The organism is Paraliobacillus sp. PM-2 (assembly GCF_001368815.1).
Classification (GTDB): Bacteria; Bacillota; Bacilli; order Bacillales; family Amphibacillaceae; genus Paraliobacillus.
Map to the genome: position 1 here is coordinate 1,326,317 of NZ_CTEI01000001.1, position 115,343 is coordinate 1,441,659.

The 115,343-nt window shown below is 34.2% G+C and carries 104 protein-coding genes and 1 tRNA gene (2 of these 105 running past the window's edge); 19 read left to right on the plus strand and 86 right to left on the minus strand.

Annotation, left to right across the window (positions count from 1 at the left end):
- On the minus strand, positions 1-52 hold the 5' portion of the coding sequence (locus tag BN1058_RS06405) for a YjcZ family sporulation protein (protein WP_141652133.1). It extends 32 nt beyond the left edge of the window; the window shows 52 of its 84 coding nt (coding positions 1-52); the start codon lies at positions 50-52; its stop codon lies beyond the left edge, outside the window.
- A 202-nt stretch (positions 53-254) separates the two neighbouring features.
- On the opposite strand from BN1058_RS06405, the gene BN1058_RS06410 reads away from it, so the two are divergent.
- Positions 255-1,139 (plus strand): peptidylprolyl isomerase, encoded by an 885-nt coding sequence (locus tag BN1058_RS06410; RefSeq protein ID WP_090854528.1) that lies wholly within the window; start codon positions 255-257, stop codon positions 1,137-1,139.
- 108 nt (positions 1,140-1,247) lie between these two features.
- Positions 1,248-2,474 (plus strand): HD domain-containing protein, encoded by a 1,227-nt coding sequence (locus BN1058_RS06415; protein ID WP_090854531.1) that lies wholly within the window; start codon positions 1,248-1,250, stop codon positions 2,472-2,474.
- Positions 2,475-2,601: 127 nt separating this feature from the next.
- Here BN1058_RS06415 and BN1058_RS06420 read toward each other — a convergent pair whose 3' ends face one another.
- From BN1058_RS06420 to BN1058_RS06450, 7 genes are all read right to left on the minus strand, one after another.
- Positions 2,602-3,159 carry a GbsR/MarR family transcriptional regulator gene (locus BN1058_RS06420; protein ID WP_090854534.1) on the minus strand — a complete coding sequence of 186 codons (558 nt, stop codon included), beginning with the start codon at positions 3,157-3,159 and terminating at the stop codon, positions 2,602-2,604.
- Positions 3,160-3,367: 208 nt separating this feature from the next.
- Positions 3,368-6,325: an ATP-binding protein gene (locus tag BN1058_RS06425; protein ID WP_090854536.1), complete on the minus strand. Its 2,958-nt coding sequence runs from the start codon at positions 6,323-6,325 to the stop codon at positions 3,368-3,370.
- Complete coding sequence (locus BN1058_RS06430) at positions 6,322-7,554, minus strand: metallophosphoesterase family protein (protein WP_090854539.1); 1,233 nt, start codon at positions 7,552-7,554, stop codon at positions 6,322-6,324. The genes BN1058_RS06425 and BN1058_RS06430 overlap by 4 nt, the downstream gene beginning before the upstream one ends.
- A 154-nt stretch (positions 7,555-7,708) precedes the next feature.
- Positions 7,709-8,974, minus strand: a complete 1,266-nt coding sequence (locus tag BN1058_RS06435; protein ID WP_090854542.1) for an ABC transporter permease — start codon at positions 8,972-8,974, stop codon at positions 7,709-7,711.
- Positions 8,967-9,866 carry an ABC transporter ATP-binding protein gene (locus BN1058_RS06440; RefSeq protein ID WP_090854545.1) on the minus strand — a complete coding sequence of 300 codons (900 nt, stop codon included), beginning with the start codon at positions 9,864-9,866 and terminating at the stop codon, positions 8,967-8,969. The genes BN1058_RS06435 and BN1058_RS06440 overlap by 8 nt, the downstream gene beginning before the upstream one ends.
- A 181-nt stretch (positions 9,867-10,047) precedes the next feature.
- The gene (locus BN1058_RS06445) at positions 10,048-10,401 is read right to left on the minus strand and encodes a YlbF/YmcA family competence regulator (RefSeq protein ID WP_090854548.1); all 354 of its coding nucleotides are present in this window, start codon (positions 10,399-10,401) and stop codon (positions 10,048-10,050) included.
- A 60-nt stretch (positions 10,402-10,461) separates the two neighbouring features.
- Positions 10,462-11,595 carry a DUF445 domain-containing protein gene (locus BN1058_RS06450; RefSeq protein WP_141652124.1) on the minus strand — a complete coding sequence of 378 codons (1,134 nt, stop codon included), beginning with the start codon at positions 11,593-11,595 and terminating at the stop codon, positions 10,462-10,464.
- A gap of 137 nt (positions 11,596-11,732) precedes the next feature.
- On the opposite strand from BN1058_RS06450, the gene BN1058_RS06455 reads away from it, so the two are divergent.
- Together BN1058_RS06455 and BN1058_RS06460 are read left to right on the plus strand one after the other, a co-directional pair.
- Entirely contained in the window at positions 11,733-12,629 is an 897-nt protein-coding gene (locus tag BN1058_RS06455) for a PucR family transcriptional regulator (protein ID WP_090854555.1), read from the plus strand.
- Between the two features lie 124 nt (positions 12,630-12,753).
- Positions 12,754-13,857 carry an ABC transporter ATP-binding protein gene (locus BN1058_RS06460; protein ID WP_090854558.1) on the plus strand — a complete coding sequence of 368 codons (1,104 nt, stop codon included), beginning with the start codon at positions 12,754-12,756 and terminating at the stop codon, positions 13,855-13,857.
- A 42-nt stretch (positions 13,858-13,899) separates the two neighbouring features.
- On the opposite strand, the gene BN1058_RS06465 is transcribed toward BN1058_RS06460, so the two are convergent.
- From BN1058_RS06465 to BN1058_RS06490, 6 genes are all read right to left on the minus strand, one after another.
- Entirely contained in the window at positions 13,900-14,154 is a 255-nt protein-coding gene (locus BN1058_RS06465) for a hypothetical protein (protein WP_090854562.1), read from the minus strand.
- 83 nt (positions 14,155-14,237) lie between these two features.
- On the minus strand, positions 14,238-14,441 hold the full coding sequence (locus tag BN1058_RS06470) for an alpha/beta-type small acid-soluble spore protein (protein WP_090854565.1): 204 nt from the start codon (positions 14,439-14,441) through the stop codon (positions 14,238-14,240).
- Between the two features lie 76 nt (positions 14,442-14,517).
- Positions 14,518-15,909, minus strand: a complete 1,392-nt coding sequence (gene fumC / locus BN1058_RS06475) for a class II fumarate hydratase (protein ID WP_090854568.1) — start codon at positions 15,907-15,909, stop codon at positions 14,518-14,520.
- A gap of 114 nt (positions 15,910-16,023) precedes the next feature.
- Positions 16,024-16,896, minus strand: coding sequence for a M15 family metallopeptidase (locus tag BN1058_RS06480; protein ID WP_090854571.1), 873 nt, complete (start codon positions 16,894-16,896; stop codon positions 16,024-16,026).
- Positions 16,897-17,034: 138 nt separating this feature from the next.
- Entirely contained in the window at positions 17,035-17,280 is a 246-nt protein-coding gene (locus tag BN1058_RS06485; RefSeq protein WP_090854574.1) for an IDEAL domain-containing protein, read from the minus strand.
- Positions 17,281-17,418: 138 nt separating this feature from the next.
- The gene (locus BN1058_RS06490) at positions 17,419-18,558 is read right to left on the minus strand and encodes an MFS transporter (protein ID WP_090856050.1); all 1,140 of its coding nucleotides are present in this window, start codon (positions 18,556-18,558) and stop codon (positions 17,419-17,421) included.
- 302 nt (positions 18,559-18,860) lie between these two features.
- Here BN1058_RS06490 and BN1058_RS06495 point away from each other — a divergent pair, with 302 nt between their 5' ends.
- Positions 18,861-19,739, plus strand: coding sequence for a cation diffusion facilitator family transporter (locus BN1058_RS06495; RefSeq protein ID WP_090854576.1), 879 nt, complete (start codon positions 18,861-18,863; stop codon positions 19,737-19,739).
- A 68-nt stretch (positions 19,740-19,807) separates the two neighbouring features.
- On the opposite strand, the gene BN1058_RS06500 is transcribed toward BN1058_RS06495, so the two are convergent.
- The 12 genes from BN1058_RS06500 to BN1058_RS06555 form a co-directional block, all read right to left on the minus strand.
- Positions 19,808-20,098: an AzlD domain-containing protein gene (locus BN1058_RS06500; RefSeq protein WP_369688252.1), complete on the minus strand. Its 291-nt coding sequence runs from the start codon at positions 20,096-20,098 to the stop codon at positions 19,808-19,810.
- A 2-nt stretch (positions 20,099-20,100) separates the two neighbouring features.
- Complete coding sequence (locus tag BN1058_RS06505; RefSeq protein ID WP_090854580.1) at positions 20,101-20,835, minus strand: AzlC family ABC transporter permease; 735 nt, start codon at positions 20,833-20,835, stop codon at positions 20,101-20,103.
- Between the two features lie 126 nt (positions 20,836-20,961).
- Positions 20,962-21,717: a type I methionyl aminopeptidase gene (gene map, locus BN1058_RS06510; protein ID WP_090854582.1), complete on the minus strand. Its 756-nt coding sequence runs from the start codon at positions 21,715-21,717 to the stop codon at positions 20,962-20,964.
- 228 nt (positions 21,718-21,945) lie between these two features.
- Entirely contained in the window at positions 21,946-22,044 is a 99-nt protein-coding gene (locus BN1058_RS06515; protein ID WP_079709084.1) for a YjcZ family sporulation protein, read from the minus strand.
- 108 nt (positions 22,045-22,152) lie between these two features.
- A complete protein-coding gene (locus BN1058_RS06520) occupies positions 22,153-22,911 on the minus strand; it encodes a (S)-benzoin forming benzil reductase (protein ID WP_090854585.1) in 759 nt (252 codons plus the stop codon).
- A 102-nt stretch (positions 22,912-23,013) separates the two neighbouring features.
- Positions 23,014-24,162: a trans-sulfuration enzyme family protein gene (locus tag BN1058_RS06525; RefSeq protein ID WP_090854587.1), complete on the minus strand. Its 1,149-nt coding sequence runs from the start codon at positions 24,160-24,162 to the stop codon at positions 23,014-23,016.
- 44 nt (positions 24,163-24,206) lie between these two features.
- On the minus strand, positions 24,207-24,524 hold the full coding sequence (locus BN1058_RS06530) for an MGMT family protein (protein WP_090854590.1): 318 nt from the start codon (positions 24,522-24,524) through the stop codon (positions 24,207-24,209).
- A 514-nt stretch (positions 24,525-25,038) separates the two neighbouring features.
- On the minus strand, positions 25,039-25,332 hold the full coding sequence (qoxD, locus tag BN1058_RS06535) for a cytochrome aa3 quinol oxidase subunit IV (RefSeq protein WP_090854593.1): 294 nt from the start codon (positions 25,330-25,332) through the stop codon (positions 25,039-25,041).
- Position 25,333: 1 nt separating this feature from the next.
- Entirely contained in the window at positions 25,334-25,930 is a 597-nt protein-coding gene (qoxC, locus tag BN1058_RS06540) for a cytochrome aa3 quinol oxidase subunit III (protein ID WP_090854596.1), read from the minus strand.
- Positions 25,930-27,873, minus strand: coding sequence for a cytochrome aa3 quinol oxidase subunit I (qoxB, locus tag BN1058_RS06545; protein ID WP_090854599.1), 1,944 nt, complete (start codon positions 27,871-27,873; stop codon positions 25,930-25,932). The genes qoxC and qoxB overlap by 1 nt, the downstream gene beginning before the upstream one ends.
- A 26-nt stretch (positions 27,874-27,899) precedes the next feature.
- Entirely contained in the window at positions 27,900-28,832 is a 933-nt protein-coding gene (gene qoxA, locus BN1058_RS06550) for a cytochrome aa3 quinol oxidase subunit II (protein ID WP_255307013.1), read from the minus strand.
- A gap of 279 nt (positions 28,833-29,111) precedes the next feature.
- On the minus strand, positions 29,112-30,134 hold the full coding sequence (locus BN1058_RS06555) for a metal ABC transporter solute-binding protein, Zn/Mn family (protein ID WP_090854601.1): 1,023 nt from the start codon (positions 30,132-30,134) through the stop codon (positions 29,112-29,114).
- A gap of 239 nt (positions 30,135-30,373) precedes the next feature.
- Between BN1058_RS06555 and BN1058_RS06560 the strand changes: the two genes are divergently transcribed.
- Together BN1058_RS06560 and BN1058_RS06565 are read left to right on the plus strand one after the other, a co-directional pair.
- Complete coding sequence (locus tag BN1058_RS06560; RefSeq protein WP_090854604.1) at positions 30,374-31,288, plus strand: cation diffusion facilitator family transporter; 915 nt, start codon at positions 30,374-30,376, stop codon at positions 31,286-31,288.
- A gap of 17 nt (positions 31,289-31,305) precedes the next feature.
- Positions 31,306-31,614: an ArsR/SmtB family transcription factor gene (locus BN1058_RS06565; RefSeq protein WP_090854607.1), complete on the plus strand. Its 309-nt coding sequence runs from the start codon at positions 31,306-31,308 to the stop codon at positions 31,612-31,614.
- 120 nt (positions 31,615-31,734) lie between these two features.
- Here the strand turns inward: BN1058_RS06565 and BN1058_RS06570 are convergent, their stop codons facing one another.
- The 6 genes from BN1058_RS06570 to BN1058_RS06595 form a co-directional block, all read right to left on the minus strand.
- On the minus strand, positions 31,735-33,147 hold the full coding sequence (locus BN1058_RS06570) for a SpoVR family protein (protein WP_090854610.1): 1,413 nt from the start codon (positions 33,145-33,147) through the stop codon (positions 31,735-31,737).
- A 97-nt stretch (positions 33,148-33,244) separates the two neighbouring features.
- Entirely contained in the window at positions 33,245-33,505 is a 261-nt protein-coding gene (locus tag BN1058_RS06575) for a metal-sensitive transcriptional regulator (RefSeq protein WP_090854613.1), read from the minus strand.
- Between the two features lie 24 nt (positions 33,506-33,529).
- On the minus strand, positions 33,530-33,895 hold the full coding sequence (locus BN1058_RS06580) for a rhodanese-like domain-containing protein (RefSeq protein WP_090854615.1): 366 nt from the start codon (positions 33,893-33,895) through the stop codon (positions 33,530-33,532).
- A gap of 126 nt (positions 33,896-34,021) precedes the next feature.
- On the minus strand, positions 34,022-35,392 hold the full coding sequence (locus BN1058_RS06585; protein WP_090854617.1) for a dipeptidase: 1,371 nt from the start codon (positions 35,390-35,392) through the stop codon (positions 34,022-34,024).
- Positions 35,393-35,473: 81 nt separating this feature from the next.
- Positions 35,474-35,941, minus strand: a complete 468-nt coding sequence (locus BN1058_RS06590; RefSeq protein WP_090854620.1) for an S-ribosylhomocysteine lyase — start codon at positions 35,939-35,941, stop codon at positions 35,474-35,476.
- 148 nt (positions 35,942-36,089) lie between these two features.
- Positions 36,090-36,731 carry a YhcN/YlaJ family sporulation lipoprotein gene (locus tag BN1058_RS06595; RefSeq protein ID WP_090854622.1) on the minus strand — a complete coding sequence of 214 codons (642 nt, stop codon included), beginning with the start codon at positions 36,729-36,731 and terminating at the stop codon, positions 36,090-36,092.
- Between the two features lie 233 nt (positions 36,732-36,964).
- On the opposite strand from BN1058_RS06595, the gene BN1058_RS06600 reads away from it, so the two are divergent.
- Positions 36,965-37,204 carry a YhdB family protein gene (locus BN1058_RS06600; protein ID WP_090854624.1) on the plus strand — a complete coding sequence of 80 codons (240 nt, stop codon included), beginning with the start codon at positions 36,965-36,967 and terminating at the stop codon, positions 37,202-37,204.
- Between the two features lie 98 nt (positions 37,205-37,302).
- On the opposite strand, the gene sigI is transcribed toward BN1058_RS06600, so the two are convergent.
- Both sigI and BN1058_RS06610 read right to left on the minus strand, forming a co-directional pair.
- The gene (sigI, locus tag BN1058_RS06605; RefSeq protein ID WP_090854628.1) at positions 37,303-38,049 is read right to left on the minus strand and encodes an RNA polymerase sigma-I factor; all 747 of its coding nucleotides are present in this window, start codon (positions 38,047-38,049) and stop codon (positions 37,303-37,305) included.
- A gap of 245 nt (positions 38,050-38,294) precedes the next feature.
- Positions 38,295-39,107: a S1C family serine protease gene (locus BN1058_RS06610; RefSeq protein WP_255307014.1), complete on the minus strand. Its 813-nt coding sequence runs from the start codon at positions 39,105-39,107 to the stop codon at positions 38,295-38,297.
- An 883-nt stretch (positions 39,108-39,990) separates the two neighbouring features.
- On the opposite strand from BN1058_RS06610, the gene BN1058_RS06615 reads away from it, so the two are divergent.
- Positions 39,991-40,539, plus strand: a complete 549-nt coding sequence (locus tag BN1058_RS06615) for a beta-class carbonic anhydrase (protein WP_090854633.1) — start codon at positions 39,991-39,993, stop codon at positions 40,537-40,539.
- A gap of 90 nt (positions 40,540-40,629) precedes the next feature.
- Here the strand turns inward: BN1058_RS06615 and BN1058_RS06620 are convergent, their stop codons facing one another.
- From BN1058_RS06620 to BN1058_RS06655, 8 genes are all read right to left on the minus strand, one after another.
- The gene (locus BN1058_RS06620) at positions 40,630-40,959 is read right to left on the minus strand and encodes a hypothetical protein (RefSeq protein ID WP_090854636.1); all 330 of its coding nucleotides are present in this window, start codon (positions 40,957-40,959) and stop codon (positions 40,630-40,632) included.
- A 16-nt stretch (positions 40,960-40,975) separates the two neighbouring features.
- Complete coding sequence (locus tag BN1058_RS06625; protein ID WP_090854639.1) at positions 40,976-42,049, minus strand: undecaprenyldiphospho-muramoylpentapeptide beta-N-acetylglucosaminyltransferase; 1,074 nt, start codon at positions 42,047-42,049, stop codon at positions 40,976-40,978.
- A gap of 102 nt (positions 42,050-42,151) precedes the next feature.
- Entirely contained in the window at positions 42,152-42,640 is a 489-nt protein-coding gene (locus tag BN1058_RS06630; RefSeq protein WP_090854643.1) for a hypothetical protein, read from the minus strand.
- Between the two features lie 130 nt (positions 42,641-42,770).
- On the minus strand, positions 42,771-43,946 hold the full coding sequence (locus BN1058_RS06635; protein ID WP_090854647.1) for a M20 family metallopeptidase: 1,176 nt from the start codon (positions 43,944-43,946) through the stop codon (positions 42,771-42,773).
- A 92-nt stretch (positions 43,947-44,038) separates the two neighbouring features.
- Entirely contained in the window at positions 44,039-44,680 is a 642-nt protein-coding gene (locus BN1058_RS06640; protein ID WP_090854650.1) for an ABC transporter permease, read from the minus strand.
- A gap of 25 nt (positions 44,681-44,705) precedes the next feature.
- On the minus strand, positions 44,706-45,617 hold the full coding sequence (locus tag BN1058_RS06645; RefSeq protein WP_090854653.1) for an ABC transporter substrate-binding protein: 912 nt from the start codon (positions 45,615-45,617) through the stop codon (positions 44,706-44,708).
- 18 nt (positions 45,618-45,635) lie between these two features.
- The gene (locus BN1058_RS06650; protein ID WP_090854656.1) at positions 45,636-46,280 is read right to left on the minus strand and encodes an ABC transporter permease; all 645 of its coding nucleotides are present in this window, start codon (positions 46,278-46,280) and stop codon (positions 45,636-45,638) included.
- Positions 46,281-47,390, minus strand: coding sequence for an ABC transporter ATP-binding protein (locus BN1058_RS06655; RefSeq protein ID WP_090854658.1), 1,110 nt, complete (start codon positions 47,388-47,390; stop codon positions 46,281-46,283).
- A 252-nt stretch (positions 47,391-47,642) separates the two neighbouring features.
- On the opposite strand from BN1058_RS06655, the gene BN1058_RS06660 reads away from it, so the two are divergent.
- Positions 47,643-48,176, plus strand: a complete 534-nt coding sequence (locus tag BN1058_RS06660) for a GbsR/MarR family transcriptional regulator (protein ID WP_090854661.1) — start codon at positions 47,643-47,645, stop codon at positions 48,174-48,176.
- Between the two features lie 63 nt (positions 48,177-48,239).
- Here the strand turns inward: BN1058_RS06660 and BN1058_RS06665 are convergent, their stop codons facing one another.
- The 3 genes from BN1058_RS06665 to BN1058_RS06675 form a co-directional block, all read right to left on the minus strand.
- Positions 48,240-48,965 (minus strand): sirohydrochlorin chelatase, encoded by a 726-nt coding sequence (locus BN1058_RS06665; RefSeq protein WP_090854664.1) that lies wholly within the window; start codon positions 48,963-48,965, stop codon positions 48,240-48,242.
- A 121-nt stretch (positions 48,966-49,086) separates the two neighbouring features.
- A complete protein-coding gene (yhbH, locus tag BN1058_RS06670; RefSeq protein ID WP_090854668.1) occupies positions 49,087-50,241 on the minus strand; it encodes a sporulation protein YhbH in 1,155 nt (384 codons plus the stop codon).
- A gap of 77 nt (positions 50,242-50,318) precedes the next feature.
- The gene (locus BN1058_RS06675; protein WP_090854671.1) at positions 50,319-52,214 is read right to left on the minus strand and encodes a PrkA family serine protein kinase; all 1,896 of its coding nucleotides are present in this window, start codon (positions 52,212-52,214) and stop codon (positions 50,319-50,321) included.
- Between the two features lie 268 nt (positions 52,215-52,482).
- Between BN1058_RS06675 and BN1058_RS06680 the strand changes: the two genes are divergently transcribed.
- The 4 genes from BN1058_RS06680 to BN1058_RS06695 all read left to right on the plus strand — a co-directional run bounded on the left by BN1058_RS06680 (position 52,483) and on the right by BN1058_RS06695 (position 56,036).
- A complete protein-coding gene (locus BN1058_RS06680) occupies positions 52,483-53,409 on the plus strand; it encodes a metal ABC transporter solute-binding protein, Zn/Mn family (protein ID WP_090854674.1) in 927 nt (308 codons plus the stop codon).
- 119 nt (positions 53,410-53,528) lie between these two features.
- Positions 53,529-54,281, plus strand: a complete 753-nt coding sequence (locus tag BN1058_RS06685) for a metal ABC transporter ATP-binding protein (protein ID WP_090854677.1) — start codon at positions 53,529-53,531, stop codon at positions 54,279-54,281.
- A 1-nt stretch (position 54,282) separates the two neighbouring features.
- Positions 54,283-55,155, plus strand: coding sequence for a metal ABC transporter permease (locus BN1058_RS06690; RefSeq protein WP_090854680.1), 873 nt, complete (start codon positions 54,283-54,285; stop codon positions 55,153-55,155).
- On the plus strand, positions 55,152-56,036 hold the full coding sequence (locus tag BN1058_RS06695; RefSeq protein WP_090854683.1) for a metal ABC transporter permease: 885 nt from the start codon (positions 55,152-55,154) through the stop codon (positions 56,034-56,036). The genes BN1058_RS06690 and BN1058_RS06695 overlap by 4 nt, the downstream gene beginning before the upstream one ends.
- Positions 56,037-56,062: 26 nt before the next feature.
- Here BN1058_RS06695 and trmL read toward each other — a convergent pair whose 3' ends face one another.
- The 5 genes from trmL to BN1058_RS06720 form a co-directional block, all read right to left on the minus strand.
- Complete coding sequence (gene trmL, locus BN1058_RS06700; protein ID WP_090854685.1) at positions 56,063-56,542, minus strand: tRNA (uridine(34)/cytosine(34)/5-carboxymethylaminomethyluridine(34)-2'-O)-methyltransferase TrmL; 480 nt, start codon at positions 56,540-56,542, stop codon at positions 56,063-56,065.
- A gap of 74 nt (positions 56,543-56,616) precedes the next feature.
- Positions 56,617-57,483, minus strand: a complete 867-nt coding sequence (locus tag BN1058_RS06705; RefSeq protein WP_090854688.1) for an amidase domain-containing protein — start codon at positions 57,481-57,483, stop codon at positions 56,617-56,619.
- Between the two features lie 52 nt (positions 57,484-57,535).
- Positions 57,536-58,684 carry a tRNA epoxyqueuosine(34) reductase QueG gene (gene queG / locus BN1058_RS06710; RefSeq protein ID WP_090854692.1) on the minus strand — a complete coding sequence of 383 codons (1,149 nt, stop codon included), beginning with the start codon at positions 58,682-58,684 and terminating at the stop codon, positions 57,536-57,538.
- A 10-nt stretch (positions 58,685-58,694) separates the two neighbouring features.
- Positions 58,695-60,407, minus strand: a complete 1,713-nt coding sequence (locus BN1058_RS06715; protein ID WP_090854695.1) for an ABC-ATPase domain-containing protein — start codon at positions 60,405-60,407, stop codon at positions 58,695-58,697.
- A 276-nt stretch (positions 60,408-60,683) separates the two neighbouring features.
- Positions 60,684-60,757: transfer RNA gene (locus BN1058_RS06720), tRNA-Gly, on the minus strand.
- 328 nt (positions 60,758-61,085) lie between these two features.
- On the opposite strand from BN1058_RS06720, the gene BN1058_RS14160 reads away from it, so the two are divergent.
- A complete protein-coding gene (locus BN1058_RS14160; protein ID WP_141652125.1) occupies positions 61,086-61,220 on the plus strand; it encodes a lmo0937 family membrane protein in 135 nt (44 codons plus the stop codon).
- Between the two features lie 98 nt (positions 61,221-61,318).
- Here the strand turns inward: BN1058_RS14160 and BN1058_RS06725 are convergent, their stop codons facing one another.
- From BN1058_RS06725 to agaF, 21 genes are all read right to left on the minus strand, one after another.
- Complete coding sequence (locus tag BN1058_RS06725; protein ID WP_090854698.1) at positions 61,319-63,970, minus strand: cation-translocating P-type ATPase; 2,652 nt, start codon at positions 63,968-63,970, stop codon at positions 61,319-61,321.
- Between the two features lie 345 nt (positions 63,971-64,315).
- Positions 64,316-65,218 carry a 5'-3' exonuclease gene (locus BN1058_RS06730; RefSeq protein WP_090854701.1) on the minus strand — a complete coding sequence of 301 codons (903 nt, stop codon included), beginning with the start codon at positions 65,216-65,218 and terminating at the stop codon, positions 64,316-64,318.
- A gap of 227 nt (positions 65,219-65,445) precedes the next feature.
- Positions 65,446-67,350 (minus strand): glycoside hydrolase family 13 protein, encoded by a 1,905-nt coding sequence (locus BN1058_RS06735; protein ID WP_090854704.1) that lies wholly within the window; start codon positions 67,348-67,350, stop codon positions 65,446-65,448.
- Between the two features lie 43 nt (positions 67,351-67,393).
- Positions 67,394-69,802 carry a glycogen/starch/alpha-glucan phosphorylase gene (locus BN1058_RS06740; RefSeq protein ID WP_090854707.1) on the minus strand — a complete coding sequence of 803 codons (2,409 nt, stop codon included), beginning with the start codon at positions 69,800-69,802 and terminating at the stop codon, positions 67,394-67,396.
- A 43-nt stretch (positions 69,803-69,845) separates the two neighbouring features.
- A complete protein-coding gene (gene glgA / locus BN1058_RS06745; RefSeq protein ID WP_090854710.1) occupies positions 69,846-71,276 on the minus strand; it encodes a glycogen synthase GlgA in 1,431 nt (476 codons plus the stop codon).
- 22 nt (positions 71,277-71,298) lie between these two features.
- Positions 71,299-72,405, minus strand: a complete 1,107-nt coding sequence (glgD, locus tag BN1058_RS06750; protein WP_090854712.1) for a glucose-1-phosphate adenylyltransferase subunit GlgD — start codon at positions 72,403-72,405, stop codon at positions 71,299-71,301.
- A gap of 10 nt (positions 72,406-72,415) precedes the next feature.
- Complete coding sequence (locus BN1058_RS06755; protein WP_090854715.1) at positions 72,416-73,579, minus strand: glucose-1-phosphate adenylyltransferase; 1,164 nt, start codon at positions 73,577-73,579, stop codon at positions 72,416-72,418.
- A gap of 22 nt (positions 73,580-73,601) precedes the next feature.
- Positions 73,602-75,497 (minus strand): 1,4-alpha-glucan branching protein GlgB, encoded by a 1,896-nt coding sequence (gene glgB, locus BN1058_RS06760; protein WP_090854718.1) that lies wholly within the window; start codon positions 75,495-75,497, stop codon positions 73,602-73,604.
- 149 nt (positions 75,498-75,646) lie between these two features.
- Complete coding sequence (mscL, locus tag BN1058_RS06765) at positions 75,647-76,171, minus strand: large conductance mechanosensitive channel protein MscL (protein ID WP_255307015.1); 525 nt, start codon at positions 76,169-76,171, stop codon at positions 75,647-75,649.
- A gap of 215 nt (positions 76,172-76,386) precedes the next feature.
- On the minus strand, positions 76,387-77,085 hold the full coding sequence (locus BN1058_RS06770) for an HAD family hydrolase (protein WP_090854721.1): 699 nt from the start codon (positions 77,083-77,085) through the stop codon (positions 76,387-76,389).
- 154 nt (positions 77,086-77,239) lie between these two features.
- On the minus strand, positions 77,240-77,959 hold the full coding sequence (locus tag BN1058_RS06775; RefSeq protein ID WP_090854724.1) for a spore coat protein: 720 nt from the start codon (positions 77,957-77,959) through the stop codon (positions 77,240-77,242).
- 83 nt (positions 77,960-78,042) lie between these two features.
- The gene (locus tag BN1058_RS06780) at positions 78,043-79,239 is read right to left on the minus strand and encodes a DUF4317 domain-containing protein (protein WP_090854728.1); all 1,197 of its coding nucleotides are present in this window, start codon (positions 79,237-79,239) and stop codon (positions 78,043-78,045) included.
- A 91-nt stretch (positions 79,240-79,330) separates the two neighbouring features.
- A complete protein-coding gene (locus BN1058_RS06785) occupies positions 79,331-80,287 on the minus strand; it encodes an alpha/beta hydrolase (protein WP_090854731.1) in 957 nt (318 codons plus the stop codon).
- A 118-nt stretch (positions 80,288-80,405) separates the two neighbouring features.
- Positions 80,406-81,044 (minus strand): FMN-dependent NADH-azoreductase, encoded by a 639-nt coding sequence (locus tag BN1058_RS06790; RefSeq protein WP_090856059.1) that lies wholly within the window; start codon positions 81,042-81,044, stop codon positions 80,406-80,408.
- 153 nt (positions 81,045-81,197) lie between these two features.
- A complete protein-coding gene (locus BN1058_RS06795) occupies positions 81,198-81,734 on the minus strand; it encodes an NADPH-dependent FMN reductase (protein ID WP_090854734.1) in 537 nt (178 codons plus the stop codon).
- A gap of 24 nt (positions 81,735-81,758) precedes the next feature.
- Complete coding sequence (locus BN1058_RS06800) at positions 81,759-82,664, minus strand: riboflavin kinase (RefSeq protein ID WP_090854737.1); 906 nt, start codon at positions 82,662-82,664, stop codon at positions 81,759-81,761.
- A 187-nt stretch (positions 82,665-82,851) separates the two neighbouring features.
- Positions 82,852-83,502 (minus strand): SDR family oxidoreductase, encoded by a 651-nt coding sequence (locus BN1058_RS06805; RefSeq protein ID WP_090854740.1) that lies wholly within the window; start codon positions 83,500-83,502, stop codon positions 82,852-82,854.
- A 279-nt stretch (positions 83,503-83,781) separates the two neighbouring features.
- On the minus strand, positions 83,782-84,636 hold the full coding sequence (locus BN1058_RS06810) for a PTS system mannose/fructose/sorbose family transporter subunit IID (protein WP_090854743.1): 855 nt from the start codon (positions 84,634-84,636) through the stop codon (positions 83,782-83,784).
- Positions 84,626-85,411, minus strand: a complete 786-nt coding sequence (gene agaW / locus BN1058_RS06815) for a PTS N-acetylgalactosamine transporter subunit IIC (protein WP_090854747.1) — start codon at positions 85,409-85,411, stop codon at positions 84,626-84,628. Before agaW ends, BN1058_RS06810 begins: the two co-directional genes overlap by 11 nt.
- 49 nt (positions 85,412-85,460) lie before the next feature.
- Positions 85,461-85,943, minus strand: a complete 483-nt coding sequence (gene agaV / locus BN1058_RS06820; RefSeq protein WP_090854750.1) for a PTS N-acetylgalactosamine transporter subunit IIB — start codon at positions 85,941-85,943, stop codon at positions 85,461-85,463.
- Between the two features lie 51 nt (positions 85,944-85,994).
- The gene (agaF, locus tag BN1058_RS06825; protein WP_090854754.1) at positions 85,995-86,417 is read right to left on the minus strand and encodes a PTS galactosamine/N-acetylgalactosamine transporter subunit IIA; all 423 of its coding nucleotides are present in this window, start codon (positions 86,415-86,417) and stop codon (positions 85,995-85,997) included.
- Between the two features lie 612 nt (positions 86,418-87,029).
- Here agaF and BN1058_RS06830 point away from each other — a divergent pair.
- Positions 87,030-87,785, plus strand: coding sequence for an SDR family NAD(P)-dependent oxidoreductase (locus tag BN1058_RS06830; RefSeq protein WP_090854757.1), 756 nt, complete (start codon positions 87,030-87,032; stop codon positions 87,783-87,785).
- 83 nt (positions 87,786-87,868) lie between these two features.
- Positions 87,869-88,603, plus strand: coding sequence for a glucose 1-dehydrogenase (locus BN1058_RS06835; protein WP_090854760.1), 735 nt, complete (start codon positions 87,869-87,871; stop codon positions 88,601-88,603).
- Positions 88,604-88,757: 154 nt separating this feature from the next.
- Here the strand turns inward: BN1058_RS06835 and pfkB are convergent, their stop codons facing one another.
- From pfkB to BN1058_RS06885, 11 genes are all read right to left on the minus strand, one after another.
- Entirely contained in the window at positions 88,758-89,687 is a 930-nt protein-coding gene (gene pfkB / locus BN1058_RS06840) for a 1-phosphofructokinase (RefSeq protein ID WP_090854765.1), read from the minus strand.
- Positions 89,688-89,828: 141 nt separating this feature from the next.
- A complete protein-coding gene (gatY, locus tag BN1058_RS06845; RefSeq protein WP_090854770.1) occupies positions 89,829-90,686 on the minus strand; it encodes a tagatose-bisphosphate aldolase subunit GatY in 858 nt (285 codons plus the stop codon).
- A 41-nt stretch (positions 90,687-90,727) separates the two neighbouring features.
- Positions 90,728-91,873, minus strand: coding sequence for an N-acetylglucosamine-6-phosphate deacetylase (gene nagA, locus BN1058_RS06850; RefSeq protein WP_090854773.1), 1,146 nt, complete (start codon positions 91,871-91,873; stop codon positions 90,728-90,730).
- A 51-nt stretch (positions 91,874-91,924) separates the two neighbouring features.
- A complete protein-coding gene (locus BN1058_RS06855; RefSeq protein ID WP_090854776.1) occupies positions 91,925-93,091 on the minus strand; it encodes an SIS domain-containing protein in 1,167 nt (388 codons plus the stop codon).
- Between the two features lie 52 nt (positions 93,092-93,143).
- Positions 93,144-94,628, minus strand: coding sequence for a UDP-glucose--hexose-1-phosphate uridylyltransferase (gene galT, locus BN1058_RS06860; RefSeq protein ID WP_090854779.1), 1,485 nt, complete (start codon positions 94,626-94,628; stop codon positions 93,144-93,146).
- Complete coding sequence (gene galE, locus BN1058_RS06865) at positions 94,625-95,629, minus strand: UDP-glucose 4-epimerase GalE (RefSeq protein WP_090854781.1); 1,005 nt, start codon at positions 95,627-95,629, stop codon at positions 94,625-94,627. The genes galT and galE overlap by 4 nt, the downstream gene beginning before the upstream one ends.
- A gap of 61 nt (positions 95,630-95,690) precedes the next feature.
- Positions 95,691-96,602 carry an ROK family protein gene (locus tag BN1058_RS06870; RefSeq protein WP_090854784.1) on the minus strand — a complete coding sequence of 304 codons (912 nt, stop codon included), beginning with the start codon at positions 96,600-96,602 and terminating at the stop codon, positions 95,691-95,693.
- Positions 96,603-96,663: 61 nt separating this feature from the next.
- On the minus strand, positions 96,664-96,831 hold the full coding sequence (locus BN1058_RS14300; protein ID WP_176694453.1) for a DUF6903 family protein: 168 nt from the start codon (positions 96,829-96,831) through the stop codon (positions 96,664-96,666).
- Positions 96,821-98,992 carry a 1,3-beta-galactosyl-N-acetylhexosamine phosphorylase gene (gene gnpA / locus BN1058_RS06875; RefSeq protein ID WP_090854787.1) on the minus strand — a complete coding sequence of 724 codons (2,172 nt, stop codon included), beginning with the start codon at positions 98,990-98,992 and terminating at the stop codon, positions 96,821-96,823. The genes BN1058_RS14300 and gnpA overlap by 11 nt, the downstream gene beginning before the upstream one ends.
- Before the next feature lie 10 nt (positions 98,993-99,002).
- Positions 99,003-99,884: a carbohydrate ABC transporter permease gene (locus BN1058_RS06880; RefSeq protein WP_090854792.1), complete on the minus strand. Its 882-nt coding sequence runs from the start codon at positions 99,882-99,884 to the stop codon at positions 99,003-99,005.
- 16 nt (positions 99,885-99,900) lie between these two features.
- Positions 99,901-100,791 (minus strand): carbohydrate ABC transporter permease, encoded by an 891-nt coding sequence (locus BN1058_RS06885; RefSeq protein WP_090854795.1) that lies wholly within the window; start codon positions 100,789-100,791, stop codon positions 99,901-99,903.
- A 262-nt stretch (positions 100,792-101,053) separates the two neighbouring features.
- Here BN1058_RS06885 and BN1058_RS06890 point away from each other — a divergent pair, with 262 nt between their 5' ends.
- Positions 101,054-101,866, plus strand: coding sequence for an AraC family transcriptional regulator (locus tag BN1058_RS06890; protein ID WP_090856062.1), 813 nt, complete (start codon positions 101,054-101,056; stop codon positions 101,864-101,866).
- Between the two features lie 109 nt (positions 101,867-101,975).
- Here BN1058_RS06890 and BN1058_RS06895 read toward each other — a convergent pair whose 3' ends face one another.
- Positions 101,976-102,506: a DUF3267 domain-containing protein gene (locus BN1058_RS06895; RefSeq protein ID WP_090854797.1), complete on the minus strand. Its 531-nt coding sequence runs from the start codon at positions 102,504-102,506 to the stop codon at positions 101,976-101,978.
- A gap of 77 nt (positions 102,507-102,583) precedes the next feature.
- Positions 102,584-103,774 carry a chromate efflux transporter gene (gene chrA / locus BN1058_RS06900; protein ID WP_090854800.1) on the minus strand — a complete coding sequence of 397 codons (1,191 nt, stop codon included), beginning with the start codon at positions 103,772-103,774 and terminating at the stop codon, positions 102,584-102,586.
- 269 nt (positions 103,775-104,043) lie between these two features.
- Here chrA and BN1058_RS06905 point away from each other — a divergent pair, with 269 nt between their 5' ends.
- On the plus strand, positions 104,044-106,890 hold the full coding sequence (locus BN1058_RS06905; RefSeq protein ID WP_090854803.1) for a M60 family metallopeptidase: 2,847 nt from the start codon (positions 104,044-104,046) through the stop codon (positions 106,888-106,890).
- 208 nt (positions 106,891-107,098) lie between these two features.
- Here BN1058_RS06905 and BN1058_RS06910 read toward each other — a convergent pair whose 3' ends face one another.
- Together BN1058_RS06910 and BN1058_RS06915 are read right to left on the minus strand one after the other, a co-directional pair.
- The gene (locus BN1058_RS06910; protein ID WP_255307044.1) at positions 107,099-110,953 is read right to left on the minus strand and encodes a GDSL-type esterase/lipase family protein; all 3,855 of its coding nucleotides are present in this window, start codon (positions 110,951-110,953) and stop codon (positions 107,099-107,101) included.
- Positions 110,954-111,118: 165 nt separating this feature from the next.
- Positions 111,119-115,343: the 3' portion of an NPCBM/NEW2 domain-containing protein gene (locus tag BN1058_RS06915; protein WP_090854809.1), read on the minus strand. It continues 2,624 nt past the right edge of the window; only the last 4,225 of its 6,849 coding nucleotides appear in the window; the start codon falls outside the window, past its right edge; its stop codon occupies positions 111,119-111,121.

Below are 115,343 nucleotides of genomic sequence, written 5' to 3' on the forward strand. Positions count from 1 at the left end.
AAATAAACAACACAACAATTAACGCAAACCCTCCACCATAACTATGGCTCACGTATAACACCTCCCCCTTTGATTCCTATTTGCATTCTATGCAAGCACAAGTAAATAGGTATAGTACTTCTGCCTAAAAAATATGTAAAAAGTGAGTAATTTATTTAATCGCTATTTTTTTATAACTAAAATGTGTTATATTATGTCAAGGGCACATTATTTTGCCGTTAAAACAATAGTTTACAGAGTGGGAGTGTAATAGAATGAAAAAATTAGCAATGGCAGCAACTATCGCAGCAGGAGTAATTACGTTATCGGCTTGTTCATCAAACGATCCAGAAGCAGTGGTTGAAACAAATTCTGGCAACGTAACAAAAGAAGACTTTTATAATGAATTGAAAGCTGCTAATGGAGAAGCCGTTTTACAACAATTAGTTACACAAACGATCCTAAATGATAAGTATGAAGTAACTGATGAAGAAGTAGACGAGCAAGTAGAAACGTATAAAAGTCAGTATGGTGATCAATGGGAAACGGTCCTTCAACAAAGTGGCTATGCAGATGAAGATGATTTCCGCGATGACTTAAAAACACAACTTTTACAACAAAAAGCTATTGTTGAAGATGTTGAAGTAACTGATGAAGAAATTGAAACACGTTATGAACGTATGCAAACCGAAGTGCGAGCTAGTCATATTCTTGTAGGTGATGAAGAAACTGCAAAAGATATTAAATCACAACTAGAAGACGGAGCAGATTTCGCAGAGTTAGCTGAAGAACATTCTACAGATTCTCAGTCCGCAAAAAATGGTGGTGACTTAGACTACTTTAGTGCTGGGGATATGGTTCCTGAATTTGAAGCAGCAGCTTATGATTTAGAAATTGGTAAAGTTAGTGAACCAGTTAAAACACAGCATGGTTGGCATATTATTAAAGTAGTAGACAAGCGTGAGACTGAAGAAGAAATGGAACCTTTAGAAGATATTAGAGGTAAAATCAAAGAAGAAATTGCACTTACAAAAGTAGATAACACAGTAGCCCAAGAAAAAATCTCACAACTTTATGAAGAAGCTAATATTGATGTGAAAATTGATGAATTTAAAGATCTTTTTGAATCAAAAGAAAACGAACAGACAACACAACAATAGTTACGTTCAACTACAATGGCATCAGCCATTGTAGTTTTTTCTATTCACGTATAACAGATTACGTTACAATAGAAGAAAAGCAATTGAACTTTGAATGGAGTGCATTATATGGTCAAGCAGGATCATTATTTTTATCAATTTATACCGATTACTTATCAACTAAAAGAAGAAGAGAGACAACAAATACTTAAGCAATTCCCTACTCCCTCTTTTCCTGAAGGGAATCACTTCTTCTCCATTCAGGATAAGGCGAAAGGTGACCCGGTCAACGAACTATTATTATTAAATGAAAGTGACATTAAATTAACTAAAACAAACAAACAATTTTTAAAAATGACATTTAGTAATAATACAGGTATGATACATGCGAAGATGTGGGATAACAACGGTAATATTGACGAGGTTCAAAATATGTTGAACAATCACAACGTATTCCATGTTCAAGGCGTTGTAGATGATTTCAAAGGTAATAAGTCTATAACTGTTAATCAAATAGAGCCAGAAACTAAACAAATAAATCCTTTTTCTCTCTTACCTTATACGAATCAACACTTGGAAGAACTTACACTAGAATTGTTTGCCTATATTTATGAACTAGAAGAACCTTACCAATCGATTTGTTTAAAAGCAATGGAAGAGCTTTGGCAAGACTTTTCTTTAGCACCAGCTGCTAAAGGTTTCCATCATAATTACTTAGGTGGATTGTTAAAACATACGATTGGTTTGATGCGTTTCACCCGTTATATCATAAAATTTGAAACTAACCCTATTCAAGCAATCATTAAACTTATTAGCGTTGTAGAAAAAGCCTATAAAAACGAATTATACCAATCTTTTCAAGTTGCCAGTCCTATAAATTTGGTTTGGAAAGACTCAGTTGATCATTTATATTCCATGCTTCAAGGTATTAAAGAGTTTCAAGAGGATCAGCTTAATTTTGATTTATTAATAACAAGTATTCTATTCCATGATTTAGGAAAAATATGTGAATATGATTACATTAGTCGATCAGCTAAAGCTTTTGAACTATTGTACCCAACTGCTGAACTAACTGATTATAATAAAAGAAATCAAGCAGGGATTGCAATGGATCCGCTTGGAGTAATGATTGGTCACATTCCTTATGGTGTACTGCTACTAAATAAGATAATTGAAATAAAGCATATTCGTATACCACTTCGTTTGATTCATGAAATGAGTCACTGTATCCTTTGTCATCATGGCTTACCAGAATGGGGAGCTGCCGTCAGAAAACCACAATCTTTCGAAGGCTATCTTATACATATCGTTGACTATTTAGATAGTAGATATGAAAATACTGAAATTGTAAAATAATTAGGTGTATTCAGGAGTTATCATTAACCACATTTTTACTCCTGACGTACGACTTTACCTATCAAAAAATCCCTCAACGTGCCCAGGCACCGATTTGAGGGATTTAATAATGCACATTAGATTATATTTACTTGTCATGCTTTGGAATATAGTCAAAAATTTCACCTGATTCAACCACTTGAATAAACCGCATTAACCAACGGTAATAATTTTGGGCATAGCGTAACCGGTCAATATCATTGGTAATCTTATTAGCTAGTCGTTCATCTGCTGTTTCTTCGCAGATTAATATCAACTCTTGTATAGCTTCTTCGGCTTCTTCAATATTCGTTTCCGTATGATGTCTCCAACGATTTCCAAATAAAGAAGTGAATGATTTATACCAGTCTTCTTCTGATTTATATAAATCCTTTCGTATCCCCTTTTTAAAAGCAGGCTCTACCATTTTCATCTCTGATAACGCACGAACCCCAGTAGACATACTAGTTTTGCTCATTTCTAACGCATCACGCATATTATCTAAAGTCATTGGCCCCTCACTAAAATATAACGTTCCATATAGTCGACCTACTGATGGGGTAATGCCATAAAGATTCATATTTTTTGCAATAACTTGAATAAATTTATCTACAATTTCCTCATAAGATGACCATTCTTCGGTGCTTTTGTCTTTGTCTACTGTCATCACTCAACCCTCCAGTTACAATCTATTCTTGTAAAAAGGTATGTTTGTTATCCATTTATTAGTTTACGTAAATAAATTCCCTATATTATTTACCCTCATCTAATAAGATGCAAACGTTCACTACCTTCTGGTAACAATACATAGATACATATCAAATTATCTTAAAACATTTTACCATTATTAAATAAAGATTGCGAATAGATTTTACTTAAATTTTGTGTATTGTTGTATTCTCATTTTCTAAGCAGAATAACGGTACATGATCTGTAGTGAACCAAATAATTTGACGTGTTTCTGACAAATTGATAAACATATGAATCATCTTGCATAACCGGGTAGAGTCAAAGTGTACAAATGCGTCATCAACAAAGAATGGCATATTATGATTTCGTTTGATAACCATACTCATTCCAATTCTTAAAGAAATATATAATTGGTCCTGCGTACCTTGAGACAATTCTTGTACTGTGTAACGAAAGCCTTGCTTATCTTCTACTAATAACTCACCATTTTCTTCATTAATAAGAACAGTATGGTAGTGATCAGTCAACTGCTTAAAATAAGTCGATGTGTAAGATAAAACAGTTGGCAAATAATGTTGATAATAAATTTGTTTTGTATCGTTAATCTTTGTTTTTGCTAATTGGTAAATAGCCCACTGTCTAGCTTTCTGTTCCAATTCATTTTGCAATTGATAATAACGATGCTTTTCATCTAATAATACCTGTGATGTTTCTGACTGATAGATATGTGCATTTAGATCTGCAATTTGTTGCTGCAGACGTTCGATTTTTTCTCTATTCTCTTCAATATCGCCTTTTACTTGCTCATATCTTGTTTCTAGATCTGATTTAACGATTTTTTCACCGTTAGCAATTTTTATCCAATCTTGTTTTGATAATAATAAATCAAGCTGATCTTGATACGTTTTATATTCATTATATAGCGTGTTATATGTTTGTTTTTGCTTTCCCTTTTCCAAATAAGCTTCTTCATCATGTACGTTTGCATGTTCCCACAGCGTATTAATTTCACTTTGTATGGGGGTTATTTTTGCTTTTAGTTCATCCAGTTGTTTTAATAATTGTTGCTTATTTTCTTCCACTTCACCTTTTTTATGTAACAAAACATTATCTTTATCTAACATTCCACGGAGAACATTATCAATAGAAGCAACCGTGTTCGCTGATTTAGGTTCAGCTACATATGTTTGGTAGGTTTTTTTAATATCTTCCTCTAAATCAATCATTTGTTGTGCGATTGCTTTTACTTTATTTGTTCGATCCTTGTATTTCTTTGCTTGATTAATTATAGCTTCTAAGTGATGATATAACTTTGGCCAATGTTTGACAGCAATGCCTTTTAAAAAAGGAAAGTTTTCTATTTGTTCAGCCACTTTTTGATTTACTAATTGTTGACGTTGAAGATAAAATTGTTTTGTTTCATTTAATTTTAGGGAGGTTAAATCTATCTCTCTCATCTGATTTATTAAGGATTGCTTTTGCTTCTGTAACTTTTCTTGTTCTTCAATAAAATGCTTGCGTTTGACCAATTCTTGATCTGTTAACTTACGATTTTCTATTTGGTTTGCTAATGATTCAAAAAAGGGCTCGATTGACTTTGTTGATTGATACATATTCCATTTCACAAAGATAACTACTACTAATAGAACACCAGAAAAGATAAACCAAGTTGCATCTTCTAAGATAAAGCCAAGCAAACCTACTATTAATGTTACACTTATCCCTGCTATACTAATTCGATTAACTTGTTTTTTCTTTTGTTGTTTTATCTTATTCCATTTTTTCTGTTGTTTTTTATTTGAATCGGATCGTTCCTGCATACGTATGATTTGTTCTTCTCTTTCTAGATCTTGTTTTAATTGGTTTAGTTCCGATTGATTTATTAATTGATTATCGATGTTCATTTGTTGATTTAGTAAATAGTTATACTGTTCATCACTCAATTGATATTCGTGATCTAGCTTTGTTATTGTCTGATTAATTTCCTGCTGTTCTTCTTTTAATTGCAACCAACTTTCTTCTGTTGCGAATGGTAACGATAAAGCTTGAACTTCTTCTAAACTTAATTTTAATTGTACTTGGTTTATATCATTTATTAATTGTTGTTCTAGCTCATGCTTTTCTTGTCTTTTATCAGATAACTGTTGATTCAATTGATTCCATCTTACTATCTCTTTTAAAGCGCCTTCCAATGCTTCTCTTTCAGATTCCGTTAACATAGTTTGATTTATCTGACTTAATCGTTCTATCTCTTTTTCTAATTTCATTTGAAGCATATTTTGTTCACTTTGCAAAGGAAATAATAAACGTTTTAACTGATCAAAGCGTTCTAAACCTTGTTCAGGGAAACGTATCGAATCAGGATATAACGAAAGCTCTTGCTTTATCCGTTGATAAGCAGCAATGACATCATAATGTTGAATGTTTTGCTTTATACGTTGTAGTTGTTGATTTAATAATTGTTGTTTTTCTTGATACGTAGCAAGACCTTTTTCTAGTTTGTCTTTTTCTTGTTGCTTTTCTTGATATTGATCAGCATCTGCTTGAAGTTTTATTAGTGATTCTTCTTGAGCAGTTAATGCTTCCACTAATTGATTTATTTTTGGTTTTTTCCCTTGGGGTTTAAAATAATCACTTAATTGTTGCTCTAACCATTTCTCAGTCCAGTAGATTTGGTCTGTTCCAGCCATACCTACGCCTAATAATACCTCACCTATATCTTGCTGCTTCATTTGATGTAGACGAGTAAGAATGGTTGTATCAAATGAGAATATCGATAAAAAAGTTTGCTTGTCTATACCAGATAACTGTTTGTTCAACCAATTTTCATCTTTTGTCAGCCCATCACTTGTATAACAAACTGCTTCTCCTTTATTACGATCATGCATACGTTCAATGGTAAATATTATCCCATCATCTGTTTCTAAAGTAAGCCTCCCTCCTAACTTCCCTCCTCTTTTAGGAAGATACAATCGACGCTCCTTTGGAGGCATTCCAAACAACATAAACAAGATAAATTGTCTTAATGTAGACTTTCCTGTTTCATTGTCACCCGATAAAATAATGAACGACTGATTCGAAAAATCAAATTGTTTGTCTTCCCATTTCCCAAATCCATATATCTCTATATTATTAATTTTCATTGGTTATGCTTCCTTGTTAATTGGTATAGTAATATATTTTCCGCTTCTTCAAGCATGTTATCTTTTTCTTCGTTTGTTAAACTAGTCAAAAATTTCCGAGCCTGGGGATGCTTCCATAATGGTTTAAGTACCGTATCAACTCCGTCAGTTTCTGGCGATAAACGCAAGATTTCTGCTAAAAAATGATCGCCATTTCGGTAGATTTCCTTGTCAATAAGACCATGACCCTTTAAATCAATCGATTGAATCCAAAACCAATGATTAACTCCCATCATTTTCTCATTAATAAAATCAATCATATCTGTTAGCATACCTTCATAATAGAAATGTTCTATTTCTTGGTTAAAGTGCTCAAGGTAAATCCATATAAAACACTTTCCTTGTGTAGTGAATTCCTGTATTTGTTGGTCAATTGCACCTTCAATAGCTTGAATAGTTGTCAAAGTACTGACGTCTATCGTAAGCTGCTCGAATCGAACCGTTTGAATAGGAATAAATGTTAACTCCGTGTGGTGTTTGCTTAATTCTACATAATAGCACCCTTTTTCTCCTGTTTCTTTTTTGGACCGTCCTTGAATATTACCAGGATAAACAATCGGTGGAAATTCTTTTACATGTTGACGTTTGTGGATGTGTCCAAGCGCCCAATAATCAAAATCTTTATTAACTAATTCTTGTATTTTAAACGGTGCGTAGGTATCATGCCCAGTATTTTGTTCAACACTTCCATGCAACATACCTATATGATAAGGTGTAGTTGTTTTTTTATTAAATAATGGTGTTTTATTTTCATAAACTGCCGGATTCATATAGCTAAATCCATAAATAGTTGCTATGTCTTTATTGTTCTTCTTATGTACAAAATGAGTTACATGTTCATCCGGAAATAGGTGGACATTAGGAGGAAAATCCATTTTAATTAAATCACGTTGTAAATAATCATGATTACCAAAAGAAACATAAACGGAGATATTATGATCACTTAATTGGTTACACGCATGTAAAAACTGCATTTGTGCATACACACTTTGCGTACTTTGATCAAACACATCTCCCACCATTAAAACAAAATCAACATGTTTGTTTATGGCTGTTTGCACAAGTCGTTCCAATGCTTTAAACGTGCTTTGTTTTACCTCTTTAAATAAGGACGATGGTAAATTTTCCAACCCCTTAAAAGGGATATCTATATGTAAATCAGCGCAATGGATAAAACGAAGCTTTTTCATTATCGTAAGCTCCCTCCAAATATATCTATGATAGTTTTATTTTATCAAAGAATAAAAACGAATGCACGTTCGATTTGTTTTTATTTATTGTAACCTATTCCATAATAAAAGAGCCTGAACTACAATTAAAGTTACAGACTCTTAAATTATTTGATTATTCTTTTTTAGACAGTTGCATTGCTTGTTTGAAATCTTTTAGTGAAGAGGATCTCCCATACATGAGCACACCACCACGATATATACGTGCACCAATTATTGCAAAAATAGTTATGGTGACAATCATTATACCAATTCCTAAACCAACTTCCCAAAATGGTATGTCTAACATTCCCACACGTAAGAACATAACCATTGGGGTAAAGAAAGGAATATAAGACGTAATGGTAATAAAGCTATTATCTGGCGCATTTAGTCCGAATATAGACACCATAAATGCGATAACAACTAGAAGAATGACTGGCATCATAATTTGCTGTACATCTTCCATACGACTAACTAATGAGCCTAGCATAGCGGAAAGAGTTGCATATAATAAATAACCTAAAAGGAAAAAGACAACCGCATAGACAAATGTAGATATTTGAATATCTGATAATCCAAAAAACGCAAACATACCACCAACTAATTCATCTTGTTTTTGTTTAATTAATACATAACCAGCAATGATAAATGTAGCAATCTGTGTTAAACCAAGCAAAGCAATGCCGCTAATCTTAGCAAACATTTGACTAACTGGTGAGGAGCTAGAAATTAAAATTTCCATCACACGAGAAGATTTTTCATTTGCCACATCCATCGCAATCATATTTCCATAAGTTAAAACTGTCATATACAACAAAAATAACATGGCATAAACAAGGCCTCTAGCTCCACTTAATTCTTCCTCTGTTTTTGCTGTTGTACCATCACTGCTTTCAATAGGTACCGTATCAAAATTCACTGGTGCATAAATGGATTCAATAACTGCTTGGTCTACACCGGCTTGATTCGTGGCCATTGCTACTTTTATTTGTTGTAATTGATTTTTAAGTATGGTAGAGATCGATGTATTCGTTAATTGATTCGTATGATAAGAACCGACTGGTAAGTCATTTTCATTGTAGGTAATTTTCAATACCCCTACATATGTTTCTGATTGCACTTTCTTCTCTGCTTCTTGTAACGATCCCTCATAAGATTCTAAAATAAAATTGTTATCCATTTGTTCTATACTATCAGATAAAACAGAATATATAGAATCTGTTTCATCTATTACTGCTACAACATCTGGCTCGTTATCACGATCAAATAGTTCAATAATAGATTGAATGTTGGCAATACCAATAATAAATAATAAAAAGATGGCTGTAGTAATGATAAATGATTTTGATTTAAAACGCGTCCAATACGTATGTGCTAATACAATCCAAAATTTATTCATAGGATTCACCTGCTTTCTCTATAAAGATGTCATTCAATGAAGGTTCTTCTAACTCAAATCTTCTTACAAAACCTTTATGTTGAATTGCTTGCAAAACCTTTTGGGAAATTTCTTCACTTTCAATTTGAAGCTTACATCCTTCTGGGAATTTCTTTTGGGAAACAACCCCTGGTAGATCTTTTAAAAAATCTAGTTCAAAATCTGCATGAATAAATAAATTTTTCTTTCCAAAAGAGCGTTTAATCTCTGTAAGTGCACCATGAACAATTGGTTTTCCATGCTGCATAATGCATAAATGTTCGCACAACTCTTCTACATGATCCATTTGGTGAGAGGAAAACACGATAGATGTTCCTGATTCTTTTAAATCTTTTACAGCATCTTTTAGCATTTCTACATTTACCGGGTCTAATCCAGAAAACGGTTCATCAAGAATTAGTAATTTGGGTTTATGAATAACGGCAGAAATAAATTGAATCTTTTGTTGATTACCTTTAGATAATTCTTCAATTTTCTTATCTAAATACTCTGGTACTTTAAAGCGCTCTAGCCATCCCTTAAGCTCTGTTAAGATGTCACTTTTTTTCATCCCTCGTAATCGTCCCAGATATATAATTTGTTCACTTACTTTTAATTTAGGATACAATCCTCTCTCTTCCGGCAAATAACCAATGTGATCACTTTTACTGTAATCAATCGTTTCCCTATTCCAACTAATCTTTCCGTCGGTAGCATCGATTAAGCCTAAAATCATACGGAACGTGGTTGTCTTTCCAGCACCATTCGCACCTAAAAAACCAAATATTTGTTTGTCTGGTATTTCTAGCGAAAGATTATCTACAGCAGTAAATGAACCAAACTGTTTTGTGACTTGTTCCAATCTTAATGTCATCTGTGTTTCTCCCTTCTTTTCCTACTCCGTTAATACATACGTAACTAATTTAAAAATTGTTTCAAATTTTCTTTCATTTTTAAGCATACCAATAATAGTTGTTAATTGTAATATAAAAGTGATAGTCATTAAAGCGTACTAAATGAAAAAATCCCGCTTCACAGCGAGATTCTTCATCTTATTATTCTTGCTCTTCTACACCATACAACTCTTCAAGTGGTTTTGTAATGATTCTACTTACATCGTTGATTAACACATTTAAACGTTGCTCTTCTTCCATGAGTTTAGAAATTTGCTCGTGTTGTTGTACTGTTTCAACAACTTTTCTTGCTTGTTCTACTTCTTCTTCCGTAATTTCTTGTCCTTGCATTTGTTTTTGTTGCAATTCAATTTGTGTATTACGGAAATCATCGAACATTTTTTTTGCAATATCGTCAGCCATTACGGTATCATAAGCACTCTTTAACGCTTGAAACTCATCACTGTTTCGAATTGCTTTTTCTAAATCATATGCACTATCATAAATATTTGCCATTAAAAAATCCTCCTAAAATTATAGCTTACCTACTCATACACTATATCAAACCTTTTTTATTTATCCAACCAAAACGATAATAATTCCTTGAATAAATCCAATTATCCCACCTAAAAAAGCACCCAAATATGTGATCATACGAAATTCTTTTTTTGAAATAGCTAGCACAAGCTCTTCTACACGTTTTAATGGAAAGGATTGTACCTCTTCAGCTATTAATTTTTCTAAGTTTAACCCTTTCATAATTCCGCCTAATCTAGATTGAAACCATTCGATAAGTGGAACGACTGCATTGGTTACAGTATTCAATAACATCATTTGTATAGGGGCAAATAGCTTTTTTACAGGCTGATCTAATAGATTGTTCAAGTCTAAATTATGTTGTATTAAACGGTTCCATTTCATTTCCATTTTTTCTTGACCAATCTGTTCCACTACCTCTTGTACTGTTTGGTTGCTGTACGTTTCCCATTCATTATGAATAATAGTTCTCAACCATAGATGTGCTTTTTCTGACTGCGTATAACGAATAATTGTTTGTTGAACTTTTTCAATGAACCCTTCTCCACTGAAAAAGGAAGACAACATACTACCAAACATTCCTTTTGCATTTAGATTTTCTCTCAACATATATTGTATATGTGCTTTCGACTCCTCACTTTTTAAATATTTAACAAGACTAGTTTGCAAATAATGAACAATATTGAGTTCATATGTTTCTACGTCAATTTGCAATTTTTCATTTACTAAAAAGCCAATTTGTTTATCTTTATTGACTACTAACCATTTTTGGAAAGCCGTTGTTCCTTGTTCTTGTATAAAGCGACGAATGGCATCTTCTTTTATACTCGAATTAATCATTAATAAGACTTCTCTTAGTGTGTTTTCGGTTTCTAACCGCTTTTCTGTTTCTTTCTTTACCAACTCAGTCAGTTTCACTTTTACCGTTTTATCTGCTAATTTTCTTCTTATACTTTCTTCTGTTAATAAATGTTGTACCACCATATCCCCTAACTGTTGTGCCAATTGATCTTTACGTTTTGGAATTAATCCAGGTGTAAACGGAAGCTTCCAATTTCCTATGTACAATGGGTAATATGGTCGAAATAACATTTTTATAGCTAAAGAATTTGTTATTCCTCCAATTAATGCACCGATGGTTATCATCATGATAAACATTATCAATATATTCAAAGCTAATCGTACATCCTTTCCTAAGCGTTTAAAATTTCTCTTTACATTATATATACCAAACCATACAAAGAAAAGATATCTAGTTTATTTGGCAAATGGTTTGTTATAATAGTAAGAAAAAATAGAGGAGCCCTCTCATGCTACAAAATTTGAAGAATATCTTTCCATCCCTTATCCATGGAAATACCATTGATCCATTAAGAAAAAAAGATTACCAATGGTTCATTACACCAAATAATGAAATTATCGGAATTAAAAAAGAGGAAATTACTTCAAAAGATAAAGCAATTTTAATGGCTTTTCTAAAATCCTATCATGGATTGCAATTACCAAGCTCAGACACAGAAAAAAAATGGATGACGCTTCTATTTGACAATGAAAAGCCTAACTGGGGAGATATGCCTGAAACATATCGTTTTATCTTTTTTTCTTTATCAGAAGAACCAAGCAATTTAGCAGCTTTCCAAGAGGCCATTCATGGTTTATTCCCATATCAAGTACCTATTTTATGGGAAACGCCATTAGACGGAATCATCATTCAAGAAATAAGACCCATGGTAGATGATGATATTTCTTTCTCAGAAATAATTGATGTGTTTAGTAGTGATTTTTATCTTGACTTACAACTATTTATTAGCCCATTTTTTACAATGACTGATCGTGCATCCTATTACTACAAGTGGTTAAAAAAAGCATATAAGCTCATTCGCAAAAGTAATCAAAAAGCAGTTATCACCTATACAAGTGCCATCCCTTATTTATTAACGGAGTCTCTTTCAGAACAAGACTATCTAATATTGATTGAATCTATTTTACAGGAAACAACTACTGATGAAGCATTACTAAAGACTATCCAAATTTTTCTAGAATGCAATTCAAATGTTAGTCTAGCAGCAAAAAAAATGTATATGCATCGAAATAGTCTCCAATATCGAATTGACAAATTCATTGAAAAAACAAGTATTGATGTAAAACAGTTTGAGGAAGCATTATCTGTATACTTAATTCTCTTATTAAAAAAGAAAAACGAGTAAGCAATGGAAGCGTGCACAAATTATATTATTTTTTTTGTGCACGCTTACTATTTACCAACTTCTAAGCTTAGATTAAACTATACTTATACTTAAAACGTTTTCATAAATGCAGGAGGGTTTAAAAATGGCAGAATTAACATTGAAACATATTGATAAAGTATATGAAAAAGGTGCGCTAAAAGCAGTTGATGATTTCAACCTTGATATTGCCGACAAAGAATTTATTGTATTCGTTGGACCATCTGGTTGTGGTAAGTCGACCACATTACGTATGATTGCTGGTCTAGAAGAAATAACTTCAGGTGAATTCTATATTGATGATACATTAATGAATGATGTTGCTCCTAAAGACCGTGACATAGCAATGGTATTCCAGAACTATGCATTATATCCACATATGAATGTATACGATAACATGGCATTTGGATTAAAATTACGTAAATTTAAAAAAGATGAAATTGATCGTCGCGTTCAAAATGCTGCAAAAATTCTTGGATTAGAAGCATATTTAGATCGTAAACCAAAAGCATTATCTGGTGGTCAACGTCAACGTGTGGCATTAGGTCGTGCAATTGTACGTGATGCAAAAGTATTCTTAATGGATGAACCTTTATCTAACTTAGATGCTAAATTACGTGTACAAATGCGTGCTGAAATTCAAAAATTACACCAACGCTTACAAACAACAACAATCTATGTAACACACGACCAAACGGAAGCAATGACCATGGCAACTCGTCTTGTTGTTATGAAAGACGGTATCATTCAACAAGTTGGTGCACCAAAAGAAGTATATGATAAGCCAAATAATATTTTTGTTGGTGGATTTATCGGTTCACCTGCAATGAACTTCTTCTCTGGTGTTTTGGAAGAAGGTAAACTTTCCATAACAAATGATATGAAGATTGATGTACCTGAAGGTAAAATGAAAGTTCTTCGTGATCAAGGCTATATTGGTAAAGAAGTAATTCTAGGTGTTCGTCCAGAAGATATACATGATGAACCAGTATTTATTGATGCAAATCCAGGTTCTACTATTACTGCAACGATCGATGTAGCTGAACTAATGGGTTCTGAGTCATATTTATATTCTAAGCTTTCTGATCAAGACTTCGTTGCACGTGTTGATTCTCGTACTGATATCCATGGCGGAGAAAGTATTGAATTGGCACTAGATATGCATAAATCTCATTTCTTTGATAAAGAAACAGAAGACCGAATTAAATAATTTAACTATTTCTTAAAGAAGCGGTTTCCTTTCCGCTTCTTTTTAATTCATATATATTTCTTTTAGTGACACGTGCATGCTGTGATTACATGTTGGACAATGCACCAGATGTAAACAATGATGATTTTGTTTTGAGTAAATATCTCCATCTAACAACTTCATTTCCTCATCTTCCATATAAGGAGCATAATCATCAAATTGATTGATCACTCTCCCCACGTCCTCCATCTTCGTACCACACTTTACACAATCTTCTTCTATTGCAACCATTCCATTACAAGCCAAACATACAAACATCATATTTACCTCCGTTCATATAAATAATAAGCTATCAAAAAAAGAGGCACGCAATGTTGGTGCCTCTAAAGCCAAGTTATATGTTATTGTTGTTGTGAACCGAATTGTTGTTCAGCTTGTTTTACTAAGCGTTTTGTGATTTCTCCACCTACAGAACCATTAGCTCGTGCTGTTTCTCCTGCACCAAGGGTAACTCCGAATTCTTGTGCAATTTCATATTTCATTTGATCTAAAGCCTGTTCAATTCCAGGAACTAGTAATTGATTTGATCTATTTTGATCTGCCATCTTTTACTCACCTCCTACAAGCTTTAGTGTGAGCAAAAATCTAAAAGCTATTATAAAAATGAATGGGAAAAAAACCTTATTTATCCTTTGGACCAATCATTTCTTCAGGTTGTACTAAACGATCATACTCTGTATCACTTAGTACATTTAAAGATACTGCAGATTCTTTTAATGTAATATTTTTCTCATAAGCATTTTTCGCAATTGTCGCAGCTTTTTCATAACCTATATGAGGATTGAGTGCTGTGACCAGCATAAGCGAATTTTCTACATATTTACTCATTTGCGATTGGTTTGGTTGTAAACCCTTCATACATCTTTTATCAAAGGAATCTATACTATCTGCTAAAAGCTGAATAGATTGAAGAAAGTTATAAATAATAACAGGTTTATATACATTTAGTTGAAAGTTCCCTTGACTTGCTGCTATACCAATCGTTGTATCATTACCCATCACTTGTGTAGCTACCATTGTAATCGCTTCCGTCTGTGTAGGGTTAACTTTACCAGGCATAATAGATGAACCAGGTTCGTTAGCTGGAATAGTAATTTCACCTATCCCTGCACGCGGCCCGCTTGCTAACCAACGAATATCATTTGCAATTTTCATCATATTTGCAGCAAGTCCTTTTAAAGCTCCATGCGTATGCACAATTGCGTCATGACTGGTTAAAGCATAAAATTTATTAGGATCAGATGTGAATGAACGATTGGTATACTGACTAATTTCTTCACATACCTTTTCAGCAAAGTCATGATGAGCATTTAAACCTGTCCCAACTGCAGTCCCTCCTATGGCAAGTTTATCTAAATAAACATAGCTATCTTGAATCATCTTCTCTGATTGAGTAATCATTTCTAGCCACCCACTAATTTCTTGGGAAAAAGTTAGTGGTGTTGCATCTTGTAAATGCGTCCTTCCAATTTTTACAATATGACTGTAAGCCTGTATCTTTTTATGTAATGTTTCCTTTATTTTCTCTAGCACGGGGAATAAACGGTTCTCGATACACAATACCGAAGCAATGTGCATAGCTGTTGGGAAAGTGTCATTGGAACTTTGGGATTTATTCACATCGTCATTTGGATGTAACTTGATTTTACTTCCTTGTTCCGCTAGCCATTTGTTTCCTACGTGAGCAATTACTTCGTTTACATTCATATTTGTTTGTGTACCGCTGCCGGTTTGCCACACTACTAATGGAAAATGATCTACTAATACTCCGTTAACCATTTGATTAACCGCAAACTGGATAGCCAACAATTTTTCTTCTTCTAATTGACCAAGTTCATGATTTACTATGGCAGCGCTTTGCTTTAATATTCCAAAAGCCGAAATCAATTCTGTTGGCATTGTTTCTGTACCAATTGGAAAATTATTTATACTGCGTTGTGTCTGTGCACCCCAATACTTCCGTTTATCTACTTTTATTTCACCAAGTGTGTCCTTTTCTATTCGATAAGACATCTATTCTACCCCTTTAAATAAAGTTTTATTCCTGTCTATTGTATCGTTTTTTCTATAAGAAAACTATAAAAAACCCCTTTCTCAAAGTAATTGAGGAAAGGGGGTTTAATCAGATCAATAATCATAACCAAAATATTCTTCTAATGTGATTTTCTTTTGATAAATTGTCATTGCAACATCCTTACCAACATAACGGACATGCCATGGTTCATAATTATATCCAGTAATATTACTTTTACCTTCTGGATAGCGGATAATAAAGCCAAAATCATGCGCATGTTCCGCTAACCATGATCCTGCATCTGTTCGACTAAATGATTGCTCAAGCAATGTTGCAGTTGTTTCTGTAGCAGATGCAACATCCATTGCTAAACCTGTTTGATGTTCACTTGTTCCTGGCTTAGCTGAATATTTATCCGCATGCTCTTTTCCGTTAGTTGCCACATTATTTTGATATATTTGCTCTTGCCGTTCATAGGAACGGTAACCAGAAACGGCAACCAATCCAATGCCCTGATTTTTTGCTTCAGCAAACAATTTTTCTAAGGCGTCTGCTGCTACTTTTTGTAATTGTCGTTTTGGATGACCTTCTGCAGAATAATGTGGTACATCTGGAACAGTTAAATGAGGTGGAGTATAACCAACTGGTAATTTTCTTTGTTTATTAACATATACTTTTATACTTTCAGGATTATCAACAACATGCAAACCTGTGTTTTTTTCTACTTTAGCAATATGTTTATTAATCTCTTCTGTTTGATCGTTTTCATTATTATCTTCATTTTGGTTTGTTTCATCTTTTTTCCCATTTTTTGATTCATCTGATGTTTGCTCACTATTTTCATTCTCGTTTGATTGATCTGTATTTTCATTCTGTTCTTGTTGATCATTTTCATTCGTATTTTGAGTTTCTTGTGTATTTTCCTGTTGACAAGCTGTTAAAAACATCCCAACGAAAAATATAATTATAATGACATATTTTCGCATATAAAAATCCTTTCACTTTGATTCTTTCTGTATCAATTTCACTATAACATAATTTTAACAGCTTAAGTATTGTATATTATAATATTATATTTACCACAAAAAAATTCCTTGCCCTAAATGACAAGGAATATTATCGTTTTAAAATTCGTATGTGTAGGCTTGATATTCTTTACTTAATTGCAGAAAGGCTATTTTATCTTGATGATCAATGGCTTCATTAATACGTTGTTCCAACTGTGATTTATTCCATCTTGAAACTAAATCATCTAAAAGTAATTGTGAAGCAAGTTTGATTTCAAAGGAAATCTCTTTTTTTGCTTTAATGGGTGAATCCTTAACAGCAGCAAAACTGCTTAACAAGTAATTGGCCTTTTGCTTTTTCATGGAACACGCCCCCTTGTTCCTTTTTTCTATTATCTAAGATTTTTTGTTTGATTGCAATAGTTATCTATATAATTTTCAGAATTAATTATATATTTTCTTCATGCATGAACATTAGCAAAAAATCTATACAAAAAAGAATTAGTTTGCTGTACGATGTATTTTATAAAAAGCAAAAAAAACGGCAATTGCAATAGATATACTAAAGACCACAACCATCCACCAAATGTTATACTTCATCAATACTGCTGTAACCGGAGGACCTAGTGCAACACCAATATATCGTGCAGAACTATATAGACACGTTGTTGTTCCGCGTACTTCCTTTTCGATTGTTTGCGTTATAATAGCATCTAAACAAGGCAGACCAACTCCAATTCCTATCCCGCCAATTACAAAAACAAATAAAATATAAATAAAATAATCTGAAAATCCAATGGCAAGAATGGAACTACATAAAATAAGTAAGCCAATAATAATAATTGCTCTCATTAATTTTATATCTGAACCAATTTTCTTCCCTGCAATATAAGAAGATAGACATAATGCTGCAAGTGGAACTGCTAAATAAAAACCCTTCTTTATCCCTTCAATTTGATATTTATCTTCTAATACTGTTGAAAGATAAAAAAGAACACCAAATAAGACAAACATTAAAATTATCCCAATAATAAAAACAGCAAGCAACCATGTTCCGTGCTCTTTAAAGGTTGCTTTTGTATTTTGCCAATAACGTTTAAATGAAAAGGGTGCTTCTTTTTTATTTGGTTTCTTCACTAAAAAAAGCACAAAAGTTGCTGACACGATACAGAATATAGGGATTGTCCAAAATGGCAAGAACCAGATTACACTTGCTAAGGCAGCACCTAAAATAGGACTAAGTACTTTTCCTAACGTATTAGCTGTTTCAATTAAACCTAATGTCGTACTAACATCACGCTCTCGTTCAAACATATCACCTACTAAGGGTAATACAATTGGAGCAGTACCTGATACGCCAATACCCTGCAAAACACGACCAACTAATATCATTAAATAAGGCGACTCCATTTTCCAGGCAGCATAACCAGATAAAAACCCTCCTGCTCCAGCAATTAAAAGAGAAGGAATAATGACAATTTTTCTTCCGTATCGATCGGATAAGAAACCTGCTATTGGAATGAGGAAAATTGCAACAATAGAATAGAAAGTAATAATATAACTAGATTGTATAGAAGAAATATTTATTTTTTCCTCCATTAAAGGCAATACAGGAATTAACATGGAATTACCCAATGTCATAATTAAAGGTATCGAAGCTAAAGAAACGATTGCCCATCTTTTTTCATGTAAATCATTTGCTTTATGATCAAGCTGACTATCCAATTTTTATCACCTTCTTTCATAGATGCTATATCCTATTATGGATTTATATTTTAAAAAAATGTATTACAAAATAATAAATAGACAGGCTAGGAATGTTTACCAAAGTAAACATCCTTTCTATACCACAATTGATGTTGCTAGGCGAACTATTTTTTCTCTAGACTCAACCACAATCGGTTTGGTAAGCTTGGTATGCTATTAGAACAGGAGGAAAATCCATGAATGAATATAACAATTTAAAAAAAGGAGAAAAAGGAGCATGGATTAGTATTATAGCTTACCTATGTTTAGCTTTGATAAAATTAATCATTGCCTCCATTGGCGGTTCGTCAGCTTTACGTGCAGATGGATTAAATAATACAACAGATGTTATTGCTTCTATTGCTGTTTTAATCGGTTTACGAATATCAAGAAAACCCCCTGATGCAGATCATCATTATGGTCATTATCGTGCAGAAATGATTGCTTCACTCATCGCTGCTTTTATTATGATATCCGTTGGGTTACAAGTTATTATTGGAACCGTCCAATCCATTGTATATTCAAATTATAATCAACCAAGTATGTTAACAGGCTGGACTGCTTTAATTGCTGCTTTCGTAATGTATGGGGTTTATCGATATAACTTACAATTGGCTGAAAAAGTAAATAGTAGTTCCTTATATGCAGCGGCACAAGACAATAAATCAGATGCTTTAGTAAGTATCGGTGCTTTTATCGGCATAGTCGGTTCTCAATTTGGTTTCTTTTGGATAGATCCGATTGCAGGAGTAATTGTGGGAATTATTATATGTAAAACAGCTTGGGGAATCTTTAGAGATGCTAGCCACACATTAACTGATGGATTTGATGAAGAAACGTTAGCAGCGATCAAACAAAGTGTTGGCAAAGATGAAGAAGTATTAGAGGTGAAAGATATAAAAGGTCGATTACATGGCAATCAAGCATTAGTCGAAATCACATTATATGTTAATCCTCAGTTAACAGTGGCACAAAGCCATCACATTACCGATCGTATTGAAGAATTATTAGCACATAAACATAATGTTCCACACGCACATATCCATATTGAACCCTTCCCAAAGAAAAAAAATTAAAAAACCCGTTTAGCAATGTAACATGTTTAAGTATTGTATACATTACTAAACGTGGCTTTTCTTTACACTTAATATAACGTCAATAAGAATACGGCTATACTAGCTCCTAAAACAATAAAAATGATATTTGCACGAAAAACAGCGAATAAAACAGCGAATAACGAACCGATGAAACCAATCCAAGGTTTTTCTGGAATAACTGTCAGCACACCAGGAAAAATCAACGCTCCTAGTGCTGCATATGGAATAACATCCAACCATCCGTTCAACCAATTAGGAAATTGAATTTTATCAACAATAAATACCGGAATTAAACGAGGTACCATTGTAACAAAAGCCATACCAATCACTATAACCATAATCAAAATGATCTCCCCTTTATCATGAATGTACCAATAAAACTTGCAAGCAATGTACTACAAACGATGCTCCATCCTTGTGCTAAAGCCCATTGATAGGAAAATACATAATTTAAAACCATTGCTACAATCGCTATGTATCCGAAGCGTATCTCTTTTTTTACCGAGGGAATTAATAATGCAATGAACATCGCATATAACGCAATACCCATACTTCGGCTTAACGTCTCAGGAATTACGTCTCCTAATACGCCACCGAGAAAAGAACCTACTATCCATGAAGCGTAAGCAGTAACCATTAAGGTACCATAAAAATAACCGCCTGCTTCTTGATTTCCTTCTTTTGTGTTTAACGATGCTACAGAAAAAGATTCATCTGTTAATCCTAATGATAGTGGGATTTTCCATTTCTTCTCTAATGGTCTTGTTCGATTCGCAAAAGATAAACTCATGACAAAATGCCTAAAATTAAGTACAAATGTCGCAACTATAATTTCAATTGAACCCGCCCCTACTGTTATCATGTTTACACCCATAAATTGTGCTGCTCCTGCATAAACAAGTATGCTCATCGCTGTTAATTCAAACAGTGATATGCCAGATTGAGACGCTAAAACACCATATGTAATCGCAATAGGGAGGTAGCCTAAAATGATCGGTAAGGCAGCAATAAACCCCTTTTTCACCATTTTTATCTTTACAGATTGTTGATTATTTAAAATTATTCTTGTCTCCATCTACTCCCCCCCATGAAAGCTTTTTAGATACTTTAACATATTTCTTTGTATGTTTGTGAAAAATAATAATTCTTTTATAAAACAAAAGACAGCACACGGTTTGTTGCTGTGTGCTGCCATACGCATCTATGATTTATCTTGTTCTGTTAAAATCATTGGTCCTTCTTTTGAAATAACGACGGTATGTTCAAATTGTGCAGAACGTTTCCCATCAACCGTTCTCGCAGTCCAATTATTACTGTCCATTTTACTATGCCAAGACCCTTCGTTTAACATTGGCTCAATTGTAATAACCATGCCCTCTTTCAATCGTGCTCCTTTATTAGGTAAACCATAGTGAGGGATATGTGGCGATTCGTGAATAGTTGGTCCAATACCATGCCCTGTAAAATCACGTACTACTGAAAAACCTTCTGCTTCTGCGTATTGCTGGATAGCGTGGCCTATATCGCCAATTCGATTACCAACTTTTGCTTGCTCTATTCCTTTATATAATGCTTCTTTTGTTACATTTAATAGATGTGTTGTTTTTTCATCGGGTTCTCCTACGACATAGGTCCAAGCAGAATCAGCCAAACCACCATTTAAATTAACGACCATGTCAATGGTAACAATATCGCCTTGGTTTAGTGGTTCATTTCGAGGAAAACCATGGCAAATTTCATCGTTTATCGAAGCACAAGTAGCATATTCATAACCATTATATCCTTTTTGTTCTGGTGTCGCTCCATTTTCAGCTAGAAATTTTTCCACAAACTGATCAATTTCTTGTGTCGTCACACCTGGTTTCATTCTTTTTGCTATTTCTTTATGACAAGCTACTAGTAACTCTCCTGCTTTTCTCATCATTTCAATTTCACGCGTACTTTTTCGTGTAATCATTCCACAATCCTTCCTTTCTTATTTAACTATATCTCATTTTAAGCAATCTAGCCATTAGTCTCCCTCGTCAAACGAAGGAATAAGTCATTCCTACACTTATGTATAAACCTTTTATTTTATCCATTATTACATTTTCTTCTACTATAGAGATAATGTCAATAAAATTCACTTAAAAATAGAGAACGCAGCAGCTGCGTTCTCTATTTTTATAAATCTAATACGTGATGCTTAGTAACCATATCCCCAAGAAGCACCAATGATAATCAATAAGATGAATAACACAACAATCAACGCAAAACCAGCACCATAATTATAACCTGCACTCATCTTGTAATTCCCTCCTTTACTTATTTCACTATAGAATATGTAACTATTATAGAAATGGGAAGGGATATTACAAAAATGGGTTAGTGCCTTGTTTTTTATATTCTTTTTTTACAATATATCTTTGACACTGTAGTATTTACCATTTTCAATAACTGCAGGTTCTATCAGTATATCAATTAATACTTCCGCTACTGTATTCGTATTCCTAAGTTGGTCTTCCCTTTTATATTGTTGGAATTGTTCTACATCCTGAAAAGCTTCTTTTGATGTAGAGCGAATTTCATTTTGCATCCCGGTATCCATAATACTTGGATCAAAAATAATTGCTTTACTATTTGTATTTAATTCCTCTTGCTCTAATGCAAGAGTTCTTGCATATCGATTTAGCCCTGCTTTTGTTGCACTATAAGCACTCCAACCATAGACAGAACGATTTGCTGCACCTGATGTAACATATACATTGATTAATGGGATATTACATTTCTTTACTGCTTTTAAAAAGATACTAGAAGCGATCATTGGTGCAATTAAATTCACATGGACATGCGAATCAATTGCCTCTGCAGTATAATTTTCTGCTGTATTAATTGGATTTACCGTACCAGCATTATGAATGAAATAAATACAAGATGTTTGTTTTCTAACTAATTGATCAGAGATAATGGAAAAAACTTTATCAACCTTCTCTACATTGGCAAGATGACAAGTATAATGTTGATACGTCACATTATTTTCATCAGCCAAGTTCGCTAGTTCATTATTTTCATTACGTGAAATACCGATAACATTGACACCTTGTTTTAAAAATAATGCTGCAATCGATGCACCTAATCCTCTAGATGTGCCCGTTATTACTGCATACTTCATTATTTTTTCCTCCTTACACACACGTATATTATCTATTATACAGATTCGTTACGATAATTTGAAATATCGTTTTTGTAATATGCAAGGAACAAAAAAATTTATCTATTGTTTTAATATCGACGCTTCGATTGCAGATTCAAAAGCTTCAATAATATCTGATACATCTTCTAAACCAACAGAGATGCGCACTAATCCTTCTGTTATTTGTAATTCCTCTTGTATTTGTTTCGGTAAGGCTCGATGAGAAGTAGCTAATGGGTAGGATACCGATGTTTCCACCCCAGCCAATGTTGGAACAATTTTCACCCAATCCAACGCTTGGAAAAAGCCTTTTATATTACAATTATTTGTTAGATCAATTGATACAATAGCACCATTTCCTTTTGGTGAAGCATGTTTTGGATAATAAACTTTAGAAACGGCTTGATGTTTAGATAATGTATCAGCTAATATTTGTGCATTTTTGTTCTGGCGTTCCATACGGACACTTAATGTTTTCATTCCTCTAACAGCTAACCATGCATCAAATGGGCTTAGATTCGTTCCCATATTTACTACTTTCATTTTTGCTCTTTCAATTAGTTCTTCGTCACCAACTAAAATACCTGCTGTCACATCGCTATGTCCAGCTAAATACTTCGTCGCACTATGTACAACTAGATTTACACCATCACTGTAGGGTTGACACAAGTAGGGTGTAGCAAAAGTGTTATCAACCATCGTATATAGATTGTGTTTTCTTGCCATGTTTACTAGCTGATTAATGTTCTCTACTCTTAATAGTGGATTAGTAATTGATTCAGAATATACTAGTTTTGTATTTTCACGAATGTGATTTTCCAATTCATCTGCTTTATCAAAATCAATAAATGACACATCAATGCCAAATTCGGCTAGTTCATTTGCAAGTAATTGATAAGTTCCACCATAAATATCTGTGGTCGCTAGAACATGGTCACCTGTTTTCGCTACAGCTAAAATTCCTACTAATATGGCTGATAAACCAGAAGAAGTGGCTATGCCAGCAGGAGCTGCTTCCAAATGAGCTACAGAAGCACCTAGTTCATCAGTATTGGGATTCCCGACTCTAGAATAAAGATATTGTTTTCCCCCCTGATAAAAACTTTCTAGATCATCTAAGTCAGAAAATTTAAATGCTGTTGTTTGATAAATTGGTGTTACTTTACTATTGATTTCATTTGTATTTTTTAATGATAATTGAACAGACTTTGTATCGAAACTCCATGCCATAATATTTCACCCTTTAATAAAAGTATCATCTAATGTTAAAAATTTTATATAAATTCCCTGTTTGGAACATAACCATAAGTATGTAAATTTACTTTATTAGATTGATTGAATTCAACTTTTTCATCTTCTAATAGTCTTTTTTGAAAAAGAGCCTTTTCTCCTGGAAAACTAATTTCACCCTTACTATTAATTACTCGATGCCAAGGTAAAGAATATTTTTTACTCATACGATGTAAAATCCATGATACTTGCCTAGCACCCTTTGTATTTCCTGCTATTTTAGCAATTTGACCATATGTCATTACTCTTCCTGAAGGAATGCCTTCTATAATTTTAATAACATTCTCTGTGAATTGCTCCATTATCTCTTAACCTTCTTTGCATGATAATAAGAAACAGTATATCATGAATTTTCTGATAAATAAATAAAAGCTATTTCCCAATTCATTATTAGAAAATAGCTTTTATTTATTTTTATCCATGACGACCTTCATTTTATTGAACCTCCTTTCCAAGTTATTTAGGTCGTCTATCAATCATTACTTGTTCCATTTCATATAGATTCATATGATCATCTCCATCCTATAGTTGTATAAGCGAATGTTATACTTATTCTCACCATCTTAAATTTGAATTTAAAAAACTATTCATTCACTTTTTCACAACGTTATTTTGGAACTACATTAAGTATAAGAAAATCAGAAATAATTGGTAACCGCAACAGGTTGGAAGATTATTCGGTCCTCAGTCGGAATCTCATCTAAGTCCACACCAGAATGAATGACATGCTTACATTTTCAAATAAAAATAGCTCTCTTGCTATTTACTTGAAAGAAGTAAATTCACAAGAGAGCTTAACGAATTTATTATTCTATTTTAATGCGCCGCATGACCAGTAGTTAGAATCCAAATAGATCCTGCCACAATAACCACTGCTAAGAAAATACTATATGAAATATTAATGATATTAGCTACTTTTGCTTTACCTTCTGTCATGTGCATAAACATAATTAGTTGCACGAATGCTTGAAAAATCGCAAATGCGCCGATTATCCATAATTTTATGGTTGTTGTAAAATCTGTTTCCAATGCAATAAAAACTGCAAAAATAGTTAAAACGACTGATAAAATAAAACCTACGACATGATTTAACGGAAATTGTTTTTTCATCTTACATCATTCCTTTCAAATACACAAAGGTAAAGATAAAGATCCACACAACATCTAGGAAATGCCAATATAAACTGACAATGAAAAACTTACGTGCTGTAACAGCAGTGATTCCACGTCGTAGAACTTGAATAATTAACAATACAACCCAACCAATACCTAGTGATACGTGTAGTCCATGCGTACCTAATAATGTGAAGAATGCAGAACCGAATGCACTTGTTTGCATAGTAAGCCCTTCATGCACATAATGTATAAATTCATTTATCTCAAAATATAAGAAACCAAGTCCAAGTAGTAATGTTAGAATGGTCCAAACTAACATTGCAGATTTATTGTTATCACGCATTTGATGGATAGCCAATCCCATGGTAAAACTACTTGTTAACAGTAAAAATGTTTCAATTAATACATCTTTCAGAATAAATAAATCGCCTTGTGTTGGTCCTCCAGCATGACTTTGTTCTAAAACAAAGTATGTTGCAAATAAAGTGGAGAATAACACAATTTCAGCACCTAAGAAAATCCAAAAGCCTAGTATATTCATTTCATTTTGCTTTGTACTATACTCTAATGGTGTTGATGTTTGTGATGCCATTATAGATCACCTCTCCACTTTCGTTCTGTTTCCCATACTTTTTTAGCAGGAATATGGTAGCCATCATCATAGTCAAAAGAATTAGCAATTAAGCCAGCAATAATACCTACAGAGAAAATTGCTGCTAAAGTGTTCCATTCAAATACTAAGAAGAAACCAACGATCCCAATTGCTACACTAAATATAATCGGTATGCCAGAATTACTTGGCATGTGAATATCTTTGACGTCTTCTTTTTTAAGTGTGTTTCGTCCTTCTTTTTTCATTTTCCAGAACTCATCATGATCTGTTACTTCCGGTATAACAGCAAAGTTATATTCTTGAACAGGTGAAGCAGTTGCCCATTCTAATGTACGAGCATCCCATGGATCTCCACCAATATCGCGTGATGCATAGCGGAAGCTCCAATAAATATTATACACTAATGCTGCAAAACCAGCGGCTAGAATAAGCCCGCCAACAGCTGACACACCTAACCAAGCTCCCCAACCAGTACTTTCAGAGTACGTATACATACGACGAGACATTCCGTCTAAACCAACGAAGAACATTGGCATAAATGTTAAATTAAAACCAATTACAAATAACCAGAAATGCCATTTACCGATTTTTTCGTTCAATTTAAAACCAAACATTTTTGGCCACCAGTAATAAAGACCTGCAAAAACGGCAAACACTACACCTGGAATTAATACGTAGTGGAAGTGCGCAACTAAGAACATTGTATTATGATATTGATAGTCCGCTGCTGCCATAGCCAACATAACCCCGGTTACTCCACCAATGGTGAAACATGGGATAAATGCCAATGCCCAAAGCATGGCATTAGAAAACTGAATTCGCCCTTTCCGCATGGTAAAGAGCCAGTTAAATATCTTCACACCAGTAGGTATCGCAATCATCATGGTTGTAATTGAGAATACAGAGTTAACTGCTGCACTGTTACCCATTGTATAGAAGTGGTGAACCCACACTAGCATACTTAAAAATGCAATAGCTACAATGGAAACAACCATTGTTACATAGCCAAATAGATTCTTTCGAGAGAATGTAGCAATTACTTCAGAGAACATACCGAATGCTGGTAGTACAACAATGTATACCTCTGGATGACCCCAAAGCCAAAATAAGTTTAACCAAAGCATTGGATCACCGCCTGCAGCTACGGTAAAGAAGTGTGCTCCAAAAATACGATCTAATGTCATCAATGCTAAGGCTACAGTTAAGATTGGAAATGCTGCTACAATCAACACTGAAGTTACTAATGTAGTCCAAGTGAACATTGGCATTTTCAATAGTTTCATCCCTGGAGCACGCATTTTCAAAATCGTAACAATAAAGTTTATACCTGATGCTAACGTTCCAATACCTGCAATTTGTAATGCTATTGCGTAATAGTTATTCCCTACATCAGGTGAAAATTCTTTACCCGCTAAAGGAAAATAAGATGTCCAGCCGGCATCTGGTGATCCACCGATTACAAAAGAGATATTGAAGAGCATTGCACCAACAAAAAATGTCCAAAAGCTTAATGCATTAAGTTTTGGGAATGCAACGTCACGTGCACCGATTTGAAGTGGCATGACCACATTAATAATACCAATTAACATCGGCATTGCCATAAAAAGAATCATCACTACACCATGTGTAGTAAATACTTCATCATAATGCTGTGCATCTAGAAATTCCATGTTGGGACGAGAAGTTTGAGCTTTCATCATTAACCCATCTACTCCACCACGGAAGAACATTAATACACCTGCGATAATATACATAATACCTATTTTTTTATGATCAACAGTGGTAAACCATTCATTCCATAACCATTTCCATTTTTTTAAATAAGTAATTAATACAACTAATCCGACCATTGTTAAACCAATCGCAATTTGTGATCCTAAAATTAAAGGATCACCTGTAACGAAAAATTCATCTAATTTCATTATTCTTCACCTCCGAATAAAAATTTCTATTCTTTATCCTCTGATTCGTTATCTGTTACTGAATCATTATCTGGTTGTTTGTTCTCTAGATGACCATCATAAGCCTCTGGATTAAGGTACTTTTCAGAACCTCCATGGGCATGATCGATCCATTGTAAATGTGTACCATTGTAAGTTTCTCGACCAATAACAGTAGGAGCAAGAATCTCTTCATACTGTTCTTCAGTTAATTCGTCAGCCGTATTCTTAACTTCCTCTACCCATTCATTAAAATCTTTTGTGGATTGTGCTACTACTTCAAAATCCATGTGCGCATAACCTTCTCCATTAAAGTTTGTATTACGCCCGATATATTCACCTTCACGATCAGCAACTAAATAAAGTTGTGTCTGCATGTTTGCCATCGTATATTTTTGACCACCAAGTGACGGAATCCAAAATGACTGCATGGTACCAGCCGATGTCATCTTAAAATGAATCGGACGATTTGCAGGAATGTTCATGTAGTTCACTGTTTCGATATCTTGTTCTGGATAGCTGAATATCCACTTCCAGTCTGCAGAAGTTACATGAACAACTAATGGTTCTTGGTCTTCATAGCCTTCAGGTACATTTTCTACATCTGATATTGTTATGACCGTAGGAATTGTCAATGCAATTACAATAACAACCGGTATTAAAAACCAAGTGATTTCTAATGCTTTACTACCTTCTTCATACGGTGGTTCATAATCTTTATTGTCTTTTCTTTCACGATATTTCCAAACAATAACTCCAAATAAAATAAATACCGTTATCACAATAATCGCCATAAAAATAATCGAAAAAATAATAAGATCTGTTAAATTACGTGCGACTGGACCCTGCGGATCAAATACTGTCAAGGGCTCACAGGCAGTCAAAGCTAATGTTGCTACGAATAAAATAAAAAGCTTCATCATAGAACGAACACGCTTCATTTTATTATCTCCTTTCTCTTCCAACCTATTACTATCATACTATCACTCTACAAATGACAAAAGTTATTATACTTAAATGTATGTAAAGTGTAAATACTATTTCATAACAAATACATTTTAACAATTATTATGAGATAAGTATTAAAAAAATAATAAATGTCACAAAAAGTTCATAATTAAGTCAAAAAGTATTTGTTTAACTAAAAATACCCACAAAAAGTAATTTTAAGCTAACTTACTTTTTGTGGGTATTTATTTTGTGATTTGTTTCAAGTTATTTTATTCTAACGCCTTTTTTAAAGACTTTAGATTCTTATTCATTATGGTAAAGTATGTTTCATTATTATCTATATCTTTTTGTGTCAATACTTCAAGATTATGCAAATGAAGTGCTTTTATACCTGCCTCATTTTGAATTACTGAAGCTAAACGCGATGAAACATTCTGTTCGAAAAATAAATGGTTAATTCCGTATTCCTTTACTTGCTCAAGTATCTTCTCAACTTCTTTCTGTGATGGTTCATCTGATGAGGAGAGACCAGTAATAGCTATTTGCTCTATTCCATAAGCCTTTTCCCAATATCCATACGCTGCATGCGCCACAAGAATTTCTTTCTTTTCACCATTTTTTAATGTGTCATGAAACGTTCTATCCAGTTCCGTCAGTTTATTTGCTAATTTTTGATAGTTGGCTTCTAAAGTTTTTTCTTGTTTAGGTATTTGCGTAATTAGCTCATCTTTTATCGTTTCTGCTAGTTTTATAGCTAACATAGGATCTAACCAAACATGCGGATCTATATCTCCATGATCATGTGAATCTTGTTCATGATTATTATCTGATTCAGTATCTCCATGCCCCTTCTCTTCTTCATGACTATTAGCATTTTCTGAATCGTCACTATGATGATGGCTATAGGCTAATAAATCCAACTCTGTTGCCGCTTCTATCATCCTAACATCTTCTTCTGCTAGCGCATCTTTTATTGAATCAGCGTAACTTTCTAAATTTGCCCCATTGTAAATAAAAGCATCTGCTTCAGCAATGTCCACCATCATCTTTGAAGTAGGTTCAAATGTATGGGGATCGGCACCTGCGGGTAAGATTGACGTTACGTCTACGTAAGAACCACCTATTTCCGAAGTAAAAAAAGCTAAAGGATAAATCGTAGTATAAATTTCTAATTTTTCTTCGTTCAATGTATTACTATCATTTTGTGTTGCTTCTTGTTCATTACAAGCAGTAACAAATAGCAAACTTAGCAAGCTGCTAATAAGCAATAAAAATGCTTTGGTTTTTTTCATCTCATTCTCTCCCTACATAATCAACTAAAAGTATTATATAGGAATGATTACGTTTTGTAAATAGTAATAATTACGTTTTACCTTTGTTTTTATTATTTTTTTGTATCATTAAATAAAGAATAATGATTCGATTAGAGCCTATAATAACAATAACCAATATAAATATATCTTACGCATTGAAAAATATTTTTATATATTATAATATGAATACGTGAACATATGAATTGGAGTGATTTGTTATGGGACACAATCATGGGCATTCACATGACCACCATCATACACATCAGGCAAATAAAAAAGCTTTATTATTAAGTTTTCTATTGATTGCTGGATTTATGGTGGTTGAAGTCATTGGTGGATTAATGACAAATAGTCTTGCTTTATTGTCTGATGCAGGACATATGCTTAGTGACGCAGCAGCACTAGGACTAAGTTTGCTTGCCTTTAAATTTGGAGAGAAAGCTGCTTCATCTACTAAAACATATGGCTATAAACGCTTTGAAATATTAGCCGCTTTCTTAAATGGAATAACACTTCTTGTCATCTCTCTCTACATTTTTTGGGAAGCTTATAACCGATTTTTAGAACCACCTAAAGTTAATGGCATGATGATGATTATTGCAATTATCGGTTTCTTGGTAAATGTTTTAGTTGCCTGGATTCTTATGCGTGGTGATACGAAAGAAAATTTAAATCTTCGTAGTGCTCTATTACACGTACTTGGTGATTTATTAGGTTCTGTTGGAGCAATTGTTGCTGGCATATTCATTCTTTTATTTAACTGGAATATCGCTGATCCTATTGCTAGTGTGATTGTTGCAATTTTAATCTTAATAAGTGGTTGGCGTATTACTCGTGACTCTATTCATGTATTAATGGAAGGTATACCAAGTAATATTGATATGGAAAAAGTAGAGCAACAGTTGATCAATTTAGAAGGGGTAAAACAAATACATGATTTACATGTGTGGTCAATCACATCAGATTTCCCCGCTTTAAGTTGCCATTTAATTGTAGAACAGGGAATCAACCGAGATAAATTACTACAAGAAGCTTCAACAGTGCTACACAAACAGTTCGATTTAAAACATACCACTATTCAAATCGAAGGAGAAGGAACGAAAATTATAGATCATGAAAATTGTTGTAATTAGAAAAAGAGGTATCAAAAATGGATAAAAAAAATTACCAGCCGATTGATGAAGAAACACTATTTGTTGTATCTCAAACATTTAAAGCACTTTCTGATCCTACAAGAATCCGAATTTTACACTTATTATTTAAAAAAGAATGTTCCGTTACAGAAATCTCTAATAGTTTAGAACTTAAACAATCAAATGTTTCCCACCAATTGAGGTTTTTAAAACAATTACGATTAGTGAAATATAGACGTGAAGGAAAAACACTATTCTATTCTCATGATGATGAACATGTTATTAATATGCTTCAGCAAACCATTCATCACGCTAGACATCATTAGATCAGACAAAATAAACTGCTCATATAAATATCCGAACGATTATGAACTACCCTTCAAGTTAAAACCTTTGTTCTAACCTTGTAAGGCCACTTATTGATTCAAATTCGTTCGGATATTTTCTTATATTTCTTTTTTTATTACTCTATTTCCATTATACATAAACATTATAGGGACATTTTCAATAACCGTTTCTAAATAAACATTTCTTCCCCATAGTTGGTATATATATGGTAAAGTCTTTTCTAAATAGCGTAAATCTAATTCAACACCTTCATAATGGTGCAATAAATATAATTCTCCATTATTTTGATAATCGCCATTTTGAACAGTTAAGTAAGGAAAACCACCGTTGACACGCATATTAATTAGTTGATCACGAACATGCTCCCAATTTTTATCAACAATTTTGTAGTCTGCTCCTTGCTTTTGAAATAAATATAAATCTTCTCGCTCAACAAATTCCTTGGTTAAATAATTTCTTAAAAAAGATATATCTGATTCAGTTTCTCTAACTTCAAAAATTTTTTCGCGCCCTGAGTGAGGGGGAACACCCATTTTTTTCATTTCTTCTGTAGGATGATTAAACCTTTCTTCAATATCTTCAAACAATTTTACTCCTAAATAGTATGGATTAATTTTTGTCTTTGATGGTTGCACAACACTTGCATTTAATGAAGCGAATTCTATTGCTTCGTCACTTTCTAAATTCATTTCTCGTAAAATACGTTGATGCCAATATGATGCCCAACCTTCGTTCATTATTTTTGTTTCTAATTGTGGCCAAAAATACAGCATTTCTGCACGCATCATGGTCAATATATCTCTTTGCCAATCTTCTAACTCTCTACTATTTGCTTCGATAAATAATAACAGGTCTTTTTCAGGTTGGGTTGGAAATACTTTTGATTTTTTTGACGGTGCTTTTTTTCGGTCTGGATTTTGCTCATCTAAGGACCAAAGATCATCATATTTGGTCGGTTGCTGATCAGAAGTCTGCTCTAATTCAACGTGCTGATTGTTGGAGGAATGTTTTACAAGTGAATAGTCAATATGCTCTTGAATGGCTAAGACCGCATCTAAAAAATTTTCAACTTTTTGTTTTCCATGTTTTTTTTCATAGGATGAAATACGTTCCGCTGTAGCAGACATACTTTCCACCATATCTCTTTGTGTCTTACTAAAACGTGCATTATTCTTGAAAAAATCACAATGTGCTAATACATGAGCAACAATTAATTTGTTTTGAATTAAACTATTTGATTGCAGAAGAAATGCATAACATGGATTAGAATTAATGACAAGTTCATAAATTTTACTTAGTCCCAAATCATATTGCAGTTTCATCAAATGAAATTGTTTTCCAAAACTCCAGTGGGAAAATCGCGAGGGCATGCCATAGGCACCAAATGTATAAATGATTTCTGGTGGGCAAATTTCATAGCGCATAGGAAAAAAATCAAGTCCAAATCCCTTAGCAATTTCAGTGATCTCTTCAATCGCATATCGTAAATGCTTAAGATCTTCTTGCTTCATTCGATTCACCTCATTTTCTGAATTAATTTCAGTATATGACAAGCTCATTCGAATGATGAAAAGGATTAGACTTGATTATTTTAGGATACTATTACATTTATCTACTTTTTACCAAGAGATTTACTGCCTCATTAACATATTCTGCAGTATCTTCTCCTTCATCTTCTGCACGTTTCACACATGCAACTAAATTTGAGCTAACAACAACTCCCATTGTGCGATCCATAGCAGTTCGTACAGCAGACATTTGGGTAATCACATCTTTACAATCATCCCCGTCTTCCATCATCTTTAAAATCCCACGAAGTTGCCCTTCCATACGTTTCACTCTATTTTTCATTTGTTGTGTGTATTCCATTAATTAAACCTCCTTTATGCTAAATTATGCTACTCTTTTAGATCTTTTTTCACAGTCACAACTCGTAATTGTATAGCCCATGATTTGAAATCCTTTTTGCTTAAGCATTCGTGCAGCTAAATTTCTCTCTATTTTATCTGACGCGATTAAATAAATTTGTTTCGAAGGAATTTCATTATGATGTCTTCTCAAATAAGCAATAGGCAATAAGACAGAATCAGTTACTGTATTCTTTGCAGATGTATTGTAATCTCTAATATCTAATTTAACTTTTTTTGTTACTTTACTTAATTGATTCATATCCATACAAGGTATACCTTTGATTGGGTAATAACGCACATAAATCATATAAATAATTGTAGCTAGTAACACAAATATAACAAAGGACATAGGATACCTCCAAACTAAATCTATACATGTATATTTTATACCCGTTGTGGTATATAGTCAACTGAAAAGTATAGGCTAACTATCCTATGCTCGTTATTTATTTATCGCTACTATAAAAACCAACTATCAATTATTCTTTAAAGCATCCCAATAATAAACAAGTGTTTGCATTCCTTTTTGATAATTTTCTAAAGGAAAACTCTCATTAGGTGAATGCAGTCGATCATTTGGCGTTCCAAACCCTAGTAAAACGATTGGCATATTATAAATTGCATCAATCCATTCAACTACTGGAATAGATCCACCCATACGAACATAAACGGTTTCTTTTCCAAATGCTTTGGTATAACTATCTGCAGCTTTTTTTATCAAAGGATGCGTAGGATCAACTTTGTATGCCTTTGCCGATAATGGTTCTTTCTTTATGTCTACCGTTACACCTTTTGGGGTATGTTCTTCTATGTGCTTAATTAACAGATCTTGAATATGTGCGGGTTCTTGTCCTGGTACGAGTCGACAAGTCAATTTGGCTGTTGCAGATGATGGTATAATTGTTTTTGTTCCTTCCCCTTGATACCCACTATACATACCGTTAACTTCTAATGTAGGACGAGCCATCGTATGTTCCTTTGCTGTATACCCATTTTCTGAGGCGGTTTCTTTGATACCAGTAGTTGCTTTATAGTCTTCCCCCGGTACATTCTTTATCAAATTACGTTCGGTTTGGCTCAAAGGTTCTACTTGATCATAAAATCCGTTAATTTGAACCACTTCGTCTTGATCTTTCAATGAGGCTAACACATGTGCCATTGCAATTGCAGGGTTCCGCACTGCTCCGCCATACATACCAGAATGCAAATCAATGGATGGCCCATGCAATGTGAACTCTAAGCCCGTAAAACCTTTAAGCCCATAAAGAATAGTTGGTTGTTCTTCCGCAACCATTCCTGAATCAGATATAACAGCAAAGTCTGCATTAAACTGCTCTTTTTTATCTTTAAGTATTTTGTATAAATGTTCACTACCTATTTCTTCTTCTCCTTCTATACAAACCTTTACATTAATCGGTAATTTCCCTTCTGTTTGCATAAAAGCTTCAAATACCGCAAGATGCATAAATACTTGTCCTTTATCGTCACTAGCTCCTCTTGCATATAATCGTCCATTTCGTTGCTCTGGTTTAAATGGCTCACTATCCCATAATTCTAACGGATCCGCTGGTTGAACATCATAATGTCCGTAAAATAAAACAGTAGGAGCATCACTTCCAGCACCAAGCCACTCACCATATACAAGTGGATGACCCCCTGTTGATTGAATTTCCACATGTTCAAATCCTATATTATCTAAATATTTTTTTACAAAATTAGCCGCTTTTTTTACATCTTCTTTATTTGCTGGATTGGTACTCACACTTGGAATGGATAAGAAATCATATAATGCTCGTAATTGTTGTTCGTTATGTTCCTCTAAATACGTTATCACTTTCTCCGTCAAAACCTTTCACCTGTCCTTCTCACAATATAATCTTTATTTTAAGAAAAAAAGAGCAGAATAATACTGCTCTTTTTTAAAAACTTATTCAGCAAAAACAATATGCCATTTGTCTTTATTGTTGAGCATGTTGGTTGCGATTTGCTTTGCTCCATCAAGACTATGATTAGCAGCCCAACCACATTGTACTTCATTGCATGCTGGTACTTCTTCCGCCTCTAACACATCGTTAAGTGTACTGTTTAACGCATTTATAATCGCATCATAACTATCATTGTTTAATATTTGCAAATAAAAACCAGTCTGACATCCCATTGGCCCTACATCTAAGATATTATCAATATGATTACGAATATTCTCTGCCATTAAATGTTCGATGGAATGAAGCCCAGGCATATCCATATGCTCTTTATTCGGTTGACAAAAACGCACATCATATTTATATACTTTATCACCATGCTGTCCTGTTGTAACACCCACTAAGCGCACATAAGGAGCTTGCACTTTTGTATGATCTAAATTAAAGCTCTCTACATTCATTTGTTCTGCCATAAATCTCTTCCCCTTTACCTTAAAATCTGTAACCGTACGATCATGTACATCATTCACATGCATATACTATTAAGATAACACACTTTCCCATTTGCTAAAAGCATAAGAAAAAACGAAAGCGACTGTTTGGAGACAGCCGCTTCCTTAATTATTGTTGTGCTCGTGGAAAAATGCGTTGAATCATTTCTCCCATTTGATCAAAAAAGCCTTCTACTGGTTCGCCATTTGCCATGTCATCTGCATAATTTGTCGTTAAATTTACAAAATCAGGGTTTGTAGAAACGTATACATAATCAACATCATACTCTTCTTGCTTGACTACTTCAGCTATTTGTTTTTTTACCGATTTGGTAACTTTTGAGTTACCATTGTTATTTCCTTGATCTAATTCAGCAGCAACATATGCATTATTACCCATTTTCAATACATATGCTTGATCAATTTGATCAATTTTTTCTGTAATTTGTTGTGCCGCCTTCTCTGACACATCATAATTCTGATTGTTTTGATTACGATTTTGTTCGCCACTTTGCCTGTTATCGTAATTAATCTCGTCAGCAGTTAAGTCTTGACCTCTTTGATAGGTCCCATCATAAGTGTTATTTCTATTCCTATTTATCTGGCCATAACCGCCTTCTCCACCTCGCATGGGAGCTTGCAATGAGCCTTCATTTCTAATTGGTTCAATATTATTTGCATTACGTTGCCCTTCTGCGTTCTCATCTGTATTACCACAAGCAGTTATTGTAAGCAAAGCAAAAGCTGTAACAGTGATTTTCTTCCAATTCATTTTGTACTCCTCCTTTTCTAGAGTCAAACTTATTATGATAAAAAATAAGCTGTTTTATACAAGTAAAAAAATGAAAAAAACACGTATTACAGCTTACACGCATAGGATTTAACAAATGGAAAACATACCAATAATGTATTTGCTTAATTCCTTTTTATATTAGCCATAATAAATTTGAATCCTTTTATGATTGTTCTAACTTTTGGAGTTAACTTTGAAAGAAGGGATTTAAAATGGATATTCCTGATTATGACAAAGCATTGTATTTCACACTCTGGGGCCAATGGGACGACTTATTAATACTGATGGTTCGAACAAACGATGATTTACTTTCAAAAAAAATAGAAACATTTCTCCATGCTTTTCATTACAGTCGTAGCGAAAAGCAAATAATGTCGAGCCATGATTCCCTACTTCACTATATAGATCATGCAATGGGACAGACACCAATCGACACAATAAATCTTTTTTAGGAGATAAAACCCGAACGGTTATTCATCACTTCAATTGAATAACCGTTCGGGCTGTTAATTTTTTAATGTCGTTTTACGAATAATACACACATACATGTTTAGGTTGAAAAGTTCAAATCAACTTGCTCCTTAATAAATTCTTGTAAATAAAAAAATTCACCATCTAACATAATAAAAATGGCTAAAATATATTTTCTATTGCGTTCTAATGTTTTTTTACTAACTTCCACTTTTTTAGCTAATTCTTTCATTGGAAGTTTTTTTTTCTTCTGAACGAAGGCGCGCATTTCTACGTCTTTATACAATAGATAAGCAATACCAATAGCATTTTTTCTAGCGTCTTTGTGTTTAGGTGAGACGTTAACTAATTCTTTCATTGACAATTGATAAGATTGCAGCTGTTTTGACAACAATAAGATTTCTTGCCTTCTATTCCAATTGTCTTGTTGTACTTGATACGCTTTATTTGCCGCAGCAATTTCCAGTGGGTTTATTGACTTTTCTTGTTCATACACTTTATCTAAGGAAATAACAACAGAGTTTGTCTTCTCTTTTCTTATATAATCAATTGTCTTACGCTTAATTACTAAACGAGCAAAGGATAGAAAAGAACTTCCTTTATCCTTTGAATAACAATTTATCGCCTCGTAAAATGCAAATAATCCAATACTAAATTCATCATCCTTTGTAGGGTCAATATACCTTTTACAAACTTCTGAAACACACTTTGCTATATACGGTTTATATGCTTGTAATAATTCATTTTGCAATGCACGATTTCCTAATTGTACTTCGTAAACTATATTTTCTAGAGAATCCATTTCGATAGCTAATTGGTTTCCCATTTATTTCACCACCAATTCGAGCCATTATATTCTATTCATTTCATGTAGCTATTTGTCTGATACGATCAACTATTATCATTTTATCGTGTATAATACATATTACAAGACATTGAGCATTGAATCTATCACAAACACTTAACAATTTCTTAAAAAGAAATATCAAAATTTAGTTCTTTTTACCTGTTTTTTGACATGTTTGAAAAAATAGATACAAAAAAACACACATTAGTTCATGTGTGTTTACCTTACGTATTACTATCAATAAATTGGTAGTAATAATCAATTGGTACTGCTAACCCCACTTTACCATACGAATGATGATTAATAGTTGCAAAAATAACTCCGATCACTTTTCCATCTTGAATCACTGGACTTCCACTATTTCCTCTATAAACAGGTGCACGCAACATTAATACCTCTTTATCCCAACCATCTAAAGTTGTATAACCAATTATTTCACCTTGATTTGCAATTCCATTAAATCTAAGTGGATTACCAATAAAATAAATAGGTTCATTTTTTTCAAATACTGTACTTTGTGCTAAAGATAAATATGGCAAATCAACGTCATTCACTTGTAATACCGCTAAATCAACCGAAGCATCTTCTGCAATGATTTCTGCTTCAAATAAACCTAATTCAGGAAAAGCGACAGAAATATGTTTGCTGTCCTCAACCACATGATGATTTGTAATAATGATGCCATTTGGTGATATAGAGAAACCTGTACCTTTGCTATCACCTGTTTCAATAACGACTACCGCTTCTTTATACTCGCTAATTGTAGAATCAGTAGATAACTTTGCTGAAGTAATTAAAAAATCAACAGCTGGAATTGAAAATGTTCTTGGCAAAATAGCAATCACATTTAATGATAAAGTAATAATAATGGACCAAAGAATCCATCTTGGATAACGCCGATTCATCTTTTCTCGATCTTCTTTTGTATTTGTTCTGTTCACACGTTCTTTTTCAAAAATATCAAGTAATTCCTCTTCATCCAATTCTTCGTATAAATCATCATCAATCATATCATTATCTTTTCTTTTGTCGCTCACTATCACACCTCTGATAAAAATTTCGTCATAAATGTATTTTAACATACTACAAAATCCTGGTAGTAAAAATGAATTTTACAAGATTCGACTTATTTCCCGGGAAATAATAAGCTACCCACTATCTTTCCATTTTTTGTTTAATAATGCAAATAACCAATTAGTAAATTCCATATTTATTTCCTCCTATTATTTATTTTCGACAAATGATGAATATAATTTGATCAATATGAAAACTATTTTCTTTTTTTTCTATTAGACAGATAAAGGTGTACCGTCTAAATAAGCGCTCACAAATAAAATCAACTTTATTTTGAACAAATCGCACAAAATCACCTACTCTATTTGTTTTTCATCTTCAACCACCATCACCTTTTACTATTTCTCCGTGCTGTACTAAAATAAAACGCAACATATTCACACAACTCCTTTCATATTTTTCAAAAAATATATTATTATCTAGCCCATAAGCTAGATGATAATTAACAACTTAAGCTTTCGGTCTTTCCTATTTTGGAATTAACAGAAATAAAAAAACGCATACATCCGAAGACGTATACGTTAATGAACATAAAATGGGTCACGGATTAAATTACGTGACCCATCAATATATGAAATAATAAAGTATATTATTCTTTATGCAAATATGGAAGAAGTCACGACAAATATTAAATTAATTGTAAATGTTTTTACACAACGATTCATTTTCGTAACCTCCTTCTTTTAATCACTATATATTATAATTGTATGTTAGATTATAGTCAATGAAATTTCTAAAAATTCACAAAGAAAGAAAAAAGTCATTATTCAATAATTTTAAGAGAAATAACTTGATAAAATCATTTGTTTTCGTCTACCATTATATTATGAAAGGGGATGGGATAGTATGTTGTTAGAAAATATACTTCAGTTTAATCACAAATTTGTAGAAAATGAAGATTACAAACCATATGAAACAGATGTTGTGCCAAATAAACGAGCAGTAATATTCACTTGTATGGACACACGCCTTGTTGAACTGTTGCCAAAAGCATTAAATTTACAAAATGGCGATGTAAAAATGGTTAAAAATGCAGGTGCAATACTAACCAACCAATACGATAGTGCAATGAAATCGATACTTGTCGCCATACATGCACTTCAAGCGGAAGAGGTTTTTGTTATTGCACATCACAATTGTGGTATGAATCATCTAGATACCGATCACTTGATTGAACAAATGAAAATACAAGGAATTACAGAGGAGCAAATAAATGCATTCGACTCCAATGCTAAAGATTGGCTAAAAGGTTTCGAATCAGTTGAAGAATCTGTAAAACAATCCATTTCTGTTATTGAAAATCACCCATTACTACCAGGAGATATTCCTGTTCATGGATTAGTTATTGACCCTTATACCGGTAAATTAGACTTGGTGACAAATGGATATAATTAAAAAGGTGGAGCAGTTGCTCCACCTTTTTAATTAAACCTATAAAACCGATTGTACTTTTACCATAAAACAAATATATTTGATTTCAAAATTTTATTTAGGTATCTTTTTTTCATATAACAAAAATGCTGTAATATGAATCATCACATTATATAAAGAGATAACACCAATTAATTCGCCACCTAATCCTAAAGAATCTGTTAATAAAAACCAAAGTGTTAATCCCAATAGTAAAATAAAACGAATATTACCAACTGTTCCATTGATCAGAGTCCAAAAACTCCAGATTGTTTTTGTCTCTTGCTCTACTTTTTGATAGCAAACAAAATGATAGGGGCGAATACGGAACATATTACTTACGGTAACTAGTTGATCTCGCTTTTCTATGGGTTTATGACAATATGGACAGATAACCGTCTTCATCTTTTAAACTCCTTAATTATTTCTTTGCCGTTTGCTTTATTATTTTAATAACCTTTTCTTTTGCTTCTATACTTTTATACTTCTGCATTTTCTTTTTCAATGTAGCTGATTCTTCACGTAATTGATCTAAGGCAGTTACTAATGTGTCACCAGTTAATTGTTCTTCTTCTAATACATGTGCATATCCTTGTTTTTGGAACGAAGAAGCATTTAAAATCTGATCACCACGACTAGCTTTTCTAGATAAGGGAATTAAGAGCATTGGTTTTTTTAAAGCTAAAAACTCAAAAATTGCATTTGCACCGGCACGTGAAAGCACATAATCAGTTGCATGCAATAAATCAGGTAATTCTTCGTTCACATATTCAAATTGTGTGTAATTCTTATGTTTAATGGTTTCATCAAGATTATTCTTTCCACAAATATGAATGATTTCAAATTGATTAACTAACTCGTCTAACTGTTCTCTTACAACTTCATTAATACGTCTAGCTCCAGCACTACCACCCATAATCAGAAGTACAGGCTTGTCACCTGAAAGTTTTGCATAAGCTAGACCTTTTTGTTTATTACCTTGTAACAACTCACTGCGAACTACTGCTCCAATCCATTTCGCTTTATTATCTGAAATAGAATGTAGTGTTTCTGGAAAAGTTGCTAAAACTTTTTTTGCAAATGGCATTGCTAGCTTATTTGCCAAGCCAGGTGTAATATCAGATTCATGAATAACAGCCGGTATGCCGCGCATACGAGCAGCGATTAAAACAGGTACAGAAACAAAGCCACCTTTTGAAAATACAACCTGAGGCTTTATTTCACCTAAAATACGAAAAGACTGAGCAATCCCTTTCATCACTTTAAATGGATCCTTAAAATTTTCTTTTGACATATACCTTCTAAGCTTGCCAGTAGAAACAGAGTGATAAGTGACACCTGGAATATTTTCAATTAGTTCTCTTTCAATCCCAGTTTTTGATCCTATATAATCTATTTGCCATCCTTCTTCTTTAAAAGTAGGTATAATAGCTAAATTGACCATCACATGTCCTGCTGTTCCTCCACCTGTTAATACAATACGTTTTTCACTCATGGTATTTAATCCTCTCTTGTACACAACTCTTCAATATCATACAGAAAATTTTAGCATAGATAGGCTTGGTTTTGAAACAAATCCATCCATATGATCGAAAATTCATATTGCTTGAGCGACTTTAATTAAATCTTCTTTTGTTACCATCTCAGCAATTTCATCATTATTCATGTTAGAACGAAAAATTAAGGAGTAAGAAATATTTTCTTTTTCCCAATATAGAGATTTAGCAAAGCGATTATCGGCATAATTTCCTTTTACATGCTTATCAATTTGTACTTCTTTTCCATTTATTGATAAGTCAAAAGATCCTTCCGTTGCCTGAAATGTTAAGATATTATTTTCCTTCGTATAAAAGCTAACATCCATTGCCTCTTTCTCGGTCCCTTCTAGAAAAAATCGATCAGTAACTAAAAATTCTACATTTATTGGTAGAAAGGGTGGAATAATTGGATTAAAACTTAACTGATTGATCATCTCATTAATTTCTGTATGGTCATAGCTATAAAACCCCTCTGGAGGATTTACTTGTTGCACACAACCAACTAACAATGACAATATAATTACGAGTAATATTTTATATTGTTGCAAAGGGACACCTCCTAATTACCATATGAAATAAATATCATAATGTACACATAATAGACGTTTTTATTAAACCATTCGTTTCAAAAAAAGACTTTTCTGTCGGCAAAACAACAAAAAAGTCTTTTAAAATATATTATTTATTTAAAAAATCTAGAGCAGCTGCTGCAAGTACCTTCGCACCATTTCTTAATGCTTCTTCATCAATATCAAATTTAGGATGGTGATAAGGATAGATACATCCCTTTGATTCATTTGCTGACCCTGTAAAGAAATAGCTGCCAGGTATTTTCTTTGTGAAATAGGAAAAATCCTCTGCTCCCATGTTTGGTTCCATTTTTTGAATATTTTTTTCAGGAATCACATCTTTTGCAGCATTGATTAATAATTGATTCATTTCTTTATCGTTTTTAGTTGCTGGATAACCAAATTGATAATCAATCTCACAACTTGCACCAAAGGCTTTGCATGTATGTTCAGATATTTGTTTGACCCAATTAGCAACATCAAGACGTACTTGCTCATCAAATGTACGAACTGTTCCCTCTAACCGTCCTTCACCAGAGATAACATTTGCTTTTTGTCCAGCTTGAAATGCACCAATAGTTAGAACAGCTGATTTTAATGGATCTACTTTTCGACTGATGACTTGGTGTAGATTACTAACTAACTGTGCACCAATGGCAACTACATCTGTTGTATCTTGCGGAAATGCTCCGTGTCCACCTAATCCATTAATTGTTATTTCAAAATCATCTGATGCACCCAAAATATATTCGTCACTGTGCCAAATGTGCCCTACTGGAATATAATTTTCCATGTGTGTTGCAAAAATGGCATCAACACCCTCTAACGCTCCCGCTTCAATCATTGATTTAGCTCCGCCTGGATCTTCTTCTTCCGCATGTTGATGGATAAACACAATATTTCCTGCTAATTGATCTTTTTGTTGAACAAGTGCTTTTGAAATTCCAAGAGCAATTGCCGTATGAGCATCATGTCCGCAAGCATGCATGACACCTGGGTTTTTTGATTTGTACGGAACTTCATTTTCTTCCGTGATTGGTAATGCATCAAAATCCGCTCGAATAGCAACTGTTTTTCCCGGTTTGGCACCACGTAAGGTAGCTACTATACCATTTCCCCCGACATTTTCCTGTACATCAAGCCCTAATCCTCGTTGATAAGCTGCTATCTTTTTGGCTGTATTTACTTCTTTGAATGATAATTCGGGATACATATGAAATTCACGTCGTAACTGTACCATCTCATCATATAAATTATCAATGATATGAAATATCTCTTCTCTCATTCCTTCTCACTCCTCCTATTCTCTAGCCAGCAAATTTACAAAAAGATAGCTTCCATCACTAAATAGTGAAGAAAGCTAAAGTGTTGATTAAATTAAGCCATTCTTTTTTTTGTTCGATTTTCAATCTTACCTAATATTAAATCAGCAATAATAGCAAGTAATGCAGCTGGAATCGCTCCTGCATAAATCTTTATTTCTGATTGTAGACTAATCCCGGATATAATTTCTTTCCCAAAACCGCCTGCTCCAATATATGGCCCAATACAGGCAACAGCTACCGCAATAACAGAAGCAACGCGCAGACCTGCCATCAAAAATGGAATAGAGAGTGGAAATTGTACCTTTGCTAATAACTGTATAGGTGTCATTCCGATTCCTGTCCCTGCTTCTAATACACCTGGGTCTACTTCTTTTAACCCAACATATGTATTTCGAACAATAGGAAGTAAAGAATAGAAGAATAATCCAATAACCATTGTTTGAAAACCAAGTCCTAAATAAATTAATAAAATGGCCAACATCGCTAAACTTGGAATTAATTGCAAAATATTTGTTAATGACAATATGACTGGAGCAAGTTTCTCAAATTTTGCAGCGATAATACCTAAAGGAATGCCTACAAGAAGCGATAATCCGATAGCATATAAAACCATTAATATATGTTCGATACCTAGAGCCATCATGGTAGATGAATTATCTACCATGTATTGCCCCAATTCAGTTAAAAAGTTCATGTTGGATCAATCCTTTTTTTATAAATTAATCTAGCAATCCTTTTTCTTTTAGAAACTCTATTGCTACGTCTTTCGCTTCTCTTTCATTGATATCCACTTCATGAATTAGCTGTGTCATTTCTTCCGTATTAACTAATCCTACAATTGAATCTAAAATTTCACTTACTTTTGGATAATTTTCGACTATCTCATTTCTTGCTACAAGTGACCCATTATAAGGTGGGAAAAAGCTTTTATCATCTTCTAATACTTTTAAATCGTACTCAATAATCTGTGGATCTACTGTATAAGCTGTTACAACATCTAATTCTCCACTTGCAATTCCCTCATACATTAGTGATACTTCCATACCTCTAACGTCACCAAAAGAAAAATCATATGTTTTTTGGAAATTTGTATAACCATCATTTTCACGTTCAACCCAAGATGAATCAGTACCTAATGCTAAATCTTCTGCGTATGGTTCAAGATCAGAAATAGTTTCAATATTGTTTTTTTCAGCAAAGTCAGCTTTAATTGCAATTGCGTATTCATTTGTAAAACCGATAGAATCGTACCACTTCATATCATATTTTTCACCAAAAAGCTTTTGTGCCTGTTTCATTGTTTTGTCCGCATCAGTTGAATACTCTACTTCATCTTCATCAAAGTGATTATTGTATACCTCACCAGAATATAATGTAGCAAAATCAAATTCTCCACGATCAATCGAAGCCATTACTTGTGGACTTGCTTGAATATCTTCAGTCACATTTACCTCATGATCTGTTTGATCTTCTACTAAGACTTTTACTATTTGTGCCATAATTTTTGGATCAGTATATGTCTGTGCCCCATATTCTAAAACATCTCCACCATCAGCAGATTTCTCTTCTCCACATGCTGCAACAAAAACTAGTAACATAGATAACATACTTAAAAGTAAAAATTTCTTCATTATATTGTATCTCCTTTTTTATAAATTTTTAGCTAATTTTTTTTCGGTGAACCCGAACATTAAGTCAATAATTAAGGCCAACACAATAGCCATCACTGTACCTGTGAATATCATGTGCTTATCATTAAAGCCAATTCCTGCTAGAACCATATCTCCTAGACCACCTGCTCCAATTACTGCCGCTAAGGTTGTCCAACTAATAACATATACAGTAGTTACTCGAATACCCGACATAATATAAGGTATTGCAATTGGTAACTCGATTTTAAACAAGCGTTGCATTGTGTTATAACCCATTCCTCTTGCTGCTTCGACAATTCCTTGATCAATCGATTCAATCCCCGCATACGTATTTCGTAATAATGGAAGTAACGCATATAAGAATAGTGCAGTTACTGCTGGTTTAAAACCAATTCCCATAACGGGAATCAAAATAGCAAATAACGCAATGGTTGGAATTGTCTGAAAAACATTTGCTATGTTAAAGATCAAATTTTTAATTGTTTCGTTTTTCATTTTTGTCATATAAATTGCAAGTGGAATTGTTAATATAACAGCAAACAAAATGGAAACAAACGATAGAATAAGGTGCTCATATGTATAACTTAAAATCGAGTCATACTTATCTTGCCAAAATTCCAAATAATCTGTTATTAATTCCATCTATTGACCACCACGCTTATTCTCAAAATTCTCATGTAGTGTCTGCAATAATTTTTCTTGATCTAACATACCAATAAAGCGTTGATTTGATGTCACTGGAATTACTAAACGGTTATCTTGCAATACTTGCTCCGTTTTAATTGTTTCCTCATAGCTATCAATGGAATGATCCACCATTTCTTCTACTGTTTTTTGTTGATTTGCCAATGCTTGATATAAAGTTATACTACCAACATAATTTTCTTTCTCATCAACTACTGGTAAACAATCTTTCTGATTTTGAACCATTATCTCTATCGTGTCTGCGACAGAATCAGAAACAGTTACACTTGGATAAACTTCATCAATAAAGGAACGAAGTGGTGGAAGCCCTTGAGCTTGTTCCAAACGATCAGAACCAATAAATTCTTTTACAAAATCATTGACTGGATTCAGAAGAATATCATTTGGTGCACCTTGTTGTACTACTTCTCCATCTTTCATTAAGATAATCTGATCAGCTATCTTAATTGCTTCATCCATATCATGTGTCACAAAAATAATCGTTTTATTAATACTTTTTTGTAGATGAACGAGTTCATCTTGAAGCTGCTCTCTACTAATCGGATCCAAAGCACTAAACGGCTCATCCATTAAAATAGTAGAGGGTTCAGCAGCTAACGCTCGTATAACACCTATTCGTTGTTGCTGCCCACCACTTAATTCAGATGGATAACGTTTTTTATACGTTTTTGGATCTAAATCTACCATATTTAGTAGTTCATCTACTTTTTGGTTAATTCTTTGTTTATCCCATTTTAATAATTTAGGCACCGCAGCTACATTATCATAAATAGTCATATGCGGGAATAAACCAATACTTTGAATAACATATCCCATTTGTCGACGAAGCTCAATTGGGTTCATTTCTTTAATATTTTTATCGTCAATTAAAATTTCTCCGTCCGTGTGTTCAGTTAATCGATTCAATAATTTCATGGTTGTTGTCTTACCGCAACCACTTGGTCCAATTAAGACATTAATTTTTCCTTCCTCGAATGTAAGTGTAATATCTTTTAAAGCTTGGAAACCATCATCATAAATTTTGTTTATATTTTTTAATTGAATCAATGTTTTCCCCCCTTAACATAGAAATTCTTCGTTTCACACTATACATTGTACTGAAATAAAAACAGATTGAAAAACCTTGTATAAACTTTTTATTGCACAAACTTTATACAAAATAAAGTGTATGAATTGTATAAAGTGTACATACTTAAAATTCCTACCGATTACTCTAAAATGCTTTTATATATAACCTTTCTACATTTTTCCTAATTGTGATAAGCTATAATGAGTAGAAAATATAAAGTTGGTGAGTAAATGAATAGTTCAGACAGGTTGGATTTAGTTAAAAACCGAATCATTGAGCAAATTGCTGAAAATATGAAATCCTATGGGTTTCCTGGAACGATAGGCAGAGTAATAGCCATTATTTATTACGAAGGAAGAGCATTGGACTTAGATGAATTAGCAGAAAAAACAGGGATGAGCAAAACTAGGATGAGTCAAGTTTTGCGCGAAATGTCTCATTTAAATATTGCAGAGAAAGTGTTCGTAAAAGGATCTAGAAAAGACTATTACACTGTTGAAAATGATTATTATCAAACCTTTATTTCTTTATTTACATCAAACTGGAAAGAAGTCGTCGCACGCAACAAGAAAATAGAACATAGAATTATGCATGACTTAGAAGCTATCATAAATGACGCTGAAGCCAGTGGAGAATTGAAAGAAGAAGCTAAGCAATATATGATCGATTCGCAACGATCAATAGAATATTATAATTGGATTGATCGTTTAGTAGACTTCTTTGAATCACATGAGATCTTTAAACATGTACCTAAGAAGGAATAATAAATAAATACAAATACCTGTTTTACTCACAAAAAACACATTCCCAATTGGAAATGTGTTTTTTTAATAGAATTTTTCAGCTGCTGTTACTTGGTTCTTAATTAATTGTTTTATTTTGTTATTCCAATCAATTCCTTTTACTAATTCCCATTCTTTGGATGTTATTTGAACTAATTTATCCTCAACAAGCTGGGAGAACATTGTTATTGAAAAAAAGTGCGGCACTACAATAATCTTTGAATAGTCCTTAGTTTCTAATTCACTAACCTGCTCTTCTATACTAGGTTTAGCCGTTTTCAAATAAGCTGGATAAACTGGTATATCATCCAACATAGAGGTGAGCGATGTAATAAAAACATCAAACATAGTAGAAGCTTGTCTGTATCTACTTCCATGTGATACGACTAACACTACTTGTTTTGTATCTTTCTCTACAACCTTTTTAATCCTTTCATATGTATCTTCTACCAATTTATTTGCAGCATTAAACGCAGGTGCATAATAAAAAGATAAGGTTGGATATTGGTTCATTTTTTGTCTCATAATAGTCGGAATATCTTTATTAACATGAATGCCTGGTAATAAAAAAACAGGAACAACGATAAGTGTTGTTGCCCCCTCTGCTTTACATTCATCTATTATTTGCGGTAATGATGGATTGGCTTCAAGGAAAGCTAGTTTTTGTAAATCTATATCATTTACTTCTGTATTAGTATCGATTAAATCAAAAAAATGCTGATTTGTTTGTTCGAGCTTACTTCCATGAGCAACGTAAATAATAGCTTTCATACCACTTCTCCCCTGATAATTATATTTATGTTTATGTTACCACTATCATATTATTAATAAACGTTTAAATAATGCTACTAAGTGATCTCCATTCCATTTATTAACAATTACAGGAGGATACTTAACTATTTTTTAAGGCCGATTCTTTAGAGAAAAAATGTTGCATAGCGTGGTAAACATCTGATTTTCTTTTTATTATATAAGAATCAAAGTTGGGCGCTTTTAATTTCTTAAATAACTGCATTAATGTAGAATGACGTTGATATTGATTCACTTCCACATAACCAAACAAACTAGAATAATCTAATAGTTCGTTCACTAATGTCTCACATCTACGATTATCAGAAGTTAGATTATCTCCATCTGATACATGAAAAGGATAGATGTTGTATCGATTATGGTCGTACTTTTCTTTAATCATTTCGACTGCCTTTTGGTAAGCAGAAGAGCAAATAGTCCCCCCACTCTCTCCTTTTGAAAAAAACGACTCTTCATCAACGACTTTTGCTTCCGTGTGATGAGAGATAAATTCAATGGCAACTGTTTGATAATTCTCTTTTAAGAAACGTGTCATCCAAAAGAAAAAACTACGTGCGATATATTTTTCAAACTGACCCATGCTTCCACTTGTATCCATCATAGCAAGAACAACAGCTTTAGATTCGGGTTTTTCAATTGTATCCCAAGCCTTGTACCTTACATCATCTGGATAAATTGGATGAAAGGAAGGTTTACCATGCATGGCATTTCGTCGATAAGCTTGAAGTAAGGTACGTTTTTTATCAATGTTTCCTTCTAACCCCTTTTTACGAATATCATTAAACATAATATCAGTCGTCACCATATTATCCTTTTCTTTTTCCTTTAAATTCGGTAACTCTAGTTGACTAAAAAATTCCTCCTCTAATTCTTCTAATGAAATTTCTGCTTCATAATAATCCTGGCCTGGTTGACTACCTGCACCTTCTCCTGTCCCACTTTGTTGTGTTGGCTTTCCCTTTGCAACGGTATCTCCTACCTTACTATCTCCTTTACCTTGGCCTGTATGTTTATTCTTTTCTTGGTTGTAGCGAATTTTATATTCATCTAATGAGCGAATAGGAATGCGAATAACATCTTTTCCTCTGGACAAAATGATATTCTCTTCACTGATGAGATCGGGGAGTTTTTGTTTAATCACTTCTCTAATCTTGTCTTGATGCCGTTTCTGATCATCATAGCCTTTTCGATGAATGGACCAATCTTCCTCTGAAATGATATAACGATTAGAACACATATAATTCCCCCTATTATACATAGTAGAAAGAAATAGAAGCCTTCACCACTCCTTCAAGTGAAGGCCTTTAGCTTTATTTAACGATTTAATAAACTACCAACATAACGAAGGAGGTCGTTTGCTGAGGTAGAATTGTAACCATATTCATCAATTAATGTTGCGACAACTTCATTCATTTTCTTTAATTGTTGCTCATCTGGTGTTTTCGTTGATGTGGTTATTTTAACAACATCTTTTAAATCAGCAAATAATTTTTTTTGAATGGCTTCTTTTAAACGCTCATGTGATTGATAATCAAATTTCTTACCTTTCCTAGCGTAGGCTGAAATACGAATAAGTATCTCTTCACGGAAGGCTTTTTTTGCATTTTCTGATATGCCAATTTGTTCTTCAATCGAACGCATGAGCTTTTCATCTGGGTGAATATCTTCTCCGGTTAATGGATCTTGTAATTTCTTTTGATCACAAAACGCTTCGACATTATCTAGATAATTATCCATTAATGTTTTGGCTGACTCATCATACGAATAGACAAATGCTTTTTGTACTTCCTTTTTAGCTAATTCATCATATTCTTTTCGTGCAATCGAGATAAAATTCAAATAATTCTCTTTCTCTTTTTTTGTAATTGATGGATGCGCATCTAAGCCATCTTTTAAAGATCGCAATACATCAAGTGCATTGATTGATGTCATTTCTTTTTTAATAATCGTAGATGAAATACGATTAATTACATAACGTGGGTCAATACCACTCATACCTTCATCATGAAACTCTTTTTTTAAGGCGGGAATATCTGCTTCACTAAAACCATCTACTGTTTGACCATCATATAAGTACATTTTTTTCACTAAACTTATATTTCCTTTGGTAGATTCCTTTAGTCGGGTTAAAATTGTGAAAATGGCCGCAATACGTAATGTATGTGGAGCAAGATGCACATCTTTTATATCACTTTCTTTAATCATTTTTTGATAAATTCGTTCTTCCGCACGAAGCTTTAAATTATATGGAACTGGCATTACAATCATTCTGGAATGTAATGCTTCGTTTTTCTTGTTAGCAATAAATGAACGGTATTCGGCTTCATTTGTATGTGCCACAATCAATTCATCTGCTGAAATTAAAGCAAATCGACCTGCTTTAAAATTCCCCTCTTGTGTCAATGACAATAAATGCCAAAGAAATTTCTCATCACTTTTTAACATTTCCTGAAATTCCATCAAACCTCGATTGGCTATATTTAATTCACCATCAAACCGATATGCTCTTGGATCAGATTCAGAGCCATATTCTGCAATCGTAGAAAAGTCAATGGAACCGGTTAAATCTGCAATATCCTGTGACTTAGGATCCGAGGGACTGAATGTACCAATTCCGGTTCGTTTATCTTCTGAAAAAAAGATTCGTTCAATCACAACATCTTCAATCTTTCCTTTATATTCTTTTTCTAATCGCATGGTATTTAATGGTGAAAGCTGTCCTTCTATCCGAATACCATAATCCTCTTCAAATTCTTTGCGCAAATGTTGTGGAATGAGATGTAACGGGTCTTCATGCATTGGACAGCCTTTAATCGCATAAACAGCTCCTTCATCTGTATAGGTGAACGATTCTAATCCTCTTTTTAACAAGGTAACAATAGTTGATTTCCCCCCGCTTACGGGCCCCATTAATAATAAAATTCTCTTTCTTACATCTAATCGTTTTGCAGCAGGGTGAAAATATTCTTCCACAAGCCTCTCTAATGCTTCTTCTAAACCAAAAATCTCTTCTTCAAAAAAACCGTACTTTTTGTGTCCATTTATTTCCTCTATACCATGTTGTTGAATCATATGATAAATCCGTGAGTGTGCTGATTGTGCTAGATATGGATGTTCCTTTAGTAACTCTAAATATTCAGCGAACGTGCCTTCCCACTTCAACTTTTCCTGTTCTTCACGATATGCCTTCACTTTCGCTAATATATCCATCAAGTTTCCCCCTTAATGAAATCCCTAAAACTAGATACTTCTAATCTATGATGGAATGAAGGATAAAATGAATAAGCCCAACTAATGACAAGAAAAATAGACGCTAAAATGGAACATTACAATTTCTATTTTATTAAAACTTAACTGAAAAAAATTCTCATTTACTGTTGACTTTTTTAGTCTTGCGCATATAATTTTACCTAAGGAAACTTTTTAAGCAGAGTGCATAAAATTATGACTGTTTAATATCAAAGGAGGAAATAAAAGCATGATAAGAAAAGGTTTATCTATGTTGCTAGCGATAATGGTATTCATTAGTTTAGCAGCCTGTACAAATAAAGATGTTAGTAAGGATGGAAAAAAAATTAAAGTAGTTACTACCATTGCTCAAATTGCGGATATTGTTAAAAACGTTGGTGGTGAACATGTCAATGTAATAAGTTTAATGGGACCAGGTACAGATCCACACCTTTACAATGCCGTACAGGGCGATATAAAAAAGTTAAATGATGCAGATGTCATTTTTTACAATGGTTTACATTTAGAAGGACAGATGGGTGAAATTTTCGAAAAAATGCAAGAACAAAAACCAACCATACCAGTTGCTGAAAATATTCCAGATAAATATTTATTAAGCGATCCGAGTAGTCCATCCATTCCTGATCCACACGTATGGTTTGATATTTCTAATTGGAAATATGCGGTTGAATCAGTGCGCGATAACTTAATTGCGTTGGATGAAGCAAATAAAAACAGTTATACAAAAAATGCAGCTAACTATTTAACTGAATTATCTGAATTAAATGACTATGTAAAAAAACGAACAAAAGAAATATCTGAAGAAAGTAGAGTACTTGTAACAGCACATGATGCATTTAATTACTTTGGTGAAGCCTACGGATATGAAGTAGTTGGTCTACAAGGCTTAAGTACAGAATCAGAATATAGTGTCAGCGATGTACAACACATTGTTGATATTTTAGTCGATAGAGATATTAAAGGTGTTTTCGTGGAAAGTAGTGTTTCTGAACGATCAATCAAGGCCGTTGTTGAAGGTGCTAAAGAAGCTGGCCATGAAGTATCTATTGGCGGTGAGTTATATTCCGATGCTATGGGAGAAGAAGGAACAGAGGAAGGAACCTATTTCGGTATGTTCAAACACAATGTTGATACAATTGTAGATTCACTTAAATAATGTAAAACGTAATGATATTCATATTTATCATGCTTAAAATAGCTAGGATGGATATGGATATCACGCTTTTATAAAACTTTTATCTATTTGTATGTTAATAAAATAGGAGGAATATTCAAATGAACGCTATTACTGTACAACAACTAAAAGTTATTTACGATAAACAACCCGTACTACAGGATGTATCCTTTCAAATTCCATCCGGTTCTTTAACTGGTATTGTTGGTCCAAATGGTGCAGGTAAATCAACTTTAATAAAAGCAATGCTTCATCTCATTCCTAGAAAGTCTGGTGATATTCATGTTTTTGATAAACCATATGCACAACAAAAACATTTAATCGGTTACGTTCCCCAACGGAGTGAAGTAGATTGGGATTTTCCAACTAATGCTCTTGATGTTGTCTTAATGGGAAGATACCGTCAAATTGGTTTCTTTAAAAGAGCAAAGCAAGAAGAAATAAATTGGGCAAAAAGTTGTCTAGATAAAGTTGGCATGCTTGATTATGCCAATCGTCAGATTAGTCAGCTGTCTGGTGGACAACAGCAACGCGTATTCTTAGCACGCGCACTTGCACAAAATGCGAGTATCTATTTCATGGATGAACCATTTGCTGGAGTCGACGCACAAACAGAAAAAGCAATTATCCAATTAATGAAAGAATGGAAAGAGGAAGGAAAAACAGTACTTGTGGTACACCATGATCTTCAAACGGTAAAAGATTATTTTGACCATGTTCTACTATTAAATAAAACACCTATTCAATATGGAGAAACACAAAAAGTATTTACTTTAAATAATTTAGAAAGAACGTATGGAGGTAAAATATCCTTTTTAGATAAAACTCCTGCCATTCTCCAAGGAGGTGAATGAAATGGTTGATTTCATTTCATCACTTCTTGGTAGTGCAAACTTTCGTTGGGTATTAACAGGAAGTTTATTACTCGGTTTTGCTAGTGGAATGATAGGTAGTTTTGTATTATTAAAGAAACAAAGTCTGATTAGCGATGCAATGGCACATGCTGCATTACCAGGTGTGTGTATCGGTTTTATGATTTTTCAAGAAAAATCATTACCTGTTCTACTTATTGGGGCAGCGTTAACTAGTTTAATTGCTACACATTTAATTCAATTGATTGTAAATCATTCTCGGATAAAATCAGATGCTGCAATCGGAATCATTATCTCTGTCTTTTTTGGTTTTGGAATCGTTCTGTTAACCTTTATTCAACAAAATTTCACAAGCAATCAAGCAGGATTAGATTCCTTTATATTCGGTCAAGCAGCATCTCTTATTCGTAGTGATGTTCAATTAATTGCAGTTAGTTCAATAATCCTGGTGTTTATTTCAACACTATGTTTTAAAGAATTTAAAATTAGTATTTTCGACCCTTCTTTCGCAAAAAACATTGGGATTAATGTTAAATTTTTTAACGGATTATTGCTTGCATTAGTAGTTGGAATTGTTGTTATCGGTATTCAAATGGTTGGCGTTGTCTTAATTGCTTCTCTATTAATCACTCCTGCTTTAGCAGCAAGATACTGGACCGATAATTTAAGTGTCATGGCATGGTTAGGTGGTATTTTTGGTAGTATTTCCGGTATGACCGGAGCGATAAGTAGTACCATGATCGGTGACTTACCGACAGGTCCAATGATTGTATTAAGTGCTTCAGTCATTTTCTTTATTAGTTTATTATTAGGAAAAAGTAAAGGCTTAGTAACAAAGGCGGTGAAAGTTAGATGAGTTATACATTTTGGATTATTTTAACCGGATGCCTGGTAGGATTAACTTGTGGTATTGCAGGTTCTTTGCTCGTATTAAGAAAAATGTCTATGATCGCAGATGCTATTAGCCATACTGTTTTACTAGGAATTGTAGGTGCATTTTTCGTAACTCAATCTTTAAATGGTATTCCTATGTTAATTGGAGCGGCTGTCGTTGGATTGTTGACTGCGTATTTAGTTGAGTTATTAAGTAATTCTGGTGTACAATCGGACGCATCGATTGGTGTTGTCTTCACATCTTTATTCGCCTTAGGAGTAGTGCTAATTTCTTTTATAGGAGATCAAGTCCATCTTGATACAAAACACGCTTTAATGGGTGAAATTGCGTTTGTTCCGTGGGATACGTTACAAATCAATGGAGAGTCTTATGGGCCTGTGGCTGTTTGGATGCTTGGCTTTTCCTTACTATTTAACATACTATTGATTACCTTATTCTACAAACAAATCAAAATGTCAACTTTTGATCCTCAATTTGCAGCATTAGTAGGTATACCTCTCACTTTTATTCATTATTTATTAATGACGATGGTATCCTTCTCAACTGTAGCATCTTTTAATAGTGTTGGTGCTATCCTGGTTGTAGCCATGTTAATTGTACCGGGAGCTACGGCATATTTATTATCGGATCGATTCCTACATGTCATTATATTAAGTGGCGCCGTCGGTGTACTGTCAGCACTTCTAGGCTATCTATGTGCATCTTTCTTTAATGTTTCTATCGCTGGATCAATGGCTACAATGACTGGCGTTTTATTTTCACTAGCTTTTCTATTCAGTCCAAAGCACGGTATTGTGTTTAAGAAAATAAATAGTGGATACGAAGCAATAAAAGTTAAATAAAAAGCGAGCTATAAGCTCGCTTTTTTTTAATGCATATTAGGAAATCCTTGTTGCTTTAACACATCATAGACAATGATCGCTGCTGTATTCGATAGATTCAAGGAACGAACTTTATCATTTTCTGCCATTTGTATTCTTAGACATTGGTCTTCTTTCCCTTCAAGTAAAGGCTTTGGAATACCATTTGTTTCACGTCCAAAAATAAAAAACAATTCTTGATTTGAATCACTAAAGTCAAAGTCACTATAATATTTTTTACCGAAATTTTCAATATAATAAAATGTGCCTTTTGGATAGTTTTGATATAATTCATCAAGTGAATCATGATATAGAATAGTAACATCATGCCAATAATCTAACCCTGCACGTCTTAACATTTTATCGTCTGTCGAAAATCCTAATGGACGAATAAGATGTAATGTTGCATTGGTAGCTAGACAAGTTCTTGCGATATTACCGGTATTCGCCGGTATTTCCGGTTGATATAATACGACATGTAATCCCAATTTGTTCACCTCTAAAACAGTAATAACCTGCTTATTATAGCATATTTCTGTAATAATTGCTGATATCTATATCACTAATCACCAATCCGAAAAAACTTATACTGACATTTTGGTGTCCATGCGTAAGAATCTTCATAACTCCAATAACGATGACGACTATTATTGGTATGTGCATTTACTAGTGGCATCCCTTGTTGATCTTTCATCACAACTATTGTATTGTGATCCCACTTTCCATCACCTTCGAAATCATAACAAATGATATCCCCAGGTAATAGTTGTGTTGGATCATCCAATTCCTTTCCTCTAAGTCCTTGGGTTGAACCACTTAAATACCAACGTAAAGAATGAGCAACTGCCCAGCTATAAGACCATGTGTTATTATGATACCACCAGCCTTTTGATCGATTTGGATACCCGCGCATTGGAGCTCCACCGGCATACAACGCTTGAGAGACAAAATTTGTGCAATCTACATCAAAATGCTTAAATGCAGGGTTATAATCATCCCACCATCGTTCTGCATAATTAACAGCAGCACGACGATCATAGACAAAACGATCATTTTTCACTGTTTCTATCCAATCATAGCGTTTATTATCTAGAGCTAAATGACCATCGTCTCTAATTTTTTTAATTAATTTGTCTTCTATAAATTTTCCCTTATAGAATAATGCCTCATGTTCATTTACTTGTTCTTCATGATAAAAAAATGAACCTTGTTTTACTAGAAAAGTCGCACGTAATAAGTAGTTTACTCTTAATTCTTTACGTTCCATATGCATCCGTCGAATTAGTGTACCTAAACCAGTAATATGTGGTACATTGCTCCCTCTTTTTTTATGGAACTGTTTTTTATGTGCTATCCAATTACTTTTATTTTGAGTTATTTCTTTACATTGGTCTTCCCAATACTTTGTTAACTCTTTCGTTAATGACATAGCCATTCACTCCTCTATTCATACCTTATGCATGAAAAGAAGTGTAAATGTTTTAACTTTTTTCTACTTGTTTCAATTCATATGTTAAGCCTTTGTCCATTTCATTCAAGACATCTTCATCCTCTTCATTCGTTTGCGCTTGTCTTATCGCTTTAAATCCTTCTTTTGTACCAATCTTACCGATTGCCCAAGCTGCCGTACCACGAATAACAGGCCGAGGATCTACTTTCATTAGTCGAATAAGTTCAGGAATAGCGGCTTCGTCTTTATAATGCGCTAATGCAATAATCGCATTTCGTTGAATTGGCTTTTTTCCACGCCATGAGCCAGCCATTGAACCAAATCTTTCTTTAAATTCTCTATTAGATATAGACAGTAATGGAATTAATTCTGGTTTCACTAAATCAGGTTCTGGCTCTAATTCTGGATGTAGGTGGGTATCTACTTGTTTATTTTTTGGACAGACAACCTGACACGTATCAAAACCATATAATTGATTTCCCATAATTTCACGATATTTATCAGGAAGAAATCCTTTTGTTTGTGTAACAAAAGCGATGCAATTTTGTGCATTCAGACGTCCAGGTTCTACTAACGCTCCAGTAGGACAAGCATCTAAACATTTTGTGCACTCACCACATCCATCATCTACTGGCTCATCCGGAGGAAAAGGAATATTCGTAATCATTTCACCTAAATAAACATACGAACCAAACTCAGGGGTAATAATCATTGTGTTTTTTCCACTAAACCCTATTCCCGCACGTTCTGCAACAGCTCGATCTGATAGTTCTCCTGTATCTACCATTGATCGACACTGAAATCCTGGCACTTTACTCGCAATGAAAGTACTTAGTTTATCCAGTTTTTCATTTAATACATGGTGATAATCCATTCCCCAAGAAGCTCGACAAAAATTCCCTCTTCTGGATCCTTTACTACTTTTAGGTGGTTTCTTCATTCTTGAGGGATAGGCAACAGCAATCGCAATGATAGACTCCGCATCAGCTAAATGTAATACAGGTTCCGTGCGTTCTTCAATCGTACCTTTTTCAAAACCAGATTGGTAACCATCATCTTGTTGCTGTTTCAAACGCGATTTCATTGCCGAAAATTCGTTTGCTGCTGCAAATCCAATCTTGTCTATTCCTATTGATTTACTATAGGTAATTATTTCTTGCTTTAGAGTCTGATAAGCCATAAAAACCACCCTATTTCGTATTTTGCTCTACTTTGGCTGTTCGAATACGGTTTAATGTTGCCGCAATTTCATGTCTACGTGGACGTGCTAAATCACCTGGATGTTGATTAGGAAAAGGTGCAAATGTTGCTAAGCCTTTTTTATCCATTGTTTGTTCTATCTCATCAAGTAATTGATACATTGTTTTCTCTTTTGTTAACCGATTCTTTTTATCTAAAAATTGAATGATCTCAGCAATCATATTTGTTTGTGAAACATCGACTAATTGTTCCACATTTGCCAAATCAATGTCTGTTTTCCCCATGATCACTTTACGTAACCCTTTAGCTTGTACTTTTGTCTTATTTCCTTTTTTCGTTTGTAACGTATCTGGTAAGAACTTTCTTTGTGATATAGGGCCGAAAGCTTGATGCTTAGCCTCCAATCTTTTAATTGGATAGGACGCTGCTATTTGATTTGCATGATCAGTTACATTATAGACATGATAATGATCTAACATAATGACTTGATCAGCAACATCAAAATAATCTCCCGACCCACCCATAACAAAGATAGTAGAAATAGCTAATTCATTTTTCAATTGATCTATTCTATCGATGAACGGCGTTATTGGCTCTTTATCTTCATGAACTAAAGCTTGCATTCGTTGATCCCTTATCATAAAGTTCGTCGCACTTGTATCTTCATCAATTAATAATGTACTTGCACCTGCTTCCATCGCTTCTATTACATTTGCTGCTTGCGACGTGCTACCACTTGCATTATCTGTAGAAAATTGCTTTGTATTTTGTTTTTGCGGTAGGTCTTTAATAAATGGAGAAATATTTACCCCAGTTACTTTTCTCCCATCTTCTGCGCGTACCTTCACTGCATCTGGATCTGTTAAAACATATTCTCTACCGTCACCTTTGATATGATTGTATACCCCTCGTTCTATAGCGGATAATAATGTACTTTTTCCATGATAACCACCACCAACGATTAAGGTAATTCCTTTTGAAATAGCCATACCAGTAATAGGTGTATCACGATGGGGAATCGTAATAGAAACTTTATTTTCTTTTGGACTCTGGAATAAAACAGCATTGTGTAATGGTTGATTACTAATTCCACTAGCTCGCGGTAAAATGGAATCATCAGCAATAAAGGAGATCCAATGATTTTTTTTCATTTGTTCACGTATTGATTGATGTTGATCGGAAAGCTTTACTACTTCTTCAATCGATACATCTGAAATAGTGAAAATAGATTCTGATAAAATGGTTGGAATGGCATCAAAAAATAATTTCCTAGCATCCTTTCCATTTATTTTCCGTCCAAAAGCTGGTAATCCGATCGACAAACATATTGTGACATGTGCATCATCAATTTGCACCGCTGTACGATCAATGATTTCTTGTCCAGGGGTATCAATGTTAATTAAACCACTTTTCCCAGATCCTTTTATAAGAAAGGAATTATTATTAATCGCTTTTGCAACGTACCTAGCAATAAGATCTTCTACATAAATTTTTCTATTGTGACTCTTTTTCCATTCTGGATGTATATTCCGATATGCATTTGGTATAATAATTCTTATTTTTGATGGAGCTGCAAAAGGATCCCCTTGTACATAATCCACGTGTAACTCATAGCGATGAAAAGAATACCGACCTTGAATCGATTTATATGCTTTATACCCTTTACCATCAATTGATTGCAGTTTATTTTGTAATTCTTTCATAGTTCAAACACCTCTACATTATAGAATACTATTTATCTTCTCTATCTTTCAAGCGATTTAAAATTATGCTTTAATCATCAATTATGATTTCTATTAATTCTTAATAGATATATATAATAGCTGTTTTTCGACCACATTAGTTTGGATATCTTACCTTTTTATAATCTTCTGATGCAGTATAATTGTATTACATCAACATGAATGCTAAAAAATTAGACATGAAAAAACGCAATACTTCGTTGTTATCAACGAAATACTGCGTTGGTCACATATGTATGGAGCGGGTGAAGGGAATCGAACCCTCGACATCAGCTTGGAAGGCTGAGGTTTTACCACTAAACTACACCCGCACATTCTTCGAAATTAAATTAATATTTTTTTACGCAAGACATGTCCCTGCATCTTCCAGCTTATTCAAGATGTTTATGCTTCGGGACAACTCGATGATTATTCGTCGATGTTTTGCTCGTGGCTGAGGTTTTACCACTAAACTACACCCGCACATTTAATCGAACGATGTCATAACTTGAATCGATGTTTAATAGTATAACAATTAAAGACAAACCTCGCAACAATATTTTGCAAAAAAATTTCTTTTTCATTGACTTTTTATATTGAACAATCAGTTTATTGATTAAACAATTGGGTAGGTTAAATAAAAAAAGGCAGGTGAACGTTATGATTTGGACAATTATTGGTATTTTACTACTTGCTTGGTTCATTGGATTTCTTTTTGAAATTGCTGGTGGACTTGTACACATTTTATTAATCATCGCTTTGGTTGTGTTTATCACAAAAATGTTGCGAAAATAAGTTTTCAGTGTATATATACAATCATAAATATCCCTTATTTGTTTAAATTCCATTTAATAAAAGGATCCCCCCTAAAATATTAGAGGGGATTTACTATGTTATCCTTCATTTTTAACTACTTTATTATAAATAACTTTTACTACTTCCATCATGATAACAGCTGCTACAGCTAATCCAGTAGCAATTAGCCAGTCATTCCAACCAAAGGAAGCTGGTATTGCAAAAATATCACGTGTGAAAGGTAAGATGGTAATACTGTAAAGCGCAAAACATACAGCTACTGCACCAAGTACATATTTATTTGTTAATAGCCCAACTCCAAATATTGTCTGCGTATTCGAGCGAGCAGCAAAAGTTTGCAATGTACGGGACAAGATTAAAGTTGTAAATGCCATTGCTACTCCCATTTCAACAGAATGTTGTAATCCAATAAAGTGTGAAATGATTACAGCAATCCCAATAAGACTACCACGTGTGATTACCGCACGCATTGTACCACCTGAGAATATACCTTCATTCACATTACGTGGTTTTCGTTTCATGACATCAGGCTCTGCTTTTTCCATACCTAATGCAATTGCTGGTAACGAATCGTTTACTAAGTTTATAAACAATAATTGTAAAGCAGTAAATGGATTTGACCAACCAAATAATACAGCAAACAGGATAGCAATAATTGCACCTAAGTTACCGGCAAATAAATATCCAATTGCTTTCTTAATATTATCAAAAACGGTTCGGCCAACACCAACAGCATTAACAATGGAAACGAAATTATCATCTGTCAATATCATTGCCGAAGAATCTTTTGCTACATCTGTTCCACTACCCATCGAAATTCCGATATCAGCTTGTTTAAGCGCCGGAGCGTCATTAACACCATCTCCAGTCATTGCTGAAATTCGATCTTTTCGTTGCCAAGCACGAACAATTCTAATTTTATTTTCAGGTGAAACACGAGCATAAACAGAAATTTTTTCTAGTTTTTCGTCTAATTCCTCATCTGACATCGCATCTAATTGTTTCCCTGTTAGTGCAATATCATCTTCATCCATCAATCCTATTTGACGACCAATGGCTTGTGCCGTTGTTTTATGATCTCCAGTTATCATCACCGTTTTTATTCCTGCCGCTTTTGTTTGTTCAATAGAGCCAAATACAGCTTCACGTGGCGGATCCATCATAGCTGTTAAACCAACTAATACAAGGTCATTTTCATCTTCATGACTTAGAACTTCTTTATCATTAGTAAATTGCTTATATCCATATGCTAATACACGTAATGCTTGATTAGAATAGTCTTCATTTGCCCGATTCAGTTTATTTATCCAATCTTGTGTCAAAGGCTTTTCTTCGCCTTGAACTAATATATATTTCGCGCGATTGAACATGACGTCTGGTCCGCCTTTAGTCAACATCATTTTTTTACCACCAAGTGTGTGTAATGTAGACATTAACTTACGATCAGAGTCAAAGGGAAGTTCAGCCTCTCGTTTATGTGTTTCACGCAAGGTTAAATAATCTTGATTATTATCATTGGAGAAATTAATTAAAGCTACTTCCGTTGGATCTCCAACTTCTTTTCCATCATTATTAATATACGAGTCATTACATAAAACAGCAATATCTACAAGTAATCGCTCTGATTGATTCCAATTTTCTGGGCTTTCCGGTAAGTGTTCACTTTCACCTTCCGGAATAAAATAATCAGTTACTGTCATTTTATTCTGTGTCAATGTACCAGTTTTATCTGTACAGATAACACTGGTAGATCCTAAGGTTTCCACAGCAGGAAGCTTACGAATAATAGCATGTTGTCTTGCCATTTTATTCGTACCAACAGATAGAACAATGGTTACAATGGATTGCAGTGCTTCAGGAATAGCTGCAACCGCTACTGCAACAGCAAACATTAAGGCATTCAGTAATTCGGTTGCTAAATCTGCTGTGCCATCTCCAAGCCAGATCCTCGCTGCCTGTACAGCAAAAATAACAACAGATAAAATTAAGATACCAATACCTAGCTTTTTACTGAACACATCTAATTTACGTTGCAATGGTGTTTGTTTTTGTTCTGCGGTAGAAAGCATATTAGCTATCTTACCAATTTCCGTTTTTTCTCCAGTTCCAGTGACAACAAAGGTACCTCGTCCATAAACAACTAATGAACTACTAAATACCATATTTGTTCGGTCACCCAAACCTACCTCTTCTTCAATTGCATCTACTTGTTTTTCAACTGCTTCAGATTCACCTGTAAGTTGACCTTCATTTACTTTTAATGAGCCACTTTCCAAAATTCGTCCATCAGCTGGAATATAATCACCAGCTTCTAAATAGACAATATCACCTTGTACAAGTTCTCGTGCTGGTATTGTCTGCTTGGTACCATTTCGCATAACCTTTGCCTCTGGCGCTGACATATCCCTTAAAGCATCTAAAGAGCTCTCTGCTTTTTTTGTCTGAACAACACTAATGATTGCATTCATAATTAAAACAATGACGATTACAATTGTTTCTACATATTCGCCTAAAATTAACTGCACACCAGCTGCAATCAGTAATACAATAACCATTGCATCTTTAAACGTTTCTAAAAATAATTTCCAGGTAGGTACTTTTTCTTTATCTTCAATTTCATTAAAGCCGTCTCTATCTAGTCTCTTTTTTACTTCAGCAGTTGAAAGCCCCTGTTCTGTTGCATTAACCTGCTGAAGCACTTCCTCTTTGTTCGATTGATAAAAATTCATTCGTCTCACCATCTCCTCACAAGCCACTTTTTTCTAATGAAAAATATCTCTTGCCTTTATTTGATAAGATATTACAATTTTTGCACTTCATTCAAAAGGAGTGTAACTACTTTTTCATTACCTACTTTTTCATAGTCTAAACCAAAGTAGTCAAAAAAAACATAAAAAGACCTTTACCGTCTGTAGATTTACAAACGATAAAGGTCTTGCTAACAACGTTAGTTGCCAATTATGCCGGAGATTATTCTCGTAATGACGACATAATTGTTGCAGCTACTCCCCTTTTATTTAAGTTCAGTATAAATATAAATGCTATTTGTGTCAAGTCAGTTATTTTATTACATTTCACTTATTTTCTTGTGGTAGATAAATCCTCACGTTTAACTCATATTCATTAAGTATATCGCGTATTTGTTGTTGTTCTAAAGCAATAGATAAATCAGTGAGCTTAACGTTTGTTATAAAAGGAATTTCACGATTAATCGTAACTAATTCTTTACTTATTTGAACTGAATCTCTTCCTTCGACTAGTTTCTTTTTATAGCGTTTAAATGTTGGCTCTAATTGATCCAATTCAACAAATAACTTCTCTACTGTTTCATATTGTTGAATTAAAGGTAATGCAGATTTCACACCCACCCCTGGACATCCAGGAATGTTATCACTGGTATCCCCAAGTAATGCTTTGACATCTATCCATTGAGTTGATTCAATCCCATATTCCATTCTAAAGTGTTCGATTGTATAGAGGGTTTCCTTTCTTTTTTGTGCAATAATTTGAGACGTATGTTTATTTAATAATTGGAATAAATCCTTATCATTACTATAAATAAAACATGGTGAAGCCTTTTCGTTTGACCATTTGCTTGATAATGAACCAATGATATCATCTGCTTCATGAGGTGGAACAACGAGTTGTGTTACACCAATCTTATCAAGTATCATTGTGAGTGTCTCATATTGTTCGATAAGTGGATAAGGCAATTCATTGCGAGTTTCTTTATAAAAATCATATTTTATTCGTCTATCCGTTTCTTCTCGTTTCACATCCCAAGCCACAGCTACATGGCTAATGCCATGTTCATTTATTAAATGAATAATCTTTTGCAAAAAAATCCGTAATGCATTTGTATACATTCCTTTACTGTTCTTTGGTAATTGGTCCTCGGTTTTATTGTAAGCTGTCGCAAAGTAACCACGACTAAGTAAATTAAACCCATCAATCAAAAGTAGTCTATCTTGTTCCATAAGTTTTGCTCCTCTCATTCGCTATTCTTCATTGTATCATGCTCCTCTGATTACATTACATGATTTTCTCTGTATTTTTTAATTAAACGTTGTTCTTAATCCACTTTAAAAGTATTATGTATTAAACAATTAAAAAGGACCTATCAACTGAAGTTTACAATTCCAGTTGACAGATCCTCTTTTTATAGAAAACAACCTTTTATTTCATTCAATTTTCCTTTATGTGATTAATCTTGTTGAACAAATAATTGACACGACATTGGTTCTAATCGTATTTGATGACTTGATTTTTGTTGTTTAAATAAGTTATACCAATTCATCCCATTATCATACGGTAATGTTACCTCTTTTTCATCGGTAAGATGACGGTTCATGATAAAGATAAAATGACCTTTTTCTGCTCTATCTCCAAATACATCTGTAGTTGATTGAATAAACCTTTCAAACATGATGATATCTTCATTTAATAAAGTAATTTTCCAATCTCCAGTACGGAGTGCATCATATTTATTTCTGATTTCGGCTATTTTCCGAAACCATTCTAGACGATCATTGTTTTCTTTTCCCCAAGGAAATGGGTGTCGATTTGCTGGGTCTTCCCCTCCAATTATACCTACCTCATCTCCATAATAAATGGAAGGAACACCAGGCAAGATAAAAAGAAATAAACTAATTGATCGAATTTGTTTATCAATCATATCCAATCGTGCCTGATCCTTAAACTGAGGAGATAGTTCATTATCTAAAACAGTAGCCATTCGCTCCACGTCATGACTAGATAACAAATTCATTGTTCCATAAAAATGCTCTTTGGGATAATGTTCGGCTATTGTCATATATTGATTAACAAACCGATTTGCATCACATTTTCCCGCAATATAATCAAACAACATCTTACGCAAAGGATAATGCATGACAGCATCTAATTCATCACCTAGTAAATAGTCTCTACGTTTTCCATAGGCAACTTTATTTGACGCATCCTCCCAAACTTCACCTAATAATACTGCATTCGGATTTACCAATTTCAATTGTTTTTTTATTTTTCGAATAAAGTCATCTGTTAATTCATCAGCTACATCTAACCGCCAATGATGAATGCCCTTTGACTGCCAAAATTGAATAACACTATCTGGTGCATCAACTAGAAATTGCTGAACGGAACCGTGATCTAATTGCAGTGTTGGAAGTGTATTAATCCCCCACCAACTTTCATAATGATCGGGATATGCATAAAATGTATACCAATCAATATAAGGCGAGTCGTTTGATTGATAAGCACCCACAGAATGATATTCACCTTTTTTATTAAAATACACACTATTACTACCAGTATGATTAAAGACACCATCAAGCATGATTTCAATGTTACGTTTTTTTGCTGCTTCAATTAATTGTTGTAAATCTTCTATTGTACCAAGTAACGGATCTATTTTATGATAGTCACCCGTATCATACCGGTGGTTACTTTCTGCTTTAAATATTGGATTTAAATAAATAACAGTAACACCTAACGATTGAATATAATCAAGTTTTTCAATGATTCCTTTTAGGTTACCCCCAAAAAAATCCCATCTGATCACATTTCCAACTTGATCACGAATATAGATTGGCTCATCATCCCAATGTGCATGAATTAATGCGTGATTTGAGGCTTTTTCCATCTCTAGTTCTCCATGCCGATAAAACCGGTCCGGGAAAATTTGATAAATAATTGCGTGCTTCCACCATTTTGGAACTTGTGTGTCTTTTTTGTATACAGTTATTTGCCATGCAGGGGGAAGATCTGGATATGTCGCTCCTCCCCCACTCTCCTCACTGTATTTACGCCCGTAGAAAAAGGAACGGTCTCCATATTTTATTTCAAAATAATACCAAATTAATTGCGGTTGATTTGGCATCGTGATATGTGCAGTCAGTAAATGACTTGAATGATTTCCTGTTTTCTCTTCCATACGAAGTACTTCTTGTTTATCTTCTTTCTCATATATTAGATGCACATACACACTATAATTACTTTCTGTCGTATTAATTGCTATTTGCAAGGTTAATGCCGTAGTGACAGGAAGTGCTCCAAATGGATGACGATAAATCGCTTGAAAGCTATTATGTTTTATTTTCCAATTTGTCATATTCTCTCCCCTCACCTACAGTACTCCATATATCTGTCCATTCTTACTCTAATTTCCAAATATCAGCGGCATAAGAAGCTATCGTATCATCACTTGAGAATCGTCCAGAATAAGCAATATTTATCAGACTCTTTTGATTCCATATATTTCTTTCTTGATAATCATTGCTTATTTTCCTTTGTTGTTTTGCATAATCATCAAAATCCTTTAAAACAAAATATTCATCATTATAGGTTAGCAATGCATGATATATATCCTTAAACACCGCTTCATCTTTCACAAAATCTCCAGGAATAATTAGTTGATCCAGTGCATAACGAATTCGATCATCTGAATGATACAAATCCTTTGCTGTATACTCATTTGATTGCTGATAATGCAATACGTCTTGAGCAGATAAACCAAAAGGATAAATATTTGCCTTACCTACTTGATCAAATAGTTCAATATTTGCTCCATCCATTGTTCCAAGTGTTAGTGCTCCATTCATCATCATTTTCATATTTCCTGTACCTGATGCTTCTTTTGTTGCCGTAGACAACTGTTCACTCACATCTGCAGCTGGAATAATTTTTTCCGCTAATTGATTGGAGAAATTTTCAAGGAAAACAACTTGTAATTTGTCTTTCACATCAGAATCTTGATTGACAACCTTTGAAACTGTATCAATTAATTGAATAATTTGTTTAGCGAAATGATAGCCAGGTGCTGCTTTTCCAGAAAAAATAAATACTCTTGGTGCAAATGGCTTCATTGGATTATTCTTTATTTCACGATATAAATGAATAATATGAATGATATTTAATAATTGTCGTTTATATCCATGTATTCGTTTGACTTGCACATCAAAAATAGCGTGTGGATTAAGTAAGATTCCTACTTCTTGCTTTACATAATTGGCTAGTAGTTGTTTATTATGGTGTTTTACTTGTTGTAGTTTTTCTAGGAAAATAGAATCTGTTTGAAAAGGTAATAGCTTTGTTAATTTTTTAGGAGATTGTAGCCATTCTTCACCGATTGCTTCTGTAATAAGTTGAGAGAGAGAAGGATTCGCAAGCATTAACCACCTTCGATGAGAAATACCATTCGTTTTGTTTATAAATCGTTCTGGAAAAGCCTGATAGAATAAACGCATTTCTTTTTTCTTTAACAATTCTGTGTGTAATTTTGCTACGCCATTTATGGAGTGACTACCTACAATGGATACATGAGCCATTTTAACTTGCCCATCTGCAATTAAGGCTAACTCCGCAATCCGATCAAAATCACCAGGGTATTTTTCCCACATTTGCCGACAGAATCGCTCGTTCATTTCAACTAAGATCATATATATTCTAGGTAAGAATGTTTTCACCCAATTTTCTGGCCATGTTTCTAATGCTTCTTGTAGTGTTGTATGGTTCGTATAAGAGACAGATTGTGTTGTAATTTCCCAGGATTCTTCCCAACTCAAATCTTTTTCATCGACTAAGATACGCATGAGCTCTGGTATGAGAAATGCTGGATGTGTATCATTAATATGAAAACAAAGAAACCGAGGTAAGTCTGACCATGATAACTGTCTTTTTTCATATTCCTTAAGGATCGATTGAATACCAGCAGAAACAAGAAAGTATTCTTGTTTTAAGCGCAGAATTCTTCCTTCCTCTGTTGAATCATCCGGATAAAGAAAATCGGTCAATTCCTCTAATCGACGCTGGTAGGCTAACATGTTTTCCGCATAACCTTCCAGTTTTGCTTTCATTAAGACTTGATCCAAAATTGGTTCTGCGGCCCATAATCGTAAAGTATTAACGGTTTCTGTTTGATACCCTACTATAGGTACATCATATGGAACAGCCCTTACTGTTTCTGCATTTACTAACTGAAATTGCAGTTTATCATTCTGAACCAACGTGTTAATATCTCCACCAAATGAAACATCAATAGCTTCTGTCGGTTTTCGGTATTCCCACATGTACCCTTCACCTAACCAATTGTCTGGTAATTCAAATTGTTTACCGTCTTCCAGTCGCTGATTAAATAATCCATAGCGATACCTTAATCCAACCCCATTTCCTACTAATCCTAGAGATGCAAAGGAATCCAAAAAACATGCTGCCAATCTTCCAAGGCCACCATTACCAAGCCCAGGATCATGTTCATAGGGCTTTATATCTTCCAGAGAAAAACCTAATTCCTCTAAACCACTTTCTACAATTTCATTTACTCCTAAATAATTTAAATGCGTAGCCAATAAACTGCCAATTAAAAACTCCATTGAAAAATAATATACTTGTTTTACCGGTTCTTGTTTATTTCCTGACGTATTTTTCTCTTGAATCCATTCTGCTAATACTGTACTTAATGCAACAAACGCATCTGCATCTGTTGCATTATTAATCTGTTTTCCTTTAGTAGTACGTAATGCCTTGATAAATAACGATTTAAATATCTCTTTTTCTTGCATCATACCATTATCCCCCAATCACCCTTTTGCTACATGAAACATTCGCTTAACCTACAGTAGACTGATATATTTCTAGATACGTTTCAGCAGCATAATCCCATGACAAATTACTATTTGCCATGTTTTCTACGAGTTTTAGCCATTTGTTCTTATTTTGATAGATAGCCAGTGCACGGCGAATGGTATATAACATATCGTGGGCATTATAATTTTTAAAACTAAACCCATTCCCTTCTTCTGTTTGCTCATTAAATGAAGTCACTGTATCAACTAAACCACCTGTTTCTCGAACGATTGGAGCTGATAAGTAACGAAGTGCCAGTAATTGGCCAATTCCACAAGGTTCAAAACGAGACGGCATTAAAAATAAGTCACTAGCCGCATATATGCGTCTAGCAAGTGTCTCTTTAAATTCAATAACTGCTACTACCTTCGTTGGATATCTTATTTGTAAAGATCGAAATAGTGATTCATACGAATAATCTCCCGTACCCAAGACAACTAATTGAACATTATCCTGTTCTACCCATTCATCGATTACTCTCGCTATAAGATCAAATCCCTTTTGCTCTACAAGTCTTGAAACAATTCCGACCATTGGGATGGATTCATCAATTGGAAGACCTAGTTCTTTCTGCAGCATCGATTTATTTTTTATCTTTTCATTAAAACAAGACTCATATGGAAACGGGATTGCATTATCTGTTGCAGGATCATAGGCAGAAATATCGATACCATTAATTACACCTGTCAGTTTTTCCGATCTCTTTCTTAGTACACCATCCAAATTTTCTCCATAATAACTTGTTTGGATTTCTTTGGCATATGTCTTACTAACAGTAGTTACCTTATCTGCGTAATTCAAAGCTGCCTTCATAAAATTGACATTTCCGTAAAACTCAATTCCATCTTCATGCATTACTTGATGATCTAAATCCATCAATTCATGTAAAATAGATGCTGGGAAAATGCCTTGATATTTTAAATTATGAATCGTAAAGACTGTTTTTATCTTATGAAATAGTGGATCGTTTTGATAATGGGTGTGTAAATATAATGGAATTAATCCTGTTTGCCAGTCATGACAGTGAATAACATCAGGGATCCAATCCATTATTTTTAGCATTTCAAAAATGGATCGATTAAAAAAAACGAAACGTTCTGCCTCATCACCAAATCCATATAAATTCGAACGTTTAAAATAGTACTCATTGTCGATAAAGTAAAAGGTAATACCATTACAAGTTAGTGTCTCAATACCTGCATATTGATTTCGCCAACCAAGGCGAACACGGTATGCACCTAAAAGAGTAAGCTGTTCTTTCCACTCATCAGACATCTCTTGATATTTCGGTAATACAACTCTGACTTCTGCTCCTTGTTTCGACAATGCTTGAGGGAGTGAGCCCAGTACATCAGCTAACCCCCCTGATTTCACAAAAGGACTACATTCTGAACCAACCATTAAAATTTTCACAATTATTACTCCTTTTTCTACATTAAAGCCTTTGTCTTTTAGCTACAACAAATGGATTTTCTTTTGTACCAATTAATACTTGCCCACTCGAAATGCTACATTCCTTATCTAAAATGACATGTTTTAATACCGCATCAGGAGCAATTTCACACCGTTGCATAATGATTGAATCTTCAATTTTTGCCCCCTCACCTACTTTTACACTACGAAATAGGATGCTATTTTGCACGTCACCATGAATATGACATCCATTTGCAACCATTGATCGTCTGACAAAAGAATTTTTTGCATATGTTGCAGGTACTTCATTTTTTAATTTTGTCAGAATTGGCGCCTCTGTTTGAAATAAACCATCGTAACTATCATCATTTAACAAACACATACTATTTCGGTAGTAACTTTCAACAGAATGTATAAAGGCATGCGTACCACTGTATTCGTAACCATGTACATGAAGAGAGGACAAATTCGGTATAATGGCATCATTAAATAGATTTGAGTAACCTTTTTCAATTGACAGTTCAATCCAGTTTAGTAATGCTGTTTTCTTCATAATATACATGTTCATATAAATTTGAGTATTCTCTTTCTCATAATCTATTTCAACGACTCTATTATTATTATCTAATGTTAATTTATTAGTAAATTGATGTTCGGGATGCAATTGATCTACGTTTTTATATACTACTGTTACATCAGCTTTCGTAGCAATATGCTCTTCTAAAACATCTTGCATATCAATGTTACAAATATGTTGTGAACCAGTAATAATGATATAGTCCGCTTGCACTCGATGAATAAAGTCAATATTATTGTGAAAATGTTGTAATTCTCCCTTAGATATATCTGTTGGATCATTCCAATCAGGAGGTAAAATAAACAAACCACCATGCTGTCGATCAAGATCCCATGCTTTTCCTTGTTCTAAGTGATCTAATAGGGAACGATATTTTTTCCTAGCAAAAATAGCAATAGAATCAATATTAGCATTGATCATATTTGATATTGTAAAGTCGATCAACCGATATCTTGCAGCAAAAGGTACAGCTCCCGTACATCTGAAATATGTTAGTTCATTCATATTGTCTATCTCTTGATCTAAATTAATTATTCCTGCAATGCGATTCATTCTATCTCTCCTATTTCATCATTGTGACATAATGTGGATCTTTATTTTTGTTACTTCCTACGTAGACACTAATCTCTTCATCATCAGACAAATTGCCGATTACACTATTGTCTTTAATGATACTACCTTCCATAACAATGGCCCGATGAATCCTTACACCCTGGCCAATGCTAACATTTGGCATAATAATAGAATCAGTAATAACAGCATCCTTTGCGACATCTACTCCATAAAACAGAACAGAATGATCCACTTCACCATATATATGACATTTTTCTCCGATCAAAGCATTTTTCACTGTAGCACTTTTGCCAATTAATTGAGCAGGAAGGCTCGGATTGTTAGAATAAATACGCCATGTATGTTCATGCAGATCTAATTGTGTTGTATCTTCTAATAAATCCATATTTGCCTGCCATAAACTCTGAATTGTTCCAACATCTTTCCAATAACCGTCAAATGTATAAGACATTAATTGCTTTTCATCTTTAAGCATTGTTGGAATAATATCTTTCCCAAAATCATGTGAAGATTGGGGATCACTTGCATCAGAAAGTAAATAATCTTTTAAAACATCATATCGGAATATATAAACCCCCATAGAGGCGAGATTATTTTTAGGATTGGATGGTTTCTCCTCAAAATCAACAATTCTTCCTACTTCGTCTGTATCCATAATGCCAAAACGATTTGCTTCATCTAATGGCACTTTAATAACAGAAATCGTTGCATCTGCTTGACTTGACTGATGGAACTCTAACATTCTTGCATAATCCATTTTGTAAATGTGATCACCCGACAAAATCAATACATGCTCTGGCTGATAATAGTCTAAGTATTTTATATTTTGATAGATAGCATCTGCTGTTCCTTTATACCAATCGCCACCTTTTGATTGCATGTAAGGAGGAAGTAAGGAAACACCACCAAAATTTCGATCTAAATCCCAAGCTGAACCAATTCCAATATAATCATTTAACACATGTGGCTCATATTGCGTAAGCACACCTACAGTATCAATACCAGAATTGGTACAATTACTTAGAGTAAAATCGATAATTCGATACTTTCCACCATAAAAAACAGCTGGTTTTGCGATATCATACGTTAACGATTGTAATCTAGTCCCTTGCCCACCAGCTAATATCATTGCTACACATTCTTTTTTCTTCATGTGGTCTCTCCCCCTTTTTCATTCATGACGATATGCTTTTTATCACACTGATTGCTAATGGCGGAATCGTCATTTCAATATGCTGATTTTGACTTTGCCATGGTGTATTTATTGATGGTAATGTGACATCGTTTACTTGACCGGATCCCCCAAAATCTAGTGAATCACTAGAAAATATTTCTTGATATAATCCTTCTTCAGGGACACCGACTTTATAATGATGATAGACTACCGGTGTGAAGTTACATATAATTACTATTTCTTCAGAGTTATCCTTATTATGACGAATGAATGAAATAATACTTTGTTCATAATTATTTGCATCAATCCATGTAAAACCTTCCTCTTTATGATCTAACTCCCATAATGCCGGCAATTGTTTATATAATTGTTGTAACTTTTGAAGATAAGTACTCACCTGTTGATGTGATTCAAATGACAATAGATTCCAATCTAATTCGTCCATGTCTTTCCACTCATCAAATTGCCCAAATTCTGATCCCATAAATAATAATTTTTTTCCGGGATGGGTGAACATATAGCCTAAAAACAAACGAAGGTTAGCGAATTTCTTCCAATAGTCACCAGGCATTTTATTTAGCAACGATTTTTTTCCATGAACAAGTTCATCATGTGAGATCGGTAAAATAAAATTTTCTGAAAAAGCATACATAATAGAAAATGTAATTAAATGATGGTGATACTTTCTGTAAATAGGATCCATTTCCATATACCTCAATATGTCGTTCATCCACCCCATATTCCACTTGTAATTGAATCCAAGCCCTCCCACATATGTAGGGTAACTAACAAGTGGCCAAGCGGTTGATTCTTCAGCCATCATTAAAATATCTGGTACCTCAGCAAATACTGCTTCATTCAATTGCTTTAGGAATCCAATTGCTTCGAGGTTTTCTCTTCCTCCGTATTTGTTCGGTTTCCATTGACCGTGCTCTTTGTCATAATCCAAGTAAAGCATACTAGCTACTGCGTCTACACGTAATCCATCCACATGAAATTCCTTTAACCAATAGATAGCGTTAGAAATCAAGAAGCTTTGTACCTCTGGACAACCAGTATCGAAACTTAACGTTCCCCAAGAATGTTTTTCTGCCTTTCCTGGATCTCTGTATTCAAATAAAGCCTCTCCATCAAATTGGCGTAATCCATGATCATCTTTGCAAAAGTGTCCAGGTACCCAATCTAATAGCACACCGAGACCATGTTGATGACAGCAATCAACAAAATAACGAAAGTCTTCTGCTGTGCCATAACGTGAAGTTACTGAATAATATCCCGTTAATTGATATCCCCAAGAACGATCATATGGGTGTTCATTAATCGGTAATAATTCAATATGGGTATACCCTAATTCTTTTACATAAGGAATGACCTTTTCTGCATACTCCCTATATGTATAATATTTCTCTCGTTCAATATACTTCCAAGAACCTAAATGCATTTCATAAATGGAAAGTGGAGATTCATATAGATTCGTTTCTTTTCTTCGCTTCATCCATTCCTGATCTTTCCAATCATAATCCTGTATAGGATGAACAACTGAAGCAGTATTGGGACGTAATTCACTAGAAAATGCGTATGGATCTGCTTTTAAGAAAACATTGCCTTGTTTAGTTGTTATTTCATATTTATATATTTGCTCTTTCTCAAGGTTAGGGATAAATAAATACCAAAGCCCACCATCATTTATCTTTTGCATGGTGTGGTCTTGACTATCCCAGTGATTAAATACACCAACTACATTAACCTGAGCTGCATGAGGTGCCCAAACGATAAAACGAATGCCAATTTCTCCGTTTTGACTATCTTCGTGCGCACCTAGTAAGCGATAGCTATATCTGGATAGACCTTTGTGAAAAAGCTCGATTTCTTGTTCTAATACTTGATCAATTACCACTCACTCACCCTTTCTTTTTAATTACAAATCATTATATGTATAGAATAAGAAAACATGTATATTTTTTTATAATGATTCATTGAGTTCTAGACACAAATGAACGCCGAGTCTTACTTCTCAGCGTTTTTTATAATTAAGTACATGAATTTCTAACGAACACGTTCTGTATTTTTCTTTATGTTTAGTCGTAACCTAGGTCTGCTATCTTCGGTCTTTTCCTTCTTCATCTGGAGACTAGAAGAACAATTGGGACATTTAATTGCTTGTGAAGGAATCGGCATTCGACAATATGGGCAATCTTTTTTCGTCATTGCATCAATAGGATGTTGATCTGGCTTTTTCCAACGATTCATTTGTCTTATTACTAAAAATATAATAAATACAACGATTACAAATCGAATAAACGATGTAATAAATAGACCATAATTAATGGTAGCAGCACCTGCTTCCTCCGCTTCTTGCAAGGAACGGTAGTGAGCACCACCAAGTGTTATAAATAAATTAGAAAAATTCATCTTTGCTAAAAAGACACCTACAGGTGGTAGTAGCACATCTGAAACAAACGAATCAATAACATTACTAAAAGCCGCTCCTAGTACTAGACCAATCCCTACTTCAGCAGCACTACTTTTCAAAATAAATAAACGAAACTCTCTAAATAAGCCGATTGGCACCAGCCCCTTTTTATTTCCTTTTTAAATAGCTATGACGAGGTGGTACAAGCTATGTATTTTTTTTGATAAAAGGACTCACAAATGATAACCTTCTTATTTATGAAACAAAAATAAAGAGGTTAATATATAAAAAAACCCATTTGAAGGTCAATAAAAACCTATCAAATGAGTCTATGTTAAAAGTTCTAAACCTAGAATATATACTTGTTGTGTACTTATTTAAATAACTCCAATAATGCTTTTGCACTATGTACTTCGTAATCGGCTTGAATGGTGCTATTCTCTGGTATCTTTCGTTTACGATGATTCATCCAAATCGCTTGCCAGCCTACTTGTTTTGCACCGATAATATCTTTTTCAAAAGAATCACCGATATATACTGTCTCTGATTTGTTTAAATCTAAGTGATTTTCGATTATATGAAAAATCTCTTTCTTTGGTTTCGCATGGCCATGATCACCTGAAATAAAAATATGATTTTCCGGTATCCATTTAGTTAAATGTAATTGCTCGATTTTCATTGATTGATGGTGTGCCTCCCCATTCGTAAGGATAGCAAGTTGTTTTTCTTGCGCGTATAAGTTATTTAAAAGTTGTTCGACATCATCAAATAAAGTGATTTTTCGTTGTTCTTCTATATATTTTTTATGAAAAAACAGTGCTTTTTCACCGTCCATTGGAATATGGAAATCTTTGCATGCAGCAATTATCCTACCAATTTGCCATTCCAATTCTGTAATTTCTCCTGCTTCACTTTGATCAAATAATCGCTCACTATGCTTTCTACTAACACGGTATATTTGATCAATTTCCTCATAGGTCTTAGATTGATCCACTAGCTCTCGAAAGACATTATGAAAAGAAAGTGCTTGATCATATAATGTATCATCTACATCAAATACTATCGTTTGCAACTTTTTTCCTCCTTTTACACACAATATAAATGTATCAATATTACCTATTGTCTTTATTAATTAAAAACGTCACTTTTTTTAACGTATGATAAATCCTAATGCGTAAATGGTGCAATAGGATCTATCATATAATTACTATAGATAAACGTAATTATCAAGATTTCGTTGTTCCATGTATAGCAACATGCTGTCTTTCTAAAATAAAGCGATTATGCTGCCATCCTAATGTGTTCATCACATATCCTAATGCATCTGCATTATATCTTCCCGCAATTTTTTGATAACAGAGTAATTCATAAATGCCATCATAATCAAAGTCAATGGCATACATACCGCTCAACGGATTAACAAAACCTGTTATCGGTTCCTTTAATTTTCCCTCTTTATCGTATATTTCATCTAAATAACTCTGATCTCTAGTAGAAATATCAATAATATAAAACAATCCATTTTCTTCACTTAGAACGGATACTTTAAATTGGTCTTGAAACGTAACTTGATATTGATATTGCTGGTTATATAATGCTGAATCAAAAAGCAATCGTGGTGTATATGCAGCAAATGAATAGATATAGTGGTTATAAATTCCTCCACTACCTCCAGTAGGAACACTAATAAAAATATCTTCGACACGATTACCAGTAAAGTCTCCTAAAAACAAAGTAGGCTCATATCCACTATCTTCAGGTAGAACAACACTACAAACAGCTCCAGTTCGACCATCTTGAACAAATACAGTAATTCGATGCAAGTATGGACTATCTGCTGTCTTTAATGCCGTTAAGTAAACATAATCAATGACGCCATCACCCGTTACATCACCAACAGCATACGTAACTAGACTAGGTACTTGATTCATACTTAATTGATCCATATAGCCCCTCTTCTCCTGTTCGACATACATACTTTTATATATCGTATGGGTATTCGTAACAAGACGTGTCAAACAGAAATAAGTTAATCCTCATCTTTTAACGAATTGTCTTTGGTAGTAAACGCTTCTGGTATCATCGTAAATCCTTCAATTACTGTATCTTCTTCTACTTCAATTAATAAACAACGTTTTCCAAAAAAATTGACTTGCCGTACATATTTTAAATCTTGTGGACTAATTGCTATGTTTGCAACTTTTGTTTTGATTTTTATCGATTTAGATTGGTATTTTGGTAGAATACTACTTGCCTTTAACTCATATGTTTTATCATCAATAATATTATGAAAGGCTTCTTCTACCTTCTCTGTATTCACATCCTCCACACCGCTCATTTTTAGTACCTGCTCAACATCCTTGTAATCAAGTTTAGGTGCTTCGTCTTCTTCATTCTCTTCAATGGTACGATTGATTTCCTCATACACATTAGAAAGCGTTGTCGTATTTATTTTATTGTCTGTTACATGCTTCACGATTTCTTCAAAAACCGCTTTATCTTCCTCTGCAGTCATAAAATCTTCTGCATTTAGTACATTTTCAATAAAGTGCATATCTAGCTCATTTGATTTCCCTGTTGAATAAAGCACATGATTTACATCAGCAGTATAATTTGTGAAACATGGGAACAAAAACCCTTTCAAAGGAGCATTCAAATTAATTACAGGATCAACAACAATATTATATTTAAACGTTTTTTCAACATAATCAAATAACAATTCTTTTCTTGGATCTTGTGTTTTATTAACACTTGATAAAATGAACGGGTGCGAATAAACCGGCTCAAATGCATTGTCCTCTGCATCATCATTTTTTCGTTTGGTGGATTTTAAATATTCTCCGCGGATAAATGTAATAACAATATCCATATCATACGTTTTATCTTTCAGCATCTTTTCAACGAGTTCAAGCATCTGGTCTTTCCAATCTTCTGCACGTTCACTAAGTAATGCTTTATGTAAAATAAGTTGACTACTATTTTCTGCTTTCGAATCAAACCGTAATTCAAATAGTTTCTCATCTAATTGACCTGTTAATACTTTTTTAAAATTCGTCATAAATAGCTCTTGTTGTTCTCTCTCAAGCATATCAAATGGTTGACTTTGATGATGATAAATCTCATCTGATTCCTTCATAACATATACATTAAAAATGTCTGAAATTTTTAATAAATCATTATCTACTTTAAATTGTCTGCGAAGAGCAGCAAGATCTTTTTTATTCAATTTATAAACAGCTCCTAAACTTGTCTATATCTCATTCATTTATACCATCATTTTATTCTAACATAGTATGATATTTTTTTGTCTATACGTGTTATAGTGCCTTCTGATCATTTGAACTTAAATATTTATTTACAAATCTTAAAAGCACTTGTCGATAGTTTTCCTGATCGGTTTGGTACGCCAATCCATGACCAGCATCTGGTATGAGTAATAATTCCTTATTAGTGGTCAATGCCGCTTTGTACAATACTTCCACCATATATTTAGGCACAAAAGCATCTTCTTCCCCATGAACAAATAGAATTGGCTTGTTGGTTTGTTGTACCTGTTTAAGTACGGATGCTTCTTGAAAAGCATAACCGGTTCGCCATTTTGTTATTAAACTAGTAACATGCAAAATTGGAAATGCTGGCAAATGATACATTCGTTTCATCTGATAAGCAAGTTCTTCCATTGCAGAAGTGTAACCACAATCCGCAACAATAGCCTTCACTTGATCTGGTAGCGATTCTCCACTTGCCATCAATACTGTTGCCGAACCCATGGAAACGCCGTGAAGTACAATTTCTACATCATAATCAAAGAAATCAGTAACTTTATCAATCCAATCCTTGTAATCTAGTCGCTCATGCCATCCAAAACCAATGTAGTCCCCTTCACTTTCACCATGCCCCCTAGCATCTGGTACCAATACATGCATGCCTAAAACTTCATGATATAGACGAGCAAAACCACTCATCGTTTTTGCATCACCAGCATAACCATGTGCAATAATGGCTACTTTATTTGTTTCGTTTTCCGGCGATAAAAAATAACCAGTAAGTGTTAAGTTATCGGTAGTTTTCTGTGTCCATTTGGTAAAATGTTGTTTCTTCCACCAGTTTTTATCTTCTTGTGTACTCAAATCAATATCTCCATCAACTTCTAAATCTGGATCATTTTCTAGAAATGGTTTGTTTCCACGAGCTACTGCAACTTGATAGAAGTAAAATCCCGCCCCTATCAATCCAATTAAAATAACAGATAACCCCAATAGAATATACACCATATACAAGCACGCTCCTTTACATGAATTATAACAAAATTATCTATTCATGGAGTCGACTATTTTTATAAAAAGCGGATAATAAAAAGCCCTCGATATTGATCGAGGACTTCGACTCTAATTATTGAGTAACTTTACTGGCTACTAATTTTTCAGCTACTGCCTTTACTTGTTCTAACCCTTCTGCAATAATTGATTCCGCTTTATCTGGCATAGCGTTATGCCCTTCAATAATAACTTCTTCTATAATATCCATACCAAAAACACCACCTAATATATTACGCATATAATTGATAGCCATATCTAGACGATCTGTCTCTGGCGTATTGTACATTCCACCACGCGCATTTAGAAGGATTGCTTTTTTATCCGTCATTAAAGGGTGCAATGTCCCTGATTTGTCAAATTTAAATGCAAATCCTGCTTCATAAATGTAATCCATAAATGTTTGCATTTTTGCTGGAATTGTATGATTCCATAAAGGAAAAGCAAAAACAATTAAGTCTGCAGCACTGACAGCATCTTTTGCCTTTTGCTTTGCATCTAACAAACGTTGCTGCACGTCTGTTAGTTCTTGCCCATTTTGCAAGTTACCAAATGCATCAAATAAATCTTGACCGAAGTAAGGCGTATCTTCTGCGAAAACATCATATGTTGTGACATTTAAATCTGCTACCGATTCCAAAAATGTCTCATACATTTTGCTTGATATTGCTTCCGTTGCTGGTCGATTGTTTGCTTTTACTACTAGTATATTCATCATTTTTGTCCCCCAACTTCTACTTTACCTACTAAATAAATCAGTAAGTTTATTTATACACACTATTATGTATAAAACAGAAACTTTAAGCAAGCATTCCAACCTAGCTCTTTGAACCAACTATTTTATCACTAATAGTATCATTTTATTTTATTATTTATTTAGACCTGCTTGAAGTTGAGTGACTTCCGCTGCAAGTGCATGTATACGTTCAATAAGTGCTTGATCAACAATTTCATTTACATCATTAAATGATTCGCTATGTGCAAAGATAGAAATCGTTGGAACTAATCCTTTTAAATAAGAAAGTACTGGTTTTAAATGATATTCAGACACAAGAAAATGTTTATCTACAGACCCAGTTGTTACTATTCCAGTTACTTTTTGTTTCAAAGCGTTGACTGGCAGATGATCAAGTAAATTTTTCAAAGCACCCGTAATTGATGCTTGATAAATTGGCGTACCAAAAATTATAATATCTGCTTCTATTATTTTATTGACCACTTGAAATGTATCTTCATTATAAAAGGCTAACGGCTCTCCTCGAACAAACTCTACTTCCACATCTCTTAGGTCAATTAATTCTGTGACTGCATTCGAATTAATTTGCTTCGTTGCTTCTAATACATGATGAACCATTACATTTGTTTTCCATCCAGCTAATGCACCTGAAACACCAACTATTTTCATTCTATCACCTACTTTTAAAGATTCTTATCCATTCTGAACTGAAATAAGTTTCTCTGCAATTTTTTTATCTTGTTTCATTTGCATGATTAATGCATCTAGATCCGAAAAATCTTTTTCTTCACGCATAAAATGTAAAAAGGATACAGAGACCGTATTCTCATAAAGATCTCCAGTATAATTTAAAATATGAGCTTCGATTAAGTAGCCATCTCCATTAACAGCAGGACGATAGCCAGCACTTATTAACACATTATAATATTCTGTAATGACATCTTCTTTATGAATACCAACGATACCAAAATAAACTCCCGGTTTAGGCATTACATAATGGTCCACTTCTCCCAGATTAAGCGTTGGAAAGCCTAGTTTTCTTCCCATCTTCTCTCCATGAACCACTTTACCAATAATCGTATATGGTTGACCCAACAATGCTTGAGCTTGCTCTACATGACCATTCACAATGGAAGAAGACACCATGTCATCAGTGACGGTATCTTCATTTACCTTCACTCCAGAAACAACCTCCACTTGAATACCCATCTGTCTAAATTTGTTAATTAATTGCGAGGAAAGGACATTATTATCTAGTAATGCTTGATCTATTACGATACGGTGAATTATTAATTGAGAAAATAAATCAGTAATCAAATCTTCAAGTGTTTTTCCTTCTTGTGGCCTTAATTGAGTATATTTAGATACATGATATTGTTCCAATAATTGAAATAGTAATTTATCTGATGTCACTTTCTTTCCCTTCAAAAAAAAATTTAAATCAATAACAGCTACTTTTTCTTCTGTATCTTTTAATGATCTTTTTGCTGTTTGTAAGACATGTTGCTTTCCCCTATGAAAAATATCAAAGCACCCTAATACTAGGGTAAATGGTGTTCGATCCATTTGTGATTGTTTTGAGATTCCTATAGATTCCATATTTAACCCTCTTTATACAACAATTTAAAATGCATGCTTACTTCCTATCTTACAATAAATTAAACGTTACACAAATAGAAATGCAACCTTTCTGAATACAAATAGACTTTTTTAGTCTATTAAAAAAAGGATTACGCATCCCATTTGCAATTGGATGAGCAATCCTTTCTTTAACACTTATAAAAAACTAACTATTTTGCACAGCTTCTTTAATAGGTGTATCTCCGCTAACAATCTGAAATTCCTTACCAATTGTTTTATCATTTTGTAATGTTTGCAAAATTACTTCTGCCACATCTTCTCTTGGAATTTCACCACGTTCTACTTTTTCTGCTAATTGGACCTTAGTTGTACCTTTTTCATTTGTTAAAGCACCTGGGTGAACAATCGTATAATCAAGATCCGTGCCTCTTAACCATTCATCAGCATAATGTTTTGCGACTACATAGGGTGAAAAAGAAGATGGTGCTGCTTGGATCGCTTCACGTGTTGTATCAAATGAGCTTATCATTACAAATCGTTTCACACCTACTTTTTTAGCAGCTTCTATTGTTTTTACAGCACCATCTAAATCAATTAAAATCGTCTTATCTTTCCCTGTTTTTGGTCCAGATCCTGCAGTAAAGACAATTGCATCTACATCTTGAGCTGCTTTTGCAATGTCGTCCACGTCACTTTCTAAATCCACCATAACAGGTTCGGCGCCTAACTCTCTAAAATAATTAGCCTGTTCCTGCTTACGTATCATCGCTTTCGCCTGTAACCCTTCACTCTTTTGAATCATAGCAACAAGGTGTCTCCCTATTTGACCATTTGCTCCTACTACTAATATATTCATTATAACCATCCTTTCCTCAATTGATTACGAAATAGCATGCCTCATTAATTGTTTTCATATATCCAATCACTATCCATTTTTACTTATACCTCAGATCATCAACAATAAAACATGAACTAAAACTATAAGAAACAATAGAAAAAGCCTAATTTGCGAATTAAAGTTAATAACTTTTAACTTTATTTTTTCACAAATTAGGCTAAAAATTGGAGACTATCGTTTTAAATCAAATAAATAGCAGAAAGACGAATACATCACCTTTCTGCTATCTATTACCTCTTAAACAATTCCTAGTAAACTACCTGCGATACCAATAACAAGTGTGACACCGATTAAAGTTAAAGGAGATCTTCCTTTTTTAAGTAACCAATAACAGAAGACAGTATACACTAATGGTAGTAATGCAGGCATAATAGAATCTAATACTTCTGTCTGTATATTAACTGGTATTTCACCTGCTTGTATGGTCCAATCAAGTTTGAAATTTACGTAAGATGCAATTAAGGCGGCAACAACGGAAATACCGACAATAGATGCAGCACGTGATATTTTCTTTGTACCCTCTTTAAGAGAACTAATGGCTGCAGTTCCTTTTTTATAACCATAATGCATTAAGAAGAATCGTAAACCGAAATGAACAGCATTAAAGGCGAGTAAGAATAGAATAGGCCCCATTATATTTCCTTCGGTGGCTAATGATGCGGCTATACCACCAGTAATAGGAAGTAATGTTAACCAGAATAAAGCATCACCTATACCACCTAATGGTCCCATTAAGGCAACCTTTATACCTCGTATCGCACTTCTATTTTCTTTCGCTTCTTCCATTGCCAAAATGATAGATTGCACAAAAGTTATTAAAAACGGGTGCGTGTTAAAGAATTGCATATGGTCTAATGTAGCTGCTTTTAAATCATCTTTATCTTTATGAATTTTTTTCAAACCTGGTAAAATACTATATAACCATCCACCAGCCTGCATTCTTTCATAGTTAAAAGATGCTTGTAAGAATAAAGAGCGCCATACCATGTGATTTAAATCTTTTTTTGTTAAAACTTTCTCAGAAGTAGGATCATTGTAACCATCTTTTATTATTTCATCTTTATTAATTTGCTCTTGTTCTTTAGATACCATCAGAATAATCCTCCTCATCTGCCACTCCAGCATTTGCTGTTTTTACTTTAGGAGATCCGCCACCAAACGAGAAATCATATGCTGCAATAGCTACTGCGATAATTGCTACAGCTAAAATCGGTAATTGTAGATAAGCTATCGCAACAAAACCAATCGCGAAAAATGGTGCATATGTCCATTTGAACATAATTTTCATTAACATTGCGAAACCGACGGCTGGCATAATTCCACCTGCAACTGTAAGTCCATTAGTTAACCACTCTGGCATCAAGCTAACAAATTCTGCTGCTTTTTCTGCTCCAAAATAAATTGGCAGAAATGAAATGATAAAGAAGAAAACGAATAGAATTACCGGACCTAAATAATTAAGTCGATCAATTGCCTTTAAATTTCCTTTTAATACATACTGATCCATTTTATGCATAATTGGTGAATATGCAGTAAATAGTAAAGTTATAATTGCCTGTGCAGCTACCGCAAATGGAACAGCAATACCAACTGCTGTTTGCGGTTCTTGACCAACAAGAACCGCAAACGCTGTACCAATAACACCGCCTATAACAACGTTTGGTGGCTGTGCACCAGCAAGTGGTACCATCCCTGCCCAAACTAGTTCTAATGTTGCACCCGCAATCAGACCTGTTTGTAAGTCACCTAGTATCAAACCTATTACAGCACCTGCTACGATAGGTCTGTGTAGGTGAGTTAATCCATTAAACTGATCAATACCAGCAATACCAGCCCATAGCCCAATAAGTATAGCTTCTACTAACACTGTCTCTCCCCCTATCAATAAATGTTATGGCATATCACTTCCATATAAACTAATCAATCTTTGTCATTAAATCAAAACCACGTTCGTTTGGAATTCCTCTAACTTCTAACTCAATTCCTAGTTGATCTAGTTCTTTAAACGTTTGAATATCTTTTTCATCAAGTGAAACCGTTGGCGAAATTTGTTTTTTCCCTTCAGCAAAGTGAATATTCCCTACATTTATCTTCTTTATAGGCACCCCCCCTTTCACTAGTTCTAATGCATCCTGTGGCGTCTTAACAACCAATAGAATCTTTTGTCTTGGTGCGGCTTTTCCAATAATACGAGCGGTTTTTTCTATAGTAAAATATCTACTTTCCGTACTATCCGGAAGAGCCATATCCATTAGATTTTGTTGAACACTATCATTGGCAGCTTCATCATTAGCAACAATAACTAAGTTTGCACCCAACGTATTTGTCCAAGTCATGCCTACTTGCCCATGTACTAAACGATTATCAATTCTAGTTAATAAAATGTTTGGTGTACCCATCAATAAATTCCCTCCTAATGTATATGAATTAAATCTTTAAAATATTACTTACTAAATGCCATCTTCTCTTTCAACTTTTTGTTTTTCTTTGGATTGATAATGCTGAAGCCCATCTTCTCCAGCACGAATGGCTTGTGTTACAAATTGATCTAACCCTAATTCACGACTAAACATTCCATCTAATAACGATGGTAAATTAACTCCAGAAATTACTTTCACATTCTTCCTTTCTATTGATAAAATGACAGATTGGTTGAAAGGTGTTCCACCAGGTATATCTGTAAAAACAACCACCCCATCTCCCTGTTCAACTTCTGCTATTGCTAGACCCAACTCATTCTTTAATTGGCTAACATTCATCCCTTCCTTAAAATCAATTGCTTTCATATGTTCTTGTTCACCAGCAATTAATTGAATAGATGAATAAATTCCTGAAGCAAATTGCCCATGACCACAAATGACAATTCCAATCATAGTTTCCCTTCTTCCTTTGTAAAAAATGATTTAAAGCAAGCGTTTACATTGAACTTCTTTATTACATGGCAAATATCTTCTACAATATCCAGAATCGTTTTTGATATAAGCAACCCTCTCGACTAAAAAGGTGAGATAATAATGAATTATTTAGCTCACGTCCCGTCTAGTTAGTGAACAGATTATCAATAAACTGAATTATCAAGATCCATATTTACCCTTGTTCATACTCTATCTGATAGATACTCACTTGTTGTATGAATTTATTGAACTTATCAATGCTTCTTTATTTTGCTCATTGTTATATGTATGTGCTTATCTAGTAAATATACTTATTTTTTTATTTCCAATATCCATAATATTTTTCAAATAGTTGATTATTGTATACATCTGCTCCGTCGACATTAGAACTCCTAAACATAAGTACAAATCCCACTTATTTTTAACAAGAAGTGTTAGCATAAAACACAAAATGTATTCGTAACTTTATATAAGCACTAATCCACTGGAATAGGTTCGATCCACTCAAATCAAATTACTGTATTAACAAAATGCTTATTGTTAAAATATAACTAATTAAGAAATATTACTATCAAAATTGGAGGCATTTACATGGAAAGATTAAAAGACAAAGTAGTGATTATTACTGGTGGTGCTGGTGGAATTGGCAGTGGTATGGCTAAAGCTATGGTTAAAGAAGGTGCGATCGTTTCCATTGTTGATGTAAATGAAGAAACTGGAAAGTCAATGGAGAAAGAACTGCAAGCTTACTCTCCTAACTCCATGTTTTTGCAAGCTGATTTAATGGATAGAGATAACCTTGGAAAAATTATTTCTACTGTTGTAGACAAATATGGAAAAATTGATGTGCTCGTTAATAATGCACACGCATCGAAGCAAGCATCATTTGAAGATACAACACAAGCTGACATAGACTTATCATTTAATACTGGATTCTATCCAACCTTTTATTTGATGAAGGCCGCATTTCCTTATCTGAAAGAAACAAAAGGAAATGTTATTAACTTTGCTTCTGGGGCAGGATTAGCTGGGCACGAAACACAAGCTTCTTATGCTGCTGCAAAAGAAGCTATCCGCGGCATTTCTCGTGTAGCAGCAAACGAATGGGGCAAATTCGGTATAAATGTTAACCTTATTAGTCCGATTGCTTATTCTCCAGGTGTCGAAGCTTGGGCGAATGCTCAACCAGAATATTATGAGTCAGTAAAAAATCAAATTCCATTAGGTCGTTTTGGTGATGTAGAAAAAGATATTGGTAGCGTTGCTGTATTTCTTGCATCTGATGACGCGCAGTACATGACAGGTCAAACATTGATGGCAGATGGTGGATCTATTATGCTACGATAAGTCTTTCCTATCCCCCTATTGTTATTTAATGGTATTTCATATGAAATATACATGAATAAAATAAATATTTAGGAGGCATTACGATGGACAGATTAGCCAATAAAGTTGCGATTATTACAGGGGCTTCACGAGGAATGGGAGCTTCACATGCTCGTTTATTTGTAGATGAGGGAGCAAAAGTAGTTATTGCTGATATTCTTGAAGAAGAAGGCGAACAATTAGCAAATGAACTTGGAGATAATGCAGCGTTTATTAAGCTTGATGTAACGAAGAAAGAAAACTGGGAAAAGGCTGTTTCCTTTGCTGAAGATACATTTGGTCCTGTAAATGTCTTAGTCAACAATGCTGGTATTACAATGAATAAAACGATTGAAGAGATCACCGAAGAAGAGTATAGAAAAATCATTGATATTAATCAAGTTTCTGTTCTATTAGGAATGAAAGCTGTTATTCCTTCTATGAAAAAAGCAACTATTGGTTCAATCGTAAATATTTCATCTCTTAATGGTCTTGTTGGTGGTGCGATTGGGTATACCGATACAAAATTTGCTGTAAGAGGTATGTCAAAAGCCGCTGCGCTTGGTCTAGCTCATTATAATATTCGAGTTAATTCTGTGCATCCAGGAGTTATTGAAACACCAATGATCGCACAAGAAGACGCCAAAGAAGCCGTTAAAGAATTTTCAAAATTCATTCCTAATAAAAGAGTAGCAAAACCAGAAGAGGTATCAAATCTCGTATTATACCTTGCTTCTGATGAATCTAGTTATAGCACTGGTTCGGAGTTTGTCGTTGATGGGGGGCTCACCGCCCAATAACACTGAAATTATTAAAACAAAAAGAGATTCTCATGAATTAAGCTTTTAATTAGACCCATTTTTAAGGCAGGGTTATATATTATTGGTATCAATAAAAACGGTTGTTTAATTTCTTTTTTCAGAAATTGAACAACCGTTTTAATATACTCCCTTACTATATTTGTTCAACTGTAATTTGATCTACTATTGAATGCATATTTTCCGGGTTAATAGAACCTGTTTTTGGTTCCATGGCATTTAGTACACCCATACTAAGTCCAAATTTAATTAATTCTTCCGTTTCAAGCTTACGTTTTAAACCAGCGGCAAATCCTGCAATTACTGAATCGCCAGACCCGACCGGATTAATAGCATCTATCTTAGGAATTTGAGCATAGTATAAATCATTATCTTTTTTAATGATTGCACCGTTAGCACCAAGTGTGATAACCACCCATGGAATATTAGCAAAAATGTCTGAACGTAATAGATCTATTATTTGTTGTCTGTTCTCTATTTTTTCATTTACAATTTGAGCTAATTCTTCTTGATTAGGTTTTATCAAGAATGGTTTTGCCCCATCGGTTAATATCTGGTTAAGTAGCTTCCCATTAGTATCTAATAATACTGGAGTATGGTATTTTTCAGCTTTTGATATTAGCTGTAAATAAAATGAATAGCTAAGTCCTTTAGGTAAACTTCCTGAAATCGTAACAATATCAGCCTTTTTTACATATTCATCGAACACATCTAGAAATTTGTTTCCTTCCTGTTCATTAATTACAGGACCTTTTTCTAGTATCTCTGTCTGTTTTCCATCATGTAAGATAGCTATACAGTTCCTAGTTTCCTCATCTATTTTAATAAAATGATCTTGTATGCCTATTTTAGTTATTTCATTACTAATGAAAGCTCCTAATTCTCCACCTAGATAACCTGTTGCCATTACTTGCTCATCAAGCTGTCTTAATACCCTGCTCACATTAAGTCCCTTTCCACCAGCAGTTTTAGCAACTTCATTAACACGGTTAACTGTGTCAATATTCAATTCATCAAGATTGTAACTAATATCTACTGACGGATTCAATGTTATCGTCAAAATCATATTATTACCTCCTTTAATACGGATAAATATTTATTGATACAAAAAAGAAATCAAATCACTTCGATTTGAATAAACCTTTTGGTTCAAATAAAACAAACAATAAGTGGAGTGGGAAATCTCCCACTCCATAAATAATGTTTGTTATGCTTTACCATCACTTTTACAAATTAAGATTTTTTCAATAACTGCTTTCTTCATATAATCTTTTGCTAATTTCATATATTTTCTTGGGTCCGTTTCATTAGGATTATTTTCCAAAAATTCGCGCAATCCTTCAGAGAAAGGAATTTTTAGCTCAGTAGAAATATTTACTTTCGCACAACCAAGTTCGATTGATTTTTGCACATCTTTTTTAGAAATCCCAGATGCACCATGCAATACGATAGGAACATCTACTAAATTACTAATTTTGTCTAAACGTTCAAAGTCCAAATTAGGTTCTGTTTCATATAAACCATGCCCAGTACCGATAGCAACAGCTAATGAATCCACACCTGTTTTTTCAACAAATTCCACAACAGTATCTGGATCTGTATACGCTGCATCTTTCGCTTCTACTACCAAATCATCTTCTTGACCAACTAGTTTTCCTAATTCTCCTTCAACAGTTGCACCATATTTATGTGCTTCATCCACAACCTGTTTCGTGATTTCGATATTTTTTTCAAATGTATGATGTGAACCGTCAATCATAACTGACTTCGTACCAAGCTTAAGTGACTCTTCAATAGATTCAAAAGTTTCGTGGTGATCTAGATGAATTGCAATTGGAATATCATTTTCTTTAGCAGCTACTTCAACAATTGCTTGAATATAAGCCCGACCAGAATAGTTCATTGTACCAGGTGTTGCGGCTAAAATAACCGGAGATCGCAACTCAACAGCAGCTTCTACAACAGTTTTAATTGTTTCTAAATTATGAATGTTAAACGCAGGGACTGCGTAACCTTCTTTTCTCGCTTTAATTAACATTTCTTTAGTATTTTGCACGTACCCCATCTCATTACCTCCTAATAATAGACATCACAGCATATCTATTATTATTTTTTGAATTTTATCGTACCTTCTACTGCTGTCGCATGCACATCAAGTGATTGATCCAATACAACATAATCAGCAACTTTCCCTTTTGAAATACTACCAAGTCTAGTATCCTTGCCTAGGCTAAGAGCAGGTGAAAGCGATCCTTTATGCCATATTTCATATAGTGGTTTACCACTCCACTTTTGTAGATTCTTCACACCATTTATTAGTTGTAATGTACTTCCAGCCAATGAACCAAATTCAGTCTTCGCTATTCCATCTTTCATCACTACTTTAAATTCACCTAATTGATATTCTCCATCAGGCATTAACCCTGCACGCATACAGTCAGTAATTAAAATGAGTTTCTCTTTTTTTATTTCACTAGCTAATGTTGCTATATCAGGATGAACGTGATGACCATCACATATTAATTCAGCATATACATTATTATCAGTTAGTGCTGCCCCGACAACACCTGGTTCCCGATGATGCAAACCTGACATACCATTAAATAAGTGAACATAATTATTTGCGCCTTCTGAAACAGCTTGTTTACAACAATCATAACTTGCATCTGTATGAGCAATACTAACTTGAACACCAGTACCTGTTACATCTTTGATAAATTGCATCGTGTGTTCTCTTTCTGGTGCAAGTGCTATTTTGACAATAGAATCTTTTGCAATCTTCTGCCATTCTTGAAATTCCTTTAAATCAGGAGTTTTAAAATGATCCGGATTTTGTGCTCCTTTATGTTTCTCAGTAAAATAAGGACCTTCTAAGAAAATCCCTTCAGATTGTGCACCAGGTAACGCTTGCTCATCTGCCTCTGTAATTGCTTTAATGGCCTGCTCTATATCCGAAGTGGAAGAAGTTAATGTTGTCGGTAAAAACCGTGTTACACCTTGTTCTAATATAGAGGCCGATATAGCTTGAACCGCTTCGACAGTTCCATCCATAATATCGTAGCCATTTACTCCATGAATATGGGTATCAAACAATCCCGGAGCAATCGTATACCCACTCCAATCTTCGATTTCACTTCCCTCAGGAACAGTATCAATAAAGTCGTCAAATTTTCCATTCTCGACTTTTAGATATCCACCTTTTTTTTCACCATCTTCTAATAGAAACCGATCTGCTAGAATATAATAACTCATTTCCTACTCATCCTTATCATCCTAATTGTAAATCTTTGTTCATTCTTGTTTTTAGTTTTCAAATGGATGGATCGTTACACCTTGTACAACACGATTCACTTTACCATCCGGGCTTGGATTATCAGGCGTAATTCCTAATTGAATAGATTTTTTAAGTGAGAATGCTTGAGCAAAAATAATATAAAGCAACGAAAGATAGAAATCACTTAGCTCATCTTCATTATGAATAACATGTACAGTCCACTCTGCTAATTGTTCTACTTCTTGATCATCTTTTGTAGTAAGAGCAACTACTTTCACTCCGTCTGCATGTAACTCTCTTAAAATATCTAAATCATATTTTCTTGTATAAGGATCTTGAGAAATGAATAACATAACAATGGATTTATCATTTAATACTGACTTCGGACCATGCCTAAATCCTAAAGATGATTCATGAAGAGCAACTACCTTCCCAGCGGAAAGTTCTAATAATTTTAAAGCAGCTTCATGTGCAAGCTGACCCAACAAACCAGATCCTAAATAGACAATTCTTTCAAAATCGACATCTACGATACGATCGATGATATCAGAAAAATCATCTAAACATTTTGTTGCATTAACAGTAAGTGAATTCATTTCCTTATCGGAAACGCCCTTTTCAGAGAATAAGGAATAAGCAGTTAATAACATACTTGTAAAACTACTAGTCATAGCAAAGCCTTTATCGTGTGATTTCTCTGGTGTTAAGATGACAAGACTATTATCATCTGATTTTGCATTCTTTGCTAGTTTCCCCTCGTTGTTACAAGTGATGATCACTTGATAAAAGTCTTTGATTATTTGCTCGCCTAAGCTAACAGCGGCAACACTCTCCGGACTATTTCCTGACCTTGCAAAAGATACAAGTACGGTTGGTTTATTTTCTGAAAAATAATTCGTAGGGTTAGAAACAATATCTGTTGTTGGAATAGATTCAAACTGAACATTGCTTTTGCTTTGTTTTCTTAATTCTGGAACTAAAGTATCACCAACAAAAGCAGACGTACCAGCGCCAGTAAAAACCACTCGTACATGCTCATGCTTTGCATATACCTTCTGGATAAATTGTTTATACGTTTCTTTTCGATCTGTAAACTCGCTAAATAACTGTTGCCATACTTCTGGTTGCTGATGTATTTCTGTTGCTGTATGTGTTGCTTTCGTTTGTTCTAATTTTTCAGGTGTAAGATTGAACATTAAATATCCTCCTTTTAAAACTTGGATATAAGCATCTCTATTTGTTATTTGATTATTTATTCATGTTAAGTTCGTTAATAAACGTCAAAAAAGCATCTTGATTCTTAAAGACACCAATATCCTCTAAAATTCTGGCAAACTTATCTCCTAATTCTTGCTCGATCATCGTTTCCATTTCTGTTTCATCTGTCAAATGCCCATATTTACTTTTTAAAATAGTCGCCCACTGCCGATGTTCTTCTTTAACAGCAGATGTTTGTCCTAAAATATATTTTTTAACACTGTCCAGTTCTTCTACTAGCCTTGGTGGCAAAACAGCAAGTCCCATTACTTCAATCAGTCCAATATTTTCTTTTTTAATATGATGGACATCTTGATGTGGGTGGAAAATACCAGAAGGATACGCATCAGTAGTACGATTATTTCGTAATACTAAGTCTAATTCAAAGATATTTCCTTTATTTCTTGCTATAGGCGTTATCGTATTATGCACTTCTTCTCCACTGTGAGAAATAATATTTGCCGTTTCATCGGAGTAATTTCTCCATTTAGTAAGTATAAGATCAGCTGCCTCAACCAATCCTTCTATATTCTCTCCTTGAAGTCTTATTACAGAAGCAGGCCAGTTTAATACAGAAGCCTTCACATTAGGAAAATTGTTTAATTGAAAAGTAAACAATTCCTCTGCTATCATCATAGGGAATTCATAGTTTCCGCCTTGATAGTGATCATGACTCAATATCGAACCACCAACAATTGGTAAATCAGCGTTAGATCCCATGAAGTAATGTGGAAACTTTTCTGTGAAAGTCAATATTCTTCGGAAAACATCACTGTTGATTTTCATTGGTCGATGCTTATCAGATAATAAAATACAGTGCTCGTTATAATATACATATGGTGAATATTGTAGATTCCATTGTTCACCTAGCATATCTATTCTTATTAACCTATGATTTGCACGTGCTGGATAACCTGTTCTACCTAAATAACCTTCATTTTCTTTACATAGCAAGCATTTTGGATAACTTGGTGCATCTTTTTTTATTAATCGCTCTTTTTTAATTTGTTCTGGATCTTTTTCTGGTTTCGATAAATTTATTGTGATTTCTAATTCACCATAAGTAGAGTCTGCCTTAAACGAAATATTTTTCTTAATTCTTTCTGTTTGAATGTAATTACTGTGCTTACTTAATTGATAGAAATAATTCGTAGCAGATTCAGGTGACTTCTCATATTTCTGATAAAATTTATCATTCACAACAGATGGTCTTGGTATAAAACAATCCATGATATTTGCCGATAGGATTTCTTTATCATCTAGGTTATTGTCAATAATTTGATTATCCACAGCATAGTTTACTATTTCTGAAAGAATACTAGGAATAGAGTCATTTATTACTGTAGTTGGGTATTCTACACTTTCTATTCCTAACAGCGCAATGACCTTATTCTTAACATATTTGACATCTGTATCTTCTATTAACTCTAATGTTAAACCTTTATTAATTAAGCCTGTGATAAGATCATGAATCATTCTTTTATCCCTTCTTTATCATATCCATAAGGATGAGCGGAATGCCATTTCCATGCATCTTCTACTATTTTCTTTGAATATGTTTTTGTAGGGTCCCACCCTAAAACTTTTTTTGCCTTTTCAGAACTAGCAACTAGTGTACTAGGATCTCCTACTCTACGCTCACCATTTTTAGCTACTATTCCTTTCCCAGTAACCTCTCTTGCTGTATTTATCATTTCTTTTACAGAAAAACCTTGATTACTACCAATATTAAACACATCGCTATTGCCACCATCTCTTAAATATTGTAACGCAAGGATGTGAGCATCAATAAGATCTTCTACATGAACATAATCACGTATACATGTTCCATCAGGTGTGTCATAATCATTTCCAAAAATCGTAACATGTGATCGTTTTCCAAGTGCAGCTTCAAGAATAATTGGAATTAAATGTGTTTCAGGTCGATGATCTTCACCAATCTCTCCTGATTCTCTAGCTCCTGCTACATTAAAATAACGAAGAGAAACGTACTTTGTTCCATGCGCTTTACTTGCCCAGTGACACATTTTTTCCATGGTTAATTTTGTTTCACCATATGGATTTAATGGTTTTGTTTTTTCAGTTTCCAATATAGGCACTGTCTCTGGCTCACCATATACTGCAGCGGTTGAAGAGAATACAATATGCTTGACATTCTCTTCCGCCATTACTTGTAATAATACCTGCGTTCCATAAACATTGTTGTCAAAATATTTAAGTGGTTTTTCCATGGATTCACCGACAAGTGAATTAGCTGCAAAATGAATAACAGATTCTATTGATTCGTTTTTAAATACCGTTCTAAGGAAATCTATTTTTCTAATATCACCTTGATAAAAAGTTGCTTCTGGATGTAGTGCTTCTTTGTGACCTGTTTCTAGGTTATCTACAATGATGACGTCTTCACCTGAATCCATTAACTTATAAACAGCATGCGAGCCTATATAACCAGCACCACCCAAGACTAAAACACTCAATACAGCACCACCTTCATAAAACTATTTAGCTTGTATATTTATATCTCTACTAGTCTAAATGCTAATCGTTAATCATTCGAAAAGGCCTTAAACCTGCTCCAATGATTCCTTGATCACTTCCTAGATGACTAATGTGTATTTCATCTAATATATGTTTTTGTTCATCAATAAGATGTGTATCTAATTTTTCCTTAATAATGCCCAATAAAGCTGGATTTTTAGTAGCAATACTTCCACCCAATACAATTTTATGTGGATCTAGTAAACTATTTATCATATAGATACCATGAGCAAATGAAGAAACCATATCATCAATTAAATCTCGAGCTACTGCATTTCCATTTTCATATTTAGCAAAAACATCTTTTGGCGACAATTCTTCATTATCAAAAACTTTTCTTGCTTTCTTTTGTAGTGCTGGTCCCGCAGCAACGAGTTCCAATCGTTCGACTGGTTTCTCATGCCCTGGAGCATAAGTAGGAACAAGGCCTAATTCGCCTGCAAACCCTGCTCCTCTAATGAATTTTCCTCCTTTAATGAAAGAGGAAGAAATGCCTGTACTTATTGTAATATAGGCAAATAATTCTTCTTCACTTACTTTTGCTTCTGCCCACTCGGCATAAGCAGCCATATAGACATCATTATCTATTACTATATTTTCAATTTGTAAAGCCTCTCTCAATCGGTCAACTAGTGGAAAGTTAGTCCAAGGGAGGTTGTTCTGAAATACTGCAATTCCATTTTCAATATCCACTTTCCCTGGAACACCCACACCTATTCCGTATATCTCTTGCGTTGGAATGCTACAATGATTCATTAGTTGATTCACACAACTGATTACTCTTTCAAACATCTTCTCTCTATCAGATGGATCACTTTCTACCACTTCACTCTGAATTAAATCACCTTTTTCATTAACTATTCCAGATGCAATTTTTGTTCCACCAATATCAATTCCAATAGCATATTTCAATGAACATACCTCGCCTTCCCTTATACCTAACTTTTTATTTGAAAATTATTTAGCAAACATTTTAAACGAATTTTCTATTGTAATTCCAAAGCAAGAATAATAAACCACCTAAGCCAGCCAATTGCATGAACAACTCAAATCTTCCAACTGTTTTTTGTCCATAAATAACTAAGAACATACAAAAGATAAAAAAGATAACTTTTACTATTGCCATAATTTTATCCTTCATTGGTATATTCCTCCCAAATAATTTGACTAGGTTCTAATGTTAACTCGTATGGCTTACCTGCCCCATCATAGACTGTAGTCGTTTGTTTTTCCATTGAATTATTGATAACAGCATATTTGTTTATTTCAGGATATGCATGTACTTCACAATGAACATTAGTAGCAAACCATTTATTCATTTCATTTTCTTTATTAGCTGCGTAATACATTGCTCGCATTAACAAACGTGTGTTTTCATGACTATATGGAAGTCCAGCAATATATACCCCTCTACCTTTTCCAAAAGAAGATGCTGAAAGATGAATTTCTCCACCAGTAAAATCAATAATTTCCGTATTATCATTTAATGCATACACATTTTGCATATCTTCACCATAATCAAATGTAGTGATATCTTCTGTAATAAAGTGAGAATCAACAGTCTCTGTAAAATATTTATTGGTAGACAAACTGAATCCTAATTCTTTATCTACACCTAATACGTTTGCAAGTTGGAAGAAACGTCCTTGGTGATGATGTGCAGTAGGTTCTCCAATACCAATAAATCCACCGCCGTTATTTACCCATTCTCTTAGTTTAGAAGTGAGTTCTTTTTCTTTCCACATCTCGCCACCAGAGAATGAAGTCCCTGCATCACCGGCATTAATAATCACATCAATATCATCTGCAATACCATTTTCAATAATATCATCGAAGCTAATAAAAGTAACATCAACAGCTGAGCCACTTAGTGCTTCTAAAATGCCTTGATACGTATAAGCTTGCTTATACCATTTTCCATGTGCTACCATATGCGTTTGCCATGTTCTCAATTTACCCCAGGAATTTAGTATAGCTACTTTTAATCCTGAATAAGGCTTAACACCTTTTATGTTGTCATATATTTCTCTAAATTCATCTGTTAACTCCTTAACGTAGTCAACAAATTCAGGGAATTTATAGGCTAAACTTAAATATCCACCATAACCGATACGATCTAACGGCTTACGCATAAGCGCTCTTCTTGCAGTAAGCCAATTTTCATTTGCTTCGATTACTGGGTTGTTTCCTTCATAGAAAGTGTCCGGGAAGAAATATGGAAGAAATCTTCCTTCTGTATATTTCACACCTTCTATATCTGAAATCATTCGTAATGTTGTTCCATCACCAACACTACCCACAACAGCATCCATTCCAGTATCCTTGAAATACTTTCCATAAGGTTCTGTCCCTATCCAATTATCACCTAAGAACATCATCGCTTCTTTGCCGCTATCATGCGTTAGTTGCACCAACTCTTTTACTTCTCTAGCCACAAATTGTTGAATAAAGTCAATGTAATCTAAATAAGCTTTTGTCGGAACTCTAAACGTTGAATTATAGTATCCTTGATCCACAATATCTTCAGGTCTTAAGCGATATCCTTTCTCTTTTTCAAAAGCTTGTAAAGCCGCAACGGATACACTTGCACCATATCCAAACCAATCAACAAATTTTTCTTCTGCTAAGTTATTAAATACTAATGTAAAATGATAGAAGAATGTAGTAAATCGAACAACATCCGTATCCGGATTCTCTTGTAACCAATTTTTTAGATAATCCTTAACAAATTGGTTTGAATTTGGCTGTCTCACATCAAATGGAATTTCATGAGGTTTGTCTCCCCAATCATTTGTAATATGATTATACATTTGTGTAGGGTCCCATATCATATACGCTAAAAATGAAACAGTATATTCATGCCAAGGTTCAATATTTTTAATTACTACTTTGTTATCCTCTTGGTTGACTTCCCAATTACTAGGATCAACAACTTCACCAGTTGTACGGTCAATTACTTCCCACCACTCTTTAACATCGTGGTAGTAATCTGGTTGAATTTGATCTTTGAAATAACCATCCAAAAATGATATCTCTAATTCGGAGCTTTTTGCAGTATTATATTGAGACATAAGATACAACTGTTGCACTTCTTCTTTATGTTTTTCCGCAAATTCATTATGGCTACGCGCAACAAAATAAGTTGTATAAATCTTTGCATCTAACTGCTTGATTTCATCATCTAGTTTCGTTCCATCACTATCTCGAAGCGCATCTGCTCCCCATAAATCTAATAATTCCTTCGTTTCCTCTAAAAAGTTCTGCTGACTAGGTAATGTTACTCTACCTTTTCGTTCTGTCATCAATAATCACCTATCCTTTCAGACCTCCAACAGTCATTCCTTGTGTTAATCTTTTTTGTACAATGATATATAAGATAATCGTTGGCAACATGGCAATAACCATTCCGGCATACATCGGACCATAGTTAACTGCGGCACGTTCTGCTGCCATCAAATTCAATAATCCAACTGGTAATGTCTTATTATCCCCTGGCATTAAGGTCAATGCTAAGATATATTCATTCCAGAATAATAAGAAGTTGAATAAAATAACAATAATGATACTAGGCTTGGCCATCGGAAACATAACCGAGATCATCGTACGGAAATAGCCCGCCCCATCGATACTTGCAGCTTCCTCAAAATCAGAAGGCAACGTTTGGAAATAACTCGATAATAAAAAGATGGTAAACGGTAACGCTGTTGATGCATAAATCACCGCAAGAATAAATCGATTGTTTAAAAAGAATGGATCGCCAATGATCATCTTAATCGCGCTATCCCAATCTAGTAACATTAAGAAGATCGGAACGGCGATATAACTTACATTGATGAATAATCCTGCTTTTACGACTGAATTTAAAACATTACTTCCTCTAAACCTAAATCTAGACAACACATACGCTGCCGGTAAGGCTACCACTAGTAGAATCCCCAATGATAATGCAGTTACAATGACAGAGTTTAAAAGATATTCCCCCATCTGTGCTTCCACAAATGCCTCGACAAAGTTCTGGATATAAACGCCATCTGGTAAAGACCATGGATTCTCATAAAACTCAGCGTTCTGTTTAATTGAAGCGAAAAACACCCACGCTACTGGTACAATAATGGTAACGGCCAATGTGATTAAAGCTACATAGTTAAATAGTCTAAAAAGTGTATCGGTGCTTAGACCTTTTGTTTTTTTCATCTCTGTTTTTACCTCCTTAATACTCTAGCACATCGCGTTTTGTAATTCTGCTGACGATGGCAGCGAGGGCAAATGAAAAGGTAAAGACGACAACGCCAATCGCCATACCATAACCAAATGTGGAATTTGTATACGCTTGGTCATACATATATGATAGGAAAACTTCAGTGGATCCGTTTGGTCCGCCACCTGTCATTGCTTTTACTAATAGAAAACTTAAGTTAATCGTACTAATAATAAAGAATGTTAAAGTGGTTCGAATATTATTCCAAATTAATGGAAGCGTGATGCTAAAGAATTGAGTAATTCCATTCGCACCTTCTAGCGAAGCAGCCTCATAATAACTAGCTGGAATACTTGCCATACCCGACATGTACATTACCATGTAATAACCAATGGCTTGCCACACTAAGGCACCTGCAATACTGTAAATAACAATTTCCTGATCGCCTAACCATAGTTGTTCAAAGCTATCTAAGCTTAAAACGCCAAATATACTATTTAATAACCCACTCTTTGGATCATAGATTGCGGAAAATATCCCTGCAATAACAACAATCGATAGAATATTAGGAATATAGAAAATGATTCGGAAGAAATTTCCTCCCTTTACTTGTTCTTTTGTTAAAACAGCTGCAAAGAACACAGCAAATATCAATGTAATAATAGCCACAAGTACAATTAATAGAATGGAATTCTGAAAGGATTGAATAAAATCCATATCATTCCATAAGACTTTAAAGTTTTCTAAACCTACAAATTCTCTTGTGTTCGAAAATCCTCCCCATCGATACATGGACATTCGAAAGACTTCAATGGTTGGTGTGATCATAAATGTTGCGAGTAAAATCAATGCTGGTGCTACACAAACCGTAATAAATATGTTTCTTGACCCTTTTTTGTTCAAAGCTTACACCCCTTTTTTAATCATATAAACTCTAATAGTCAACTTGCCATGCGCAAATACTTTCACTTCACAGCTTGTCTTAATGATTGATAGCTATCCTGTAACACTTTCATCTTATCGCATATAAAAACGTTTACACAATAAGAATCTTGTTCACTTTTTTATATATATTGCTTTTTATATTAAGTTGAGTTAAAATTTGATTATCATCTACCAGATCTATTAAATGGGGGCGAAATATTTGTCTTATGAAGTATATCGAATGACAGATCAAGACATAAAGAAAATGCCTTTAAAACTTTTGTATATTACACATACAAAGTACGACAAAGGTTGGCATAGCACACAACATACCCATCACTTCACAGAACTATTTTATATCGTAAAAGGGAAAGGGGTTATTTTACTCCAAAATCAAGAAGTACCTGTTAAAGAAAACGATTTGGTAATTATTAATCCGAATGTTGAACATACGGAAAAATCTAATTCACTTGATTCACTAGAGTATATAGCTTTAGGAATAGAAGGATTATCCTTTTCTCTTCCAGAAGAAAAAGAAACACAAATGGGACTGTACACTTATCGTGGAGATCAAGAGGATATATTATTTTACTTAAATAAATTATTAAGTGAAATCAAACAAAATGAAGAAGATTATGAAGTAATATGTCAAAATATTATTGAAATACTCATCATTAAATTAAGACGTGATAAGAATTTTACACTTACTAAAACAAACACAAAAAATCTCAATAAATCTGTATCACTTATTCAACATTATTTAAATCAAAACTATCGCGAAGATATTTCACTTGACTCATTAGCTGAAATTGGACATATTAATAAATTTTATCTAGCTCACTCATTCAAAAAGGATATTGGTATTTCTCCTATTGAATATTTACAAAAGGTTCGTGTAAGAGAAGCTAAAATACTTTTAGAAACGACCAACTACAGCATTGCGTCCATAGCTGAAATTGTTGGATTCTCTTCCCAGTCTTTCTTCACACAATCTTTTAAGCGCTTTACTGATAAAACACCTTCTAAATACCGAAAGGAAGTTAAGAAGGATTGATAGTTGGATAAAAGGAATAATAGTAAAAAGGATAAAGGTGAAGACCTTTATCCTTTTTGATGTCTAGCAATCTCACAAATTTATAGTAAATGATCAAGTATATGATAATTTATTGTTTATAAAGCTTAAATCCTTGTTCTGTATCTTCAACATGGGTGCTATTCTTTTGTTTTAATAATAAATAGAAAAAATAAAAATCACCTACACAGCCGCCAGTATGCATAGCAAAAAGAAAATACAAAAAGATTCCATTCACGCCAGACAAATAGAAGCTATATAGCAATAACGTGATTAAGATAAAAGGCATTAAACAAATAACAATAAATTTGTCTTTTGAATAAATAGCACCAGGACTAGTAGCATATGCCACCCCATTTTTGAATCCAAATTTCACTTTCACATCTGGTTTAAATAGTTTAAAAAATAGCCCATGAATCGATTCATGAATGATCAAAATCACAAAAAACGTAACAAAAAATAATAAGATAGTTAAAAAATCAACTGATATATGGATAATTGCAAAATACATTGCACCAATAAAAAGAAGCGATAAAAATACAATAATACTCCATACATTTAACCAAATAATCCGTTTACGATCAGCCAATAAGTTAAATTCCTTAATCAACTCGTATGCCATTATATCCTCCAATCGTTAGTTAAGCTTTATTACTGATTATACAATTTATAAGTATGATTTTACCAGTAAAAATACATTCACGTAATAAATTGGATCAAATAACCACCAACGACACCTAGTATAACAATCAACCAAGCGGGTACTTTCCATATATTTAATAATCCGAATAACAAAGCTGCTAAAGCAAAATCAGAAGCATCGAAAATAGAACTACTGATCACCGGGTTATAGAACGCTGCTAATAAAATACCTACTACACTGGCATTAACCCCCATTAAGATACTTTGAAATACAGAACGGTTACGTAATTCATTTAGAAATGGTAATGCCGCAATAATTAATAAAAAGGATGGTAGAAAAATACCTATCGTTGCTATAATAGCCCCAGTAATCCCCTCTAGCATCGTTCCTAAATAACTAGAAAAAGTAAATAGTGGTCCAGGTACAGCTTGCGCCATGCCATAGCCAGCTAAAAATTCATTTGCTGTTAATAGGCCTGTAGGTACTATTTCCCGCTCAATCATCGGTAACACGACATGTCCCCCACCGAATACAAGCGATCCTACTCTAAAAAAGACATCAAAAATATGAAGGAATGGATTGTCTGATAATCTATTAAGTATAGGTACAACTACTAATAAACTTATCAAGATTCCCAAAGCAGTTAATCCCATTTTTTTAGATATTTTAATAGATAAAGGCTGAACTTTCGATTTTGATTTATGTTCAAACCATTTTAATCCGACAAAACCTGCTCCTAAAATAATGACAATTTGCATCCATGCCGAAGGATACAAGAGCATAATAATCGCTGCTGTAAGTGCTATCGCTAATCTCGGTTTATCAGGAGTTAACTTTTTACCTAAACCGATTAACGCATGTAAAACAACAGCTGCTGCTACTATCTTTAAGCTATGAATAAAACCTGCATCATCAAGGGAAAATGTTTGATACATTAATCCAAATAAAACCAATACAATAACGGAAGGCATGGTAAAACCTAACCAAGAGATAAATCCACCCATTACTCCTCCTCTTAACATACCGATGGATATACCTACTTGACTACTAGCAGGACCAGGGAGGAACTGACAAATCGCGATGATATCTGCATAGGTTCGATCGTCCAACCACTTCCGACGATCAATGTATTCATCTTTGAAGTAGGCTAAATGAGCAATTGGACCACCAAATGATGTAAGTCCTAGTTTTGTAGAGATCAAGAATATTTCAATAAGTGTTTGATACTTATTTTTTTGTTTTGTCATCGCTATCTCCCTTCTATTCTAATCATACACAAACTATCAGCATTATATTTTTTATTATTTTAAATTTCAACAAAAACATAAAAACATTTACACAGTCTTTACATTAGTATAATGGGAAATTCTTAATTTTGATTAATTTCCTACATCTATTACTATAATGAATTCTAATAGATGGAGCTCTTTTTCATGATTTTTATTTCTATATCGACTATTATATGCTTTAATAAAGGGGAGAAATCGAAAAACATTATAAACTAAGGAGGAGTAGCATGCATTTTTTTTGTAGAAAAAAATGGAATACAGGTATTATTCTGTTTGTCGCTTTACTGATAACTTTTTCACTTTTCACTATTGTTCGTTCAGCTTTTGTAATAGAAGCCGCAACAAACGAATATGATCAACAATTCGAAGTAATGAGGAGTAATATTACGAGCATTGAAAATAATGGTGGTAACTATGGCTCAAGTACACTTGATAAAGCGATAGACGGGAATCCTTCCACACACTGGGAAACAGGTCAACCGAATACCGATACATTTACAAACAAGGTAACATTTACATTTGACCAAGTATATACCCTATCCAAAATTGAATATTTAGTTCGTCAAGGCGCAAATTGGAAGGGCTTTCCCCTACACTATAAATTATATGGAAGTGATACAGCTTCGGGTGATAACTTTGAATTATTAAAAGAAGACACCTACATAGAAGCACAGGGAAAACTTGTCACATTTGATTTTCCTGATACAGATGTACGAAGATTTCAACTTGAATTCATACAAGCAAAACAGCATTGGGCTAGTATTGCAGAGATCTCTTTTTATAAACCAGACCCGTTGACAGAAGAACTTAACAAAGTATTTACTGATAAGAGCTATTCAACGCTAAGTTCAGATTATAATAATACAGATGCAATCAATAAGCTAATGAATCAAGCAAATAATCATCCTTATAAAGACATGTACCTTCCTATCCTAAATGATGCATTAACGCTTGTATCTGATCCATCAGCATTTCAACAAAAACAATTTACCGCAGAACAAAGAGGAAACATTTATAAACAAACTAGCCAAGCACAGATGGACAATCGACAAACCATGCTACCAACTGGATATTATGTTACACCTGGTGAAACGTTAAAAGTTTATGTAGATGCGGATCCAAATGGTATCATGCCAAGCTTAGTTTTCGGGCAGGCATTAACGGTTGCTGGTAATTGGAAAATATCCTATGAACTAAAACCTGGTATCAATATTATTGAAGCTCCTCCATTAGCAACAGATGATTCAGAGAATAGTAAAATGAGGCCTGCACCAATCTATTTAGAGAATCACGCCTCACCTAATCAACAAGCATATGCACCTGTCATTCGGTTAGTAGGCGGCACTAAGTTTCCTATGTATATTCACGGGCAAACAGATGTAAGCGAATTCATGGATAACCTTGCTAAGTATGTAGAAAATGTTGAAAATAATGACCTTTATTTTGATTATGATACAATCAAAAACTCATCTAATCCCAAGAAATATAATATTATGGAACTAGTAACAGAGAACACAATTACAACAACTAGTGCTAAAGCTGCTTTAGCTGGCCTAACAGAACAATACAATAAAGAGGGATTAACGATTGCTGATTCAGCTGAAACGTGGGAACAATTTTTTGATGTGATGAATGAATATGCAGGTTTGAACGATGATGATCCCAACTCCTTGCATCATGCTCCCAAAGCAAGATTAATGAACCGATTATTTACCAAAGGACCACATGCTTGGGCTGGAGGTGGAATTACTGGTTATCAGTCCTATGGTGATCTTAATAATGGCCCTCGAACTGGCGGATTTGCTAAGGAGTTAGTCATGGTTAAAGGCCCAGGAGGAAATTGGGGCGAAGCACATGAATGGGGGCACATTTATGATAGTCATCCAATCGAAATTGCTGAAATCACCAATAATCTGTTTAGTTTACGTATGGAAAGAGAGTTTAATCGAACATCTAGACTTGTACGAGAGAACAGATGGGATACGGTTCAAAAATATAATAACGGTGAGAATGTAGACTTTAGTGTATTTGAAGAATTAGCTACGCTTTATCAAATGGAGGTAAAGTTTGGTTTAAATGACTTTTTCCCTAAAGTTAATAGATTTTTGAGGGAAGAAGTTCCAAATAATACGTTTGCTGGGCTAACTAAGTGGCAAACGATGGCTGTTGCTATGAGTAAAGTAGCTGAAATTGATGTCACACCTCACTTTGCACATAATGGCAAAGATATGAATAATGATGCTGTACGTGCATTTGTTGATGGGTTACCAGTTTTAGAGGACAAAACATGGTTATTGACAGATAAAGCACGAGAGCTTAGTACATTTACGAATGATTCAAGACCACAAATCACTTCTATTAATCGTTTAAACACAGGTGTTGAGTTAACTTTTGATATTGATGAACCTAAACATACTGTACTCGCTTATGAAATATATCGAGATGGTGAATCCATAGGCATAAGTTATGAATCTACTTATACAGATAGAAAAGAAGGATTTAACCAACCTCACCACTATGAAGTAATAGCTTACGATGGAAAAGCAAATGCATCACCAATTAGTTTAGACCTAGTTGTTAAAGACACAACCATTATAGAAGGAGAAGCAATTGACTTAAGAACACTTATTTCGAAAGCAATGGATATAGAAGGAAATGATGCAACAATCTCCGTTACAATTGATGAAGGTGATTTTAATGTAAATGTTCCTGGAACATACACCATTACATTTACATTAGGAGATGTCGTTCAAACGGCAACAGTAAATGTTAAAGAGGAAATAATTACAGATCCAGTTGTTCCAGAAGAACCAACAGATCCGGAAGAGTCAACAGACCCAGAAGAAACGGAGGAATCAACAAATCCAGAACAACCGGAAAACCCTAATGAATCTGTTAACTCTGATGAAAAAGTAGATACAGAGCAATCGAACGATACTAATGAGAGCACTACTGACGATACAGAAACAGAATTACCAAAGACGAATACAACCACCTACAATAACCTATTAATCGGATTTATCCTATTAATAGCAGGAAGTGGCGTAATGCTAGTTTTACGAAGAAAAGCGTAAAATAGTAAGATAATTACCGTGTATTCTTTTTATCAAGTAATTATTAATATAAAACGCAAAAGTTAACGAATGTTTTGTTAGCTTTTGCGTTTTTTGTTGAAAAAGTATTAAACCTATCTAAAATGGATTAAAAGTAAATAAATTAAAACTGCAAGGAATAATGTTTAAAACCTTTATTCCCTGCAGTTTATTTTAAGCAAACTGGGTTTTATTCAATTTTTTTTCTTATTGTCATGAATGTCCCAATGCTGACTAACAGCAAACCAATCATCAACCAGTTATAAATAGAGGTAGATGTTTCTGGTAATTCATTCTCGCTATCTTCAACTGGTTTGTCGCCTTTATCTTGTGCTTTTGAATCATCTGTATCATTACTTGAATTTGAATTGGTTGGCTGTTTATTATTTGGCTTCTTATTACTTGACTCTTGCTCTTTTTCCTTTAAACCATCAATTGCTTGTTGTAGCGAGTTGATCATTGCTGTTACTTCTTCTTGTGTTTCTACTGTATCTAGAGATTCTTCTGCTTTCTCTATTGCCGATTGAAGTGCATTATAGGTATCTGCTGTATAATTATGCTTTTCGTTACTATAGCCTTTGGCCTTTTGGATTAACGCTTGCAATTCCTTCTTATCTACTTCAGGCTCTGGCATTTGTTCCTTTAACCCTTCTAACGCTTGTTGTAGGGATTGAGTCATTGCTGTTACTTCAGCGTCTGTTTTTACAGATTCAACCATTTTTTTCGCATCCATTATTGTTTGTTGAAGGGCTTCATAAGACTCTTCGGTGTAGAAACTGTTTGCATTATTATAAGATTTAGCTTCTTCAATCAGCTCTTCTAATTTTTTTACAACTTCTTTTTTTGGAAGTTTAAATGTATTCTTCTGATACTTAACCACTTTATTTTCTTTTTGACCATGGCCAATCACTTTCACAGTAATATTAGAATCCGGAGCCAAGCCATCAAACATAATTTCTGAATCTGATGATTTAGCCTTTGCATTATAGGTTATGCCATTTTCTAAGATTAACTGAATATCTAGACTATTTAAATCGATATCGGCTATATTCATTGTTTGATTAATATCAACGGTTACACTAGTTGATTCTATAGATGATATAGAAGCCGTATGGCTTATCTTGACTTCACTACCTGGAACAACATAATCCATCATAGATAAGTGGCTAGATGAATCATAAATTCCCAAAGAACTAAAAATGTTTTGAGCCATCTTTAAGTGACCAATATAACCGGGATGAATAGAGTTTCCCATCCAAGTCCCAGATGGTCCACCAATGTATTCTTTTTGGTCCATTTTATCTTCCCACATTTTGTAATGATCAATAACGAGTACATCTTTTTCTTTCGCAACATTTCGAACCTCGCTTATATAAGATGGTAAATTATTTTGACGTGCGCCTCCTGAAAATGCAGGATTTGGGGTCATCAAAACTGGAATTGCATCTTTAGTTCTTATATCTTTGATAATTTCAGTCATATTATCATGAAATTCCATTGTTGACATTCCTGACGTTACATCATTCATCCCAAACATAACAAATACAACATCTGGGTTGTAACGATTTAATCGTAATTGCTTATTTGCTAGAAATTCAGTTGTTGTTGCCCCAGATACGCCTGTATTAATTACAATATCACTCGTTCTTCCCATTTCTGTACGAATTCTTTTTTCAAATAGCTGTGGGAAACTATCATAACCAAAGGTCCACAATGCCCCATGGGTTATACTATCTCCAGCAAACAACCACTTAATAGACTCATTACTTTTAAATTTATCTTTTATAGCTTGAGCCAATGAATCCAATTCTAGCTGTGAAGAATTAACCGGTATGCCCTTTGCCCCATTCGTAGGAATAATGGTTACTGGAGTAAATTTTAGCGTTTCATTTCTATCATTTAACTTTGCGTATACATAAACGGTATATTCCTTTTCCCGGTTCAGATTTGGTATTTCCTCCGTACTGCCATTAAATTCTTTTGTGATCGTTACTTTATTATTTAGAGGTATTTCATAGTAAACCTTACTTACATTTGACACGTTCTCTAGTATCGATGCCACATCAAGTTTGATCGTTCCATTTGCTATACCGCTCACTTTAGGTGTGTTGGATTTCGGCACAACCTGTTCTGCCTGAATATGGGTGAAACCCTCTATATTGTAAGTAAATCCACTTGTAATACCGGCAAGCTCTCTTATTAAATCTTTACTCAGCTCAAGATGACCCAGCTCGTTGGGCACGGTACTTCCCTTTAAATGTGCTGCAATGTAGCCTGGTTCATTTAACTCCTTGTCATTCCAGTTACGGTAATGATCTACTAGTACAGTATGTGTATTCTCTGCTACCTCACGTGCAGTTTCCAAATAAAGTTCGAGATTAGGTATTAACGACTTATCGGTTATAGCATTTTGTAATTGTATAATTGGGATGGCACCTGAATCACGTATCTTTGATACCAATGAAATTAAGTTTTCCTCAAATGCTTCTATTTCTTCACGTCCTGATTTACTGTCATCTAAACCAACCATAACAGAAACTACTTTAGGTTTAAAAGGAGCAACTCTATTACTGTAGTTATTATTTACTTCAGCTACTGACTGATCTTCTTGTCCTCCATTAATCATAAATCTCTGGCGTTGGTTATCGTTTCCAGTCTGTTCCCAACGGACAACTTCTTCAAATAAACCAATATAATTTCTTGTACCATCAGTTAACCCCATACCTTGAGTCATTCCACCTCCAGTAAAAAACCATGTATCGTCATCATTGTTTGAATTGGTTGTCATTGCTCGAATTTTTTCAATATCGAGTGGAGGAGAATTCAAGTCTATCCCGTAAAAATTCACATAAGCAATATCACCTGCTTGATAATAGTCATGACCGTTACTTGAATTAACAGCGATTGATCTACCAATATTTGCATGATTGGCATTATTTAAATGATCTAAAAAAATAGTATTTTCTTTTGTTAGTTGTTTCTTACCATCCAAATATAAAGATGTACCGTCTTGATTCGTAACAACTGCAACTGTGTGCCATTCTCCATCATTAATTTTACCTACCGGCACCTCACTATCGCTAACAAATGGACTTGAATGGTTTTTAGTTATTGAGAAAAAAAGCTTCCCATTTTTAACCGCTAGTGTCGAATGGGTCTTATATTTTTGCTTTGTTGTATCAGTCAAAGCAAATATCGTGTTGATTCCGTTTTGATCTGTAGTTCTGAATTTCGCAACAATTGCTCCAGAAGAAAGTCCTTTTATCGTGTCTACGTCTTGGCTTATATCGGTATAGATAAGTTTACCGTTTGTTCCGTTATCAGCTGGGTAAGTTTGATTCACAGAATGATCGGATAAATTCGCCCAACCGTTTTTCTCTATTATATCGCTAATTTCTTTAGGTGAACCTTTAGTAATGTCTTTTAACAACTGATCAGAAAGTGGTTCGTCATAGATTTCAGCCATATAAATATCACCATCAAATAAATATTCATTGCCTCCTGATCCACGTTCTGTTCGACCTAACTGTGCACTGTTTGGTTTATAAATATTGCTTAAAAACTTAACTGGGGAATCTTTTTCTTGAAATACCAAGTCACCATCTAAAAAGAATTTATAACCTTCCTCTTTGTCAGCAACCATTGCAATTGTGTGGACTGCACCTTGTTCAAGGTTAACACTTTGTGAAAGGTGAGTATTTTCAGGTGATACATTAGGTTGCTGTAATCTGTTCTCGCTACCTATTGCTGTTGGTGATATGTACAAATGAAAATGACCATTTGGTACATTACTATTACTTAATGAGAAAAGGGACATAATAGATGATCCCGTATAGCGAAATCTTGTAATAATTGTTCCTTCATCTAATTCCTTTAATTCGTCCACATAATCATTTAGATTTGTAAAATAGCCATTACCAATTTTTTCGTTTTCTACTCGAACAATTGGTGCAGGGACATCATTGGTAGTTTCAGCAAACATTTGCGCTAAAGGGGTTAAATGGAAAACAAAAATAGAAAAAATAGCAACAATTGTTTTTCTCATTTTCTTCAAAGCTAAACTTCCTTTCATATGATTTATTCTTACAGAGTAAAATTCCAACTGAGCTGTTACTCACCCAAATAAAATTGAGGCTTATTAATAAATTTAAAAATAAAACAGCAAGAAATCAATTTCTATTAATTTCTTGCTGTTTTTTAGTCAAACGTTTTATTTAAGCCTTTTTCTCATTGTTAGGAATGTTCCTATGCTAGTTAATAAGAAACCAATTATCAACCAGTTATAAATAGATGTAGCTGTTTCTGGTAATTCTTTTTCACTATCTTCAGCTGGTTTGTCACTTTCACCTGACGTTTCAGAATCATCCGTGTCAATTTTATCCAAATCATTTATTGCATATGTCAATTCTGCTAACGCATTTTCAACGGCTTCTTCGGTTGCCTTTGGATTGTCTAGTACAGTTAGCGCTGTTTTTATCGCATCCTCTAGTTTTTTCACAGAAGTTTCTGTTTTTCCGGTTGTATCAACAGCCATAGCTTCTGTTAATTTCGCCTCGAGTGCTGACTTATCTATCTCTGGTGCTTTATCCTCTAGCCCTTCTATCGCAGTTTCTAATGCGGTTACTTCTGCATCTACTGCCGCTTGTGTTGCTTCCGCATCATCCATTACTGCTTGAGCGGATGTGATTGCAGCTGCTAGTGCTTGGGCGGATACTTCCGTCTTTCCGGTTGTATCTACAGCCTCGGCTTCTACTAACTTCGCTTCTAGATCTGATTTGTCTATCTCTGGTGCTTTATCCTCTAGCCCCGCTATCGCAGTTTCTAATGCGGTTACTTCTGCATCTACTGCCGCTTGTGTTGCTTCAACATCATCCATTACTGCTTGAGCGGATGTGATTGCAGCTGCTAGTGCTTGGGCGGATACTTCCGTCTTTCCGGCTGTATCTACTGCCTCGGCTTCTGCTAACTTCGCTTCTAGATCTGATTTGTCTATCTCTGGTGCTTTATCCTCTAGCCCCGCTATCGCAGTTTCTAATGCGGTTACTTCTGCATCTACTGCCGCTTGTGTTGCTTCAACATCATCTAGTACTGCTTGAGCGGATGTAATTGCATCTGTTAGTGCTTGCACAGATGCTTCCGTCTTTCCGGCTGTATCTACTGCCTCGGCTTCTGCTAACTTCGCTTGCAACTGAGATTTGTTAACTTTAGAATCTTCATCTTCTAAATCAGCTATTGCTGCCTCTAATGCTGCTACTTGGGCATCTACTTCTTCTTGTGTTGCTTCAGCATCATCCAGCACAGCCTGCGCAGATACGATTGCATCTTCTAATACCTTTACAGACGCCTCTGTTTTACCTGTTGTATCTACTGCTTTCGCTCCTGTTAATTTTACTTCTAATTCAGACTTATCAACAGATGGTTGCTTATCCGCCAAACCATCGATCGCCGCTTCTAGTGCTGACACTTCTGCATCTACTTCTTCTTGTGTTGCTTCGACGTCATCTATCACAGCTTGTGCAGATGCAATTGCATCTGTCAATGCCTGAACAGATTCTTCTGTCTTCCCTGTTGTATCTACTGACTCAGCTTCTGCTAGCTTTGTTTCAAGTTCAGATTTATCAACACCTTCTTTATATAAATTGAATTCTGAACCTGAACCGAGTTCCTGGTTTGTATCCGATCCAGCAGTAATAATTCTAAATTTAATATAAGATGCTTCAATAGGCTCATCAAAAGCTACATATTTCACTGTATTATCATAATCACTTCCATCGTTCCAGTCCATTTCACCTCTCATGACTCTTGTAGCATCTTCAGCATTGGTTCCAGCATAAATCTCAAAAACATTTACTCTACCATTATATTGATTCGTACCATTGTAGTTTTTATCCTGTCTAGGTAAATAAGAGAAGCTATCAATGGTTTGAACGTCACCTAATTCAATTTCTACATCGTATGGCCACTTCATTGGTGTTGCACCCGTCCAATCAGAGTGCCAATGTGTTGATTTATCACCGTCAAACATTTTAGCAATTGGTGCGTTCGAATAATTACTGCTTGCAGAATAGCTCCAGTTTGATCTATCATACACCTCTACATGATCAGGTACTGTCGTGCCGACAAGTGGTGTGTATTCCTCAAAGACGGCATAAAAGACTGTATCTTCTGTTACTGGTGTATTAAAGTAATATGGATAGCCATTTGGTTCTTTGCTCCAATGCTTAAACATAAATCCATCTTTTTCAGGCTCAGTTTCAGGTTTTGATGCCTTATCTCCAAGTTCTATCTCCTGAGCTGGGACCTCACCAGTTCCACCTTGCAGATCAAATGTAACCTTAATAGTCTCAGGTTCCTTCAACCCTTCAAAAGCAGCTACTAAATTAGTACGTGCCTCCATGTACGTCGCTTCACTTCCATTACCATGAAGTAATTCCTGTGCTGCATGAAGAGTCGATTCGAATTGGCTAACACTTGAATCTGTAAAGCTAGATGTATCTGTTTCCTCCAATTCAGAGACCTTTGTCTCCAAAGCTTGAAATGCATGATATTCCGATTCATCTACATATTGTATGACTGGAATAAAGTTGTTCACCGCATTATCACTCTTTGCTATTTCAAATCTTACCATTTCATCCTTTGTAACAGGGATATACGTTCGCTTTGTTGAAATGTCGTCTGTTTTACTGTTTAAAGTTTCTGATCGTAAAATTTCTGTTGTAGAAGTCATATCTCCAGTTGATACATTAAAATCTACTTCTACCGCTTTATTGGTATTGACTTCATTTTTCAAGCCCGCCTTCACATACCCTGCATAAGGAGATCTAAATCCAATTGCAGCAGCCTCATAAGTTGAATCAGGAGCAAAGTTTGCACTTAATCCATCTTTTGAAACGTACGCCCAATCATTTCCATCTCCTCTTGTTCCTGATTCAGCGGAGATCCACATGTTTGTATTAGAGTCATAGTTCTCAATATTTTCCCAAGATCCAGCCTGTTTTCTTTGTCCATACCATACCGCACCTTGTTTATTATTTGCATATGGTTCATCTGAAGCGTAGTCATAATCTGGCTTTACATCTTGATATACACGAACATAATCAACCTTCATAGACGTTCGCTCTCCCCAGCGTGTTGTTTGATCAACATCCTTTGACCAACCTCCAGTCGCTAGGTTTAACTTCAAGAAGAAATTCTTATCAAAAGGTGTAGGAAAGTCTCTTTCTGTGATATTTGTGTACGTTCCATCAACCTTATCTCCTACCCAGTTTCGCCAATCGTTGAATGCTTTAACTAATACATCATCAACGAAAAACTTAATCACACCAGGTTCCCATTCCATAGAATACACATGGTAATCATCAAAATAAGTTCCACGATCCATCGTTAGCGTTCCATGACTGTTAAAGTAATTATCCGTTCGATAGATTCCTGAATGGATCGTTGACCATATTTTATTCGGTTCTTGAGATACTAACTCCATAATATCTATTTCACCTGCCATTGGCCATCCATAGTCAGGGTTTGCTGGCATCATCCAAATTGCTGGCCACATACCGGCATCCGTTGGAATTTTCGCACGGACATCCACTCTACCATATCTAAAATCAAAATTACCACGTGTCTCAACAGCACCCGATGTTGTACTGTAATCCTCTGTTCCTTCATACTCTTTAGCTTGAATAACAAGGTTTCCATCTTCCACCCAAATATTCTCGTCTTTTCCAATCACATTAGCATAGTGATGCGTTCCATTCTCTGGCATATTTGTAGTTGACCATTTTCCGTCGTCAAGGGTATTTGATTGGAATTCATCGTTAAATAGTAGCTCCATACCTTCGTATTGCTTTACTTGTTCTGTATCACTTTTAATCGGATTATCTACATGCAACTTAGCATCAGCCCAGTCTCCGTGATCAGACCCTATTCCATTACCACCGTCATTTACAACTAATTTAAGTGTCTCTGCACCAGCAATATTAACCATTGCAAACTCCATCGGTGTTGTCGGTCTCATCACTTTACTCGAATATTTAAGCTGATCATCTACAAAGATTTTAAATTGGATCGAAGTAGTATTTGACATCTCTCTATCTGCTCCAACCCAAGTAGAGAAATAATTATGATTTTGTCCAGAAATATCATAAACAATTTCAGAATGGGCGTGTGTTCCAATTCCTTTTTCAAATTCAACAATCTCACCTTTGTTGTTGGTTAGTCTAATTCGATTACCATCTGTTGAAGCATCTTTTTGCGGTGCTTGCCCCCATCCAATCGTGGCACTATTCCAGTCTAAATCAGACAAATAGGTTGGTTTATAATTTAGTGCATCCATTACGGTTTGGAGTGATTGCGTTTGATCATCAACCTCCTCTTGTGTTGCTAATTGATTCGCATTAACTTCCTTTGCATTTGTTATCGCCTCATTTAATGCAACT

Excerpts from the sequence above, each read along its gene's own strand:
- BN1058_RS06830 (WP_090854757.1), top strand. The coding sequence starts at position 87,030 with ATGGAAAGATTAAAAGACAAAGTAGTGATTATTACTGGTGGTGCTGGT.
- BN1058_RS06595 (WP_090854622.1), bottom strand. The coding sequence starts at position 36,731 with ATGAATTGGAAGAAAATCACTGTTACAGCTTTTGCTTTGCTTACAATA.
- agaF (WP_090854754.1), bottom strand. The coding sequence starts at position 86,417 with ATGATTGGAATTGTCATTTGTGGTCATGGGCAATTTGCTTCAGGAATT.
- yhbH (WP_090854668.1), bottom strand. The coding sequence starts at position 50,241 with ATGTGTTCTAATCGTTATATCATTTCAGAGGAAGATTGGTCCATTCAT.
- BN1058_RS06910 (WP_255307044.1), bottom strand. The coding sequence starts at position 110,953 with ATGAGAAAAACAATTGTTGCTATTTTTTCTATTTTTGTTTTCCATTTA.
- BN1058_RS06895 (WP_090854797.1), bottom strand. The coding sequence starts at position 102,506 with ATGGCATACGAGTTGATTAAGGAATTTAACTTATTGGCTGATCGTAAA.
- BN1058_RS06480 (WP_090854571.1), bottom strand. The coding sequence starts at position 16,896 with ATGCGAAAATATGTCATTATAATTATATTTTTCGTTGGGATGTTTTTA.
- BN1058_RS06445 (WP_090854548.1), bottom strand. The coding sequence starts at position 10,401 with ATGGCAAATATTTATGATAGTGCATATGATTTAGAAAAAGCAATTCGA.
- chrA (WP_090854800.1), bottom strand. The coding sequence starts at position 103,774 with ATGACAAAACAAAAAAATAAGTATCAAACACTTATTGAAATATTCTTG.
- BN1058_RS06705 (WP_090854688.1), bottom strand. The coding sequence starts at position 57,483 with ATGTCATTAACGAAAGAGTTAACAAAGTATTGGGAAGACCAATGTAAA.
- gnpA (WP_090854787.1), bottom strand. The coding sequence starts at position 98,992 with ATGACAGAACGAAAAGGTAGAGTAACATTACCTAGTCAGCAGAACTTT.
- BN1058_RS06810 (WP_090854743.1), bottom strand. The coding sequence starts at position 84,636 with ATGGTATCTAAAGAACAAGAGCAAATTAATAAAGATGAAATAATAAAA.
- pfkB (WP_090854765.1), bottom strand. The coding sequence starts at position 89,687 with ATGATTTTGACGATAACATTGAATCCGTCAGTAGATATTAGTTACAAT.
- BN1058_RS06795 (WP_090854734.1), bottom strand. The coding sequence starts at position 81,734 with ATGAAAATAGTTGGTGTTTCAGGTGCATTAGCTGGATGGAAAACAAAT.
- BN1058_RS06620 (WP_090854636.1), bottom strand. The coding sequence starts at position 40,959 with ATGAAGACGGTTATCTGTCCATATTGTCATAAACCCATAGAAAAGCGA.
- BN1058_RS06465 (WP_090854562.1), bottom strand. The coding sequence starts at position 14,154 with ATGTTTGTATGTTTGGCTTGTAATGGAATGGTTGCAATAGAAGAAGAT.
- fumC (WP_090854568.1), bottom strand. The coding sequence starts at position 15,909 with ATGTCTTATCGAATAGAAAAGGACACACTTGGTGAAATAAAAGTAGAT.
- BN1058_RS06520 (WP_090854585.1), bottom strand. The coding sequence starts at position 22,911 with ATGAAGTATGCAGTAATAACGGGCACATCTAGAGGATTAGGTGCATCG.
- BN1058_RS06500 (WP_369688252.1), bottom strand. The coding sequence starts at position 20,098 with ATGGTTATAGTGATTGGTATGGCTTTTGTTACAATGGTACCTCGTTTA.
- BN1058_RS06525 (WP_090854587.1), bottom strand. The coding sequence starts at position 24,162 with ATGGCATGGAGTTTCGATACAAAGTCTGTTCAATTATCATTAAAAAAT.
- BN1058_RS06650 (WP_090854656.1), bottom strand. The coding sequence starts at position 46,280 with ATGGAATTAATAACAGATTATTTGGAATTTTGGCAAGATAAGTATGAC.
- BN1058_RS06660 (WP_090854661.1), top strand. The coding sequence starts at position 47,643 with ATGAATAGTTCAGACAGGTTGGATTTAGTTAAAAACCGAATCATTGAG.
- nagA (WP_090854773.1), bottom strand. The coding sequence starts at position 91,873 with ATGAGTTATTATATTCTAGCAGATCGGTTTCTATTAGAAGATGGTGAA.
- BN1058_RS06740 (WP_090854707.1), bottom strand. The coding sequence starts at position 69,802 with ATGATGCAAGAAAAAGAGATATTTAAATCGTTATTTATCAAGGCATTA.
- BN1058_RS06570 (WP_090854610.1), bottom strand. The coding sequence starts at position 33,147 with ATGAAGCAAGAAGATCTTAAGCATTTACGATATGCGATTGAAGAGATC.
- BN1058_RS06730 (WP_090854701.1), bottom strand. The coding sequence starts at position 65,218 with ATGGAACAAGATAGACTACTTTTGATTGATGGGTTTAATTTACTTAGT.
- BN1058_RS06905 (WP_090854803.1), top strand. The coding sequence starts at position 104,044 with ATGCATTTTTTTTGTAGAAAAAAATGGAATACAGGTATTATTCTGTTT.
- BN1058_RS06685 (WP_090854677.1), top strand. The coding sequence starts at position 53,529 with ATGAACGCTATTACTGTACAACAACTAAAAGTTATTTACGATAAACAA.
- BN1058_RS06575 (WP_090854613.1), bottom strand. The coding sequence starts at position 33,505 with ATGGAATACACACAACAAATGAAAAATAGAGTGAAACGTATGGAAGGG.
- BN1058_RS06785 (WP_090854731.1), bottom strand. The coding sequence starts at position 80,287 with ATGGTGTATATTCTATTGGGGTTATCTGTTATTTTAATTGGATTGATA.
- BN1058_RS06665 (WP_090854664.1), bottom strand. The coding sequence starts at position 48,965 with ATGAAAGCTATTATTTACGTTGCTCATGGAAGTAAGCTCGAACAAACA.
- BN1058_RS06495 (WP_090854576.1), top strand. The coding sequence starts at position 18,861 with ATGAATGAATATAACAATTTAAAAAAAGGAGAAAAAGGAGCATGGATT.
- BN1058_RS06430 (WP_090854539.1), bottom strand. The coding sequence starts at position 7,554 with ATGAAAAAGCTTCGTTTTATCCATTGCGCTGATTTACATATAGATATC.
- BN1058_RS06515 (WP_079709084.1), bottom strand. The coding sequence starts at position 22,044 with ATGAGTGCAGGTTATAATTATGGTGCTGGTTTTGCGTTGATTGTTGTG.
- BN1058_RS06615 (WP_090854633.1), top strand. The coding sequence starts at position 39,991 with ATGTTGTTAGAAAATATACTTCAGTTTAATCACAAATTTGTAGAAAAT.
- queG (WP_090854692.1), bottom strand. The coding sequence starts at position 58,684 with ATGGCTTATCAGACTCTAAAGCAAGAAATAATTACCTATAGTAAATCA.
- BN1058_RS06880 (WP_090854792.1), bottom strand. The coding sequence starts at position 99,884 with ATGAAAAAAACAAAAGGTCTAAGCACCGATACACTTTTTAGACTATTT.
- BN1058_RS06890 (WP_090856062.1), top strand. The coding sequence starts at position 101,054 with ATGACAGATCAAGACATAAAGAAAATGCCTTTAAAACTTTTGTATATT.
- BN1058_RS06635 (WP_090854647.1), bottom strand. The coding sequence starts at position 43,946 with ATGAGAGAAGAGATATTTCATATCATTGATAATTTATATGATGAGATG.
- BN1058_RS06555 (WP_090854601.1), bottom strand. The coding sequence starts at position 30,134 with ATGAAAAAAACCAAAGCATTTTTATTGCTTATTAGCAGCTTGCTAAGT.
- galT (WP_090854779.1), bottom strand. The coding sequence starts at position 94,628 with ATGATTCATGATCTTATCACAGGCTTAATTAATAAAGGTTTAACATTA.
- BN1058_RS06690 (WP_090854680.1), top strand. The coding sequence starts at position 54,283 with ATGGTTGATTTCATTTCATCACTTCTTGGTAGTGCAAACTTTCGTTGG.
- map (WP_090854582.1), bottom strand. The coding sequence starts at position 21,717 with ATGATTACACGAAAAAGTACGCGTGAAATTGAAATGATGAGAAAAGCA.
- qoxA (WP_255307013.1), bottom strand. The coding sequence starts at position 28,832 with ATGAAGCGTGTTCGTTCTATGATGAAGCTTTTTATTTTATTCGTAGCA.
- BN1058_RS14300 (WP_176694453.1), bottom strand. The coding sequence starts at position 96,831 with ATGAAGGATAAAATTATGGCAATAGTAAAAGTTATCTTTTTTATCTTT.
- BN1058_RS06490 (WP_090856050.1), bottom strand. The coding sequence starts at position 18,558 with ATGACATTGGGTAATTCCATGTTAATTCCTGTATTGCCTTTAATGGAG.
- gatY (WP_090854770.1), bottom strand. The coding sequence starts at position 90,686 with ATGGGGTACGTGCAAAATACTAAAGAAATGTTAATTAAAGCGAGAAAA.
- qoxC (WP_090854596.1), bottom strand. The coding sequence starts at position 25,930 with ATGGCATCACAAACATCAACACCATTAGAGTATAGTACAAAGCAAAAT.
- BN1058_RS06805 (WP_090854740.1), bottom strand. The coding sequence starts at position 83,502 with ATGAATATATTAGTAGTAGGAGCAAATGGTCAAATAGGGAGACACCTT.
- BN1058_RS06600 (WP_090854624.1), top strand. The coding sequence starts at position 36,965 with ATGGATATTCCTGATTATGACAAAGCATTGTATTTCACACTCTGGGGC.
- BN1058_RS06835 (WP_090854760.1), top strand. The coding sequence starts at position 87,869 with ATGGACAGATTAGCCAATAAAGTTGCGATTATTACAGGGGCTTCACGA.
- BN1058_RS06435 (WP_090854542.1), bottom strand. The coding sequence starts at position 8,974 with ATGAATAAATTTTGGATTGTATTAGCACATACGTATTGGACGCGTTTT.
- agaV (WP_090854750.1), bottom strand. The coding sequence starts at position 85,943 with ATGGGTACACCAAACATTTTATTAACTAGAATTGATAATCGTTTAGTA.
- BN1058_RS06640 (WP_090854650.1), bottom strand. The coding sequence starts at position 44,680 with ATGAACTTTTTAACTGAATTGGGGCAATACATGGTAGATAATTCATCT.
- BN1058_RS06410 (WP_090854528.1), top strand. The coding sequence starts at position 255 with ATGAAAAAATTAGCAATGGCAGCAACTATCGCAGCAGGAGTAATTACG.
- BN1058_RS06755 (WP_090854715.1), bottom strand. The coding sequence starts at position 73,579 with ATGAAGAAAAAAGAATGTGTAGCAATGATATTAGCTGGTGGGCAAGGG.
- BN1058_RS06470 (WP_090854565.1), bottom strand. The coding sequence starts at position 14,441 with ATGGCAGATCAAAATAGATCAAATCAATTACTAGTTCCTGGAATTGAA.
- BN1058_RS06485 (WP_090854574.1), bottom strand. The coding sequence starts at position 17,280 with ATGAAAAAGCAAAAGGCCAATTACTTGTTAAGCAGTTTTGCTGCTGTT.
- BN1058_RS06415 (WP_090854531.1), top strand. The coding sequence starts at position 1,248 with ATGGTCAAGCAGGATCATTATTTTTATCAATTTATACCGATTACTTAT.
- BN1058_RS06855 (WP_090854776.1), bottom strand. The coding sequence starts at position 93,091 with ATGTTCAATCTTACACCTGAAAAATTAGAACAAACGAAAGCAACACAT.
- BN1058_RS06695 (WP_090854683.1), top strand. The coding sequence starts at position 55,152 with ATGAGTTATACATTTTGGATTATTTTAACCGGATGCCTGGTAGGATTA.
- BN1058_RS06775 (WP_090854724.1), bottom strand. The coding sequence starts at position 77,959 with ATGGATCAATTAAGTATGAATCAAGTACCTAGTCTAGTTACGTATGCT.
- BN1058_RS14160 (WP_141652125.1), top strand. The coding sequence starts at position 61,086 with ATGATTTGGACAATTATTGGTATTTTACTACTTGCTTGGTTCATTGGA.
- BN1058_RS06580 (WP_090854615.1), bottom strand. The coding sequence starts at position 33,895 with ATGTCCTTTGTTATATTTGTGTTACTAGCTACAATTATTTATATGATT.
- BN1058_RS06560 (WP_090854604.1), top strand. The coding sequence starts at position 30,374 with ATGGGACACAATCATGGGCATTCACATGACCACCATCATACACATCAG.
- BN1058_RS06680 (WP_090854674.1), top strand. The coding sequence starts at position 52,483 with ATGATAAGAAAAGGTTTATCTATGTTGCTAGCGATAATGGTATTCATT.
- qoxB (WP_090854599.1), bottom strand. The coding sequence starts at position 27,873 with ATGAAATTAGATGAATTTTTCGTTACAGGTGATCCTTTAATTTTAGGA.
- qoxD (WP_090854593.1), bottom strand. The coding sequence starts at position 25,332 with ATGAAAAAACAATTTCCGTTAAATCATGTCGTAGGTTTTATTTTATCA.
- BN1058_RS06735 (WP_090854704.1), bottom strand. The coding sequence starts at position 67,350 with ATGACAAATTGGAAAATAAAACATAATAGCTTTCAAGCGATTTATCGT.
- glgD (WP_090854712.1), bottom strand. The coding sequence starts at position 72,405 with ATGAATCGCATTGCAGGAATAATTAATTTAGATCAAGAGATAGACAAT.
- BN1058_RS06790 (WP_090856059.1), bottom strand. The coding sequence starts at position 81,044 with ATGAATATACTAGTAGTAAAAGCAAACAATCGACCAGCAACGGAAGCA.
- BN1058_RS06800 (WP_090854737.1), bottom strand. The coding sequence starts at position 82,664 with ATGGAATCTATAGGAATCTCAAAACAATCACAAATGGATCGAACACCA.
- BN1058_RS06725 (WP_090854698.1), bottom strand. The coding sequence starts at position 63,970 with ATGAATTTTTATCAATCGAACAAAGAGGAAGTGCTTCAGCAGGTTAAT.
- BN1058_RS06645 (WP_090854653.1), bottom strand. The coding sequence starts at position 45,617 with ATGAAGAAATTTTTACTTTTAAGTATGTTATCTATGTTACTAGTTTTT.
- BN1058_RS06505 (WP_090854580.1), bottom strand. The coding sequence starts at position 20,835 with ATGGAGACAAGAATAATTTTAAATAATCAACAATCTGTAAAGATAAAA.
- BN1058_RS06530 (WP_090854590.1), bottom strand. The coding sequence starts at position 24,524 with ATGGAGCAATTCACAGAGAATGTTATTAAAATTATAGAAGGCATTCCT.
- BN1058_RS06565 (WP_090854607.1), top strand. The coding sequence starts at position 31,306 with ATGGATAAAAAAAATTACCAGCCGATTGATGAAGAAACACTATTTGTT.
- BN1058_RS06420 (WP_090854534.1), bottom strand. The coding sequence starts at position 3,159 with ATGACAGTAGACAAAGACAAAAGCACCGAAGAATGGTCATCTTATGAG.
- BN1058_RS06590 (WP_090854620.1), bottom strand. The coding sequence starts at position 35,941 with ATGGCAGAACAAATGAATGTAGAGAGCTTTAATTTAGATCATACAAAA.
- BN1058_RS06440 (WP_090854545.1), bottom strand. The coding sequence starts at position 9,866 with ATGACATTAAGATTGGAACAAGTCACAAAACAGTTTGGTTCATTTACT.
- BN1058_RS06425 (WP_090854536.1), bottom strand. The coding sequence starts at position 6,325 with ATGAAAATTAATAATATAGAGATATATGGATTTGGGAAATGGGAAGAC.
- BN1058_RS06455 (WP_090854555.1), top strand. The coding sequence starts at position 11,733 with ATGCTACAAAATTTGAAGAATATCTTTCCATCCCTTATCCATGGAAAT.
- BN1058_RS06715 (WP_090854695.1), bottom strand. The coding sequence starts at position 60,407 with ATGAAAGAATTACAAAATAAACTGCAATCAATTGATGGTAAAGGGTAT.
- BN1058_RS06625 (WP_090854639.1), bottom strand. The coding sequence starts at position 42,049 with ATGAGTGAAAAACGTATTGTATTAACAGGTGGAGGAACAGCAGGACAT.
- BN1058_RS06460 (WP_090854558.1), top strand. The coding sequence starts at position 12,754 with ATGGCAGAATTAACATTGAAACATATTGATAAAGTATATGAAAAAGGT.
- sigI (WP_090854628.1), bottom strand. The coding sequence starts at position 38,049 with ATGGGAAACCAATTAGCTATCGAAATGGATTCTCTAGAAAATATAGTT.
- BN1058_RS06675 (WP_090854671.1), bottom strand. The coding sequence starts at position 52,214 with ATGGATATATTAGCGAAAGTGAAGGCATATCGTGAAGAACAGGAAAAG.